Origin of the sequence: Pannonibacter sp., assembly GCF_051860505.1 — a bacterium.
In the GTDB taxonomy this organism is placed as follows: Bacteria; Pseudomonadota; Alphaproteobacteria; order Rhizobiales; family Stappiaceae; genus Pannonibacter.
This window is the reverse complement of record NZ_JBHYDX010000019.1, coordinates 1-91,355: the sequence shown is the minus strand read 5'-3', so window position 1 is coordinate 91,355 and position 91,355 is coordinate 1. Positions and strand designations below refer to the sequence as shown.

At 64.1% G+C, this 91,355-nt stretch carries 92 protein-coding genes and 1 tRNA gene; 47 read left to right on the top strand and 46 right to left on the bottom strand.

Annotation, left to right across the window (positions count from 1 at the left end; genetic code table 11):
• Positions 1-420 (top strand): transposase (locus ACTIFE_RS14435; protein ID WP_439529855.1); only part of this gene is annotated, 420 nt, incomplete at its 5' end.
• A gap of 374 nt (positions 421-794) precedes the next feature.
• Here the strand turns inward: ACTIFE_RS14435 and ACTIFE_RS14430 are convergent.
• Together ACTIFE_RS14430 and ACTIFE_RS14425 are read right to left on the bottom strand one after the other, a co-directional pair.
• Complete coding sequence (locus tag ACTIFE_RS14430; RefSeq protein ID WP_439529854.1) at positions 795-1,793, bottom strand: lytic transglycosylase domain-containing protein; 999 nt, start codon at positions 1,791-1,793, stop codon at positions 795-797.
• A 186-nt stretch (positions 1,794-1,979) separates the two neighbouring features.
• On the bottom strand, positions 1,980-2,699 hold the full coding sequence (locus ACTIFE_RS14425; protein ID WP_439529853.1) for a hypothetical protein: 720 nt from the start codon (positions 2,697-2,699) through the stop codon (positions 1,980-1,982).
• Positions 2,700-2,922: 223 nt separating this feature from the next.
• On the opposite strand from ACTIFE_RS14425, the gene ACTIFE_RS14420 reads away from it, so the two are divergent.
• Positions 2,923-3,249 (top strand): DUF6949 family protein, encoded by a 327-nt coding sequence (locus ACTIFE_RS14420; protein WP_208983853.1) that lies wholly within the window; start codon positions 2,923-2,925, stop codon positions 3,247-3,249.
• 28 nt (positions 3,250-3,277) lie between these two features.
• The gene (locus tag ACTIFE_RS14415) at positions 3,278-3,805 is read left to right on the top strand and encodes a gamma carbonic anhydrase family protein (protein ID WP_439529852.1); all 528 of its coding nucleotides are present in this window, start codon (positions 3,278-3,280) and stop codon (positions 3,803-3,805) included.
• Positions 3,806-4,070: 265 nt separating this feature from the next.
• Here the strand turns inward: ACTIFE_RS14415 and ACTIFE_RS14410 are convergent, their stop codons facing one another.
• The 3 genes from ACTIFE_RS14410 to ACTIFE_RS14400 form a co-directional block, all read right to left on the bottom strand.
• A complete protein-coding gene (locus ACTIFE_RS14410; protein WP_439529851.1) occupies positions 4,071-4,592 on the bottom strand; it encodes a transglutaminase-like cysteine peptidase in 522 nt (173 codons plus the stop codon).
• A 515-nt stretch (positions 4,593-5,107) separates the two neighbouring features.
• Complete coding sequence (locus ACTIFE_RS14405; protein WP_439529850.1) at positions 5,108-5,752, bottom strand: PilZ domain-containing protein; 645 nt, start codon at positions 5,750-5,752, stop codon at positions 5,108-5,110.
• Positions 5,753-5,849: 97 nt separating this feature from the next.
• Positions 5,850-6,524 (bottom strand): PAS domain-containing protein, encoded by a 675-nt coding sequence (locus tag ACTIFE_RS14400; RefSeq protein WP_439529849.1) that lies wholly within the window; start codon positions 6,522-6,524, stop codon positions 5,850-5,852.
• Positions 6,525-7,323: 799 nt separating this feature from the next.
• Here ACTIFE_RS14400 and ACTIFE_RS14395 point away from each other — a divergent pair.
• Together ACTIFE_RS14395 and ACTIFE_RS14390 are read left to right on the top strand one after the other, a co-directional pair.
• Positions 7,324-8,085, top strand: a complete 762-nt coding sequence (locus ACTIFE_RS14395; protein WP_439529848.1) for a rhomboid family intramembrane serine protease — start codon at positions 7,324-7,326, stop codon at positions 8,083-8,085.
• A 122-nt stretch (positions 8,086-8,207) separates the two neighbouring features.
• The gene (locus tag ACTIFE_RS14390; RefSeq protein WP_439529847.1) at positions 8,208-8,639 is read left to right on the top strand and encodes a CBS domain-containing protein; all 432 of its coding nucleotides are present in this window, start codon (positions 8,208-8,210) and stop codon (positions 8,637-8,639) included.
• 48 nt (positions 8,640-8,687) lie between these two features.
• Here the strand turns inward: ACTIFE_RS14390 and ACTIFE_RS14385 are convergent, their stop codons facing one another.
• Together ACTIFE_RS14385 and ACTIFE_RS14380 are read right to left on the bottom strand one after the other, a co-directional pair.
• Positions 8,688-9,299, bottom strand: a complete 612-nt coding sequence (locus tag ACTIFE_RS14385; RefSeq protein ID WP_439529846.1) for a flavin reductase family protein — start codon at positions 9,297-9,299, stop codon at positions 8,688-8,690.
• A 3-nt stretch (positions 9,300-9,302) separates the two neighbouring features.
• A complete protein-coding gene (locus ACTIFE_RS14380; RefSeq protein ID WP_439529845.1) occupies positions 9,303-9,896 on the bottom strand; it encodes a nitroreductase family protein in 594 nt (197 codons plus the stop codon).
• 185 nt (positions 9,897-10,081) lie between these two features.
• On the opposite strand from ACTIFE_RS14380, the gene ACTIFE_RS14375 reads away from it, so the two are divergent.
• Positions 10,082-11,221, top strand: a complete 1,140-nt coding sequence (locus ACTIFE_RS14375) for a hypothetical protein (protein WP_439529844.1) — start codon at positions 10,082-10,084, stop codon at positions 11,219-11,221.
• 452 nt (positions 11,222-11,673) lie between these two features.
• Here the strand turns inward: ACTIFE_RS14375 and ACTIFE_RS14370 are convergent, their stop codons facing one another.
• From ACTIFE_RS14370 to ACTIFE_RS14355, 4 genes are all read right to left on the bottom strand, one after another.
• Positions 11,674-12,573, bottom strand: a complete 900-nt coding sequence (locus ACTIFE_RS14370) for a lysophospholipid acyltransferase family protein (protein ID WP_439529843.1) — start codon at positions 12,571-12,573, stop codon at positions 11,674-11,676.
• Between the two features lie 138 nt (positions 12,574-12,711).
• On the bottom strand, positions 12,712-14,691 hold the full coding sequence (gene thrS / locus ACTIFE_RS14365) for a threonine--tRNA ligase (RefSeq protein ID WP_439529842.1): 1,980 nt from the start codon (positions 14,689-14,691) through the stop codon (positions 12,712-12,714).
• 199 nt (positions 14,692-14,890) lie between these two features.
• Positions 14,891-15,262 carry a membrane protein insertion efficiency factor YidD gene (yidD, locus tag ACTIFE_RS14360; RefSeq protein WP_439529841.1) on the bottom strand — a complete coding sequence of 124 codons (372 nt, stop codon included), beginning with the start codon at positions 15,260-15,262 and terminating at the stop codon, positions 14,891-14,893.
• 21 nt (positions 15,263-15,283) lie between these two features.
• Entirely contained in the window at positions 15,284-15,727 is a 444-nt protein-coding gene (locus tag ACTIFE_RS14355; protein WP_439529840.1) for an iron-sulfur cluster assembly scaffold protein, read from the bottom strand.
• A gap of 253 nt (positions 15,728-15,980) precedes the next feature.
• Between ACTIFE_RS14355 and folE the strand changes: the two genes are divergently transcribed.
• Together folE and hisI are read left to right on the top strand one after the other, a co-directional pair.
• Positions 15,981-16,616, top strand: coding sequence for a GTP cyclohydrolase I FolE (gene folE / locus ACTIFE_RS14350; protein WP_439529839.1), 636 nt, complete (start codon positions 15,981-15,983; stop codon positions 16,614-16,616).
• 29 nt (positions 16,617-16,645) lie between these two features.
• Entirely contained in the window at positions 16,646-17,107 is a 462-nt protein-coding gene (gene hisI / locus ACTIFE_RS14345; protein WP_439529838.1) for a phosphoribosyl-AMP cyclohydrolase, read from the top strand.
• A gap of 122 nt (positions 17,108-17,229) precedes the next feature.
• On the opposite strand, the gene ACTIFE_RS14340 is transcribed toward hisI, so the two are convergent.
• A complete protein-coding gene (locus ACTIFE_RS14340; protein WP_439529837.1) occupies positions 17,230-17,451 on the bottom strand; it encodes a DUF3126 family protein in 222 nt (73 codons plus the stop codon).
• A 203-nt stretch (positions 17,452-17,654) separates the two neighbouring features.
• A complete protein-coding gene (gene cysE, locus ACTIFE_RS14335; protein ID WP_439529836.1) occupies positions 17,655-18,488 on the bottom strand; it encodes a serine O-acetyltransferase in 834 nt (277 codons plus the stop codon).
• A gap of 251 nt (positions 18,489-18,739) precedes the next feature.
• On the opposite strand from cysE, the gene ACTIFE_RS14330 reads away from it, so the two are divergent.
• Positions 18,740-19,528 carry an enoyl-CoA hydratase gene (locus ACTIFE_RS14330; RefSeq protein ID WP_439529835.1) on the top strand — a complete coding sequence of 263 codons (789 nt, stop codon included), beginning with the start codon at positions 18,740-18,742 and terminating at the stop codon, positions 19,526-19,528.
• Positions 19,529-19,791: 263 nt separating this feature from the next.
• On the opposite strand, the gene ACTIFE_RS14325 is transcribed toward ACTIFE_RS14330, so the two are convergent.
• Together ACTIFE_RS14325 and ACTIFE_RS14320 are read right to left on the bottom strand one after the other, a co-directional pair.
• Positions 19,792-20,673 (bottom strand): alpha/beta fold hydrolase, encoded by an 882-nt coding sequence (locus ACTIFE_RS14325; protein WP_439529834.1) that lies wholly within the window; start codon positions 20,671-20,673, stop codon positions 19,792-19,794.
• Complete coding sequence (locus ACTIFE_RS14320) at positions 20,673-21,425, bottom strand: alpha/beta fold hydrolase (RefSeq protein WP_439529833.1); 753 nt, start codon at positions 21,423-21,425, stop codon at positions 20,673-20,675. The genes ACTIFE_RS14325 and ACTIFE_RS14320 overlap by 1 nt, the downstream gene beginning before the upstream one ends.
• A gap of 225 nt (positions 21,426-21,650) precedes the next feature.
• Between ACTIFE_RS14320 and ACTIFE_RS14315 the strand changes: the two genes are divergently transcribed.
• The 6 genes from ACTIFE_RS14315 to ACTIFE_RS14290 all read left to right on the top strand — a co-directional run bounded on the left by ACTIFE_RS14315 (position 21,651) and on the right by ACTIFE_RS14290 (position 26,329).
• Entirely contained in the window at positions 21,651-21,896 is a 246-nt protein-coding gene (locus tag ACTIFE_RS14315) for a zinc-finger domain-containing protein (RefSeq protein WP_439529832.1), read from the top strand.
• A 19-nt stretch (positions 21,897-21,915) separates the two neighbouring features.
• Positions 21,916-23,115: an FAD-dependent oxidoreductase gene (locus tag ACTIFE_RS14310; RefSeq protein ID WP_439529831.1), complete on the top strand. Its 1,200-nt coding sequence runs from the start codon at positions 21,916-21,918 to the stop codon at positions 23,113-23,115.
• Between the two features lie 112 nt (positions 23,116-23,227).
• The gene (locus ACTIFE_RS14305) at positions 23,228-23,989 is read left to right on the top strand and encodes a competence/damage-inducible protein A (protein WP_439529830.1); all 762 of its coding nucleotides are present in this window, start codon (positions 23,228-23,230) and stop codon (positions 23,987-23,989) included.
• Between the two features lie 62 nt (positions 23,990-24,051).
• A complete protein-coding gene (gpt, locus tag ACTIFE_RS14300) occupies positions 24,052-24,561 on the top strand; it encodes a xanthine phosphoribosyltransferase (protein ID WP_439529829.1) in 510 nt (169 codons plus the stop codon).
• A gap of 613 nt (positions 24,562-25,174) precedes the next feature.
• Positions 25,175-25,519 carry a hypothetical protein gene (locus tag ACTIFE_RS14295; RefSeq protein WP_439529828.1) on the top strand — a complete coding sequence of 115 codons (345 nt, stop codon included), beginning with the start codon at positions 25,175-25,177 and terminating at the stop codon, positions 25,517-25,519.
• A gap of 117 nt (positions 25,520-25,636) precedes the next feature.
• On the top strand, positions 25,637-26,329 hold the full coding sequence (locus ACTIFE_RS14290; RefSeq protein ID WP_439529827.1) for a L,D-transpeptidase: 693 nt from the start codon (positions 25,637-25,639) through the stop codon (positions 26,327-26,329).
• A gap of 286 nt (positions 26,330-26,615) precedes the next feature.
• Here ACTIFE_RS14290 and sfsA read toward each other — a convergent pair whose 3' ends face one another.
• The 9 genes from sfsA to ACTIFE_RS14245 form a co-directional block, all read right to left on the bottom strand.
• Positions 26,616-27,317 (bottom strand): DNA/RNA nuclease SfsA, encoded by a 702-nt coding sequence (gene sfsA / locus ACTIFE_RS14285; protein ID WP_439529826.1) that lies wholly within the window; start codon positions 27,315-27,317, stop codon positions 26,616-26,618.
• A 9-nt stretch (positions 27,318-27,326) separates the two neighbouring features.
• On the bottom strand, positions 27,327-28,772 hold the full coding sequence (locus tag ACTIFE_RS14280; RefSeq protein ID WP_439529825.1) for a TrkH family potassium uptake protein: 1,446 nt from the start codon (positions 28,770-28,772) through the stop codon (positions 27,327-27,329).
• A gap of 147 nt (positions 28,773-28,919) precedes the next feature.
• Entirely contained in the window at positions 28,920-30,542 is a 1,623-nt protein-coding gene (locus ACTIFE_RS14275; protein ID WP_439529824.1) for a dihydroxyacetone kinase subunit DhaK, read from the bottom strand.
• Positions 30,543-30,555: 13 nt separating this feature from the next.
• Positions 30,556-31,551, bottom strand: a complete 996-nt coding sequence (locus tag ACTIFE_RS14270; protein WP_439529823.1) for an ABC transporter ATP-binding protein — start codon at positions 31,549-31,551, stop codon at positions 30,556-30,558.
• The gene (locus tag ACTIFE_RS14265) at positions 31,544-32,641 is read right to left on the bottom strand and encodes an ABC transporter ATP-binding protein (protein WP_439529822.1); all 1,098 of its coding nucleotides are present in this window, start codon (positions 32,639-32,641) and stop codon (positions 31,544-31,546) included. Before ACTIFE_RS14265 ends, ACTIFE_RS14270 begins: the two co-directional genes overlap by 8 nt.
• A 4-nt stretch (positions 32,642-32,645) precedes the next feature.
• Positions 32,646-32,834 carry a hypothetical protein gene (locus ACTIFE_RS14260; protein WP_268135803.1) on the bottom strand — a complete coding sequence of 63 codons (189 nt, stop codon included), beginning with the start codon at positions 32,832-32,834 and terminating at the stop codon, positions 32,646-32,648.
• Positions 32,831-33,769, bottom strand: coding sequence for a carbohydrate ABC transporter permease (locus ACTIFE_RS14255; RefSeq protein ID WP_439529821.1), 939 nt, complete (start codon positions 33,767-33,769; stop codon positions 32,831-32,833). The genes ACTIFE_RS14260 and ACTIFE_RS14255 overlap by 4 nt, the downstream gene beginning before the upstream one ends.
• Complete coding sequence (locus ACTIFE_RS14250; RefSeq protein WP_268135799.1) at positions 33,766-34,713, bottom strand: carbohydrate ABC transporter permease; 948 nt, start codon at positions 34,711-34,713, stop codon at positions 33,766-33,768. The genes ACTIFE_RS14255 and ACTIFE_RS14250 overlap by 4 nt, the downstream gene beginning before the upstream one ends.
• A gap of 129 nt (positions 34,714-34,842) precedes the next feature.
• Positions 34,843-36,165 carry an ABC transporter substrate-binding protein gene (locus ACTIFE_RS14245; protein ID WP_439529820.1) on the bottom strand — a complete coding sequence of 441 codons (1,323 nt, stop codon included), beginning with the start codon at positions 36,163-36,165 and terminating at the stop codon, positions 34,843-34,845.
• 163 nt (positions 36,166-36,328) lie between these two features.
• Here ACTIFE_RS14245 and ACTIFE_RS14240 point away from each other — a divergent pair, with 163 nt between their 5' ends.
• A complete protein-coding gene (locus tag ACTIFE_RS14240; protein ID WP_439529819.1) occupies positions 36,329-37,456 on the top strand; it encodes a LacI family DNA-binding transcriptional regulator in 1,128 nt (375 codons plus the stop codon).
• A gap of 21 nt (positions 37,457-37,477) precedes the next feature.
• On the opposite strand, the gene ACTIFE_RS14235 is transcribed toward ACTIFE_RS14240, so the two are convergent.
• Positions 37,478-37,562 (bottom strand) — tRNA-Leu (locus ACTIFE_RS14235).
• 283 nt (positions 37,563-37,845) lie between these two features.
• Here ACTIFE_RS14235 and map point away from each other — a divergent pair.
• From map to ACTIFE_RS14220, 3 genes are all read left to right on the top strand, one after another.
• The gene (map, locus tag ACTIFE_RS14230) at positions 37,846-38,673 is read left to right on the top strand and encodes a type I methionyl aminopeptidase (RefSeq protein WP_439529858.1); all 828 of its coding nucleotides are present in this window, start codon (positions 37,846-37,848) and stop codon (positions 38,671-38,673) included.
• Positions 38,674-39,010: 337 nt separating this feature from the next.
• Positions 39,011-39,721 (top strand): RadC family protein, encoded by a 711-nt coding sequence (gene radC, locus ACTIFE_RS14225; RefSeq protein ID WP_439529818.1) that lies wholly within the window; start codon positions 39,011-39,013, stop codon positions 39,719-39,721.
• A 117-nt stretch (positions 39,722-39,838) separates the two neighbouring features.
• Positions 39,839-42,103, top strand: a complete 2,265-nt coding sequence (locus ACTIFE_RS14220) for a putative bifunctional diguanylate cyclase/phosphodiesterase (RefSeq protein ID WP_439529817.1) — start codon at positions 39,839-39,841, stop codon at positions 42,101-42,103.
• On the opposite strand, the gene ACTIFE_RS14215 is transcribed toward ACTIFE_RS14220, so the two are convergent.
• The 3 genes from ACTIFE_RS14215 to ppdK are packed head-to-tail and all read right to left on the bottom strand — an operon-like array spanning position 42,069 to position 46,192.
• Positions 42,069-42,515: a MerR family transcriptional regulator gene (locus ACTIFE_RS14215; RefSeq protein WP_439529857.1), complete on the bottom strand. Its 447-nt coding sequence runs from the start codon at positions 42,513-42,515 to the stop codon at positions 42,069-42,071. The genes ACTIFE_RS14220 and ACTIFE_RS14215 overlap by 35 nt on opposite strands.
• Before the next feature lie 58 nt (positions 42,516-42,573).
• A complete protein-coding gene (gene meaB / locus ACTIFE_RS14210) occupies positions 42,574-43,524 on the bottom strand; it encodes a methylmalonyl Co-A mutase-associated GTPase MeaB (protein ID WP_439529816.1) in 951 nt (316 codons plus the stop codon).
• A gap of 4 nt (positions 43,525-43,528) precedes the next feature.
• Positions 43,529-46,192: a pyruvate, phosphate dikinase gene (gene ppdK, locus ACTIFE_RS14205; RefSeq protein ID WP_439529815.1), complete on the bottom strand. Its 2,664-nt coding sequence runs from the start codon at positions 46,190-46,192 to the stop codon at positions 43,529-43,531.
• A 345-nt stretch (positions 46,193-46,537) separates the two neighbouring features.
• Here ppdK and ACTIFE_RS14200 point away from each other — a divergent pair, with 345 nt between their 5' ends.
• On the top strand, positions 46,538-48,352 hold the full coding sequence (locus ACTIFE_RS14200; RefSeq protein WP_439529814.1) for a tetratricopeptide repeat protein: 1,815 nt from the start codon (positions 46,538-46,540) through the stop codon (positions 48,350-48,352).
• Between the two features lie 7 nt (positions 48,353-48,359).
• A complete protein-coding gene (locus ACTIFE_RS14195; RefSeq protein WP_439529813.1) occupies positions 48,360-49,286 on the top strand; it encodes a 4-(cytidine 5'-diphospho)-2-C-methyl-D-erythritol kinase in 927 nt (308 codons plus the stop codon).
• An 81-nt stretch (positions 49,287-49,367) separates the two neighbouring features.
• Here the strand turns inward: ACTIFE_RS14195 and ACTIFE_RS14190 are convergent, their stop codons facing one another.
• A complete protein-coding gene (locus tag ACTIFE_RS14190; protein ID WP_439529856.1) occupies positions 49,368-50,303 on the bottom strand; it encodes a polyprenyl synthetase family protein in 936 nt (311 codons plus the stop codon).
• Positions 50,304-50,577: 274 nt separating this feature from the next.
• Here ACTIFE_RS14190 and ACTIFE_RS14185 point away from each other — a divergent pair, with 274 nt between their 5' ends.
• The 3 genes from ACTIFE_RS14185 to ACTIFE_RS14175 all read left to right on the top strand — a co-directional run bounded on the left by ACTIFE_RS14185 (position 50,578) and on the right by ACTIFE_RS14175 (position 52,063).
• Positions 50,578-50,808 (top strand): putative signal transducing protein, encoded by a 231-nt coding sequence (locus ACTIFE_RS14185; RefSeq protein WP_439529812.1) that lies wholly within the window; start codon positions 50,578-50,580, stop codon positions 50,806-50,808.
• On the top strand, positions 50,805-51,599 hold the full coding sequence (locus ACTIFE_RS14180; RefSeq protein WP_439529811.1) for a tRNA1(Val) (adenine(37)-N6)-methyltransferase: 795 nt from the start codon (positions 50,805-50,807) through the stop codon (positions 51,597-51,599). The genes ACTIFE_RS14185 and ACTIFE_RS14180 overlap by 4 nt, the downstream gene beginning before the upstream one ends.
• Positions 51,600-51,733: 134 nt before the next feature.
• A complete protein-coding gene (locus ACTIFE_RS14175; RefSeq protein WP_439529810.1) occupies positions 51,734-52,063 on the top strand; it encodes an NHLP leader peptide family natural product precursor in 330 nt (109 codons plus the stop codon).
• Between the two features lie 330 nt (positions 52,064-52,393).
• Here ACTIFE_RS14175 and ACTIFE_RS14170 read toward each other — a convergent pair whose 3' ends face one another.
• Together ACTIFE_RS14170 and ACTIFE_RS14165 are read right to left on the bottom strand one after the other, a co-directional pair.
• On the bottom strand, positions 52,394-52,666 hold the full coding sequence (locus tag ACTIFE_RS14170) for an usg protein (RefSeq protein ID WP_439529809.1): 273 nt from the start codon (positions 52,664-52,666) through the stop codon (positions 52,394-52,396).
• 131 nt (positions 52,667-52,797) lie between these two features.
• On the bottom strand, positions 52,798-53,181 hold the full coding sequence (locus tag ACTIFE_RS14165) for a c-type cytochrome (protein ID WP_439529808.1): 384 nt from the start codon (positions 53,179-53,181) through the stop codon (positions 52,798-52,800).
• Positions 53,182-53,432: 251 nt separating this feature from the next.
• Here ACTIFE_RS14165 and ACTIFE_RS14160 point away from each other — a divergent pair, with 251 nt between their 5' ends.
• From ACTIFE_RS14160 to ACTIFE_RS14150, 3 genes are all read left to right on the top strand, one after another.
• The gene (locus ACTIFE_RS14160; protein ID WP_439529807.1) at positions 53,433-54,395 is read left to right on the top strand and encodes an AAA family ATPase; all 963 of its coding nucleotides are present in this window, start codon (positions 53,433-53,435) and stop codon (positions 54,393-54,395) included.
• 4 nt (positions 54,396-54,399) lie between these two features.
• Complete coding sequence (locus ACTIFE_RS14155) at positions 54,400-55,638, top strand: vWA domain-containing protein (RefSeq protein ID WP_439529806.1); 1,239 nt, start codon at positions 54,400-54,402, stop codon at positions 55,636-55,638.
• Between the two features lie 227 nt (positions 55,639-55,865).
• A complete protein-coding gene (locus ACTIFE_RS14150) occupies positions 55,866-56,153 on the top strand; it encodes a BrnA antitoxin family protein (protein WP_439529805.1) in 288 nt (95 codons plus the stop codon).
• Between the two features lie 16 nt (positions 56,154-56,169).
• On the opposite strand, the gene ACTIFE_RS14145 is transcribed toward ACTIFE_RS14150, so the two are convergent.
• The 4 genes from ACTIFE_RS14145 to ACTIFE_RS14130 form a co-directional block, all read right to left on the bottom strand.
• Entirely contained in the window at positions 56,170-56,895 is a 726-nt protein-coding gene (locus ACTIFE_RS14145; protein ID WP_439529804.1) for an LrgB family protein, read from the bottom strand.
• The gene (locus tag ACTIFE_RS14140) at positions 56,892-57,275 is read right to left on the bottom strand and encodes a CidA/LrgA family protein (RefSeq protein ID WP_439529803.1); all 384 of its coding nucleotides are present in this window, start codon (positions 57,273-57,275) and stop codon (positions 56,892-56,894) included. The genes ACTIFE_RS14145 and ACTIFE_RS14140 overlap by 4 nt, the downstream gene beginning before the upstream one ends.
• A gap of 110 nt (positions 57,276-57,385) precedes the next feature.
• Entirely contained in the window at positions 57,386-57,937 is a 552-nt protein-coding gene (locus ACTIFE_RS14135) for a L,D-transpeptidase (RefSeq protein WP_439529802.1), read from the bottom strand.
• Between the two features lie 95 nt (positions 57,938-58,032).
• Positions 58,033-59,142: a branched-chain amino acid ABC transporter substrate-binding protein gene (locus tag ACTIFE_RS14130; RefSeq protein WP_439529801.1), complete on the bottom strand. Its 1,110-nt coding sequence runs from the start codon at positions 59,140-59,142 to the stop codon at positions 58,033-58,035.
• A gap of 338 nt (positions 59,143-59,480) precedes the next feature.
• Between ACTIFE_RS14130 and ACTIFE_RS14125 the strand changes: the two genes are divergently transcribed.
• Both ACTIFE_RS14125 and ACTIFE_RS14120 read left to right on the top strand, forming a co-directional pair.
• Positions 59,481-60,047 carry a flavin reductase family protein gene (locus tag ACTIFE_RS14125; protein ID WP_439529800.1) on the top strand — a complete coding sequence of 189 codons (567 nt, stop codon included), beginning with the start codon at positions 59,481-59,483 and terminating at the stop codon, positions 60,045-60,047.
• A 530-nt stretch (positions 60,048-60,577) separates the two neighbouring features.
• Positions 60,578-61,591, top strand: a complete 1,014-nt coding sequence (locus tag ACTIFE_RS14120; RefSeq protein WP_439529799.1) for a P1 family peptidase — start codon at positions 60,578-60,580, stop codon at positions 61,589-61,591.
• A 108-nt stretch (positions 61,592-61,699) separates the two neighbouring features.
• On the opposite strand, the gene ACTIFE_RS14115 is transcribed toward ACTIFE_RS14120, so the two are convergent.
• Positions 61,700-65,212 carry an indolepyruvate ferredoxin oxidoreductase family protein gene (locus ACTIFE_RS14115; protein WP_439529798.1) on the bottom strand — a complete coding sequence of 1,171 codons (3,513 nt, stop codon included), beginning with the start codon at positions 65,210-65,212 and terminating at the stop codon, positions 61,700-61,702.
• A 154-nt stretch (positions 65,213-65,366) separates the two neighbouring features.
• On the opposite strand from ACTIFE_RS14115, the gene ACTIFE_RS14110 reads away from it, so the two are divergent.
• Complete coding sequence (locus ACTIFE_RS14110) at positions 65,367-65,846, top strand: Lrp/AsnC family transcriptional regulator (RefSeq protein ID WP_106753130.1); 480 nt, start codon at positions 65,367-65,369, stop codon at positions 65,844-65,846.
• Positions 65,847-66,234: 388 nt separating this feature from the next.
• Here the strand turns inward: ACTIFE_RS14110 and ACTIFE_RS14105 are convergent, their stop codons facing one another.
• The gene (locus ACTIFE_RS14105) at positions 66,235-67,476 is read right to left on the bottom strand and encodes an NAD(P)/FAD-dependent oxidoreductase (protein ID WP_439529797.1); all 1,242 of its coding nucleotides are present in this window, start codon (positions 67,474-67,476) and stop codon (positions 66,235-66,237) included.
• A gap of 94 nt (positions 67,477-67,570) precedes the next feature.
• Between ACTIFE_RS14105 and ACTIFE_RS14100 the strand changes: the two genes are divergently transcribed.
• The 3 genes from ACTIFE_RS14100 to ACTIFE_RS14090 are packed head-to-tail and all read left to right on the top strand — an operon-like array spanning position 67,571 to position 70,023.
• On the top strand, positions 67,571-68,077 hold the full coding sequence (locus ACTIFE_RS14100) for a hypothetical protein (RefSeq protein WP_439529796.1): 507 nt from the start codon (positions 67,571-67,573) through the stop codon (positions 68,075-68,077).
• 58 nt (positions 68,078-68,135) lie between these two features.
• Positions 68,136-69,464: an adenylosuccinate lyase gene (gene purB, locus ACTIFE_RS14095; protein ID WP_439529795.1), complete on the top strand. Its 1,329-nt coding sequence runs from the start codon at positions 68,136-68,138 to the stop codon at positions 69,462-69,464.
• A gap of 4 nt (positions 69,465-69,468) precedes the next feature.
• Positions 69,469-70,023 (top strand): RBBP9/YdeN family alpha/beta hydrolase, encoded by a 555-nt coding sequence (locus ACTIFE_RS14090; RefSeq protein ID WP_439529794.1) that lies wholly within the window; start codon positions 69,469-69,471, stop codon positions 70,021-70,023.
• A 389-nt stretch (positions 70,024-70,412) separates the two neighbouring features.
• Here ACTIFE_RS14090 and ACTIFE_RS14085 read toward each other — a convergent pair whose 3' ends face one another.
• The 3 genes from ACTIFE_RS14085 to ACTIFE_RS14075 form a co-directional block, all read right to left on the bottom strand.
• Positions 70,413-70,625, bottom strand: a complete 213-nt coding sequence (locus tag ACTIFE_RS14085; protein ID WP_439529793.1) for a hypothetical protein — start codon at positions 70,623-70,625, stop codon at positions 70,413-70,415.
• A 144-nt stretch (positions 70,626-70,769) separates the two neighbouring features.
• Positions 70,770-71,543, bottom strand: a complete 774-nt coding sequence (locus tag ACTIFE_RS14080; RefSeq protein ID WP_439529792.1) for an HpcH/HpaI aldolase family protein — start codon at positions 71,541-71,543, stop codon at positions 70,770-70,772.
• A 210-nt stretch (positions 71,544-71,753) separates the two neighbouring features.
• On the bottom strand, positions 71,754-72,077 hold the full coding sequence (locus ACTIFE_RS14075; RefSeq protein ID WP_439529791.1) for a DUF1476 domain-containing protein: 324 nt from the start codon (positions 72,075-72,077) through the stop codon (positions 71,754-71,756).
• A gap of 275 nt (positions 72,078-72,352) precedes the next feature.
• Between ACTIFE_RS14075 and purC the strand changes: the two genes are divergently transcribed.
• From purC to speB, 6 genes are all read left to right on the top strand, one after another.
• Entirely contained in the window at positions 72,353-73,150 is a 798-nt protein-coding gene (gene purC / locus ACTIFE_RS14070; RefSeq protein WP_106752907.1) for a phosphoribosylaminoimidazolesuccinocarboxamide synthase, read from the top strand.
• 175 nt (positions 73,151-73,325) lie between these two features.
• Positions 73,326-73,565, top strand: coding sequence for a phosphoribosylformylglycinamidine synthase subunit PurS (gene purS / locus ACTIFE_RS14065; protein WP_439529790.1), 240 nt, complete (start codon positions 73,326-73,328; stop codon positions 73,563-73,565).
• A 19-nt stretch (positions 73,566-73,584) separates the two neighbouring features.
• Complete coding sequence (locus tag ACTIFE_RS14060) at positions 73,585-73,692, top strand: phosphoribosylformylglycinamidine synthase-associated small membrane protein (protein WP_439529789.1); 108 nt, start codon at positions 73,585-73,587, stop codon at positions 73,690-73,692.
• Between the two features lie 31 nt (positions 73,693-73,723).
• Positions 73,724-74,395, top strand: coding sequence for a phosphoribosylformylglycinamidine synthase subunit PurQ (gene purQ, locus ACTIFE_RS14055; RefSeq protein ID WP_439529788.1), 672 nt, complete (start codon positions 73,724-73,726; stop codon positions 74,393-74,395).
• 29 nt (positions 74,396-74,424) lie between these two features.
• The gene (locus ACTIFE_RS14050) at positions 74,425-74,673 is read left to right on the top strand and encodes a DUF2164 domain-containing protein (RefSeq protein ID WP_439529787.1); all 249 of its coding nucleotides are present in this window, start codon (positions 74,425-74,427) and stop codon (positions 74,671-74,673) included.
• A gap of 574 nt (positions 74,674-75,247) precedes the next feature.
• Positions 75,248-76,219, top strand: a complete 972-nt coding sequence (gene speB, locus ACTIFE_RS14045; RefSeq protein WP_439529786.1) for an agmatinase — start codon at positions 75,248-75,250, stop codon at positions 76,217-76,219.
• Positions 76,220-76,222: 3 nt separating this feature from the next.
• On the opposite strand, the gene ACTIFE_RS14040 is transcribed toward speB, so the two are convergent.
• Positions 76,223-77,590, bottom strand: a complete 1,368-nt coding sequence (locus ACTIFE_RS14040) for a methyl-accepting chemotaxis protein (protein WP_439529785.1) — start codon at positions 77,588-77,590, stop codon at positions 76,223-76,225.
• 266 nt (positions 77,591-77,856) lie between these two features.
• Here ACTIFE_RS14040 and purL point away from each other — a divergent pair, with 266 nt between their 5' ends.
• From purL to ACTIFE_RS14020, 4 genes are all read left to right on the top strand, one after another.
• Positions 77,857-80,055 carry a phosphoribosylformylglycinamidine synthase subunit PurL gene (gene purL, locus ACTIFE_RS14035; protein ID WP_439529784.1) on the top strand — a complete coding sequence of 733 codons (2,199 nt, stop codon included), beginning with the start codon at positions 77,857-77,859 and terminating at the stop codon, positions 80,053-80,055.
• Between the two features lie 101 nt (positions 80,056-80,156).
• Positions 80,157-80,390 (top strand): BolA family protein, encoded by a 234-nt coding sequence (locus tag ACTIFE_RS14030; protein ID WP_439529783.1) that lies wholly within the window; start codon positions 80,157-80,159, stop codon positions 80,388-80,390.
• A gap of 73 nt (positions 80,391-80,463) precedes the next feature.
• Positions 80,464-80,787 carry a Grx4 family monothiol glutaredoxin gene (gene grxD, locus ACTIFE_RS14025; protein ID WP_439529782.1) on the top strand — a complete coding sequence of 108 codons (324 nt, stop codon included), beginning with the start codon at positions 80,464-80,466 and terminating at the stop codon, positions 80,785-80,787.
• Positions 80,788-80,980: 193 nt separating this feature from the next.
• Positions 80,981-81,262 (top strand): antitermination protein, encoded by a 282-nt coding sequence (locus ACTIFE_RS14020; protein WP_439529781.1) that lies wholly within the window; start codon positions 80,981-80,983, stop codon positions 81,260-81,262.
• A gap of 4 nt (positions 81,263-81,266) precedes the next feature.
• Here ACTIFE_RS14020 and ttcA read toward each other — a convergent pair whose 3' ends face one another.
• Positions 81,267-82,226 (bottom strand): tRNA 2-thiocytidine(32) synthetase TtcA, encoded by a 960-nt coding sequence (gene ttcA, locus ACTIFE_RS14015; RefSeq protein ID WP_439529780.1) that lies wholly within the window; start codon positions 82,224-82,226, stop codon positions 81,267-81,269.
• Positions 82,227-82,422: 196 nt separating this feature from the next.
• Positions 82,423-83,130: a substrate-binding periplasmic protein gene (locus tag ACTIFE_RS14010; RefSeq protein ID WP_439529779.1), complete on the bottom strand. Its 708-nt coding sequence runs from the start codon at positions 83,128-83,130 to the stop codon at positions 82,423-82,425.
• 200 nt (positions 83,131-83,330) lie between these two features.
• Between ACTIFE_RS14010 and ACTIFE_RS14005 the strand changes: the two genes are divergently transcribed.
• Entirely contained in the window at positions 83,331-84,056 is a 726-nt protein-coding gene (locus ACTIFE_RS14005; RefSeq protein WP_439529778.1) for a peptidase, read from the top strand.
• A 60-nt stretch (positions 84,057-84,116) separates the two neighbouring features.
• Here ACTIFE_RS14005 and rpsD read toward each other — a convergent pair whose 3' ends face one another.
• The 3 genes from rpsD to ACTIFE_RS13990 form a co-directional block, all read right to left on the bottom strand.
• Positions 84,117-84,734 (bottom strand): 30S ribosomal protein S4, encoded by a 618-nt coding sequence (rpsD, locus tag ACTIFE_RS14000; protein ID WP_439529777.1) that lies wholly within the window; start codon positions 84,732-84,734, stop codon positions 84,117-84,119.
• 254 nt (positions 84,735-84,988) lie between these two features.
• A complete protein-coding gene (murI, locus tag ACTIFE_RS13995) occupies positions 84,989-85,777 on the bottom strand; it encodes a glutamate racemase (protein ID WP_439529776.1) in 789 nt (262 codons plus the stop codon).
• Complete coding sequence (locus tag ACTIFE_RS13990) at positions 85,774-86,604, bottom strand: RNA methyltransferase (RefSeq protein ID WP_439529775.1); 831 nt, start codon at positions 86,602-86,604, stop codon at positions 85,774-85,776. The genes murI and ACTIFE_RS13990 overlap by 4 nt, the downstream gene beginning before the upstream one ends.
• A gap of 173 nt (positions 86,605-86,777) precedes the next feature.
• Between ACTIFE_RS13990 and ACTIFE_RS13985 the strand changes: the two genes are divergently transcribed.
• From ACTIFE_RS13985 to ACTIFE_RS13975, 3 genes are all read left to right on the top strand, one after another.
• Positions 86,778-87,731 (top strand): hypothetical protein, encoded by a 954-nt coding sequence (locus ACTIFE_RS13985; RefSeq protein WP_439529774.1) that lies wholly within the window; start codon positions 86,778-86,780, stop codon positions 87,729-87,731.
• Positions 87,732-87,917: 186 nt separating this feature from the next.
• The gene (locus tag ACTIFE_RS13980; protein ID WP_439529773.1) at positions 87,918-88,478 is read left to right on the top strand and encodes an HdeD family acid-resistance protein; all 561 of its coding nucleotides are present in this window, start codon (positions 87,918-87,920) and stop codon (positions 88,476-88,478) included.
• A 260-nt stretch (positions 88,479-88,738) separates the two neighbouring features.
• A complete protein-coding gene (locus ACTIFE_RS13975) occupies positions 88,739-90,949 on the top strand; it encodes an NADP-dependent isocitrate dehydrogenase (protein WP_439529772.1) in 2,211 nt (736 codons plus the stop codon).
• Positions 90,950-91,355 lie beyond the last annotated feature (406 nt).

Sequence of the window (91,355 nt, the reverse complement as noted above, 5' to 3'; positions counted from 1 at the left end):
AGCCGCCGCAACCCCATGTGCGACCCGGTCCGCGAGATCACCGTGCGCATCTCCACCGGCAAGATCCTGCGCATCCTCACCAACGACCTCGACGCCCCGGCCGAGGACATCGCAGAGCTCTACAAGCAGCGCTGGCAGATCGAGCTGTTCTTCAAATGGCTCAAGCAGAACCTGAAGATCCGCCACTTCATCGGCACATCCGAGAACGCCGTTCGAACACAGATCTTCGTCGCCCTCATCGCTTACATCCTGCTGCGCATCGTCCATGCAACCCAGCGCGCCATCCCCCAACCCCGCGCTTTTGCCCGCCTCCTGCGCCTCAACATCATGCACAAACGCCCAATCGCAAGCCTCGGCCAATCACCCAAAAAACCGCCAATCGAAACAACGCAGATGCAACTCCCAGGGCTCCAAACTTAAACCGGACAGCAGTGCCTTGTGCGGGGATCCAGCTTGAGGGCATCCGCGAGAATTGGAGGTTTGCCGCTGCTTTCGGCGCCGGATGGAGCCCCGCACAAGGCGGGGATGACCGCCGGGGGTCGGGATGACCACGGAGGGTGGGGTGGCGGATTGATGGCGCATTGATGACGCGGATGGGGATCGGGGTGGACGGCGCCTAGCTCAGGGGCCGCGAGGGCGTGTTTGCCACCGAACTGCAGCGGGCTTATGGGACCACGCTCAAGCTCTACCGCCCCGATTACTGGGCTCCTGCCTGCGCAGGAGCGGCGAGGGGCCTGTGGTCTCGACCGGCGATCAAGGGCGCAACAGGTTAGGGGTTAGGCGCCCCCTCCCCGTTACACTGGCGGCATGAGGTCCTTGGTCTTGTCGCGTTCGCGGTAGTTGAGGAAACCGGTAAGGTCGAGAGGGCCGCCTTCCTTGAACAGGGTCTCCGTCAGGCTGCTGCCGGTCATCTGGGCGACAAGCCGCGAGCCGCCGACCGCCCGGTCGAAGGGCCGCTCTTCCGGGACACTGGCAAAGGACGAGAGGAAAGATGCATCGAGCGCCGGCGCCTGGTCGGCACCCTCGGTGCGGAACAGCGCTTCGAAAGGGGCAGAGGTGTCGGCCGCCCGGAAGGCGTTGTCGACGCGCTGCGAGGCTTCGTCGGTGAAGGCCAGAACGGCCGTCGGCATCGGCTTGGCATCGGGAAGCGACGGGCCGGCCGGACCGGCGATCATGGTGAAGTTCTCGTGCTTGCTGACAAGATTGGCATAGACTTCGGACAGCGTGCGCGCACCGCCGGTCTTGTCGTAGAAGATCGAGCGGTTCGCCTTGGCCTGGGCCGGAAAGACCGAATCCGCGCGGGCCTCGGGTGAAACGCCGGCCCCGGTGATCAGCCGGGTCGCGCCATGGGCGCCAAGGAAATGCGCGATATAGAGTTCGCCCTCCGAAGCCGGACGGCCGAGTTTCTGCTGCAGGTAACCGGCGTTCTTCTGGGTCAAGGCGCCAGCCATCAGGGAGGAAACCTCCGGATCCTTGCGCAGGTTGAGGATCTCCTGCCGCATCTGCGGATCGGCGACGCGGTACTTGCCGCCTGCCGTCCGCTCGATCTGCGCGGCATAAGTCCCCAACCCATGCTGGCCGCCAGCTTCCTTGACCGTCTCCAGCCAGGTCTGCTCGACGAACTGGAACAAGCCGGTCGCTGACGAGGTCTTGGCCTCCGCAGCCGGCTGGAACGAGGATTCGCGGGCAGCCGTCTTCACCAGGTAGTCAAACGACGTCCCTGTGCTGGTGCTCGCTGTCTGGAAAGCCTGCTCGATCCGGGACGCGATCGAGGTGGTGTCTGCGACGCGCATGGTGCCCACTCCTCGATAGACTGTTAACTATGGTTAAGATCGCGTCATAATGGTTAACAAATCCTTAACGCATCTGTTGGGCGGCCTGTTTCTGACGTGTTTTCAACCGCTTCACCGGGTTTTCAGCCTGTCAGTTATGACAGGGAAAGACGGTCGATGCGCGCATGAGGGAGGGCCGGGCCAGGGTCAGCGGGCCGGAGAAAGCGAATCCGCCGGAATCGCGGCGCCTACCCGGAACCCATCGATCCGGTCAAGAATGCGCCGATCCATGCGGCCCCAGCTGGCCAGAGCCGAACGCTGGAACCAGTAGCTGACGACAAGATCATGAGACAGGCGGATATCGCGGAAACAGCGGGCGCTGCCATTGGCCGGCGTCAGGCACCGGGCGATGAAGCCATCCGCCCGCCCGGTCTCGAAGACGATCACATCATCGCCGGAACCGATCTTCTGCGACATGTCCAGCAGGGCAAGGCCGGCCGGACCCCGCGGGTCATGACTGGCGGCAAGCCGGCGATAGACACTGTCAAGCCGCTCCCCGAGCGTCGCGATCTGGCTCGAGGCAATGAGATCCACGGTGATCCAGGACGCCGGCCCAGTGGCCTCACCGGTGTAGCCGGACAAGGCGGGCCAGCTCAGGTCAAGCGACAGCCGGTCATGCTGGCTGCCGGCAACCCGTTGAGCCGGCTGGGGGATCATATTGGCTGGAATAGAGAAGCCATGGCGACCGACTGACACCGCGACTGGCCGCGGATCAGTCACGCGCGGATCAGCATTGGCCGCTTCGGTAACCCAGCCAGCTGCCAAGTTGACGACATAGGCCACGGACAGCAGCGCCAGGAGGCCGGTCATGGCAGCAAAATGAACGGGATTGCACCCGGTCGGGCGCGGCAGGGTTGACGGCAGCATCAGCGCGGCCTCCCCCTGCCCCGCCACACGGCTGTGCCACACCAAGCGTGCCATCGCGAGACGGACGGGTCAGAGCGGGACAGCGGGTCCGGGCGAGTGTTAACCATTCGTTAGGGTTTCTGTCCGGTTGGTGCCTTGCAGGGGAATCGGCACAGGGATTGCACTTGACCCTTCGAACTCATTACGGCAGGGTCTGTCGCAGTGGTTAACAAAGGGTTAACGCGTGTATTTCGAGCTCATCCTCGCCGTGTATATGGGCTGCGCCGGCTTTGTCGCCGCCGGAGTCCTTGGCAGTTTTTACCAGCTTCTGACCAACACCCCGCCGCGCTTTCACCTGCGGCTCGAAACCCTGGTCGGGACCGTCTCCTCTTGCCTGATGTGCGCCTTTGCCGGGCCGTTCATCATCATGCGCAACGCCATCCGGGGGCGCCGGATCGAAAACCGGCCCATCGGCTGGCTCGTGGCCTCCTCGACCATTGCCGGCATGTGGAGCATCTGCTCTGGCCTGGTGATGATGCGCTTTGCCGTCGGCTTCATTCACGGCATCTGACCCTTGCAGCTTTTCCGGGAGCCGGGCCATGCCACTCTACGCGCTTGACGGGATCAGCCCGGACCTGCCCGAGGACGGACAGTACTGGATTGCACCGGATGCCCAGCTGATCGGGCGGATCCGGCTTGAGACCGACGCGAGCGTCTGGTTTGGCGCGGTGCTGCGCGGTGACAACGAGTTGATCCTGGTCGGCCGCCGCTCCAACGTCCAGGATGGCGCGGTCCTGCATACGGACATGGGCTATCCGCTGACGATTGGCAGCAATTGCACGATTGGTCACAAAGCCATCCTGCATGGCTGCAGCATCGGCGACAACACGCTGGTCGGCATGGGTGCGACCATCCTCAACGGCGCCCGCATCGGCCGCAACTGCATCATCGGCGCCAATGCGCTGGTGGCCGAGGGCAAGGAAATCCCGGACAATTCGCTGGTCGTCGGCATGCCGGGCCGCATCATCCGCACGCTGGACGCCGAGGCCGAGCAACGCAACACGCAGTCGGCTGACGGTTATGTGCGCAACTGGCAGCGCTACCGCGCCGGGCTTGTCGCTCTCTGACCCGCATGGGTCTGATCCGCATGCGTCTGATCCGCATGGGTCGGGCCCTTGCGTTCGCAAGCCCCCCCTCTCCAGATCCTGCCCTTGAAAAAACCCGCCCTTAAAAAAGCCGACCTTGAAAAAACCCGGCCTTGAAAAAGCCAGGCCTTGAAAAAGGTGGAGCCGGCTTGCGGGGGCAAGCCGGCTCCGACGACCCGGTCGTGGTAGGGATGGGGAGGGTGGGGACGCGACCGGGCCGGATTGCGTCAGGAACTCCCTGAGAGAATTATCGTCCGATGCTCGCAACCGTCGTGACGCGGGTATCGGAAATCGCTGTCCACTGGACCGGACTGGTCGTCGACTGCCGCTTCACGAAGCGATAGGGCGTCGAATACCAGGGCAGGACGACCTCGATCTGGTTGTCCAGGATCACATCGCCCTGGTCGGTCCGCACGGTCAGCACCGCATGACCTTCGTTCTTGAGGTCCTTGACCACGGTGATCAGCAGCGCACTCGCCGGCCAGCCGGCCTTCAAAAGCTGGCGCTGCTTCTCAAGCACATATTCTTCACAGTCCCCTGCCCCATCGGTGGGATAGGTCCAGTATTCAACCATCCCGAACAATTCCTGGTCGGTCACCGGCCGGATTGCCTTGTTGACCTTGTCGTTGATGGCGATCAACTCGGTCCAGCGCTGCTCGGACAGCTTGACCACCACGGGCTTGTCCGTGCCGCCCTTGCAGGCCGACGGATTTTCGCTGCAGAAGGTCTGGTGGCCAACCGGCGCAGTTGCTGCGCCAGACATTGCCATGAACCTTCCTGGATTTGCTTGAGCCACTGCAGTCAACAGGAACGTCGAGGCACAGAAGGCTGCAAGCTTGAATACGGATTGCGTTTTAAAAGTCATATTGTCGCCCTCCCCAAGGCTGAGGACAACATGACATGGGCAATTTTACTTGATTATAAGTCGGGAGAGGGCATTTATGCCAAAGTAAATCTGTATTTTATTTAAATTTTACATTGGTTTTAGGCGAAGTTGATTAGAGTTTTCCGCGAATATGATTCAAATTCGAGCTATTCCGCGTCAAGCGCCTGAGGTTGCGACAGAATCCGGATTTTTCTGGCAACCGGACTGGCACTGCCAGGTCACTGCGGGCGGCGTTCTGGCCGCGTGCAAGGGCGCAAAAACGCGTTAGGAGAGTGGAAACCATCCCGGCAGATCGGCTCGTTTGGGCAAAACCGGCAAGGATTGCCGGTACCAGAAACGACAACAGCCGCCCGGTGGGCGGCTGCAGGAGGGTGACCAGAGCAAGGCAGATGCGGCGATCAGCCGGCCGGCGTGGTGTCTTCGCCGGAAATATGCTGCTCCAGCAGCGCCTGGTTCTGGATCACCGCGAACTCGACGGCAAGACCATCCTCGAGATGCCGCACGACACGGCCGCGCATCTTGCCAAGGCCAAGTTCCGTACCGATCGGCGGCCGCGCCGGGCAGGACAGCGCCGCGCCGGAGAGCGAAATATCGAGAATGCGGCACATGTAGGCCGTGCCATCCGGCAACACGATGCGGGTGACCGGGTTCTTCGGAATGAAGCGGTCATGCCGGCGATCTTCAGGAAGGTTGAGTTCATGCCGGTTGGCAAGCCACGTCAGCACCGAGGCCAGTTTGTCGCGCCGGCGCGGCGTGGTGTTGAGCGACACGGCAAAGCCGCCCTCGATGTCGCGCGCAATCACGCCCTCGACGCGGCCGATATGATCGAGATAGGCGACAACCTTCTCGCCAACCCGACCAGCGACGGGCGTGATCATGGCAAGGCCACCGGGCGACATGTTGACGACCTGGCAGGGATATTCCTGCCGGTTCTCGAGCATGAACCGGCCAAGGATGTTGACCCGCACGCGCTGATGGCGGCGGCGATCCGTGCCCCTGGCAGGTATATTCAGCGACAGTTTTGCGGCCTGCGCGGTCGCCATGGCTTGCCTGATCCCTTGTCCCTCGGCTTTTGATACAAAGCCGCAGCGCAAAGCTTAGGCAGAGGGAGTTAACATCCGGTGATTGCCGCAGCCCCTGTCAGGATTTACCACCATCAATGACAGTAAGGTGACGCACCTGGCGCGCGGCCCCCAGCATGGCCGGCGATATCATCGAGCCCTGGAAGCCGACGCCGAGATGGCCAGGCAGCGCGCCGACACGCGGCAAGGCGGGAACCGGGCTGCGTACGTCGCTGCCATGGCTGAGGAAATGCGGCCGCTCATCCGGCCAGATCAGACGCAGGCTGGAGATGGACTGGTTGAGGATCGGGTGAAGACCGAGCCAGTAGGGCCGCTCGAAATAGGCGCAGGCGCCCAGGATGCGGCTGCGGCCCTCGCCCGGCACCTGCAGCGGCAACAGCAGCATCTCCATCTTGAGCGCATGCTTGCGCTCGGTATGGCCATCGATGCCGAGCACGGCAGCGGCGGCGTCCTCGGTGATCGCGGCCAGCATGGTGGCCATCGCCTCGCGGTCCTGCTCGCCCCAGCCGCGCAGGAAATTGCGGCCCTTGAGTTCGCGGCAATGGGTGGAGCACAGGCGCGTTCCGGCGAGGCGGTAACGATAGGTGTCCTTGTCGACCGCCTCGAGAATGAAGGTGTCGCCAAGCAGGGTGCGGATGCGGCCAGGGTCGATCTCGGACCGGTTCGGGGCAATGCGGCTGCCGCGCAATTCGTCCCAGTACTGGTACAAGGTGCGGTTGATCGTGTGCTTCATGGTGGCCCAGGCCCTTCCCGGCGATATGTCCAGCCGCCGCCCCCGTCCCGGAGCGGGACAGGAACGGCAGCGAAAACGTTAACTGCCGTTTACCAAGCACGAGCCATGCCAGTCCCGGAGGCGCCCGGGTGAAGCTCTCCGAAAGGATTTGTTAAGGTTAACAGGATCTTTCACTTGCCGTTACGTTTGTTTGTGTCACCTTCTCGGGACAACGACCCGAGACCTGGAACAACAGGCCGGTCGTGCGGCGGTAGCTTTTGGCGGACAGACAGAGTTATGGGGAGCGCGGCGACGCGACAGGAGCAGCGCCCGTTGCCGGGAAACCGGCAGCGGGCGTTCTTCGTTCCAGACCGTGTCAGCCCCCCCTGAGACAGCAGGGCTATCGCATATGAAGTCTGGCACATAATCGATGTCAGGGACCGGGCCTAGAACCAAACCCTGTCGAAGCCTCTCCGCTCCCCTCCCCCTCGTGAGGAGGGGCTGGGGGTGGGGGGAACGGACTTAAATCCAGGTAACCTGCGTTCCTGACTGGGCGTGTATCGCGCAATTTGCGATCAAACGGCCGCCGTGCCCCCCCAAACCCCTCACCCCTCCCCACGAGGGGGAAGGAGGGCTTCGAGGCCTCGGGGACCGTCTGGCTACAAATGCATCCCCCCTGAGACAGGGTGTCATTTTGGGCCATAGCGCCCGTACCACGTTCCCCGAAAGGGCCGGCCTCGCCAATCCGCCGGGCGCAACTGGATTTAACGGCTCTGGTTGCTTAAGTCTCGCACAAGACCCGACAGGATATGAGAGACAGATGACCGAGCCCCTGCCCCAGTCCCAGCCACCGCAGCAGCCGCCGTTTCCCCCGCGGCCGGCCGCCCCGATGTTCAACTTGCCGTCCGTGATCGTGACCCTGTCGGCCATCCTGATCGGCATTCACGTGCTGCGGCAATTCATCAGCCGGGACGCGGACTTTGAACTCATCCTGCAGTTCGCCTTCTGGCCGCTGCGCTATGCCGATGTGCCGCTGGCGGCAGAACTGCCACATGGCGGGGCGGATGTCTGGTCCTTTGTCACCTATGCCTTCCTGCATGGCGGCTGGGAGCACCTGATCTTCAACCTTGCCTGGATGGTTGCATTCGGCAGCGCTATTGCGCAGCGCTTCGACAGCTTCAGCTTTGTCGTCTTTTTCGTAGCCTGTGCGGTCGGTGGCGCACTGCTGCATCTGGCGCTGCACCCGGGCCAGGACATTCCTGTCATTGGCGCATCAGCCGCCGTATCCGGCCTGACGGCCGGGGCGCTGATGTTCGTGTTCCAGCGCGGCGGTCCACTCGCAGGGGGGCGACGCACCGACCCGGCCGCCTATCTTGTTCGGGCGATGAGCGTCCGCGAACTGCTGTCAAACGCGCAGGTGCGCCTGTTCTTCCTGCTGTGGATGGGAATCAATCTGGTGTTCGGCCTGTGGAGCGGGCCGATCTTCGGCAGTTCGATAGCCTGGGAAGCCCATGTCGGCGGCTTTGTCACCGGCCTTATCGCCTTTCCGCTGATGGATCCGGTCCGGCGACGCCGCGCCTGAACGCCGCCGCCCCCGTCTTACGCAGGGTTTGCACCCGGCGCGGTTTTGCTGTCATCATCAGGCATTGCCGGCTGACGCGGAAAATCGCGGAGCGGGAATACAGACTATAAGGGAGCGCGCGCATGACTGTTGCCATGATCCTGAATGAGAAGGGACGCGATGTCGTCACAGCCCGGGCGTCGGACACGGTGGGCGATGTCTGCCGGACCCTGTCGGAAAAGCGCATCGGTGCCATCGTCGTGACCGGAGCGGCCGGGCAGATCGAGGGGATTGTTTCCGAGCGTGACGTGGTGCGCGTCATTGGCAAGGAAGGGCCCGCGGCCCTGGAGCAGCCAGTTGGCGATGTCATGACCCGTTCGGTGGTCACCTGTGCGGATGGCGATACCGTCAACTCGGTCATGGCCCGCATGAGTGCGGGACGCTTCCGCCACATGCCGGTGGTCACCAGCGGCAAGCTCGCCGGGCTCGTCTCGATCGGCGATATCGTCAAGCACCGCATTGCCCAGATCGAGCGCGAAGCCGACCAGATGCGCGATTACATCGCGATGGCCTGACCGCCAGGCGCCGCGCCTGACAGCAGGCGCGGCGGTCTTCACCAATGATCAGGCCGGACGATCCATCTCGAAGACATCGGATGTGACCGAATAGTCCTTGTAGCCGAGGCGGGCGAGAAGCTGCAGGCGGGACATGTCGATGCGGCCCTTGTCGACCACGGCATCGTCGATGTGAATGCCGACGACCTGTCCAAACACGACATGTGCGCCGCAGACGGTGCCGGCAAGGTCCTCCAGTTGGACAATGCGCAACAGCCGGCATTCCAGCGCAGCGCGGGCGGCGGCGACACGAGGCACCCGCACCAGCCGCGACGGCGCCTTTGCCAGACCGGCTAGATCAAACTCATCAACATCGGCAGCAACGGGCGCCGAGGAGACATTGAGCTGCGCCTGGAGATGCGCGGTCGCCAGATTGCAGACGAACTCGCCCGTCGCCTCGACATTGGCGACCGTGTGCTTCCAGCCACTCGACGAGAACATGACAACCGGCGGATCATCACTGACGGCGTTGAAGAAGCTATACGGGGCAAGATTGGCCTTGCCCTCCGCATCCAGCGAGGAGATCCAGCCGATTGGACGCGGGGCAACCAGCGCCTTGAACGGATTATGGGCAAGGCCCTCGGCCCGGTGTGATCCGGAAATCCCGGTTTCAAAGAACATGGCTCAGCCTTGCGTCCAGTTGCTGACGATGTCGGCAAGGTCCGGCCTCGTCCGCTCGAATGGCGGCTGCATGGCGGTGCCGATGTGAATGAAGCCGGCAACCTTTTCATCCGGTTGGCCGCCGAGATAGGCGATGGCCTCGGCATCATAGGCAATCCATTCGCTGACCCACTGGACACCGAAGCCGGCGGCAGTGGCCGCCGTGACGAGGGTCATGCAGACCGCGCCGGCGGAAAGTTCCTGCTCCCAGACGGGGATCTTCGGATGGACGGCAGCGCGGCTGAACACGCCGACGACGAGCGGCGCACGGGTAAAGCGGGTCAGTTCCTGCGCGCGGCGCGCGTCATCCAACGGGCCAAAGCGGGTCTCGGCAAGAGCTGCGAGATGGCCGCCGATTCGCGCGCGTTCCTCGCCCTGGTAGAGAACGAAACGCCAGGGGGCGAGCTTGCCGTGATCGGGAACCCGGGCAGCTGCCGTCAGGATCTTCTGCAGTGTGTCCGCATCAGGACCCGGGGCACCCAGACTGGGCGCGGGATGGGAGCGGCGGACCAGCAGGAAATCAAGCACGTCGGGATACGCGGGTGTATGTGAGGACATGAAACCACTCGTCAGGCAGGTGTCGAAAGTGGCCGCATCTGGCAGGCTTTCCCCTGCCCTTGTCAATCGGGCGCAACATGGAGGCTTGCATCCGACTTGAAAACGCCCGATTTTCCGGACCTTATTGCCCAGCACCGCCCTTGGTGCGCGGTCCCCTTGAGCCAGAATGCGGAGATGTTGGCGGCTTGACCTCAGCAATGATGCCAGAGCGGATGACAATCCAGCGCAGGTTCGTGGCCCGGGCGATCGTGGGCCTCGGGTTGACGCTATGCGTCGCGCTTCCTGCCGACCTGACGATGCCTCCGGCCCTGGCGCAAGGGGCTGACGCTGCCGTACCGGGTGCAAAGCCTGATCCGGCGGCACCCGCCGTCACCGACCTGCCCAATCCCCTCGACGATGGGGCAAGCATATTGCCCGGCGGCGCCAGTTCCGTGCCCCTGGCACTGATGCCGGAAACGGCGCCCTCTGGCAGCTCCGGCTTCAATGACACGCTGGTGCCCTACGCCCCGTCGAGCCCGCTCGGGCGCGGCGAGCCGGAGGAAATGAACAAGGGTGCGGTCTATCTGGTTGCCCGGCTGACCGAGGCCGGAACACAGATCAACGACGGCCTGATCTGGCGCGTCTATTCGGAAACGCCAAAAGAAGACGGCCATCTGGAACTCGTGGCAACAGCCATGGGCGGCGATGCCGAATTCCGCCTCGATCCCGGTGTCTATCTGATCCACACCGCCTATGGCCATGCCGGTGTCACCAACCGGCTGGTGGTCGGGCGCGGGGTCTACTCCAAGACTGTCGTGCTCAACGCAGGCGGCGTCAAACTCGATGCCGGTCTCAGCGCCGAAGACGCACTGCCGAACGAGGACCTTCGTTTCGATATTTACGGGATGGATTACAACGCTGAAGGCGAGCGCATTCTGATCGCCGGGGATGTCGGACCCGACAGCATCGTCCGGCTGAACGCCGGAACCTATCATGTCGCCAGCCGCTATGGCGGGGTCAACGCCGTGGTCCGGGCCGACATCAGTGTCGATTCGGGCAAGCTGACCAATGCGACCCTGTTCCATGAGGCCGCCGACATCACGCTGAAACTTGTCAACGAGGCTGGCGGCGAGGCAATCGCCAACACCGGCTGGACCGTGCTGACGCCCGGCGGCGATATCGTGGTGGAAGAGACCGGTGCGTTCCCGGCCTTCGTGCTCGCGGCCGGCGACTATGAGGTGATCGCCCGCAACAATGGCACCAACTACAGCCGGAATTTCACCGTTGTCTCCGGTGAAAATCGCGAGGTCGAAGTCCTGGCCCGGACGCAGAGCACCGCCAACTGAGCACAGACAACGGACCGGACCTCGCCTGGCTTCCTGCTAGCGAGAGCGAACGACTGTAGCCGGACGACCCGACCAAGGTTCCACTCCCTCCCCGAGGAGAGGGCTTATGCATATGAAGTCTGGCACCTGTTCGATGTAAGGGACTGTGCCGAAACAGCTCAACCCTGTCGGAGCCTCTCCGCTCCCCTCCCCCTCGTGGGGAGGGGCTTGGGGGTGGGGGGAGCGGACTAAAATCCAGGTTTCACGTTCCTGATTAGGCGTACTTCAGACACTTTATGATCTGACGGCCTCCCGTGCCCCCCACCCCTCACCCCTCCCCACGAGGGGGAGGGGGGCTGAGAGGCCTCGAATACCGCTGTTTTCACATGCGATAGCCCTGCCCTCACCGGGAAAGAGCGGGCGGCTCGGTGGCAACTGGAGCGGTTGCATATTCGACAGGAAATCTGGAAGCGTCAGCCCAGCTTGGCCTTGACCAGTTTGGCCTTGAGTGGACCGGTGATGCGGCGTTCGAACCAGTTGCGCGGCGGACGGGGCGTGGCTGAGGGCGCCAGATCCAGCACGCGCTGCTGCAGATAGGCCATGACGCCGTTCTGGTCCTTGAAGCCCGCGACATCGTCGTAAGGGATCGGCTGACCGACGCGCACGACGATGGCCGAGCCCAGAATGCGGCGGAACTCACGCACCAAGAGGGCGAGCCGCAGGGTCAGCGAGAAGCCACTGACGAAATGGAACAGCGGTGAGTTCTGGCCTTCGAAATAGATCGGCAGCACGGTCGCCTTTGAGGAGCGGATCATCTTGGCCGTGAAGTTCTTCCAGGGCAGCTCTTCGGCCCGGCCGAAGGGCTTCTTGGCCGTGGCAACGCCGCCGCCGGGGAAGACGATGACGGTCACGCCTTCCTGCAGCAGGCGCAGCGCCTCGCGGCGCGTGTGCATGTTGGTGCGCAGCGCCTCTTCCGTCTCCTCGAAATCGACGGGCAGCGAATAGGGCCGCACTTCCGGCACCTTCAGCAGTTCGTTGTTGATGAGGATCTTGAACGGGCGGCCCAGCTGCTCGGCCAGCGACAGGATCGCAAGGCCGTCGCCGATGCCATAGGGATGGTTGGCGATGATCACCAAGGGGCCGTCGGGCAGCTTGGCAGGCGGCCATTCACCGGAAGCAAACCAGACGCGCAGGTCGATAAGGTGCAGCAGCTCGGTCCAGATCTGCGGCGAGACGCCAACGGCCGCTGCCTTCCAGTGCTCATAGACCGACAACAGGCGCCTGCGACCGGACAGGCCCTCAACGCCGCGGATCACCCAGCGCTTGAGGGGGGAATGGGCCGGATTGGCATAGCTGAATTCCGCGTGTTCCACCGCTGGCATCCATCAGCTTGCAGGGCAGTCCGTTGCGGGCCGCCATCTGCGACGTCACCTCTCGGGAGAGGGTGCTGGACCCGGCCCGACCTGGCAAGAGCCGTAGCGGCAGTTTTCACCGCTACGGCAATTTTTCTGTTAGCGCGCGCGCTTGATGTCCGGCGCCACCGCTTCCTCGACAAAGGCGGCAATCGCCTCGTCGAGGCTCATCGAGGTCTGGTCGGTGGCGCCCAGACGGCGCACGTTGACCGTGCGTTCTTCCGCCTCGCGCTTGCCGCAGACAACGATGACCGGAACCTTGGCCAGCGAGTGCTCACGCACCTTGTAATTGATCTTCTCGTTGCGAAGATCAAGGTCGACACGCAGACCCGCCTTGCGCATGGCCGCATGCACATCCCGGGCGTAGTCATCGGCCTCGGAGGTGATGGTGGCCACAACCACCTGCTTCGGCGCCAGCCAGAGCGGGAAATGGCCGGCGAAGTTCTCGATGAGAATGCCGAGGAAGCGTTCCATCGAGCCACAGATGGCGCGGTGGATCATCACCGGCGTCTTCTTCTCACCGTCCTTGTCGACGAAGAAGGCCCCGAAGCGCTCCGGCAGGTTGAAGTCGACCTGGGTGGTGCCGCACTGCCAGTCACGGCCGATGGCATCGCGCAGGGTGTATTCGAACTTCGGCCCGTAGAAGGCGCCCTCGCCCGGCAGGATGCCGGTCTTGATGCGTCCGCCCGACTGCTCCTCGATCTGCTTCAGAACGCGGGTCATCACCGCTTCGGCGTGATCCCACAGCTCGTCCGAACCAACGCGCTTTTCCGGACGGGTCGACAGTTTGACCACGACCTCGTCGAAGCCGAAGTCCTTGTAGACCGACAGGATGAGGTCGTTGATGCGCAGGCACTCGGCCGCCATCTGCTCTTCCGTGCAGAAGACATGGGCATCGTCCTGGGTGAAGCCGCGCACGCGCATGAGGCCATGCAGCGCGCCGGAGGGCTCGTAGCGGTGCACGGTGCCGAATTCGGCTAGGCGCATGGGCAGATCGCGGTAGCTCTTCAGGCCATGCTTGAAGATCTGCACGTGGCCGGGGCAGTTCATCGGCTTCAGCGCGAAGATGCGCTCGTCCTCGGCTTCCGGATCGGCGCATTGCACGGAGAACATGTTCTCCTTGTACCAGCCCCAGTGACCCGAGGTCTCCCACAGCGAAGTGTCCAGCACCTGCGGCGCATTCACCTCGTCATAGGTATGGGCGAGACGGCGGCGCATATAGGCGACAAGGCTCTGGAACACGCTCCAGCCCTTGGCATGCCAGAACACGACGCCCGGCCCTTCCTCCTGGAAGTGGAACAGGTCCATCTCGCGGCCAAGCTTGCGGTGGTCGCGCTTCTCGGCCTCTTCCAGCATGTGGATATAGGCCTTCAGATCCGCCTCGTTGGCCCAGGCGGTGGCGTAGATGCGGGTCAGCATCTCGTTGTTGCTGTCACCGCGCCAGTAGGCACCGGCAACCTTCATCAGCTTGAAGGCATCGCCGATCTGGCGCGTCGAGGCCATGTGCGGACCACGGCAGAGGTCAAGCCACTGGCCCTGGCGGTAGATCTTCAGATCCTGGCCTTCCGGAATGGCGTCGATCAGCTCGACCTTGTAGGTCTCGCCTTTGGCAGCGAAGAAGCGCTTGGCCTCCTCGCGGCTCCAGACTTCCTTGGTGAAGGCAGCCCCGCGCGCGATGATCTCGCGCATCTTCTTCTCGATGACCGGCAGGTCTTCGGGCGTGAAGGGCCAGTCCTCACGGGTGTCCGGATGGACGCGCTTGAAGTCGTAATAGAAACCGTTCTCGATCACCGGTCCAATGGTGACCTGGGTCCCCGGCCAGATCTCCTGCACCGCCTCGGCCATCACATGGGCCGCGTCGTGGCGGATCAGCTCAAGGGCGCGCGGGTCCTCGCGGGTCACGATCTCGATGCGGGCATCGGCAGAGATCGGATCGGACAGGTCGCGCAGCTCGCCATCAAGGGTCATCGCAACGGCCTTCTTGGCCAGCGACTTGGAAATGCCCTCGGCGACGGCCGCACCGGTGGTGCCTGGCTCGTAGGAGCGTACGGAATTGTCGGGGAACGTCAGATGGATCATCACTGTCTCCTGCTCACTCCTGCAGACGAGGCAGGTAAGCGTTGGGGGTCAAAGGACGGCGTTTCCATACGGGATTTTGCCCGGACCGGCAACCGCAGGCGGTCGCTGCGCACACGCTCCGCACCGGATTGATGCGACAAGGCAACGAAAATAGACCGTTCGTGCAACAGTTTGGCGACACACAGCCGACGATCGGCCGCTATTGCCAGCGCTGTTCGGGCGGGATGTGGGCACCGGTCCAGCGGCCATAGCGCCAGGGCAGATACCAGCGTGCCGACGGATCAAGCATGTCCGGCAGCGGATCATAGCCGGACGCGCCATAGGGATTGCAGCGCAGGATGCGCGACAGGCCGAGCCAGCCGCCGGCCCAGAAGCCGAAGCGGAGGATTGCCTGGCTGGTGTAGTCGGAACAGGTGGGCGCATAGCGGCAGCCGCGTCCCATCACCAGCGACAGCGAATGCCTGTAAAGCCAGATCAGGCCGAGGGCGACCCAGACCGCAGGTGACACGCGGCGGGGCGGCGCGGGATCCGGGGTCGAAGGTCCTGGCGCATCCTTGCAGTTCCGGCACATGGCTGATCCTCGATGCCGCTGTCAGCCGGCCACGGCGCGGGCGGTCTCGATCTGGTCGAGAGCATCGACCACGGCGTCGAAGGTCAGGAGTGTCGAGGCGTGGCGGGCCTTGTAGTCGCGCACCGGCTCCAGAAAGCGGAACTCGGCGAAGCGCCCTTCCGGCGGCGCACCGTTTTCCTTCAGCATCGCCGTGACCGTTTGCCGCAACTGGCGCAGTTCTGACGATGTCGCGCCGATGATGGTGCGCGCCATGATGGACGCAGCGGCCTGACCAAGAGCACAGGCTTTCACGTCCTGGGCAAAATCCGTAACGACACCGCCCTCGAATTTCAGATCGACGAGAACCGTGGACCCACACAGTTTCGAATGCGCCTTGGCCGTGGCATCGGGGGCCTCAAGGCGGCCGAGCCGGGGAATATTGCCGGCAAAGTCAAGGATGCGCGCATTGTAGATATCGTCGAGCATGACAAACCCAATCCAACGGGCAACTACCGAAATGCTGCGGTCCAGCACTTTGCCGCCACATGCTTCATCCTATATAGAGCGTTCTGCGCCGGCGTGCAGCCACCCGATCAGCGATCAATCGTCGCTTTCCAGGCGTGGAGACGGGATCTTCACCGCACGCGTTTCCTTGAGCCCTCGGAACCATTCCTCCGTGATCCGGATTGCAGCCATGTCCGTACTACCCCATGATGAAGCGAGTTTACGAGGACTGACCATGGATGCCATTGTGAAGCCGGTCGAGAAGGCCGCTGTGCGCAAAGCCCCGCATGAGATCGCGCGCCCGAACCGCGAGCAGGCGGAAGCCGCTGTTCGTACCCTGCTCGCTTATCTTGGCGATGACCCGGAGCGCGAAGGCCTGCTCGACACGCCAAAGCGTGTGGTGAAGTCCTTTGCCGAGCTTTATTCCGGCTATTTCGAGGATCCGGCCGAACACCTGCAGCGCACCTTCGAAGACGTCGGCGGCTTCGAAGACATGATCCTGGTGCGCGGCATTCCGTTCCATTCGCATTGCGAGCACCACATGCTGCCGTTCATCGGCACGGCCCACATCGCCTATTACCCGAACGGCGGCGTGGTTGGCCTGTCCAAGCTGGCACGCGTGGTCGACATTTACGCGAACCGGCTGCAGACGCAGGAAAACTTGACGTCGCAGGTGGTGTCGGCCATTGACGAGCATCTTCAGCCGCGCGGTCTCGCGGTGATGCTCGAGGCCGAGCATCAGTGCATGACCATGCGCGGCGTCCAGAAGGCGGGCGTGTCGACCATCACGACGCAGTTTACCGGCCTGTTCCGGGATGACCCGGCCGAACAGGCCCGCTTCCTGACTTTGATCCGCGGCGGGTCCCGTTAGACCCGTCGCACCAGCGACGGGGATTTGACGTGTCCATCCAGGAATTCGAGCCGCGCGGCTCGCGCAGCGAGGTCGAAAATGGCCTCGCCTTCCAGCCCAAATTCGATGAAAACGGCCTGATCGCCGCCGTGGTCTGTGACGCCACGAGCGGCGATTTGCTTATGGTCGGCTACATGAACGCCGAAAGCCTGCGCAAGACCATCGAGACCGGCGAGGCCTGGTACTGGAGCCGCTCGCGGCAGGAGTACTGGAAGAAGGGCGGCACCTCCGGCCAGGTGCAGAGCGTGCGCGAAATTCTAACCGACTGCGACCAGGACGCCCTGTGGCTGAAGGTGGATGTGGGCGGCAATGGCGCCACCTGCCACACCGGCTACCGCTCCTGCTTCCACCGGGCCCTCGTTGCCCATGACGACGGCCGCGTCGGCTTGCGTCTCGTCGAAGATCACAAGGTCTATGATCCGGCCGAGGTTTACGGACACAGCCACGAGTAAAGAGAGTGCTGCGGCGATTGGCGATCCCGCCAACCGAAACGGGCCGCACATGATCCCAGCATCAAAACGCAAAACCCCGGCACAGGGCCGGGGCAGCAGAGGTGGTAGGTCAGGATCGCTGATCAGCCGGCGTCTTCTTCCAGGTCCATCTCCAGGATGGCCATCTGGAAGCTCCAGCTCAGGTCGTCGTCCTCGTCATCGCGGAACACGACGCCGATGAATTCCTCGCCGATGTAAACCTCAGCCGAGTCGTCCTTGCGCGGGCGGGCCTGCAGCTTGATGGCCGGCAGGTTGAACTTGCGGCGCAGATACGCCTCGAGCTTCTTGATTTCATCGGGTTTCATTCTCGTGTCGCTCCTTGTCCGTATCGAGGGGTCAGCGGTGCCGGGTAACGGCTCCAGTCCAGGCCCGAAGCGGGCCCGTTTGGCAGCTGGAGCCGCCCTTGTCAAACAAGCTGTCAATCCGGCGCGACCCTACACGAACACGACGGGGTGCCAACCGTCCAGTTCGGCTATCCCCGTGATCCTTTGCACCGGCGCAAGACCGGTTACTCGGACAGCGCCTTGTCAGCCAGAAGCTGATCCATGGAGCGGGCGGGCTCGGCGCAGCCCGCCTGGCCGACGACACGGGCCGGAACACCGGCAACGGTGGTGTTGCACGGCACATCCTGCAGCACGACGGAGCCGGCCGCGATGCGCGAGCAGCGACCGATCTCGAGATTCCCAAGTACCTTGGCGCCGGCGCCAATGAGCACGCCTTTGCGGATCTTGGGGTGACGGTCACCCTGCTCCTTGCCGGTACCGCCGAGGGTCACGCCCTGCAGGATCGAGACATCGTCCTCGATGACCGCCGTCGAGCCGACGACAAGGCCGGTCGCGTGGTCGATGAAGATGCCACGGCCGACCGGCACCATCGGGTGAATGTCGACCTGGAACACTTCCGAGGACCGGCTCTGCAGATAGAGTGCGAAGTCCTTGCGGCCCTGGCGCCAGAGCCAGTTGGCAAGACGGTGCGTCTGCAGCGCATGGAAGCCCTTGAAATAGAGCACCGGCTCCAGCAGACGATTGCAGGCCGGGTCGCGATCAAATACGGCCATTATGTCGACCCGGAAGATCTCGCCCAGATCCGGCTCGCTGATCAGCGCTTCCTGATAGGTCTGGCGGATCAGCGAGGCCGAGACGACATCGCGGCCGAGCCGGTCACCGAGGCGATGGATGACCGCATCTTCCAGCCGCTGGTGATTAAGCACGGTTTCATAAACGAAGGAGGACAGCGCCGGCTCGTCCAGAACCATCCGCTCCGCTTCCTCGCGCATCTGCCGCCAGGCAGGATCATGCAGCGCAATCGAGCCAGCCGCCGGCCGGAGATTGGAATTCACCATGGCTTGTCTCCTTCAAAGGCCGGCAGCGCGGCGCGCACCGTCTCAAGCCGAAACCGTTTGGATCATGTTACCACAAGGGCCATGCCGGCCATACCATTGGCTGGCTTGTACGCGAACACGGTTCACACTCAGTAAGGAGCGGAACACAGCTTCGCAAGGTCTGCCGTCGGTTGGTCGCAGCAGCCTGCCCGCAGCAGTCGTCCGCCCTCTCGTACAGCCCCGGACGTTATCATCGCAAGGACCATCTGACCATGAACCTGCCCGCACGCCATGGCTGCATCACACTCACGATCGAGGGGGCGCTGGCCTTCATCACCATCGACAATCGAGAGCGCCGCAATGCCCTGACACTGGCAATGTGGCAGGCCGTGCCGGACGCGGTGGAAGAGGCTGTCGCTGCCCCGCAGGTCCGCGTGGTCATCGTCCGGGGAGCAGGCGAGGAAACATTCGTCGCCGGGGCGGACATTTCGGAATTCGCGGCGCTGCGCGGCAACGCCAAGGACGCCAAGGCCTATGAGGCGATCAATGTCGCCGCCTTCGATGCGCTGCGCGCCAGCCCGAGGCCGACCATTGCCATGATCCGCGGCCATTGCCTCGGCGGCGGACTGGGACTGGCAGCAGCCTGTGACCTGCGGGTTGCGGCCCAAGGCTCCAGCTTCGGCATTCCGGCCGCCCGGCTGGGCATTGCTTATCCGCCCACAGCCCTGGCCGACATTGTAGCCCTGACCGGAGCGGCAAGAGCCAAGGACCTCGTCTTCACCGCCCGCCGCATTGACGCTGCCGAGGCCGAGCGGATCGGGCTGATCGACCGGCTGGTCGACGCGGACGACCTGGAGACGGAAACACGGGCACTGGCAGCAACGCTGGCGGACAACGCACCGCTGACCATCACTGCGACCAAGGCCGCCCTGACCGCACTCGCAAGCGGCGACCTGTCCGCAGCCAATGCGGCGGCCGAGCACTGCTTTGACAGCGCCGACTTTGCCGAGGGGCGGACAGCGTTTCTTGAGAAACGGAGCCCGGTCTTCCGGGGGGAATAGGGCGTGACTGACGCGGTGATGAGCCGGGATGAGAGGTCACGGCCTGGATGCCATGGTCGAGCCATGGCATGACGAAAAGTGAGGGGGCGGGACAAAATAACACGCGCAAGGAAACGGGTGTAACCAACTGATCCTGAACAACAATATCGCTTGATTCTGAATCAGAACAGCAAGCGCTTGAATCATCCCCTGAGGCCATGGCCGACACTGAAATGAGCCGATGCAGGCAAGCGGTTGCGGGGATTCAGGAAAACCCGGGCAGGTCACGCCGGCGTGGCCGACGCCTCGAGGGTCTCGAGGAAATCGACCAGAGCCTCAGTGAAGACGTCGTTGCGGTCGCCGGCGACCATGTGGCCGGCGGCTTCGACGTCAACGAAACGGGCATGGGGCACGAGGGACTGGAACTCCGCGACATGGGCCTCTGACACCAGCTCCGAGCGACCGCCACGCACCAGCAGCACCGGCAAGGACAGGTGGCGGGCGGCAGCAATCAGTTCGTCTTCGGCCATGGCCCGGGCGACATCGCCATCCGAATGACGGGCGGAGATAAAGCGCGGATCCCAGTGCCAGCGCAGGCGGCCGTCCGGGGTCGGGCGCAGGTTCTTGGCAAGGCCCTCCAGCGAGGCTGGCCGCGGGCGATGCGGCAGATAGGCGGCGATGGCGTCTGCCGCGTCCTCGACGCTGGCAAAGCCGTCGGCCATGTTGGCGGACATGAACTCGACGATCTTCGACACCCCGCCAAGATCGACCCGTGGCGTAATGTCGACCAGCACCAGGGCGGACAGGCTGCCGGGGGCAAGATGCCCCTCGGCGAGAATGCCGGCGAGGCCGCCAAGGGATGCGCCGATCAGAACCGGGCGCCGGCCATGTTCGGCGGTGAGCGTGGAAGCCACACGCACGAGGTCACGGCCGAAGTCGAGAAAGGCATAGTTGCCGGACGCCACCCAGTCGCTCTCGCCGTGGCCGCGCTGATCGAGGCAGACGGCGCTGAAGCCCGCCCCGGCCAGACGCTCTCCTGTCCCGGCCCAGGCATGCCGGGTCTGGCCGCCGCCATGCAGCAGCAGCACCGGAGCGCCCTCCGCGCCGAACCGGTCAGCGACGAGCCTGTTGCCTTCCACACCGGTGAAGGAGAGCGTCTTGACCATCAGTCTGTCTCCGCCAGGAAGTCGAGTACACCCTGCTTGAACACTTTGTCGCCCACCGCGACCATGTGGTCACGGCCAGGGATGTCGAGCACGCGGGCACCGGGGATAAGCGCCGCCAGATCCTCCGCTGAGCCAGCGATGTCATCCTTGGTTCCAACCGCCACCAGAACCGGGCGGCGGATGCGGGCAACGTCTTCTTCCGTAATCTTCTGGCGTGACGAGCGGATGCAGGCCGCCAGCGCCTTGCGGTCCGATTTGGTCTGCTCGGCGAAGGCGCGGAAAGCGCGGCCGGTGCGGTCGGGCACATCGGCAAGGCTGTCCGCCTCCAGACCACGCGCGATCGGCTCGGGATCACCCACCCCATTCACCATGCCATAGCCGAGACCACCGAAAATCGCCCGGCGGACACGCTGCGGGTGATTGAGCGTGAGAAAGGCGGAGATGCGCGCGCCCATGGAATAGCCCATGACATCGACCTGATCGAGGCCGAGATGATCGAGAAGGCGGCGGGCATCCTCGGCCATGATCGGCGCGCCGTAGTCGGCCGGATCATAGAACTTACTGCTGTCGCCATGACCGCGATTGTCGAGGGCGATGACCCGGCGGCCATCCTTGCGCAACAGGTCGACCCAACCCGGATAGGCCCAGTTGACGGTCTTGTTGGAGGCAAAGCCGTGAATGAGAAGGATCGGCTCGCCCTCGCCCTCGTCCAGATAGGCAATGTCGACCCCGTCGCCGGAAAACTTCAGCATAGTCACCTTGACGCTTACGTTAAAGGAATATCGCGTAACCTGTACCTTACGCATTCGGCGCCGGCGCGCAAAGGCCGGAAATGGCGCATGCGGTTCGCAGGCAGATCGCGGGCGGAACCAGACTGCGGCGAATGTGCGTATCGGCGCAAAGCCCCTACCCTTTGCTGCAGCAAGACAGTATGTTCGGCCACCACTCAAGCGTAGTCAGACAATTGGACAGGTACCATGGCGGATCATGTTGTCCCGCATTTCCAGAATACCAGCGGCCACGACTGCATCGAGATCGGCGCGCGCGAATTCATGTGCATCGGGGCGAACCCGCCCTTTGACCATCCGCATGTATTCCTCGATCTCGGCCACGAGGACCAGATCGTCTGCCCCTATTGCTCGACGCTGTACAAGTACAACCCGTCGCTGAAGGCCGGCCAGGCGGAACCGTCGGATTGCGTCTGGGTCCCTGTCGCGGCCTGATACGGCTGCGAGCCCTTTCATGACACACTCGATTCCCGCCCTGCCTGTTGCCGTCATCGGTGCCGGTATTGGCGGCTTGACGGCTGCGCTCTGCCTGGCGCGGGCTGGCTACCGCGTTGAACTGCTGGAGCGAACGGAACGGCTGGCGGAAGTTGGCGCCGGACTGCAGCTGTCGCCCAACGCCCTTGGGGTCCTTGCCGGCTTCGGGCTGCTCCCGGCGCTTGAAGCAAAAGCGGCGGAACCGGCGACCGTACGCATCCGCAGTGCCCGAAACGGCCGCGACCTTGCGCGGGTGCCGCTTGGCCCCGTCGCCCGCGAGCGCTATGGCCTGCCCTATCTGGTGCTGCATCGGGCCGACCTGCAGAAGGTGCTGCTCGAGGCTGTCAGCACCAGCCCGGCGATCACCCTGACCCTCGGTGCCATGCTCGCAGACGTGGTGCAGACCGGCACCGGCATCGAGGCCCAGATCACAACTGCGAACGAATCGCGCAAGCTCAGCGCCTGCGCCCTGATCGGCGCTGATGGCGTGCGCTCCGAGGTCCGCCAGCGGGTGATGAGGGGCCCCGAGGCGCGATTCTCCGGCCGCACGGCCTATCGCGCCACGCTGCCGGCAAGCGCCGTTCCCGATGAACTGATGACCGAAACCGGGCTTTGGCTCGGTCCGAAGGCGCATCTGGTGCATTACCCGGTCCGCTCCGGACGCGAGTTCAACCTGGTGGCCCTTGTCGAGGAGAACTGGGATGCGGAGGGCTGGTCGGAACCGGCAGATCGCGACGCCCTGCTGCGCCGGTTTGCCGACTGGCCGGCCGAAATCCGCGCGGTGATGCAACTCCCCGATGTATGGTTGCGGTGGGCGCTGTGCGCCGTCGACGCGGACAGGCCCTGGGCCAAGGGACGGATCGCCTTGCTGGGAGATGCGGCCCACGCGATGTTGCCGTTTGCCGCGCAAGGCGCAGCGATGGCGATCGAGGATGCGGCTGTTCTCGGCCGGGTGATGCAAGGGGCGAAAGACATCCCCGCAGCATTGGCCGCCTACCAGCAGCAGCGCCAGCCGCGCGCGACCCAGGTGCAACAGGCCGCCAGCACCAATGCCACGATCTATCACATGGCCTGGCCGGCATCGCTCGCCCGTGACACGGTGCTGAGAGCCAGTTCGCCGGAGCGGCTTTTGCGGCGGATGGACTGGATCTACGGCTGGCGCGACAGCGGCACCGCTTGAGCGAAGCCCGCGCTTGCGATAAAGGCAGAAACCGGCCTGCAGCAGACGCGGCAGGACGGATGCCCGGTGTCTCTCCTGGAGCCAGGGCAAACCGGTCACTGGAGAGGTCTGCATGGACGACGCATCGCAAGGGATCGTGACGGCTGCCTTTCTCGTCATCGGAGACGAGATCCTGTCCGGCCGGACCAAGGACAAGAACATCGGCTATATCGCCGAGTTCCTGACCCTGGCCGGTATCGACCTGATGGAAGTGCGTGTTGTTCCCGACATCGAGGCGCGTATCGTCGAGGCCGTGAACGCGCTGCGCGGCCAATATGACTATGTCTTCACCTCCGGTGGCATCGGCCCGACCCACGACGACATCACGGCCGACAGCATCGCCAAGGCCTTCGGCGTCACCATCGATCATGACCCGCGCGCCATGGCGCTCCTGTCCGCGCACTATCCGCCCGGCGAATTCACCCCTGCGCGCCAGCGCATGGCCCGTATTCCGGCCGGCGCGGACCTGATCGAGAACAAGGTGTCGAAAGCACCGGGCTTTCGGATCGGCAATGTACATGTGATGGCCGGTGTGCCCTCGATCATGCAGGCGATGCTGGATGCCATCGCCCCGACCCTGCGTGGCGGGGCAAGGATCCTGTCGCAGACGGTCGATGCGGATCTGCCCGAAAGCCGCATCGCCGACGCGCTCCGGACCATCCAGGGCGAGAACCTGGATGTGATCATCGGCTCCTATCCGCGCATGACCGACGGTCGCTTCAGCACCCAGGTTGTGCTGCGCAGCCGCGATGCCGCGCGGCTCGGCCCCGTGGCCGCTGACGTCGAGGCGGCGGTCGCCGCGGCCAAAGCCATGGAAGCTGCCAAAAAAGCCTGACACTTCCGCCCCGACCCTCGGGGCCAAACGCAAACGGCCAAGGCCGCAAGGACGACAGACACATGGAAAACCCCGAACAGAACAAGGCCTTTCCCGTTTCCTGGGACCAGTTCCACCGCGACGCCCGGGCGCTTGCCTGGCGGCTGTCCGGCCAGGGCGAATGGCAGGCCATCGTCTGCATCACCCGTGGCGGGCTGGTTCCCGCAGCCATCGTTGCACGCGAACTCGGCATCCGCATGATCGAGACGGTGTGCGTCGCCTCCTATCATGACTATGAGAACCAGGGCTCCCTGCGCGTGATCAAGCCGATCGACCCGAAGGTCATCGGCCTTGAGGGCGGGGACGGCAATGGCGTGCTTGTCATCGACGATCTGGTCGACACCGGCAAGACCGCCCGCGTCGTGCGCGAAATGCTGCCGAAGGCGCATTTTGCCACCGTCTATGCCAAGCCGATGGGCCGGCCGCTGGTCGATACCTTCGTGACGGAAGTGTCGCAGGACACCTGGATCTATTTCCCCTGGGACATGGGCTGGCAGTTCCAGCCGCCGCTCAACAAAGCCACGGCGGGCTGAGAAACCAGCTAGAAGCGAACAGGCAAAAGGGCGCCGCATGGGCGCTGGCGAGCCGCCCCCGTCTCCTTCGTCATCCTTGGCCTTGAGCCGAGGATCTGCGCAAATCGATGACCAGCAGGTGGTCGGGACAAGCCCGACCATGAAGAAAGAAAAAGATGCGTGCCTTGTCATCAACATCGGCCTCTCCGCTCCCCTCCCCCTCGTGGGGAGGGGCTTGGGGGTGGGGGGAGCGGACTAAGATCCAGGGTTCACGTTCCTGACCAGGCGTAGTTAAGACTCATTGTGATCTAACAGCTTCCCGTGCCCCCACCCCTTACCCCTCCCCACGAGGGGGAGGGGAGCTTCGAGGCCGCGAAAACCGTCTGGCTACATCTCCAATGGCCCTGCCCCAGTTGAGGAGCCGAGAGGCCCTACTGGGCCCGTGCTGGTTTCGTGACGCCAGTTGTGCCCGTAAGCCGCATGCGGACCACACCGAGGCGAAAAAGTCACACTGCGTGAAAAATGCCCAATCACGCAAGGCTCACGCCCATTTGACGCCACCTGTCCCAATCCGCGCCACAATCTGCCGCGATGCGAGGGCATGGATTTCTTGACACACATATGCCTGCGACCCATGCAGGGTCTGATCTGGGCCGGACGGCTGCTGGGGCTGGTTGCCCTGGTGCTGATCGCGTTGCGCCCGATTGCGGCCCCCTCGCCGGCTGACGTGACACTGGCGGGCCTGCGCACGGTGCCGGAGCGGCATGTCTCGATCGCCGACGAGCGAATGCGTGCCGATCTTGGCAAGCTGAAGCGGTGCCTGCAGGCGAAATGCCCTGATTTCCGGCCCGAACCGGCCCTGGCGATGGAACCGACGCCAGGCTGGCGCGTTGAACCGCGATTGCCCGCCCGGCTTGAGGCGCGAAGTGATGCGCCGCGCGAGACGGACGTCCCGCCGCCCAAAGCCGGCTTTGCCTGACAGAAATTAGCTCAACGGCCAGGGCTTTAAGCTCCCGGCAAGTTGAATCTGAGACACAAGGACAACACGTCCGGCCTTCAGACCGGCCAGGACCGATCCAGACACCGAGGTTGTTACATGTTGCTTTCCCGCCGCCAGCTCCTGGCCGCAGCCTCCGCAACCCTGCTCGCCGGCTGTACCACGCGCTACGCCCAGCCGATTCCCTCGCCTGGCATGCCTTACGAGCCCTACCAGCCCTCCGGTCCGCGCATTCCGGAGGAATATCTGCGCATGTATGCCGCAATGCCGAACGAACGGTTCCCAATCCCGGCCGTGGACCTGCGCAAGGTCAATCCGATCTACTACCGCCAGGTCGTGCCCTATTCCTCGAACGAACCGACCGGCACGATCATCGTCGACACGCCGAACCGCTTCCTGTACCTCACCATGGAAGGCGGACAGGCGATGCGCTATGGCGTCGGCATCGGCCGCGCCGGCTTTGCCTGGGGCGGCACAGCGCGCATCGCTTACAAGCGCGAATGGCCCCGGTGGACGCCGCCAGCGGAAATGATCGCGCGCCAGCCCGAGCTTGAGCCCTATCGCAATGGTATGGAACCCAGCCTGGCCAACCCGCTTGGCGCCCGCGCACTCTATATCTTCGAGGGCAACCGCGACACGATCTACCGGATCCATGGTTCGGCCGAATACTGGACCATTGGTACGGCGGTGTCGTCCGGCTGCGTTCGACTGATCAACCAGGACATCATCGACCTCTACAACCGCGTTCCGAACGATACGCGCGTTGTGGTGCTGCAGGGCGCTCAGGCCTGATAGCGGATTGAGGTAAGGGCTGCCGCTGCCAGGCGGCGGTCGCCCCCTCGTCGCTCCTGCGCAGGCAGGAGCCCAGTAATCGAGGCGGCCGAAACAGCACACCGGCGGTAAACCATACCGCCTTGTGAGCCGGTACTTCCGCTGAAGTCACCAAACAAGACCGGGGGTACTAGGCTCCTGCCTGCGCAGGAGCGACGAGAGAGGGTGAGGCACCAGTTTCTCCCTCGTTGCTCCTGCGAAGGCAGGAGCGACGAGAGTAAGTAGCGCAGGCGTCCGGAAGCTCCCCTCACACCACCTCAACGACCCGGTTGACCCGGATCGCTTCCGGCGTAACGGAGCAGCCGATGGCGATGACCTCGACGCCGGCCGCGCGAGCCTCGTCAAGCGCTTTGGCATAGGCCGGATCAATATCGCTGGCCAGGGCGAGACGGTCGCAGTCCGGGCGCTGGACCAGATAGACCATCACGGCCCGATGGCCTTCCCGCACCATGTCTGACAACTCTCGAAGGTGCTTGGCACCACGCGCGGTGACACTGTCTGGAAATTCGGCCAGCCCTGGCTGGCGCATCAGATGGACATTCTTCACCTCGACATAGCAGCGCGGCCGGTCAGGCGCCTCGAGGAGAATGTCGATGCGGGAGTTGACGCCGTATTTCACTTCACGGCGCAGGTCCGGATAACCAGTCAGGCCTGGAAGAGCTCCGGCCACAATCGCCTCCTCCACCAGTCGGTTTGGATGTGCGGTGCTGATGCCGACCAGAACGCCATCAGCTTCGATGAGTTCCCAGCTGAGCGGCAGCTTGCGCGTGGGACTGTCCGAACGGGACAGGTAGACGCGGGACCCGGGTGCATTGAGGCCGAGCATCGAGCCGGGGTTGGCGCAATGGGCCGTCACCTCGCTGCCATCGGCGTCGAGGATCACATCGGCCAGAAACCGCTTGTAGCGGCGCACAAGGCGGCCGCCGATCAGGCTTTGCGTGAAATCCATGGGTAAGCCTCAATTGGACCAGAAATCCGGGTCGAGCATGACCAGGACCACGATCAGTTCCAGCCGCCCGAGCAGCATGGCCCCCGACAACAGCCACTTGGCCCCGTCCGGCAGAGCGCCAAAGGTTCCGTCCGGGCCGACCAGCGGGCCAAGGGCGGCCCCGATGTTGCCAACCGCACTGGCCGCAGCCGCCAGACTGGTGATGAAGGCAATATCGAAGGCGGCCAGACACAGGCAGACGGCCGCGACAGAGCCGGTATAGAGCACCAGATAGACCAGGACCGCAGACGAGAGGTCCGGCGTCAGGCGGGTCTTGCCGAAGGTTTCGGCGGTGACCCGGTTCGGGCGGACCATCTTGCGCAGATGCGAGCGCACCGCCGCCAGAAGCACCAGGTAACGGAAGATCTTGACCCCGCCCGAAGTGGACCCGGTGCAACCGCCGACAAAGGCAAGCAGCAGCACCATGCCCACGACAACCCCGCCCCAGAGCGTGTAGTCGGTGAGATAGAAGCCGGTGGTGGTGATCAGCGAGACAATGGTAAAGGCCGCGAGCCGCAACGCATCAAAGAACCCGAGCGACTGGGTGGCGCCCAGATGCACCGTCAGGCCAAAGGTGATGATGCCGATGAGCGCAAGCATCGCCCGGACCTGCGGATCCTGCCAGAGCTGCAGCGGCGCGCCGCGCAGCGCCTGGATGACGAGAACAAACGGCAAGGCGCCAACCAGCATGAAGCCGATGGCGACCCAGGCCGGCCCGTCGGCTGCAAAGGCGCCGAAAGACGCGTCATAGGTCGAGTAGCCGCCCGTCGACAGGGTGGTCATGGCGTGGTTGATCGCGTCGAACGCATCCATGCCGGTCAGGTAGTATCCGGTTGCACAAGCCGCAGTCAGCCCGGCGTAGATCACAACCATAAGCCGGATCAGTTCGACCGAGCGGCCGACGATCTTCTCGCCGCCCTCCCCGCTCTCGCTCTGGAACAACTGCATGCCACCGACGCGCAGGAACGGCAGCAGGAAAATGCCCATGACCGCAACGCCGATACCGCCGGTCCACTGCATCATCGAACGCCAGACGAGTATGCCCGGCGGCAGCGAATCGAGCCCGGTCAGCACGGTGCCGCCGGTGGTGGTGAAGCCCGATACCGATTCGAACACCGCATCGGCCGGCCCGAGGCCGAGCCAGAAGAACGGCAATGCGCCAAAGCCGGGAATGGTGATCCAGGCCAGCACCGTCAGCAGGAAGGTCTGGCGCATCGACAGGCCCTTCTTCAGCGATCCGTCGACGGCAATGGCCAGCAACATGCCAACCAGACCCGTGAGAAAGGCTGAAAAGACAAAGGCCTGCCAGTCCGCGTTCTTGGCCGCGACATCCACCATCGCCGGCACGAGCATCACGGTGGCCAGCGCCACATAGAGAATGCCCAGCACATAGAGTATGGGGCGCAATGCAATCACGTCGGCTGGGTCCTTTGCGGAGCGGGCCCGGCAGGAAATAGCGTCCGAGGCTCCGCGCCGCGCACATTGCCCCGGTAGGCCGCGCCTGTCGAGCCTTCATCTGCCCCCTTGGCCTCTGGCAGATGCAAGGAGCCAAGGGGGCAGGTTTCAGTGCCGCGCCAGATGCTCGAACAGAATCGCCACCGCTTCCGCGCCCGGGTCATTGTGGCCGAGAAGCTGGTCGGCGTTAAGGTAGGACGAGCGGCCAGCCTTGGCGCGGGTCAGGGTGGCAGTATGGTTCGCCCCCTTGCGCGCCGCCGCAGCGGCCGCCGCAAGGCTCTCGTCCAGCGCCTCCAGGGCCGGCTGCAAGGCGTCAATCATGGTCCGGTCGCCGGGCATGGCACCGCCAATCTGCTGCATCCGATCCAGCCCCGCCTTCAGCGCCTCACGTATGGACAGGCCGGAGGACGAGGCGTCGCCGGCCGCGGCAAAGAAGATCGCCAGCAACACGCCGGACGAGCCGCCCATGGTCTGGCTGAGCTCCTGACCGATGGCGCGGTAGAGCTGGGTCGGATCGGCCAGCGGCAGGGCATCCAGCGCCGAAATCAAGGCGCGGGACGCATTGGCCAGGGTCGAGCCCGTGTCGCCATCGCCGGACTTGGCGTCGAGGGCGTTGAGGGCCACTTCAGCACCGATCAGCACCTCGCAGCAGGACAAGAGGAACGCACGTGTTGCCGCATGAGGCGAAGGCATGGCCTTGATCGGCGACAGGCCATCCGGCAGCGGCAGGATGCGGCTTGGCCGCAGTTCGGTGCAGCCGGGCCAGCCGGCCACGGGCGTCGGTGCAGCCAGCAGGGCCGCATCGCCCTCCTCCAGTTCCAGCACCGAGACGGAGAACCCGTGCATGTCGAGCGAGGTCATCATTGCGGCCGGACCGATCAGCCAGGTGATGCGCTCGCCGATGGAGGAGCGGATCAGCTCATGCGCCAGAACCGACATCTCGAGCACCGAGGCCGCGCCCAGATTGTTCAGGAGGGCAACATGCGGCTTGTCCGACATGCATCCGCGCAGCTTGTCGACGACCGCGACCATGGCCTGGCGCGCATCGACATAGTCGATCTGCTCGAACCCGGCCTCGCCGTGAATGCCAAGGCCAAGCTCGACCTTGCCGGCCGGGATGCGATGTTCCTTCGGCGAGCCGGGCACAGTGCAGGTGTCCAGCGACATGCCGATGCTGTGGCTGGCGGCAATGACCCGGCGGGCCGTTGCCGCGATGCTTTCCAGATCGCGCCCGGCTTCGGCGAGAGCCCCGGCGATCTTGTGCACGAACAGTGTTCCGGCGACACCACGCGCCTGCGGCAGATCCGGCAGGGCGACATCATCGTCGACCACCACCATCTCGACCTTGTGGCCAAAGGCACGGGCACGTTCGGCGGCAAGGCCGAAGTTGAGACGGTCGCCGGTGTAGTTCTTGACGATGAGCAGGCAGCCGGCCGGACCGGTCACCGCCAGAATGGCAGCAAGGACGGCATCGACCGACGGCGAGGCAAAGACATCGCCGCAGACCGCTGCTGTCAGCATGCCCTTGCCGACGAAGCCGACATGCGCCGGCTCATGCCCCGAGCCACCGCCGGAGACGAGGGCCACGCGGGTTTTGGTCCAGTCACTGCGCACGACAACGCGGATGTGCGGATAGCCATCAAGACGCGCCAGCGTGCCCCCGGCTGCAATGAGCGCCCCGTCGATCGCTTCAGTGACGAGGTCTTCCTTCCTGTTCATGAAATGGGTCATCGGGCTTCCTCCCTCAGATCAGTCTTGCGCCGGTGGCGTCGAAATACAGCGGATTGCGTGGACGGATTCGCACCGCATCGCCACGCTTCAGCGTCGTGTGGGCATCAGTGACGGTGACAATGGCATGGTTGCGCAGAGTGAGATGCAGCCGGGTCTGGTCGCCGAGATGCTCGACGCGGCTGACAAAGCTCTCCTCCCCTTCCCCTTGCGCGATGTGTTCGGGACGCAGGCCAATCGACGCGGCACCGTGCGGGGCGCCGGCGAAGAGATCGGCCGGCAGCACGTTGATGCGCGGCTGGCCAAGCCGGCTAGCCGCGTAGACGCTGACCGGATCCTCATAGATCTGCCGCGGCGAGCCGAACTGCACCAGCCGACCCTGATCGAGCACGCCGACATGGGTGGCCATGGTCATCGCCTCGATCTGGTCATGGGTGACATAGAGCAGCGTCGCGCCGGAGTTGGCCTGGATGTTCTTCAGCTCCACACGCAGATCGGCGCGCAGCTTGGCATCCAGCGAGGAAAGCGGCTCGTCCATCAGATAGACCGCCGGATTGCGCACCAAGGCCCGGCCGATGGACACACGCTGCATCTCGCCGCCCGACAGGGCAGTCGCCTTGTTGTCGAGCTTGTGCGAGATGCGCAGGATTTCCGCCACTTCCTTCACCTTGCGGTCAATCTCCGCCTGCGGCGTGCGCAGCATCGGCGATTTCAGCGGAAAGGCGAGGTTCTCGCGCACGTTGAGATGCGGATAGAGCGAGTATTGCTGGAACACCATGGCAACGTTGCGCTGCGCCGGGGTGAAGCCTGCCATGGACTTGCCACCGATCAGAACTTCGCCCGCATCCGGTGCATCGAGACCGGCGACCATCCGCAGGATCGTCGTCTTGCCGGCACCGGTGGGGCCGAGCAGGATGACAAAGGAACCGTCGGGCACGGTCATGCTGACATCATCAAGAGCCAGCGTGGCACCGAAACGTCTGGAAATGCCATGAAGACTGACTTCAGCCATGACGCAGCGCCTCCTGATTGCCCTTCGACACCAACGCCCGGCCGGTTGTCGCGTCAAATACGGTGAGCTTGCGGGCATCCAACAGGACGCCGGTCACCTCCCCCAGCCGGACCGGCACATCCGACGCAATCCGGGCCTTGAGCAGGCCATGAGCGGTGCGCAGCGTGATGATCTGGGTTGTGCCAAGATATTCCTGGGCCAGAACCTCAGCCCGGTAGGGCGCGGCATCCGACAGGGTGACGTGTTCCGGACGCACGCCGAGAGTGAGAGCTCCCTGCGCGCCCGTCAGTTGTTCCGGGACAGTGAAGACGGCCTCGCCCAGCGCGACCTGTGTCGCTCCGTTCGGAACGGTCCCTTCGAAGTCGAGGAAGTTCATCGGCGGAGTGCCGATGAATTCGGCCACGAATTTCGTTGCCGGCCAGTCGTAGATCTGCTGCGGCACGCCGAACTGCTCGACGACACCGTGGTTCATGACGACGATCTTGTCGCCCATCTGCATGGCCTCGAGTTGGTCATGGGTGACATAGACGGTTGTTGCCCCCATCCGGTCATGCAGTGCGCGCAGCTCTTCGGCCATGTGCTCGCGGAACTCGGCATCCAGCGCGCCGAGCGGTTCGTCCATGAAGAAGGCCTTGGGCTCGCGCACGATGGCCCGGCCCAGCGCGACGCGCTGGCGGTCGCCGCCGGACAGGCCGCCGACGGGGCGCTCGAGAATGTCCTCGATGCGCAGGATCTTCGCCACTTCCGCCACCTTGCGCCGGACATCGGCCCGGGACATGCCCTGGCTGACCAGCGGATAGCTGATGTTCTTGCGCACGTTCATGTGCGGGTAGAGCGCGAACATCTGGAACACGAAGGCAATGTCGCGCTGGCTCGCCCGCTTCTGGCTGACCTCCTCGCCGTCGATGTAGATATGGCCGCTGGTCGGCAGTTCGAGACCGGCCATCATGCGCAGGGTCGTGGTCTTGCCGCAGCCGGACGGACCCAACAGCATGAAGAATTCGCCGTCCTCGATGGTGAAGCTGGAGGAGCGGACGGCGGTAAAGGCGCCGAACTCCTTGCGCAGGTTTTCAATTCGGATCTGGGCCATCGGCCTACTCCGGGAAATGGCTGACGATGATGAACATCACCGTGCCGACAAGCGTGACCACGAAGGAGTGGGTGTAAAGCCACAGCGAAACCGGCTGCATGAGCATGACGACGCCAAGTGCGATGAGCACGGTTGCCAGCATTTCCCATGGCCCCCGGCGCAGCCGGGCAAGGTCCTGAACGAGCGCTCTCATTTGCGGACAGCTCCGAAGGTGATCCCGCGCAACAGGTGCTTGCGCAACAGGACGGTGAAGACCATGACCGGGACGAGGAACAGGGTGGCGCCAGCGGCAACCGCCGGCCAGTCCTTGCCGACGCCGATGATCGTCGGAATGAAGGGCGGCGCGGTCTGCGCCGTGCCGGAGGTGAGCAGCACCGCGAAGGCGTATTCGTTCCAGGCAAAGATCAGGCAGAAGATTGCCGTCGAGGCGATCCCGGTCGCGGCCTGCGGCAGCACCACCTTGTAGAAGGCCTGGAACCGCGTGTAGCCGTCGATGAGCGCAGCTTCCTCGTATTCGATCGGGATCTCGTCGATGAAGCCCTTGAGCAGCCAGACAGACAGGGACAGGTTGACGGCTGTGTAGAGCAGGATCATGCCCAGATGCGTGTCGGACAGGCCGACCTCGCGGAACATCAGGAAGATCGGAATGGCGACCGCCACCGGCGGCATCATCCGCGTCGACAGGATGAAGAACAGGAGGTCATCCTTCAGCGGCACCCGGAACCTTGAGAAGCCATAGGCCGCCAGCGTGCCGAGGAAGATCGACAGGAAGGTGGAGCCGAAGCCGATGATGACGGAGTTGAAGAAGCGCTCGCCATAGCGGCTGGGACCGGAAATGACCATGTCATACTGGCGCACGATCTCGTCGTACCAGGTCTGAGCGGGACCTGCCGCCGCCAGGGCCTCCGGCGAAAGCCGGGTGCGCGTGGTGAACAGGTTGACGTAGCCTTCCAGCGTTGGTTCGAACACGACCTTGGGCGGATAGGCAATGGCATCGGAGGGCGACTTGAAGCCGGTGGCGACGATCCAGATCAGCGGCATCAGCGTGATGAGCGCATAGACGACGACGATCACACCGGCGAACCACTTCTGCCTCAGCGAGGGATGGGTGACGGAATAGCTGCTCATCGCTGCTTCACCTTGTTGAGCGCCTTCACATAGATCGAGGCAAGGCCAAAGACGGTGACGAAGAGGATCACGGCATAGGCGCTGGCGTAGCCGGTGCGCCACTTCTCGAAGGCTTCGCGCTTGAGGTTGATCGAGGTCAACTCGGTGATGGACCCGGGACCGCCGCCGGTCAGCTGCACGACCAGGTCGAACATCTTGAAGTTCTCGATGCCGCGGAACAGAACCGCCAGCATGAGGAAAGGCAGCGCCATCGGGATGGTGATGGTCCAGAACTGCCGCCATTTGCTGGCCCGGTCACATTCCGCCGCCTCGTAGATGGACTCCGGAATGGAGCGCAGGCCAGCGAGGCAGATGAGCATGACGAACGGCGTCCACATCCAGGTGTCGACAATCACGATCGCCCAGGGAGCCAGAGCGACATCCCCGATCATCGAGAAGGACGAGGGGTCAACGCCGGAGAGATAGCCGACGACGTAGTTGAAGAGGCCGATCTGCGGCTGGTACAGGAAGGTCCAGAAATTGCCGACCACCGCCGGGCTCAGCATCATCGGCAGGACGATGAGCGTGGTCCACAGGTCGTTGCCCCGGAATTTCTTGTTGATCAGATAGGCCAGCGTGAAGCCGATCAGCACCTGCAGGACGATGGTCCAGATCAGGAAATGCGCCGTCGCCTGCATGGTGTGCCAGATGTCGGGATCGGTCAGGATGCGCTGATAGTTGCGCAGCCCCACCCACTCGACAGCCTCCGCGGTGCGATTGGCGCGGTAGTTGGTCAGGCTCAGCCGGATGGTCCAGATCAGCGGGAAGATGTTGATCGCCAGCAGCAGCAGGATCGTCGGGCCGATGAAGATCCAGGCCACCGCCCGGTCACTCAACCCCCTGACGACATGCCCCCGCAGCGGCCGGGAGGCCGTTGGCGCCCGGTCTGTCGATTGGTCGGTCATGGTGTTTCCAGTTTCAAGGCCAGGCGCTGGCCAGCTCAAGGCCTGCAACACGCCAGCAAGGCAGCGTCCGGTAAGGAGCTTCGCGGGACCGCAGGCGCGGCAGCCATGCCGCGCCCGGGCAACGTTCACTCAGAGCTTGCCATCATCCTCGAAGGTCTCGATCCAGTCGCGGACGAGACCATCCAGCGCTTCCTGTGCCGTGCCATTGCCGGCCACGACATAGTCATGGAACCGCTTCTGGGCATCCTGCAGCAGGGTGGCGTAGCTGGGATCCGCCCAGAAGTCCTTCACCACGGCCATCGAGTCGAGGAAGGCCTGGGCGTAGGGCTGGCTCTTGGGGAAGTCAGGGGCCAGCGTCACCGCCTTCAGGCAGGAGAAGCCGCCCATCGTCCACCACTTCGCCTGGACATCCGGCTGGGCAAACCACTTGATGTATTCAAGCGCGGCATCCTTCTTCTGCGAATAGGAGACAACCGAAATACCCTGGCCGCCGAGCTGGGCGAACTGCTTGCCATCCGGCCCCTTCGGGTTGACGAAATACCCGGTCTTGCCCTTGCCGACATTGGCATCGCTCTCAAAGCCCGGCCAGGTGAAGGCGAAGTTCATCTGCATCGCCACCTGGCCCGACTTGAAGGCATCGATGCCTTCGCTCATGTAGCCGTTGGACGAGCCCGGAGGGGTGCAGCAGTCATAAAGCGACTTGTAATATTCCAGCCCTGCGACGGAGCCCTTGGAATTGACAAAGCCCTCCATGTCATAGGGCTTGTCCGGGTTCTGGTACAGGAAGCCGAAGCTGTAGAGCACGTCCATGACGCCCATGGTAATGCCCTCCGAGCCGCGCTCGGTGTAGATTGAGGCGCCATAGACCTTGGTGCCGTCGATCTCGCGGCCCTGGAAGAATGTGGCGATGTCCTTCAGCTCGGCAAAGGTCTGCGGCGCTTCCAGCTCACGGCCGTACTTGGCCTTGTACTCGGCGCGCAGCTCCGGACGGGCGAACCAGTCCTTGCGATAGGTCCAGCCTACCACGTCACCAAAGGCCGGCAGCGCCCAATAGTTCGGCGTGCCCTTCGGCCATTCGGAATAACCCATGACGGTGGCATCGATGAAGTCGCTCATCTTGATGCCATTGGCATCGAAGAAGTCGTTGAGCTTCACGTAGTGGCCGTTTTCCGCCGCGCCGCCGATCCACTGGCTGTCGCCGATCATCAGGTCGCACAGCTTGCCGCCGGAATTCAGCTCGTTGAGCATGCGGTCGGCAAAATTCGGCCAGGGCACGAATTCGAAGCTCATCTTGTGGCCGGAGCTCTTCTCGAAGTCCTTGCTCAGCTCGACAAGGGCATTGGCCGGGTCCCAGGACGCCCAGCACAGGGTGAGGTTCTCGGCCTTGGCGTTGCCGGCAAGCCCGCACATCAGCAGGGCGCTTGCGCCTGCCATCAGCAGTCTGGATTTCATTGGATCGTTCCTCCCAAAACAGACCGGCCTCGCCCTCCTCGGCTTCACCTGTCCGTTGCAGCAACATTATTTGAGACACGTGTCTCAAAACAAGCAAAAAATGATGCTCGTGTCTCAAATCATGCTATTGATGGCGACGGGAAACGGACGCAGCGCAAGAAAAATGACGCTTCATAGAAGCCAACAGTCTGATCGAGATCACGAATTCGACGCGCTCGATGACGGGTTCAACCTCATCCGTCCGACAACGAAGGACCTTGCCAAGGCTGCAGGCGTCAGCCGCGCAACGGTCGATCGGGTGCTGAATGCGCGCGAAGGCGTGAAGCAGAAGACCATCGACAAGGTCAACAAGGCGATCCAGGACCTCGGCTTCGTCCGCAACCTGTCAGCGGCGAACCTTGCCAAGAACCGCGCCTATCGCTTCATCTTCGTGCTTCCACGCTCAGGCGACCTGTTCCTGACCGAGATCATCCGCCACATCCGCGAGGCGGACATGATCCTGGTCGACGACATGGCGACGACGGCAGTCAAGCAGCTCGATGAAAACGATCCGCACGCCATCGCCGCCTATCTCGGCACGCTGGATGCCTCGGTGTGCGACGGCGTGGCGATCATGGCGCCGGAAACACCGCAGGTGCGCGACGCCATCCTGCGCCTGCGCGAAAGGGGCGTGAAGGCCCTGCCCTTCATCTCCAACCAGCCGATTGACGGCGACTGGGTCGGCATCGACAACCACGCCGCCGGAGCGACAGCCGCCACGCTCCTCGGCCGCTTCGTACGCGCCACGAGCGGCAGCATACTGATTGTCTCGGAGACCATGCAGTCGCGGGACAGTCTGGAGCGGCGGCTCGGCTTCGACCGGGTGATCAACGCCCAGTTTCCGCATCTCACTGCCCTACCCTCGCTGGAAACCTATGGCAATGCGGATCGGGCCCGGCGGATCATCGCCGAAGCCCTGCGCCGCCAGTCCGTGGTGGCGGCGTATATCCTGTCCTCGGAGCCCCGCATCCCGCTGACCGTGCTGGACGAGATCCGCCGAGGCCAGGACCAGGGTCAGGATCCGGGCGCAGGCGGACGCATGCCGGGACACATCGTCACTATCGCTCATGAGCGCACGCCCTTTACGGAACAGGCCCTGCGCGGCGGCGGCGTGGATGCCGTGATCACCCAGGATCCTGGGCACCTGGCCCGCAGCGCCATCCGCAAGTTGAAAGCCATGTCCGACCAGCGCAGCACGCTGGACTCGCAGGAAAAAATTCGCGTCGAAATCCTGCTACCAACGAACCTGTGAGGCGGAGGCGACGGGTGGGATTGGTGCGGACGGCGGGACTCGAACCCGCATGTCAGAAGACGGCAGATTTTAAGTCTGCTGTGGCTACCGGTTTCACCACGTCCGCGGCAAGACGGCATCACCTAGCGCTGCCAAAGCGGCTTCGCAAGAGCCAAGAGGGGTCATTCGGCGCGCCAAACAAAAATCCCGCGCCATGCCGGAAGGTCTTTCCTTGCGCGATGCCGCCGCGCATATTAACGGGAAGGACAACGGCACACGCGATGAACGATGACAGCCTACCGGACAGCCGCCTTGTGAAGGGTGGCGCTTCAGGCCGGCGCCGCCCCCTCTCCCGGCGGTCCGCCTCGATCCGGCGCAGGACAGAACAGATACGGACACCCCTTTCGGACATGGTCACCTATATCGACGCGGCAACAGCACCCCTGAAGAACACCGGACAGGTCCGCCTTTACGGGCCGGAAGACTTCGCCGGCATGCGCAAGGCTGGCGCCGTGACGGCGGCCTGCCTTGATGCCCTGGCCGATATCGTCAAGCCGGGCGTGACCACTCAGGAGATCGATGATTTCGTGCAGGCCTTCGGCCGGGAGCACAACGCCCTGCCGGCGACGCTCTACTACCGCGGCTACACCAAGTTCTCCTGCACCTCGATCAACCACGTCGTCTGCCACGGCATTCCCAATGACAAGCCGCTGCGCGACGGTGACATCGTCAACATCGACGTCACCTATATCGTCGATGGCTGGCATGGCGATTCGAGCCGGATGTATCCGGTGGGCGAACTGAAGCGCGCGGCCGAGCGGCTGATCGAAGTCACCTACGAAAGCCTGATGCTGGGCATCGCCGCAGCCAAACCCGGCAACACCACCGGCGACATCGGCGCGGCGATCCAGACCTTCGTCGAGCGCGAGCGCTGCTCGGTTGTGCGCGATTTCTGCGGCCATGGCCTCGGGCGCCTGTTCCACGACACGCCGAACATCCTGCACTATGGCCGGCCCGGCGAAGGTGTCGAGCTGAAGCCCGGCATGATCTTCACCATCGAGCCGATGGTGAACCTTGGCCGGCCGCAGGTGAAGGTGCTGAGCGACGGCTGGACAGCGGTCACCCGCGACCGCTCGCTGTCGGCGCAGTTCGAACATTCCATCGGCATCACGCCGGACGGCTGCGAGATCTTTACCCTATCGCCAAAGGGCCTGCACCGGCCCGGCTTCGACCGGTAGGACGCGGGCACAGGCAAGCAGCCACAACCCTTCGCAATCGCATGTGAACGCCGACTGTAATTGAGGCCTCTCAGTTCCCCTCCCCCTTTGGGGGAGGGGTGAGGGGTGGGGGTCCCCGAGAGAACCGGTCCGATGACAAAGCCTGTTGAACAAGCCGGACGCGAAACATCAGTTTCCCCGCGCTTGCAAGCTGTTACCCCCACCCCTGACCCCTCCCCTCAAGGGGGAGGGGGACAGAACGGCTTCGGCAGGATCACATACATCCAGCGCTTTTCCCGCATCCTGGACACCCGAAACGCCATACGCGCGCTAGCGAAACGGCCGGCGAGGAGACGCTATGGCCGAGGATGACACCGGATTTTCCGATGCCCCGGCCCCGGCGCATTATCTTGGTCATCGTGACCGGCTGCGCGACCGCTTTCGCGCGCATGGCGCAGACGGCTTTGCCGATTACGAACTCCTCGAACTGATCCTGTTTGCCACGATCAAGCGCGCCGACACCAAGCCAATCGCCAAGGCGCTGCTGGCCAGGTTCGGCTCCTTCGCAGGCGTGTTGGCGGCCCCACGGGCGCGGCTTCTCGAGGTGAAGGGCGTCGGCGAGCGGGTGGCGGATGATCTGAAGCTGCTGCAGGCCGCCGCCAAGCGCTACGCCAGGGCTGAAGTGAATACGCGCGATGCGCTGTCATCCTGGTCGAAGGTGGTGGACTACCTGCGCGCGGCCAGCTCGCATGAAGAGCGCGAGGAATTCCGCATCCTGTTCCTCGACAAGAAGAACGGCCTGATCGCCGATGAAGTGCAGCAGCGCGGCACGGTCGATCACACCCCGGTCTATCCACGCGAAGTGATCCGCCGGGCGCTGGAGCTGTCGGCCACGGCGATCATCCTCGTGCACAACCATCCCTCCGGCGATCCGACGCCGTCGCGCGCGGACATCCAGATGACCCGTCAGATCATCGACATCGCCAAGCCGCTGGGCATCGAGGTGCATGACCACATCATCGTTGCCCGGGGCACGGAAGTCAGTTTCCGGGGCCTGCAACTGCTTTGAGGCGCAACTGTATTTCATTCATCGATGTTCGATGATCAGGTATTTTTAACTATATTCGTCGGCCTTTCCTTAAGGCGTCTGCGCTAGCGTTCGCTGACTCATGCAGGGTAGGCAAGGATGGAATCGGGATCAAGCGCAAGAAGTGGCAAGATTGCCAATACGATCATCATGCCGGTGATCGGGATTGTTGCGCTTGCCGTTGTCTTCGTCTTTGCCATTCTTGTCTGGTCTTCCCGGCTCACCGATGAGGCGGCCGTCACCAGCGAGCGCAACCTGTTGCAGGAAGCGATCCAGCTGCAGCTGGACCAGATCGCCAAGCAGCAGGAAGGGGCCGCCGTCTGGGATGATGCGTTCTTTCGCGCTGAACGCGGCACCGAAAGCCGTGACTGGCTGCGCCATCACGTCTCGGCCTGGCTCGCGGAAGGCTATGGTCATAGCCGCAGCCTGATCCTGGACAGCAGGCGCGAAGTTCTCGTCGCCTTCGATCGCTCCGGCGACAGCAACTGGGTCAATGACCAGTTGCTAAATGCCCTGAAAGGCCCAATTGCGCGGGTCCGGGCCCGTTACATCAACAGTTTCGTGCGTACCCCCTCTGGGACCTACAAGTTCCAGCCGGTCTATCGCAACTTCCATCATTCCCTGTTCGAAACCGGTCTCGCGCGCATCGATGCCGCGCCTTACTATTTCTCCGTGACAGCCATCGCCCCCGACCTGCACACCATCGGCGCGGAGCGCGAACCGCCTTCGGTGATCGTGAGTTTCGTGCCACTCAACAGCCTGGCGCTAGGCCGCCTGTCGGAAATGGCCGGCCTGTCGAGCATTGCCGCAACGCAGCCTGGCAACAGCCGCAGCGGCATGGCAGACTTGGTGCTGCGGGATCCGAACAACCAGCCGGTTGTACGGCTGAACTGGGTTTCGAAAAGCCCGGGCTCTGAAATGCTCAACCGGATCCTGCCGGTGATGGTGATCCTGGCGCTCGCTGTTGCCGTCCTGACCGGCGTGCTGCTGAACTATGCCCGCTCATCCACCCGCAAACTTGCCAGCAGCGAGGCAAAAGCCGTCTATGCCGCCCAGCATGACAGCCTGACCGGCCTGCCCAACCGCGACTATTTTACCGGGCTCCTGACCCAGACCCTGGCGCATGCCTATGACGACAAGGGCCTGACGGCGGTGGTCTACATCGACCTCGATCACTTCAAGGACATCAACGATACCCTCGGCCATGCGGCGGGCGACGAGGTGTTGCGCGCCGTCACCGCCCGGCTGCGCGGTGTCGTACCTCCGACCGGCACCCTTGCCCGCATCTCTGGCGATGAATTCGCCATGGTGCTGAGCCAGTGCTCGTCGCGCGCGTTGATCGAGTACCAGCTGAGCCGGGTGCAGGATGAGTTGATCCGTCCGGTCAAAGTGGCCGGAACCGAGCTGTTCGTCAGCCTGTCAATGGGCGCGGCGATCTCTCCCCAGGACGGCACCGGGGCCGGCGAACTGCTGCGCAAGGCCGACATCGCGCTCTATGATGCGAAGGCCAACGGACGCGGCCGCTGGTCGTTCTTCGATCCTTCGATGGAAGAATATGTCCAGACGCGCGACAACATCGCCCGCGAACTGCGCCGCGCCATCGACAATGACGCGCTGGCCGTCGCCTACCAGCCGCAGCTGTCGTCGAAGACCGGCAAGATCAGCGCCATCGAGACCCTGGTGCGCTGGAATCATCCCGAACGCGGCCCGATCAGCCCTGCGAGCTTCGTGCCGATTGCCGAGGAAACGGGCCTGATCAATGATCTGGGGCTCTGGGTGCTGCGCCGTGCTTGCCGCGATGCGCATCTGTGGCCGGATGTCATGATCTCGGTCAACATCTCGCCAACCCAGTTCCGCCATCCGCGTTTCATCGACCAGTTGATCGAGACGCTCGCCTCCTTTGACCTGCCACCATCGCGGCTGGAAATCGAAGTGACGGAAACGGTGTTTGCCGGCAAGGACATGGCCGTGCTCAACGTGATGAAGCGGCTGCGGGAACTCGGCATCAAGATCGCGCTCGACGACTTCGGCTCCGGCTATTCATCGCTGAGCTACCTGCGCCGCTTCCCCTTCGACATTCTCAAGATCGACCGGGATTTCATCCTGCCGGCCGGGGACTGTCCGCAGGCCCAGGCCATTCTGCGCACGATCATCGACCTTGGCGAGGCCCTGGGCATGACTGTCGTCGCCGAAGGCATCGAGACGCCAGAGCAGATGGAATTCCTGACCTCGATCGGTTGCGAGCGGCTTCAGGGCTATTACATCAGCCGCCCGGGCCCGGCGCATGAAATTGCCCCGGTCATTGCCGACAGCCTGATCGACGGCCGGATCAAGATCGCTGCGAACAAGCTGCGGGCGAGCTAGGCTTGCCTCGCGTATCAAGGCGGCTCTCCTCCCCCGACAGTTCCTCCAGGATCGCACATTCCGGTCGGCCATCGCCCGGACACAGCGCAACCGTGTGTTCCAGCGCCTGCCGCAGGGCAGCAAGTTCCAGGATCTTCTCATCCAGCGCTGCGATATGAGCGAGCGCCAGGCGCCGGACTTCGGTATTGGACCGGTCCGGATTGTCCTGCAGGTCGATCAGACTGCGGCATTCCTCGATTGAAAAACCCAGCGAACGGGCCCGCTTGAGGAAGCGCAGGCGCTCCAGATCCACCGGATCATAGGTCCGGTAGCCGTTGTCCAGCCGATGCGGGCGGACGAGGCCGATGTCCTCGTAATAGCGCAGGGTCTTGGACGGCAGCCCGGTCTCACGGGCAACGTCACCGATGGTCATCGGGGTTTTCATGGGCAAGTCTTGTCCAGGTCAGGGCTGCTTGGAACCAGCTCAAAGACTAGACCAGTCCGAGCCGCCTGTCCAAATCGGCGCGGATGTCGGCCATGGCCGCGAAGGGACCGCCGGCAAGGCTCAGACGGGCGGGGACATCGACAAGGCTGGCGCCCGCGCGGCCATAGCGGGTCTGGACGAAGTCGGCAACCCAGTCACGCTGCTGCGCAAGATAGCGGGTCGCCCCCTTGCCGCTGGATGTGAGATAGGCCTGGTGGCGGGCAATGGCCTGCATCAGCTCCGCCGTTCCCTTGTCCTCCGCCGCTGAAACGGTCAGCACGGGCACCGTCCAGTCCTGGCTGGCAAGGCGCGACAGGCTGAGCGCGCCCTCAACATCGGACTTCGCCCGGGCGGCGGCCGCACCCATGTCGGCCTTGGTGACGACGATGATGTCGGGCAGCTCCATGACGCCGGCCTTCATGAACTGAAGACTGTCGCCGGAGCCGGGCTGGATGCACAGGACAAGCGTGTCGACGGCAAAGGCCACATCCGCCTCGGACTGGCCGATGCCAACCGATTCGACGATGACCTGATCCCGCGCGGCCCGGAACAGGGCAATGGCGGCAATGGCGTGGTCGGACAGGCCGCCGAGACGATCCCGCGCCGCCATGGAACGCACGAAGATGCCCTGATCTTCCGGATCGGTGGCAAGCCGCGTGCGGTCGCCCAAGAGCGCCCCGCCGGTAAGCCGCGAGGACGGGTCCACCGCCAAGACGCCGACCGTGTCGCCACCCGCACGAAAGCCACGGATCAGCGCATTGGTGAGCGTCGACTTGCCGACGCCCGGGGGGCCGGTGAGGCCCAGCGCGCGGCCGGAACCTTCTGAGACCGCAAGATCGAGCAGCGCCGCCAGACCGGCGCTGCCTTCCTCTGCTTCCAGGCGCGACAGGGCACGGGACAGCGCGAGCTTGCCGCCCTGCCGCAGAAGGGCGAGTGCCTCCCCTGCCCCATCGCTCATGACGTCAGCTTCGCTTCAGCGCCGCCTGCGCCGCCGCCAGACGGGCAATCGGCACGCGGAACGGCGAGCAGGAGACGTAATCGAGATCGACGCTTTCGCAGAAGTGGATCGACGACGGGTCGCCGCCATGTTCACCGCAGATGCCGAGCTTGATGTCCGGGCGGGTCTTGCGGCCACGCTCCACAGCGATGCTGATCAATTCGCCGACGCCGTCACGGTCGAGCGAGACGAAGGGATCCTGTTCGATCAAACCCTTCTGCTGGTAGGTCCCGAGGAACGACGAGGCGTCATCGCGCGAGATGCCGAAGGTGGTCTGGGTGAGGTCGTTGGTGCCGAAGGAGAAAAACTCCGCCGCCTCCGCAATCTCGCCGGCGCGCAGGGCCGCGCGCGGCAACTCCACCATTGTGCCGACCTGATAGTCGATGGCGCTGCCGGTTTCGCTTGCCACCGCCTTGGCCATGGCATCGATGCGGCCACGCACCAGGTCCAGCTCGGCCTTGAGGCCCACCAGCGGCACCATGACTTCCGGCACAACCGGGGCGCCGGTGCGCTTGCCGGCTTCGACCGCAGCCTCGAAGATGGCGCGGGCCTGCATTTCAGCGATTTCCGGATAGGACACCAGCAGACGGCAGCCGCGATGGCCGAGCATCGGATTGAACTCGGCCAGTTCCATCGCCCGCTCGCGCAGCTTGTCAGCGGAGACGCCCATAGCTGCTGCCACTTCGGCGATCTCGGCGTCCGAATGCGGCAAGAACTCGTGCAGTGGCGGGTCGAGCAGGCGGATGGTGACCGGCAGCCCCTTCATGATCTCGAACAACTGGACAAAATCATTGCGCTGCATCGGCAAGAGCTTGGCAAGGGCGGCGCGGCGTCCCTCCTCGGTCGAGGACAGGATCATTTCACGCACGGCAAGGATACGCTCGCCGTCAAAGAACATGTGCTCGGTGCGGCAAAGGCCAATGCCCTCGGCGCCGAACTCACGGGCGACACGGGCGTCGGCCGGGGTTTCGGCGTTGGCGCGCACCTTCATGCGGCGGCCAGCATCGGCCCAGACCATAAGCTTGGCAAAGTCGCCGGACAGGGACGGCTGCAGCATCGGCACCTCACCGATCAGCACCTGGCCGGTCGAGCCGTCGATGGTGACGACCTGCCCCTTGTCCAGCACCTTGCCACCTGCACTGACGGTGCCATTGCGGTAGTCGATGCGCAAAGCCCCGGCGCCGGAGACGCAGGGCTTGCCCATGCCGCGCGCCACCACGGCGGCATGCGAGGTCATGCCGCCGCGGCTGGTGAGGATGCCCTCGGCCGCGTGCATGCCGTGAATATCCTCAGGCGAGGTTTCCACGCGCACCAGGATGACCTTGCGGCCAGCGGCCTTGGCCTGCTCGGCTTCTTCCGAGGTGAAGACGATGGCGCCGCAGGCCGCACCCGGCGACGCCGGCAATCCAGTGACGAAGATATTGCGCTCGGCCTTCGGATCGATGGTCGGATGCAGCAGCTGGTCCAGCGCGGAGGGTTCAACGCGCAGCACGGCTTCCTTTTCGGTGATCAGGCCTTCAGCGGCCATGTCGACGGCAATCTTCAGCGCCGCCTTGGTGGTCCGCTTCCCCGAGCGGGTCTGCAGCATCCACAGCTTGCCGCGCTCGATGGTGAACTCCAGATCCTGCATGTCGCGGTAATGGGCTTCCAGCCGGTCGCAGATGCGGATGAACTCGGCATAGGCATCCGGCATCAGCCGTTCCATCGAGGGACGATCGGAGGCCGCCTCGATGCGGGCCTTTTCGGTGATGTCCTGCGGCGTGCGGATGCCGGCGACCACGTCCTCACCCTGGGCATTGACGAGGAACTCGCCATAGAGCGCCTTCTCGCCGGTGGAGGGATTGCGGGTGAAGGCAACGCCGGTGGCAGACGTCTCGCCCATGTTGCCGAACACCATGGCCTGGACGTTGACGGCGGTGCCCCAGCTGGCGGGAATGTCATGCAGGCGGCGGTAGGTCTGGGCGCGGGCGGTCATCCAGGAGCCGAACACAGCGCTGATGGCGCCCCACAACTGCTCCATCGGATCCTGCGGGAACGGACGGCCCAGTTCCTCGGCAACGAGATCCTTGAAGCGCTCGATGATGCCGGCAAGCTCGGCCGCGGAAAGTTCGGTGTCGAGCACATGCCCGGCCTCGTCCTTCACCTCCTGCAGGATTTCCTCGAAGGAATGATGATCAACGCCCAGCACCACGTCGCCATACATCTGGATAAAGCGGCGGTAGCTGTCATACGCGAAGCGTTCATCGCCAGAACTCTGCGCGATCGCCTTGACGGTGTTGTCGTTGAGGCCAAGGTTTAGAACCGTGTCCATCATGCCCGGCATGGACACGCGGGCACCCGAGCGCACGGAGACCAGCAGCGGATTGACCGTGTCGCCAAAAGCCCGGCCGGTCAGGCGGCCGATATCGGCAAGCGCGGCCTCCACCTGGGCAGAAAGATCAGCCGGATAGGTCTTGTCGTGGTCGTAATACCAGGTGCAGACCTCGGTCGGAATGGTAAAGCCCGGGGGAACGGGCAGGCCCAGATTGCTCATTTCGGCAAGGTTTGCCCCCTTGCCACCGAGCAGGTTCTTCATGCTGGCATCGCCTTCCGCGGCACCATTGCCAAACCCATAGACCCACTTGGACATTTCCGCCTCCGCCCTTACAGCAGGTCCTGTCGGTCCCTGCCGGTCACTTCAGGTCCGGAACCGGCAAAGCCGGTGCCCGGAGCAGGCGTATTCCTGCTACGTCAAGGGGGGGCGACACAAGCCTTTTTTGCACTGCAACCGACCAAAGCCTGCAACAGCCGGCTTGGTAATTGGTCTACCATGCACAGGGATTTGACCACGGGTTTGTAGCGACCGGAATACAGTTGCTTGCCGCATCGCCACAAACCCGCCACTGTCATCTGAGTTCACTGGACAGGCTTGAATCGGTCCGGCTCCGGCCATGCGTCCGATACGCATGTCCTGCGAGGTTACCTGCGAGGATCAATGAAGAACGTCATCGCCGCGCCGAGGAAACTCCGGCTGATTTCCCGCTTCCGCCTGCGGGGGCTGCTGACGACCGCGCTGGTCGCCCTTGCCATGCCGGCCCTTGTGGTGCCGGCCCTCGTTGCGCCGGTGCATGCGTCACAGACTGCCGAGCCGGTCCGCCCGGGGACGCCGGATGATCTGAACATCACCCAGTCAGGCAGCTACCTGTCCGGCCGCCTGGCCACCCGCGTGAAGGACTTTGCGTCCGCCGCCGCCTTCTATGAAGAGACCCTGGCGACGGATCCGCAGAACCCGTTCCTGTTGGAACGCACCTTCATGCTGAAGATGGCCAATGGCGAGATCGACTTTGCCGGTGAACTCGCACTTGATCTCGATGCACTGAAACTCGGCAATTTTCTCGGCTACCTGGTGACGTCGGTCAACCTGGCGCAGGACAAGAAGTTCCGCTCGGCGGCCTCGGCGCTGAAGAATGATCCGGGCGGCGGTCCGCTGGCCGAACTGACGCTGACCCTGGCCAAGGCCTGGATGGAAGCTGGAGCCGGCGAAGTCGACAAGGCCCTGTCGCGGATCGATGGCCTCAAGGGTCCGGAGTGGTTCGACGTGTTCAAGGCCAATCATGCGGCCCTGATCGCCCAGAACGCCGGCCGGCCGAAACTGGCGCTGGAGCGGATCGAGACGGCCTATAACGCAGACCGGGGCGCGCTGCGCGTGGCCGATTCCTATGCGCGTCTGCTGGCCACCAATGGCAAGAAGAAGGAAGCGCTTGCGGTTCTGGCCGAATATGACGAGATCGTTCCCGGCCATCCGCTGCTGAAGGCCAGCCGCGAGGCAATCGAGTCCGGCAAGAAGATCCCCCCGCTGGTCAAGAGCCCGCTGCTCGGCGTCGCTGAACTTTTGAACGGTCTCGGGTCGGCCATTGGCCGGGATGGCGCCGAGGAACTCGCCGCCGCCTATCTGAACCTGTCGCTCTATCTCAATCCGGACGCCGACTTTGCCGCCATCGCGCTCGGCGGTCTCTATGAGCGGATGAACAACCCGCAGCGCGCCATCGAGGCGCTGGAACAGGTGCCGGAGACATCGCCGCTGAAGCGGGATGCGGAAATCCAGATTGCCCTGAACTTCAACGCCATGGAGCAGGTCGACGAGGCCCGGGCGCATCTGGAGGCGCTGATCAAGCAGGATCCGAGCGACCTGGAGGCGGTCACATCGCTCGGAAACGTGCTGCGCGCGCACAAGATGTTTGCCGAGGCGGAAAAGGTCTATTCGGACGGCATCGCCACGTTGACGGATGTCGAGGGCCAGCACTGGACCCTGTTCTACTACCGGGGCATCTCCCGCGAGCGGCTGAAGCAGTGGGATGGCGCGGAAGCGGATCTGCGCAAGGCGCTGGAGCTCTATCCGGACCAGCCGATGGTGCTGAATTACCTTGGCTATTCACTGGTCGACCAGAACCTGAAGCTGGATGAAGCGCTGGGCATGATCAAGAAGGCCGTCGCCTTGCGCCCGAGCGACGGCTACATCGTCGACAGCCTGGGCTGGGCCTATTACCGCCTTGGTCGTTTTGAGGACGCCGTCGAGGAACTGGAACGCGCCGTGGAACTGCGACCCGGCGACCCGACGATCAACGACCATCTCGGCGATGCCTACTGGAAAGTCGGACGGCGGTTGGAGGCGCGGTTCCAGTGGAACCATGCCCGCGACCTGAACCCGGAGCCGGAAGACCTGCCAAAGATCCTCGACAAGATCGCCAATGGCCTGAAGGAAGACCCGACGACCCCGACGGCCGCCAACACCAGTGGCAATGGCGGCTGAGGCTGCAATGGGCGACAGGGACGCGAGCCCGGAGGCACGGCGCGGGCCGCCGCCGCCCCGGGTGCAACTGGCGCGGGCCAAGGTCAACCTCGCACTGCATATCACCGGCCAGAGGGCGGATGGCTATCATCTGCTCGACAGTCTGGTGGTGTTTCCGGCCATTGGTGACGTGCTTTTGGCCGAACCGGCGGATCGCCTGCATCTCACCATCGAGGGGCCTTTCGGGACCGAGTTGAAGGATGAGGACCCGGACAGCAACCTGGTGCTGCGCGCCGTGCGGGCGCTGGCAAAACGGCTCGACATGGCCGAGCCGGCCTTCCATCTCCGCCTGACAAAGCGTCTGCCGGTCGCCTCCGGCATTGGTGGCGGGTCCGCTGATGCCGCCGCAGCCCTCCGGCTGATGGCCCTGCATATCGGCGTCGACGTGCCCGAGGCGGTGCTCGCCGACATTGCGGCCGGGCTCGGTGCGGATGTCCCCGTTTGCCTCAGCCAGAGCGCCCGGCGCATGCGCGGCATCGGCGAAGAGCTGTCGCCCGTGCCGAAACTGCCGCAGCTCGGCCTGGTTCTGGTCAACCCGCGCCAGAAGGTGGCCACACCGGATGTGTTCAAGGCGCTGCAGACCCGCAACAATGCAGCCCTGCCGGACCTGCCGGATGACTTTTCCGAAGCCTTTTCCAGCTCTGACATGCTGTTGGATTACCTCAGCAAGGCGCGCAATGACCTTGAAGCGCCAGCCATCTCGATCTGTCCGGCCATCGGCGAGGTTCTGACAACCCTGAAGGCCGACCCGCGCATTTCCCTTGCTCGCATGTCCGGATCCGGAGCCACCTGCTTTGCCCTATGCGCGGCGGCTGAGGTTCAAGGGCTGGTCAGCGACCTGTCGCGCGGCCACCCCGGCTGGTGGGTGGCGGGAAGCCCTGCGCTGCAGGCGTGACGTCGTGACCAGCCTAACAGGTCCCGGCACGAGGCCGGGACGGCGCACAATCTGATTCAAGCCGAAACAGAGGGCGCTAAGTCAGCTAACGCGGGCGATGCAGAACTCGACGGCATCCGCCAGCGCCTGGCGATGCGGCGTCTCCGGCAGGGCGTCGAGGGCTGCCAGGGCGCTGGCACCGTAATGGCGGGCGCGCAGAACGGTCTCCTCGATGGCCCCATGCTGGCGCAGCAGGGCAATCGCATGGTCGAGATCGCCGTCGCGGATGTCGCCGGCTTCGAGGCAACGCTTCCAGAAGGCGCGGTCTTCATCGGACCCGCGTTCAAGCGCCACCACCACCGGCAGCGTGATCTTGCCTTCGCGGAAGTCATCGCCAACCTGCTTGCCGAGGTCAGCAGAGGAGCCGCCGTAGTCGAGGGCATCGTCGACGAGCTGGAAGGCGAGGCCCAAGTCCATGCCGTAACGGCGGGCGGCGGCGCGGATGGCGTCGCTCTCACCGGCGATGACCGGACCGACTTCGGCAGCCGCAGCAAACAGCGCGGCCGTCTTGGCCTCGATGACCTTGAGATAGGCCGCTTCGCTGGTCTCGATGTTCTTGGCCGCGCCGAGCTGCATCACTTCGCCCTCGGCGATCACCGCAGAGGCCTCGGCGAGAATGCGCAGGGCTTCGAGCGAACCGACGTCGACCATCATCTTGAAGGCCTGGCCGAGCAGATAATCCCCGACCAGCACGCTGGCCTGATTGCCCCAGAGCTTGCGCGCGGCGAGCTTGCCGCGGCGCATGTCGCTTTCATCCACCACATCATCATGCAGCAGCGTCGCGGTGTGCATGAACTCGACGCTGGCCGCCAGGATGACATGGCCATTGCCCGCGTAGCCGAACATGTCGGCAAGGGCGAGCGTCAACATCGGCCGGAGCCGCTTGCCGCCGGAATCGATCAGATGCTTGGCGATCACCGGGATCAGTTCGACATTCGAGCCGGCCTTGGACAGGATCAGTTCGTTGACCTTCTGCATGTCGGCGGCAACGAGGTCCACGAGAAGCTGGATGCCCGGCTGGGCGCGGCTTTTATCCGGTGCGGAAGCGACAAGGGCTGCCAAATGCACTCTCCCAACGGGTCTGGCGAGGGGTCAGGTTTTGGCGGACAATAGGCACCTCGGCGGTCCGGGGCAAGGGAGCATTCACTTGACAAACCGTTGAACAGACTTGTCCACGACGCAGCAGGCAGCATAAAGCTTGGGACTGCCGTCACGCCTGCCGGCCAACACCTCGCCAAGGACCGGGAAGATCATGGAAGAACTGCTCAGAACCAATGATCCCGTGATCATTTCTGTCGTTGGCTCGCTGCTGGGCCAGGCGGGAATCGCGCATTTTGTCGCGGATGGCAACATGAGCATCCTTGAGGGCTCGCTGGGCATCATTCCGCGCCGGGTAATGGTCGACAGCGACGACATCGACGCGGCCCGCCGGCTGATGCGCGACGCCGATCTCGGCCATGAATTGAGCGATCCACGCAAATGACGAGCGACGCCGCGCCTGCGACGACGCGGGATGCTTTTCTGGGTGGTCTTGTCACGGTGGAACAACCGGCCAAGGGTCGGCACCGCGCCGGGCTCGACGCAGTCTATCTCGCTGCTGCCCTGCCCGATGACACGACAGGCCATGTGGTGGATCTGGGCGCCGGCGTCGGCACTGCCGGTTTCTGCGCCGCGGCCCGGCTTGGCGATATCACTGTGACCCTGGTGGACAACGACGCCCTGGTGCTGGACCTGGCGCGCAACAGCCTGACCGATGCGCTCAATGCCGCTTTTGCATCACGGGTGCAGGTGCTCGCTGCCGACATCACGGCGAGGGGCGCTGAGCGCCACGCCAGCGGCCTGACGCCCGGCCTGGCCGATCACATCATCATGAACCCGCCCTACTACCCGGCCCGCCAGTTCCGCTCCTCACCGGCGGGAGCAAGGGCACAGGCGCATATGCTGGATGAGAGAGGCCTGGAGCCCTGGGCCAGGACTGCTGCCGACATCCTGCGCGAGGGCGGATCACTGACCATGATCTTTCGCGCCGATGGTTTGCAGGAGGTGCTGGATGTGCTGCAGGGCCGCTTCGGGGCCATTGATGTGATCCCGGTGCGGCCCCGCGCGGATGCAGCCGCCACACGCATCCTTCTGCGTGCCATCCGCGCCAGCCGTGCGCCGCTGCGCCTGATGCCGGGTTTCGTGCTGCATGAAGGCGAGGGCTCGCAATTCCTGCCCGAAGCCCGCGCCGTGATGCGCGATGGCAAGGGGCTGGGATTGCAGCCAAGGTCGTGAGTGGCAGATTTGGGGTCAAACACCGCAGCCACCAAAACTCTCCCTTAGATCTTGTGACAAGGATGCTTCACCAGCGCCACGGCGTCGAAGACGAAGCAGCCCTGATTGCACGAGAAATACCAAGGAGTACGCGCATGTCGGAAACCGATCCGCTTATCCAGGCCCGCCAGCACATCGAGAAGCACCTGATCAAACGGGCCTCGACCGATGCTGCCTTCCGCGAGTTGCTGAAGTCCAACCCGCATGCGGCGATCAAGGACCTGATCGGCACCGACCCGATCCCGTCCTACAAGATCACCGTCATCGAGGAAGCTCCGGGCGAGGCCGTTCTCGTGCTGCCGCGCTCCATCGCACAGGACGAACTGCCCGACGAACTCCTCGACCTTGCATCGGGCGGCACCAGCTTCTCCGCTTTCGTCCTCTATGGCCCCCCTTACCCGAAAGGCCAGGGCTGCAAGAAGTGAGACAACGGGACTTCACCTGCATCGGCCAGGTGAAGTCCGCCTTCTTTTTCGAGATCAGGAGTTTGATCCCATCGCCTGGTCCGCCAGACTGTTTGGCGGCAGAGTGTTGGGCGTTAGGCTGACGGGCAGAGCCAAGGCTTTGCCTCAGACTGCAGACAAACCTGTAACCTCTCCATCGTCATCCTCGGCCTTGTGCCGAGGATCTACGCAAATCAATGGCTTGCAGATGGTCGGGACAAGCCCGACCATGACGGAAGAGAAAAAACCTGCTGTGTCATCAACAACAGGCAGAGCCAAGGCTCTGCCTGTCTGCACATGCATCCGCCGACGTCAATGGATGAGGAATTCGCCCTTGGCGTAGCGCACGTCCATCGGGCCGATCAGGTCCTTGTGGGCGACGCGGACAGAGAGGATCATCGCCTCGATCTCACGCTCCCAATAGGCAAGGAAGCGGCGCAACTCGGGAAATTGCGGCGCCTTGTCCTCGGTCTGCCAGAGAAAACTCTGCAAGAGCGCCGGATGGTCGGGCATGCGGTACAGGATTTCGGCGGTCAGAACGCCATAGCCAGCGAACTGGCGGCGGAAACTCTCACTTGCCTGCATGGATCACCTCATGACGTGGTTGCCACATGGAAAGTGTCACGCCAGCAAAGTAAACAGACAACTAAAAAAGCAATATATCACCTTAAAGTTCAATACGTTAGCAGCAGGCCTCCCTGAGTGCTGCCAGATGTTCAGTTACCGATCGGCCCGCCGAGGGACTTCAGATAGGCAACAAAGGCGTTGATCTCCTCCGGCTCCAGCATCAGTTCCGGCATATTCTCATGGCCGGCAACAATGCCCTCGGCAAGGCTTTCCTCCAGTTGCTCGACCGGGTAGCGCTTCCACAAGTCGCGGAAGGCCGGGGCCGTCACCATCGGGCTTGTATCGTCGCGGCCAAGCGCATGGCAGACAGCGCAATTGACTTCGGCAATCCCCCGGCCAAGTTCCACGGCCTTCAGGTCCGGTGCAGCATCCGGCTGCGGTGTCGTTGCAGCCGTGACATTGCCCCCTGTCAGGGCCAGTGCAAGACCAAGCACCAGCAACGCGCCGCCTGTGCGGCCGATTTCGAATCGCATGAACTTCTCCCCGTCATCCTGCGGCGAAGGTGGGTGGTACGCACCGTCGCAGCAAGTCCGGCAAAACCCCGAGGCAAGACCGCGCCGGCCCCGACATGTCCCGGCCCTGAGACGGTTTCAACCGCGCCGTCGCATTCACTGCTGCCCAAGTTCGATGCCGCCTTATATGCTGGACGGGCGGGAGTGCCCGCCAACAGCTGCCCGCCCCTTAGACCGGGAATGGACGGCAGCGACACATGCCGGGAGACCTTATGACGCCGACCCCTCACGCGCCCAGCGCCCTGCCCGCCTCCATCGATGCCACCCTGGCGCTGCTGACCGGCGGCGGCTATGTCGCCGACCGGGCTTTGGCGACCGTGCTGCATCTGGCCTTGAAAATGGGCCGGCCGCTGTTTCTGGAGGGCGAGGCCGGCGTCGGAAAGACCGAGATCGCCAAGGTTCTGGCGGCGACCCTCGGCCGCGACCTGATCCGCCTGCAGTGCTACGAAGGGCTCGACATTTCCGCCGCCGTCTACGAGTGGAACTATGCCGCGCAAATGGTGGAGATCCGCGTTGCCGAGGCCTCCGGCGACACCGACCACAGCGCCCTTTCGCGCTCCATCTTCGACGAACGCTTTCTCATCAAGCGCCCGGTGCTCAGGGCATTGGAACCTTCGCTGAAGGGACCGCCGGTGTTCCTGATCGACGAGTTGGACCGCGCCGACGAGGCCTTCGAGGCCTTCCTGCTGGAAGTGTTGTCCGACAACCAGGTGACGATCCCCGAACTCGGCACCATTCGCGCGGACGAGCCGCCGATCGTCATCATCACCACCAACCGGACCCGCGAGATCCATGACGCGCTGAAGCGGCGCTGCCTCTATCACTGGGTCGACTATCCGGATGCGGAGCGGGAACTGGCCATCGTCCGGGGCAAGGTCCCCGGTGCCTCGGAACGGCTGACGGCGGAGATTGTCGCCTTCGTCCAGCGCCTGCGCGCCACCGAAGACCTGTTCAAGCAGCCGGGCGTCGCCGAGACGCTGGACTGGGCCACGGCGCTAACGGAACTGAATGAACTGGCGCTGGATCCGGACATGGCCTCCGACACGCTGGGCGTGCTGCTGAAATACCAGGATGACATCGAGCGGGTGCGTGGCTCACGCCTGCGCCAGATCGTCGAGGACATCCGCAAGGAAGGCGCCCGCGACCTCGGCCAGCGCCCGGCCGGCGGGGCCTGAGCCGATGGCAATCGCGGGACCGGCGACGACAGACGCAGACCGGCGCGGACGGATGGTGGAGAACATCGTCCATTTCGCCCGCACCCTGCGCCGCGCCGGACTGCCCGCCGGACCGGCCACCGTGGTGGAGGCGGTGCGCGCGGTCGAGGTGAGCGGCATCGAGAGCCGCGACGACCTCTACTGGACGCTGCATGCCCTGTTCGTGCAGAAGCGCGAGCACCGGGTGCTCTTCGACGAGGCCTTCCGCATCTACTGGCAGAGCCGCGGGCTGATCGAGAAGATGCTGGCGATCCTGTCGCCCGTCGCACCGCCGCGTGCCGCCCCGGAAAAGGCCAAGGCCGGCCAGACCCGGGTGTCCCAGGCCTTCCAGGCCGCGCGCGAGCGGCGCGAGACGCTGGCCGAGCAGCCCGAAGTGGAGGTGGATGCCCGCTTCACCGTTTCGGGCCGCGAGCTCTTGCAGGCCAAGGACTTTGCCCAGATGACCGCCGCCGAGATCGCAGAAGCGAAGGCGGCGCTGAGGGCCATGCGGATCCCGAAGGACAAGATCCTGCACCGCCGCCGTGTCGCGGCCCCGCGCGGCCAGATCGACCCGCGCCGCACGTTGCGGGCGTCCCTGCGCGCGGGCGGTGCCATCATCGACCTGAAGCACCGGGCGCGGCAGGAAAAGCTGCCGCCCATCGTGGCGCTCTGCGACATTTCCGGGTCGATGAGCCAGTACAGCCGCATCCTCCTGCATTTCCTGCATGGGATGACGGAGACCCGGCGCGACGTGCACACGTTCCTCTTCGGCACGCGGCTCACCAACGTCACCCGCTCGCTGCGCATGAAGGACCCGGACGAGGCGCTGGAGGCCTGCTCGGCCGGTGTCGCCGACTGGTCCGGCGGCACGCGCATCGCCACGGCGCTGCATCTCTTCAACCGCAACTGGTCGCGCCGGGTGCTCTCCGGCGGACCGACGGTGCTGCTGATCACCGACGGGCTGGAGCGGGAGACCGACGAGGATCTTGCCCGCGAGATGGACCGGCTGCACCGCTCCTGCCGCCGGCTGATCTGGCTCAACCCGCTGCTGCGCTTCGACGGTTTCGAGCCCAAGGCCCGCGGCATCCGCGCCATGCTGCCGCATGTGGACGAATTCCGCGCCGTCCATTCGCTGGAGGCAGTCACCGATCTGGTGAAGGTCCTGTCGGGAACCGGCAACACGGACGCGAAGGTTGATCCCAGAGCCTGGCTCGGGGTGCGGTAGCCAACTTTGCCAAGCTACTGCAGGCCCTGAGATTCTATTCCCCTACGAGAACAAATCTCCTTTTGCACCTTGAAACCCGTCCGGCTCAGGTGGTTACTGGGCTCCTGCCTGCGCAGGAGCGACGAGTAGCAAGCCGGGACGATTGCCGTCGTTTTCACGGTGCTTGGAGCCGAAGGGCTTTCGGTCGTCTCCATGCGCCCGGCAAGCCAGAGGGAAAGGAGACTGCTGTGACCAGACCTCGGAAACCTCCACTCCGGCCCGCGCCATCCCTTGACACGGATGCACCAGAGGCAAGCGAAACGGAACTTGCCGCCGCACGGCCCTTTGCCGAGGTGTTTCCAGACCTCGCCGCCGCTATGCGCAAGAACCTTGGCGGTCGCCCGAAGGCAGACACGGTAAAGCTGCCAGTGTCCTTGCGACTGGACGCAGATGTGGTCGATCATTTCCGGCAGTCCGGCGCGGGCTGGCAATCGCGCATGAACGCCGCACTTAGGAAGGCCGCCGGTCTCGACTGACCGGCTGCAGGCCTCGTCAGAACACCCAGCCCCAAACGAGCGGCAAGAGCAGCGCGGTGGCAAGCGCATTGAGGCCCATGGCAAGGCCGGCGAAGGCGCCTTCGAGATCGCTCATCTGCAGGGCGCGCGCCGTGCCGATGCCATGCGCGGCCGTACCGATGGCGAGCCCGCGCGAGGCCGGATCGCGTACGCCGAGGAGGGTCAGCAGCAGCGGGCCCAGCGCGGCACCGATCACCCCGGTGATCATCACCAGCACGGCCGTGAGCGAGGGCAGTCCGCCGAGCTTGTCGGCGATGCCCATGGCAACGGCCGCCGTAACCGACTTCGGGGCCAGCGAGGCCAGAATGTCCGGCCCTGCCCCGAAGAAGGCACCGATGGCTACCGCCGTTGCCGCCGCCACCGCGCCGCCGGTGAGCAAACTGACCGTGATGGCAAGGGCCGAGCGCCGCACCCGTTCGATCTGACGGTAGAGCGGCAACGCCAGCGCAACGGTGGCCGGCCCAAGCAGAAAGTGGACGAACTGCGCACCCTCGAAATAGGTGCTGTAGTCGGTGCCGGTGACGAGCAACAAGCCGACCAGCAGCAGAACGGCCAGCAGCACCGGATTGGCCAGCGGGCTGAACCCGGCCCTGGCCGAGATCCACATGCCGCATTGATAGGCGATCAGCGTCATGGTCAGCGCCGTCAGCGGGCTGGCGGCGAGATAGACCCACAGCTCGGTCAGGCTGGCCGGGGCGCTCATGGCCGGTCTCCCGTCTCGCCCCCGCCCTCACCCGCACGGGCGCGCTGGCGCCGGGTGAGCCAATGCATCAGGAGGCCGGTGACGGCGATGGCAAACAGCGTGCTGCCGAAGAGGGCCGCGCCCAGCGCCTTCGCCTCGCGCGCGATCAGCCCCATATGCAGCACGACGCCGACGCCGGCAGGAATGAACAGCAGCGACAGGTTGGAAAGAAACGCATCCCCCACCCGCGTCAGCCCCTCCGGAATGCTGCCCCGGATGACAAGCCCGGCAAACAGCAGGATCATGCCAATCACCGGCCCCGGCATCGGCAGGCCAAGCCCGACGACAATCAGCTCGCCCGCGAGCTGGCAGACGAGAATGACAGTGAGATAGAACAACATCGCCCGCTCCGGCCCCTTCAGGAATCAAGGCTCCAGAGTGTCCGGGCCAGCCGTCGGGCACAAGGCGGCAATGGAGCGCGGGGAGCGTCCGCCATGGTCAGCTGCCCGCCTTACGGCAGGGCTACGACCGGCGTGTTGACGGCGACGCGGTGGAACAGGTCGGCGATGTCGTCGTTCAGCATGCGGATGCAGCCGTAGGAGACCGGGCGGCCGATGCTGTCGGGGCGATTGGTGCCGTGAATGGCAAATTCGCCGCCGGACAGGGTCAGCGCGGCGATGCCCATCGGATTGTTGGGCGCGCCGCCGGGAATGCGGTCCGGCAAGGACGGGATGTCGCGCTTCACCTCGGCCGGCGGGATCCAGGCCGGCTTGACATATTTGCCGTCGACATAGGTCTGGCCGGTCCAGCTCTTGCCGCGTTTGCCGACCGCGACGGGATAGGCGAGCGCCCTGCCCTGCCCCACCACAAGATAGAGCCGCCGCTCGCCGTTGCGCACGACGATGGTGCCGGGGGCAAAACGCGGGTCCTCGAAATGCACCAGCGTGCCGCCGGCATGGGCCGGATTGACCGTTGCCGCGCCAAGACCGAGAAGACCGAACAGCGCCAGACATGCGCCATATGAAACGAGGCGAAGCCTCCGTCCACCGCGATTTTCTGCCATTGCCATTCGCCGCCTGAACCAGACAAGACCTGCAGCAACACTAGCAGTGCCCCGTCCGGGCGGCACCCGGCGGCGGGCAAATTCTGAACAAAGGGTTAATTGGTGACATCCGCAGGACGGAAGGCGCCGTCGCGCCAGTCAAAGAAGGCATAGCCCGGCATGTCCGCATCCCCGTCCGGAGTGAAGGCGACAGGGCCGATCACCGTCTCGAACCGGCCCTGCTGCAGGGCCGCTGCGACCTCGGCAAACTCCGTGTTGCCGGCCTCAGTGACCGCTGCAGCATAGAGTTCAAGTGCAGCATAGGCCGGCAAGGTATAGCCGAGCGCCTCGTCCTTGCGCGCGCGCAGGCGCTCGACGATGTCCTGGGCGGCGGCAAGTCCGGTGGCATCTGGCAGGAAGCTGACGCGGATGCCGCTGGCAGCATCACCGGCGGCGGCACCATACTCCGTCCCCATCACCGCATCGCCGGCGATAACCGGAACAGTCAGTCCGATCCCGGCGAGCGCGGCCTTGAAGTTGCCTGTATCGGCGGCGTGGGCAGCAATGAAGACGGCGTCGATGGTCTCGCCCTTCAGCGTGGAGGCAAGGCCGCGAAAATCCTTCTCACCCGGCTCGAAGGTCAGGTTGACGGCCTCGCGCAGTCCGCCGGCGTTGATCTTTTCTTTCACCGCATCGGACAGTGCCTTGCCATAGGCGCTTCGGTCGGCAATCAGCGCGATGCGCTGCGTGCCGAATTCCTGGAGCAACAGATCGGCCAGCGCTGTCGCCTGTGCGTCCTCGCGCCGCGCCAGACGGAACAGGCCAGGTCCGGCGCGATCCTCCGTCAGACGGGGCGACAGGGTCGCCGGGCTGATCTGGATGATCCCGGCCTCGGCATAGACCTTGGCGGCGGCCAGCGAGGCGGTCGAACAGACGTGACCGACCACAAGACGAACCTTGCGGCCGACGAGCTGGTTGGCGACGGCCTCGGCCTTCTTCGCCTCGCAGCCGTCGTCGACGGCCTCGACCTTCACCTTCTCGCCGGCAATGCCGCCACGGGCGTTGAGATCAGCGATGGCCTCGCGAACACCGGACAGGAGCTGCTGGCCGAGCGGAGCGAAGGGCCCGTTAAGGGGCGCGGCCACGCCGACGGCGATCTCCGCCATTGCAACGGGTGCCCAGAGGCTTGCCAGAACCACACCTGCCGCCGCGATCCCCCGCTTCATCCCGTACCAACCTTCAATCACCTGCCGGCCTCAATCAACTGCCGGGCAATGCCGGCGGGATTCCGATGTTCGGTGCCTTACGTACCATCCTGCAGGGCAAACCGCTGCAGCAAGCCATGCTTTTTTTCACCGCCAGGACGGTTTAACGCAACCAAAACGACGGGCCAGGGTGCAAGTTCGGCAAGGCCGCGTTATATCCTTGCCGCCATACTGGCTTCTGTCGCCGATTTTCTGACCGATGCTGTGTCGGATGACTGCGCTGCCCCCGTGCCGAGCTTGCTGCCAGGCCACATTTTCGCGCGTTGAGCGCAAGACGCAAGGGAAAGACCTTTTCGCCCATGTCTGCTCCTAAAAAGCCTGCTCCCATCAAGCCTACTTCCAAGCCTGATCCGATTGCGCTGGCACATGGTGCCGCCGCCCTGCCGGCGCTCGACCTGGCCCGCTTCCGCGAGGCGATGAGCCGAATCGCCACCGCTGTCCATGTTCTGACGACGGACGGCACCAGCGGACGCTGCGGCGCGACTGTCTCTGCTGCCTGTTCGCTGACCGACGCGCCACCGGCGCTGATCGTCTGCGTCAACCGCTCCAGCCGGATCCATGCCGCCGTGACGGAGAACCGGGTGTTCTGCCTCAACACGCTGGCCGGACACCAGAGCGCATTGTCAGACACGTTTGCCGGCCGCCATGGTGCGGACATGGAGCCACGCTTTGCCAGCGCCGAATGGATCACCGGCGCAACCGGGGCACCCGTGCTGGTCGGCGCATTGATGAGCGCAGATTGCAGCCTGATGCAAAGCCACGATGTCGGCTCGCATTCGATCTTCATCGGCGCGCTGAAGGATGTGCGGTTGGGCGAGGCACACGATGCCCTGATCTACAAGGCCCGCGCCTATCACAGCCTCTGAGGTGCTGACCGGGCGATGATTCTCCCGCAGAACAGGCATTTGCTGGAGTTCAGGTGTCCTGCAACTGGGGCACGGTCTCTATGCAGCCGGTGGCAGGACTATCGCATGTGTGGGCCAGACGGTTTTGAGGCCTCGAAGCCCCCCTCCCCCGGGGGGGGGGGGGGGGGGGGGCACGTGAGTGCCGTTCGATCACCAAGCGTCTGAAGAACGCCTGGTCAGAAAAGTAAGTGGATGGATTTAGGTCCGCGGCCCCCCCCCCCCCCCCCCCCCCCCCCAACCCCCTCCCCACGAGGGGGAGGGGAGCTTCGAGGCTCCCACAAGGTTGAACTGTCTCAGTTCTGTCCCTTCCATAGCCCATTTGCCGGCCTTCATATGCAATCGCCCTACCCCTCGTGAGGACCGGCGGAGAGCCCTTTGGAGCTTCACGCTTCAAAACCTCGCACCTCCCCTTGCACCCCGGTCAAAAGCCGATCAGGCTTGAGGCGTCCGGAGCCTTGGCTGTTGTCAGGTCCGGCTGACGGAGGACCGCGATGCCGGGATTGAGTGACACGCTGCGCAACCTCATCACCGACGTGCCCGGGATGTCCGTGGGCTGGGCCGATGATCTTGACCTGAAATCCGGCGTCACAGTCATCCTGCCCGATCAGCCGGCGGTGGCCTCGGTCGCCATTCATGGCGGCGCGCCTGGTACGCGCGAGATCGCGCTGCTGGAACCCGAGCAAACCGTGGAAGCCGTCGATGCCATCGTGCTGGCCGGCGGATCGGCGTTCGGCCTTGATGCTGGCGCGGGCGTGCAGGGACGGTTGGCGGAAATGGGGCGCGGCTTTCAGGTCGGTCCGGTGCGCGTGCCAATCGTGCCCTCGGCGATCCTGTTCGATCTCCTCAACGGCGGCAACAAGAGCTGGGGCGACATGGCCCCCTATCGCGACCTTGGACGCGCGGCACTCGACACGGTCTCACGCGATTTCCCGCTCGGCTCGCACGGCGCCGGCTGCGGTGCGACGACGGCCAACCTCAAGGGCGGGCTCGGCTCGGCCTCGATCCGGCTGGAGAACGGGGTCACGGTTGGCGCCATCGTTGCCGTCAATGCGCTGGGCCGGGCAACCGTTGGCGATACGCGGCACTTCTGGGCCGCCCCTTTTGAGCGCAACGGCGAGTTCGGCGGACTGGGTTATCCCACCCCCCTGCCCGAAGACGCCGTCAGCGTGCGAACCAAGCTTGACGCGCTGTCTGCTGGCGCGAACACCACGATTGCCGCCGTCGCCACCGACGCGATCCTGACCAAGGCGGAAGCCAAGCGCCTTGCCGTGATGGCCCATGACGGCCTCGCCCGGGCGCTGTGGCCGGCGCATACGCCGCTGGATGGCGATCTGGTGTTCGCAATCTCGACGGGCCAGAAAAAACTGGAGCGTCCGATGGCGGACATGGTGCAGCTGGGTGCTGCCGCCGTCTCCACCCTCGCCCGCGCCATTGCCCGCGGCATCTACCACGCCACACCGGCACCGGGCGATCCGGTGCCGACCTGGAGGCAGCGCTTCGGCTAGAGACTTATACCAAGCCGCTGAGATGCTGACGCATCACGCCTTGAAAATGCTCAATCGCCGCACGGGCTTGACCAACTCTCGGTGAGTCAAGCTCACCGAGAGTTGGTCCTACTCCGCCGCAGCCATGAAGCCTTCCGAGCCGTTGCCGGTGACGAGCTTCTGCATCAGCTGGGCGCGCTTGGCCTCGGCCTTGGCGAGATTTGCCTCCTTCACCGGGCCAAAGCCCCGCACCAGATCCGGCACGCGAGCGATCTCCACCAGAAGGCCGTAGCTCGCCGTGCCGAGGTGACCGGTCAGAACCGCGACATCGGCGCTGTAGCTGTCGAGCAGCGCCCGTTCCGCCTTGCGCTCAGCGTTGTAGCCGAAGATGTCGAGTTTGCTGCCGCGCAGCGACTTGAACTTCGACAACAGGCGGAAGGCGGTGAAGATCCATGGGCCGAAGCCGATCTTGGCCGGACGGCCGGTCTTCGGATCCTTGCGATGGGCCAGAAGCGGCGGGGCCAGCAGGACCTTCAGCTTCTTCGGATCATCGAACTGCGCCAGCAGCTTCGCCTTGAAGGCCGGATCGGCATAGAGGCGGGCAACCTCATACTCGTCCTTGTACGCCATCACCTTGTAGAGCATGTCGGCAACCGTCTCGGTGAGACGGAAGGTGCCCGGGCCATGGGTCGCGTCGGCCTTGCGCAGGTCGCCAACCAGCGTTGTGAAGCGGTCGGCATAGGCAGCGTTCTGGTAGGCGGTGAGTTCCCGGGCGTAGCGGGCGATCTTCTCGTCCAGCGTCTCGGGTGCCGGCTTTTCCTGGCCCGGCAGGGCGGACAGGATCTTCGCCGGATCGGCGGCCAGCACGCGCCCGGCGCGGAAGGCCTTGATGTTGCTGGCAACAGACGCGCCGTTCAGCTCCAGCGCGGCCTCGATGGCTTCGGCATGCAGCGGCAGGCCGCCGGCCTGATAGGCCATGCCGACCAGCATCATGTTGGCGTAGATGGCATCACCGAAAAGCTTCTCGGCAACGCTCGCCGCATCAATCGGCAGGCAGGCGCGCGAGGCGGCTTCCAGCGACTTCAGCATCCGCGCCTCATCGAAGGACAAGGTCTGCTTCAGCACGAACTCGGCCGTCGGCGCCACGCGGGTATTGGCCACGCTCAGCATCACCGGACGGTTGGCCAGCGCCAGCTGTTCGGCATTGGTGGCCACGACCATGTCGGAGGCGATCAGCACATCCAGCGCGGCCGTGGGTACGCGCGGTCCCTCGATGCCCCGCTCAAGCGAGGCAAAACGCACATGCGAGGTCACCGGGCCACCCTTTTGCGCCAGACCGGTCATGTCCAGCGTCGAGGCCTGGATGCCATCCAGATGCGCGGCCATGGCAAGCACGGCGGAGATGGTCGTCACGCCCATGCCGCCAATGCCGGCGACGAGCAGGTTGCGGGTGCGTTCAAGCCCCGGCAGCTCGACCTTAGGCAAGTCCGCCAGCATGGCGTCAATGTCGAGGCCCTTGGTGGTCGCCTTGCGCAGCGCCGCACCGCCAACTTCGACGAAGGACGGGCAGAAGCCCTTCACGCAGGAGAAGTCCTTGTTGCAGCTCGACTGGTTGATCTGGCGCTTTTCGCCGAAGGCCGTCTTCAGCGGCTCGACGGAGAGGCAGTTGGACTGAACCGAGCAATCGCCGCAGCCCTCGCAGACGCGGTCGTTGATGAACAGGCGCAGATCCGGATCGGGGAAGGTGCCCTTCTTGCGGCGGCGGCGCTTTTCGGCTGCGCACGTCTGGTCATAGACGATGACGGTGACGCCCGGCACGGTCTGGAACCCGCGCTGCACATCCATCAGGAGATCGCGGTGCACGACCTCAGTCAGCGGAGCAAGATCACTGCGGCCGATATAGGCATCGGGGTTCTCGGAGACGACGGCAATGCGGTCGACGCCTTCGGCCTCAAGCTGCCGCGTGATTTGCGGCACGGTCAGGGTGCCATCATGCGGCTGGCCGCCGGTCATGGCGACAGCGTCGTTGTAGAGGATCTTGTAGGTGATCGGCATCTTCGAGGCGATGGACTGACGGATCGCCAGAATGCCGGAATGGAAATAGGTGCCATCACCCAGATTGGCGAAGACGTGGGTGTCGTTGGAGAAGTCCTTCTGGCCGACCCACAGCACACCCTCGCCGCCCATGGCGATCTGGCCATCGGTGGTGCGGCCAGCCTGCTCCGTCATGGCATGGCAACCGATGCCCGGCAGCGAGCGGGAGCCTTCCGGCGTCACGGTTGACGACGAATGCGGGCAGCCGGAGCAGAAGTACGGCACGCGGGCGGCGCGCTCCGCATGGCCCTGGGCCCACATCACCTGCATCGTCATCTTGTCGCTGACGGCGCGCATCTCGTCGCTGACAAAGTCCTCCGGCAGGTACTTCAGCAAGGCCTGCAGGATTTCAGCGACCGACAGTTCCAGCACATCCGACAGGAACGGCGAGCCGTCCGGCGTACGCTTGCCCCAGATCAGCGGGCGCGAGCCTTCCGGCCAGTGATAGGAGATCGACTTGATCTGCTGTTCCATGAAGGCCCGCTTGTGCTCGACAACGAGCAGCTTGGACAGGCCACGACCGAATTCGGTGAAACTGTAGGGCTCCAGCGGCCAGGGCATGGCCACCTTGTAGACGGCAAGCCCTATATCGCGGGCGCGGGCCTCGGTGATGCCGAGGAGGTCCAGCGCCTGCAACAGGTCGCGGAAGGCCTTGCCGGTGGCAACGATGCCGAAACGCGGACGGCTTGCACCGAAGGCAATGCCATCGAGCCGGTTGGCGCGAACATAGGCTTGAGCCGCCGGGATGCGCACATCGCGCAAGAGACGCTCGGTCTCAAGCCGGTTGCCCAGCATCAGCACGCGGTTGAGGTCCTGCTCGGCCCAGGGATCGCTGTCCGGGCGCAGGAATGTCAGCCGCTGCGGCGCAACGGAAATGGTCGCAGACGCGTCCATCGTGTCGGCAAGGCAGATCATTGCGGTCCATAGACCTGCATGGCGCGACAGTTCGAAGCCATGCAGGCCGTAGTCGAGGACTTCCTGGATATCGGCCGGATTGAGGATCGGCATTTCAGCGTGTTCGAAGAAGAACTCGCTCTGCGCCGGAAGGATCGAGGACTTGGCAAGGTGGTCATCGCCGGCCAGGGCGAGGACGCCGCCATTGCGATCAACACCCGAGGCATTGGCCTGCTTCAGCACGTCGCCGGCCCGGTCAACGCCCGGGGCCTTGCCATACCAGATGCCGAAGACGCCGTCGAAGCTGGAGCCGCGCCCGTGCTGGCGCACCTTCTGCGAGCCCCAGACGGCGGTGGCGCCGAGTTCCTCGTTGACGCCGGGCTTGAACACCACGTCATGAGCAGCAAGATGCCGGCGCGCCCGGGTCAGCTCGGTGTCGTAGCCCGCCAAAGGGGAACCGCGATAGCCCGAGATGAAGCCTCCCGTCTTCAGTCCCGCGTCCCGGTCGAGGCGCTTGCGATCCAGCGCCAGTCGCACCAGCGCCTGGATGCCGGTCAGATAGATGCGGCCATCGAGTGCGGCAAATTTATCGTCCAGCGTTACGGACTTGCGAGCCTGATCGTCGCGTGTGACGATGGGTGCATAAACGTTCATCGGATCCCCTCCTCGGCCAGATTGACGACGCTTTTCAGCCCTCGCCGACCCACTGCCTCTCGAGGAACCAATATCGTCCTTTTCCACGGCAAGTTCTGTGCTAATGTGCCTGCCCAAGAGCCCGAAGTGGCGCAATCCTTCCAAGAAGCCGGGAATGACCGAAAATTTTCTCCTAGACCCTTCCGACATCCGGGTCCTCCGGGTGCTGCAGCGGGATGCATCGCAATCCATCGCTGAAATTGCCAAGGCGGCCGGCATGAGCCAGACGCCCTGCTGGCGCCGTATCAAGAAGCTGAAGGAGATGGGGGTCATCCGTCAAGTGGTGGCCGTCGTCGACCGGGAATCCGTCGGTCTCGGCTTCGTGTCCTATGCCTTCGTCAAGCTGACCGTGCCCAGCCGCGACAACATGGAAACCTTCGATAAGCTGGTGCATCACTGGCAGGAGGTCGTCACCTGCGAGCGGATTACCGGCGCGGTCGACTACCTGATCAAGGTGGTGACCGACGACATCAAGGCCTATGACAACTTCCTGCGCCTGAAGCTGCTCGACAACACGCTGGTGTCGGACGTGCAGTCCCGCATCGTGGTCAACACGGTGAAGGATACAGTGGCCCTGCCGCTGCGCGAGCGCTGAGTAACCACCAGAAGCGACAGTCAGAACCCGCAACGCCGCTCTCCCCCTTGTGGCAGGGCTTTCGCAGATGAAGTCCAAGACAGGTTCGATGTGAACGACTGTAGCCGGAAATTTTTACCCTGTCAGAGCCTCACCGCCCCCCCCCCCCGGGGGGGGGGGGTTTGGGGGGGGGGGGGGAACGGACTAAAATCCAGGGTACTTCCATTCCTGACTACGCTTGTTTCGGACGCCTTGTGATCTGATGGCCGTTCGAGCCCCCCACCCCTCACCCCTCCCCACGAGGGGGAGGGGGGCGTCGAGGCCGCGAAAACCGTCTGACCAGATCTGCGAGAGCCCTGGCCTCCAGGAGGAACAGGGCACTGCGCCAAAGGCGCGCACCTCCCCCAGCTCAAAACCGATTAGGCGACAGCGGGGTGGGATCCACGAAGGGGTCCTGGCCCGTGATCATTTCAGCGATCAGGCGGCCTGTGACCGGGCCGAGCGTGAAGCCGACGTGGCCGTGGCCGAAGTTGAGCCACAGGCCGGCCTCGCGCGGCGCGGGCCCCGTCACAGGCAGGGAATCGGCAAAACAGGGGCGCGCACCCATCCAGGGCTCGGATTCCGCCGGCACGCCCAGCGGATAGATTTGCTTCGCCTTCTCAAGCGCCTTGCCGATCTGGACCGGAGAGGGCGGCGCATCGCGGTCGCGGAACTCGATCCCAGTGGTCAGGCGAATGCCCTTTTCCATCGGCGTCAGCACATAGCCGTGTTCCATGTCGACAACAGGCCGACCGAGACCCGCATTGGCAGGAGCCTTGTAATGCAGGTGATAGCCGCGCTTGACGATCATCGGAAAGCGCAGACCGAAGCCTTTGAGGAGATCCGGCGCCCAGGGTCCGAGACAGACAACAACGGCCCGTCCGCGCACTGGCCCCCGGTCGGTTGCCACGGCCCAGCCCCCGCGCGAGCGGCTGAGACGGCGCGCATCGCCCAGATACAGCCGGCCGCCGCCCTCCACGACGGCCCGCGCGAAAGCCTTGGTGACGCCGCCGGGGCTGGACACAGAATGGCTTTCCGGCCAGTAGACCCCCTGGCACGAATCGGCGAGCAGCGCCGGTTCCAGTTCATTGATTTCGAGCGGCCCCAGCTCCTGGTACTCGGCACCGAAGATCCGGGCGAAGTGACGTTCCGTCTCGGCGGCCCTGTAGGCGGCTTCCGTCCGGTAGAGATGCAGCCAGCCGGTCTTGCGGTAAAAGGCTTCGCAGCCGGCCAGCTCGGCGAGCACCTGATGCTCGGCCACTGCATGGCGCTCGAAACTGTCGATGGCATGGGCAAAGCGCTGCAGCCCGGGGCGCGATGATTCCCGCTTCAAGGCCGCAAGCCAAGGCGCAATGCGCAGGACGGTCTTCAGGTCATAGTTGACAGCCGGGCTACGCTTCAGCGCGATGTCGAGAAGAAAGCGCCAGTCCTCGGGAAAGCCGATGGGCACGAAACCATTGCGCTCAACAATGCCCGCATTACCATAGGAGGTTTCCTCGCCGGGCTGGCGGCGATCAACCAGGGCGACGTCAAGCCCTTTGCGCTGAAGCTGCAAGGCTGTCGAGGATCCGACAATGCCCGCCCCCAGCACGATGACGTCTACACTGTGCACGCCCGCTCCTGCCTACGACGGTTTACCGGATGTTGCCACCGGCATCTTCCGGCATATACCCTGAAACGCAACAAGACACAGGGATAATTCCGCAATGAACGATGGCATCAGCAGGGGGCGGGTCCTTGAAATGGCGGCGGCAGCCACGATCTGGCTTGTCGCCATGGCCATCCTTGCCTGTCTGCATGTCCTGCGCAGCGAAGAAGCCTTCACCCCGCGCGCCCTGGCACTGGTCTTCATTTTTGGCCTTGGAGGTCTCACCGGCTCGCTTCTGGCCTGGCCACTTGCCTTGTGGACTGCAGACCGCAGAAAGGCCGCCACCGCTCGCTTCGCCGCCCTGTTCCTGCTGCTCGGCCTTGCCACGACTGGAGCGACGGCGTTGTTCTATTTCCTGCAGTTCCGACTGTATTATGCCGCTTTTCACCAGACACCGCTTAGCCGCGACTGGGTTCTGGAGACGCTGATGACGGGCGCCAATGCGGGCTATCTGTTTGCCATTGACGGCACGCGGATCCTGCTGCCGGCGGGCCTGCCGCTGCTCATCGCCGCCGCGCTGATCTTTGTGCGCCGGCGAAGCCGCGAGGATCGCCGGGCTGATTGAGGTTCGGGGCGCTACCTGCTATTGGCACGGCCAACATCCCTGAAAAACGAGGCCCGCGATGATCCCGCGCTATTCCCGCCCCGACATGGTCGCCATCTGGTCGCCAGAGACGAAGTTCCGCATCTGGTTCGAGATCGAGGCGCATGCCTGCGACGCGCTGGCCGAGATCGGCGTGATCCCGAAGGACGCGGCCAAGACCATCTGGGAAAAGGGCAGCGCGGCCACCTTCGACCTCGAACGCATCGATGCGATCGAGCGCGAGACCAAGCATGATGTGATCGCCTTCCTGACCCACCTGGCCGAGATCGTCGGTCCCGATGCCCGCTTCGTGCACCAGGGCATGACCTCCTCCGACGTTCTCGACACCTGCTTCAACGTGCAGCTGGTGAAGGCGACGGACCTTCTGCTGAAGGACATGGACGCGCTGCTCGCCGCCCTGAAGCGCCGCGCCTTCGAGCACAAGGACACGGTCACCATCGGCCGCTCGCATGGCATCCACGCCGAGCCGGTCACCTTCGGCCTGAAGCTCGCGCAGGCCTATGCCGAGTTCGACCGCTGCCGCACCCGCCTCCTGCATGCGCGTGAGGAAATCGCCACCTGCGCCATTTCCGGCGCGGTCGGCACCTTCGCCAACATCGATCCGCGCGTGGAAGAGCATGTCGCCGAGGCCATGGGCCTGAAGGCCGAGCCGGTCTCGACCCAGGTCATCCCGCGCGACCGCCATGCGATGTATTTCGCCACGCTCGGCGTCATCGCCTCGTCGATCGAGCGCCTGGCGACCGAAGTGCGCCACCTGCAGCGCACGGAAGTGCTGGAAGCGGAGGAATATTTCTCCCCCGGCCAGAAGGGCTCCTCGGCGATGCCGCACAAGCGCAACCCGGTGCTGACTGAGAACCTCACCGGTCTGGCCCGTCTGGTGCGCGGCTATGCCATCCCGGCGATGGAGAACGTCGCCCTGTGGCACGAGCGCGACATCTCGCATTCCTCCGTCGAACGCATGATCGGCCCCGACGCCACCATCACCCTTGACTTCGCCCTCGCGCGCCTGACGACCGTCATCGACAAGCTGCTGGTCTATCCGGAGCGGATGATGGGCAACATGGACCGTCTCGGCGGCCTCGTCCATTCGCAGCGCATCCTGCTGGCGCTGACCCAGGCCGGCTCCTCGCGCGAGGACGCCTACCGTCTCGTCCAGCGCAACGCCATGAAGGTCTGGGAAAGCTACCAGGTGGCCGGCAACGCCACGGTCGACTTCCTGACCGAGCTTCTCAATGACGCCGACGTACGCAAGTATCTTTCGGAAGATGAGATCCGCGCCCGCTTCGACCTTGGCTACCACACCAAGGCGGTCGACGTGATCTTCAAGCGCGTGTTCGGCGAGGCATAAGACCATGAAGACGGCAGAGGCTGAGATCCTGCTCATCCCCGGCTTCGGCAATGCCGAGGCCGGTCACTGGATGCGCCGCTGGGCCGACAAGATCTCGACCGCCCGGGTGGTCGAACAGGACAACTGGTGGACGCCGTCGAAGAAGGTCTGGATGGAAACCCTGCTCGCGGAAATCGAGCGGGCCACCAAGCCGGTCGTGCTGGTCGCACATTCCCTGGGCTGCGTCTTCGTGGCCCATGGCGCGCATGTGCTGCCGAAGGACAAGGTCAAGGGGGCGTTTCTCGTCGCCCCCTCCGACTGGGACCGCCCTGGCCTCGTGCCGGAGTTCGACGGCGGCGACTTCGTGCCGGTGCCGCGCATGCCCCTGCCCTTCCGCACCCATGTGGTGGCCAGCCAGAATGACGCGTACTGCGACTTCGAGGTCGCCAAGTCGCTGGCCTCATCCTGGGGCGCCACGCTGCAGGACGCCGGCCACGCCGGCCACATCAACCTGGAAAGCGGCCACGGCCCCTGGCCGGAAGGCATGATGTCCTTCGCCCATTTCATGGCACGGCTGTAGGCTGCGCCGGCGCCCATTGCGAGGCTGGGTCTTGGCTGACGGACGCGACTGAGCCAGCAGCACAGCGTTCGCGGGAGCGGAGGCAAAGCCAATAGCTCGGCGGTCATCCCCGCCTTGTGCGGGGATCCATCCGACGTCCTTCGGACGTGTCAGCGATAGCCTCTCCGCTCCCCTCCCCCTCGTGGGGAGGGGTCGGGGGTGGGGGGGACAGCGGCGGACAGGCTATGAGACGCCAACGTCGTTTAGCCTCACCCTGCACCTTGTTTCAAAATCTGACGTCTGGTCGTGGATCCCCCCACCCCTTACCCCTCCCCACCAGGGGGAGGGGAGCTGAGAGACCCCGATCAAACTCTGCATCCTGGTCCGATTGACCTCGCGCGCCCTGCCCCTCATGCCATGCGGCGGGGGCGGATGGCGTCGTTGATCTTCTTGCCGACCACAAGGCTGACGGGAATGGCGACCACAAGGCCGATGCCGGCCGCGATCGCCAGGAACAGCGCGTTGAAATCATTGACGCCGAAAATGGTCAGCGGCACGAGCGCTCCGATGCCGGCCAGCGTCGGGCCGATGACAATGAAGAGAATGACGGCAAGCTTCCACATGACACGGGTTCCCTGACAAAAGGGGGGCGCCGGGCCACCAGCCCGGCCTTGCGTCATCGTCCCGCCGTCCGGACGCCCTCTGCGCCCCGGTGATGACCTGGGCGACAAGATGGACCGTCCGCCCCTCCCCTGCCTTGACCCTTGTCAACCGATCCGCGCCAGCGTGTCATTCACAACAGCGGAGAACAGCGTCAAATCGACGCCATGGGCAATGAAACTGTAGCCCATGTCCCGCGCCGGAGCGACGCCGGCCGCATCGAGGCAGAAGATGCCAGCAATCTTGCCCGCCGCGCGCGTGCGGGCCGCAATGTCCTGTGCCGCCGCCATGGTCATATTGCCGCCCGGATCGAGCTTCGCTCCCTTGTTGAGCGTCAGCGAAAGATCGCTTGGCCCGACGAAAACGCCGTCGATGCCCGGCTGCGCCAGGATCTCGTCCAGTGCCGCGATCGCCTCCGGCGTCTCGATCATGGCGAGGGCGACCAGCTCGGTGTTGGCGCTTGCGAGATAGTCGGCGGGCGACTTGCCGGCCAGCATCGCGCCGCGCTGCGGGCCCCAGCTGCGGGCTCCGACGGGCGGATACTTCATCGCATCGGCAAAGGTCTTTGCCTCGGCAGCGGAGTTGATCATCGGGGCGATCACAAGCTCGGCCCCCAGATCCAGTACGCGGCTGGCCGTTCCGGTTTCGCCAACCGGAATGCGGACCGCGCGATGCGCACCGGACAGGGCAATGGCGGCCAGTCCGTCGCGGATGCTGGCAATGTCATGCAGGCCATGCTGCATGTCGAGTGTCACGCAGGAGTAGCCTGCCCGGCCCATCACTTCGGCCAGGATTGGAACGGCAAGGTTCGACCAGGCGGTCACGATGGTTTCGCCGTCCCGCAAGCGCGTGGCAAGGCTGGGCTGGGTGGAGCTAGACATGATCATGGATCCCTGGGCTGTCACGACGCCAAGGCGAGAGGCTCGCCGGTGCCGTCCGGTTGGACCGGGATCAAAGCCGGTTCGCACTGCGACGGCAAGGCGTGCCGGAACGAGCGATGCCCCCCAACTTTAAACAAGTGCACGATGGGTCAAGCAGCGGACAAAAAAAGACCCCGCCGAAGCGGGGTCTCCTAGAAATTCAGAAAAGGCTTATTCGCCCTTCTGGATCTGGTCGACGGCGGTGTGCAGAAGTTCGTCCATGGTGCGGCGAATCTGGTGATCGGACTGGTCGACATGCCCCTTGTCGAAGTCACCGCGAATCTTGCGGAACACGTCCTCGTCACCGGCTTCCTCGAAGTCCGCGCGCACGACTTCCATGGCATAGGCGTCTGCCTGTTCGCCGGCAAGACCAAGCAGGTCGGCTGCCCAGAGGCCGAGCAGCTTGTTGCGGCGGGCGGTGGCCTTGAAGCGAAGTTCCTCGTCATGAGCAAACTTGCTCTCGAAACCCTTCTCGCGATTGTCGAACGTGCTCATCTGGTGCCTCCTCACTGGCGGACAGAAAGTCTACCCCTGAAATGGGGGCTTTTTCGGGCTTCTCAATATCCTTCACCGCCCTGCAAATCAACGCGATATCGCCGCGCCCCCCCATCGGTGCGCCAGCAAAAAGAAAGGCAGGGCCGCGCTCATTGTGCTTTTGCGAAGGATCAGTTAAGTTCCGCGCCGCTAATGCGGGGCTAAATGTCGATAACGCGGTGATTGGTCAGCGCTCGCGCCACCCGGAATCAGACGCCAAGGAGTTTCCCGCCTCGATGGATTTCCTCGAACGAACACGGTACGTGCCCATGAATCGCCGCCGGCGCATCTATGAAGGCAAGGGCAAGATCCTCTATGAGGGCCCGGAGCCTGGAACCTTGATCCAGCATTTCAAGGACGACGCAACAGCCTTCAATGCCAAGAAACACGAGATTGTCGACGGCAAGGGTGTCCTCAACAACCGGATCTCCGAGTTCATCTTCAACCAGCTGAACGGCATGGGCATCCCGACCCATTTCATTCGCCGGATGAACATGCGCGAGCAGCTGATCCGCGAAGTCGAGATCATTCCGCTGGAAGTCGTGGTCCGCAACGTTGCCGCCGGCTCGCTGGCGACCCGCCTCGGCCTCGAGGAAGGCACCCAGCTGCCGCGCTCGATCATCGAGTTCTACTACAAGAGCGATGCCCTGAACGACCCGCTGGTCGCCGAAGAGCATGTCACCGCCTTCGGCTGGGCCACCCCGCAGGAACTCGACGACATCATGGCGCTCGCCATCCGTGTCAATGACTTCCTGTCCGGCCTGTTCCTCGGCGTCGGCATCCGCCTCGTCGATTTCAAGATCGAATGCGGCCGCCTGTTCGAAGGCGACATGATGCGCATCGTCGTTGCCGACGAGATTTCCCCGGACAACTGCCGTCTGTGGGACATCACGACCAACGAGAAGATGGACAAGGACCGCTTCCGCCGCGACCTCGGCGGCATGCTCGAGGCCTATCAGGAAGTTGCCCGCCGTCTGGGCATCCTGAACGACAACGAGCGCCCCGGCGGCTCCGGCCCGACGCTGGTGCAGTAAGCATCCGGCACCGGCCAACGAGACGAAAAACCCCTGGCGGAAACTTCGCCGGGGGTTTTTGCTTTTCAATGTCCCGAGCGGGAGCTTGGCTCTTTCGCGCTTGGCCGCTGTGGTGTAAGGAGCGCGCAACGGATGACCCTGCGGGGTCAAGGCGACAAACGGAAAGACGACAGCGATGAAGGCACGTGTCACCGTCACCCTGAAGAACGGCGTTCTGGATCCCCAGGGCAAGGCCATCGAGGGGGCGCTTGGCGCGCTCGGCTTCGGCGGCATCGGCGGCGTGCGCCAGGGCAAGGTCTTCGACATCGAGCTGAGCGACCGGGACACTGCCAAGGCGCGCGAAGAGATCGCCGCCATGTGCGAAAAGCTGCTCGCCAACACGGTGATCGAGAACTACGCCATCGAGATCCTCTGAAGCAGAGGGAGGTTGGCCCATGGATGAGGACAGCGCCCGCGCGATCCGCTTCCTCCTCCTCAAGGCCGCCGTGTTCATCCTGCTTCCCGCTGCCTTGAGCCTTGTGGCCGTGCTGGTCCTGCTCTAGGCGCAAACCTGACCAACGGGGAACCGAGATCATGAAGTCCGCCGTCATCCTCTGCCCAGGCCTCAACCGCGACCGCGACATGCTCTATGCGCTGGAGACGATCACCGGCCGCAAGCCGGCAACGGTCTGGCACACGGACACCGACATTCCGGACGTCGATCTCATCGTCATCCCGGGCGGCTTCTCCTACGGCGACTACCTGCGCTGCGGCGCCATTGCCGCCCGCTCGCCGGTGCTGCAGACCGTGATCGAGCGCGCTGCCAAGGGCGTGCATGTCCTCGGCGTTTGCAACGGCTTCCAGATCCTCACCGAGGCGGGCCTGCTGCCGGGTGCCCTGATGCGCAATGCCGGTCTGAAGTTCATCTGCAAGGAAGTGCAGCTGAAAACCGTCAACGCCCGCACCGCCTTCTCCAACGCCTTCCAGGAGGGCGAAGTCTGGCGCTGCCCGATTGCCCACCATGACGGCAACTACTTCGCCGATGCCGAGACGCTGAAGGCCATCGAGGACAACGGCCAGGTCGTGTTCCGCTATGCGGATGGCCAGAACCCGAACGGCTCGCTGAACGACATCGCCGGCATCGTCAATACCAGGGGCAATGTGCTCGGCATGATGCCGCATCCGGAAAACCTGATCGAGGGCCTGCAGGGCGGCAGCGACGGCCGCAAGCTGTTCGAGAGCCTCGTCGGCCAGCTGGTCGCCTGAACAAGGACACCACAGCGCGGGGACAGGACATGAGCAAGCTCGATCTTCCCCGCGATCTCCAGACCGAAATCGCCAGCCGCCTTTCCGCCTTCTGCCGGAACGAGTTGGATATCGATCTCGGCAACATGGACGCCCTGCGCCTCCTGGATTTCCTCAGCCAGGAAGCCGGCAGCGCCTTCTATACGCAAGGGGTGCGCGACGCCGCCGCCCTCGTCGCCCGCCGCTTCGACGATCTCAGCGACGATCTCTCTGCCCTGGAGCGCCACGACCGGCGGTGACGGGCTGGCTCGCCAGATTGTAATCCGGTCTGCTGCTGCCCACCACCCCTTACCCTCGTGGCAGGGCTATCGCATATGAAGTCTGGCACATATCGTTGTCAGGGAATGCGCCTAGAACCCAACCCAGTCCGAGCCTCTCCGCTCCCCTCCCCCTCGTGGGGGGGGGGGGGGGGGGGGAACAGACTGCAATCCAGGTAACCCGCGTTCCTGACTGGGCGTGTTTCACGCACTTTGCGATCAAACGGCCACCGTGCCCCCCACCCCTCACCCCTCCCCACGAGGGGGAGGGGGGCTGAGAGGCCTTGAGAGCCGTCTGGCTTCATATGCGATAGCCCTCCCCACGAGGGGGAGGGGCGGCTGGCGCTGCGACCTGTTCCTTGTTTCGAGGGCCCGGCATCTCAGCTCCCCTCCCCCTCGTGGGGGCCGAAGGCGGGACGAGACCCGTGGCTCGCCCCTGGCAGGGTCGGGGGTGGGGGGCAAACACCTCAGATCGAATCCCGGACTTAGTGGAAGCGCCCCCTCCTCTTGCTGCCCCCGCCACCACCGTGCATGCTGACGCAAAACGGGGGAACAGATGACGGGCGATGACTTCTTCCAGCCGGTGTCCGGCTTTGATCTGCCGCGCTTTGCCGGGATTGCCACCTTCATGCGCCTGCCGCATGTCAGCCTCGGCGACGACAGGGCCGCCGACGTGGATATCGGCCTCATCGGCGTGCCCTGGGATGGGGGCACCACGAACCGCGCCGGGGCCCGGCATGGGCCGCGGCAGTTGCGCGACCTCTCCACCATGATCCGGCAGGTGCATCCGCACACCGGCGTCAATCCGTTCAAGCTCGTGTCCTGCGCCGACCTTGGGGACGCCCCGGTGAACCCGGCGGATGTGCAGGATGCGCTCGCCCGTATCACCGGCTTCTATGACCAGGTGATGGATCTCGGCATCACGCCGCTATCCGCTGGCGGTGACCATCTGGTGTCCTTGCCGATCCTGAGGGCCCTCGCCCGGCAGGGGCCTCTCGGCATGGTGCATTTCGATGCCCATACGGACCTCTTCGACGGCTATTTTGGCGGCTTCCGCTACACCCATGGCACGCCCTTCCGCCGCGCCATCGAGGAGGAACTGCTGGATCCCGAGCGCGTCGTCCAGATCGGTATTCGCGGCACGATGTATGACGGCGAGGACATCGAATGGGGCGAGGCCCAGGGCGTGCGCATCATCATGATCGAAGAGCTGATGGAACGCGGCGTCGAGCATGTGATGGACGAGGCCCGCGAGCGTGTCGGCCTGGACCCCACCTATGTCAGCTTCGATATCGACGGCATCGACCCGGCCTTCGCGCCGGGCACCGGCACGCCGGAGATCGGCGGCTTCACCTCGTTCCAGGCGCAGCGGATGATCCGCAAGCTCTCCGGCCTCAACCTGATCGGCGCGGATCTGGTCGAGGTCTCCCCGCCCTTCGATCCCTCTGGCGGGACCGCATGGCTGGGAGCCTCGCTGATGTTCGAACTGATGTGCGTGCTGGCCAGCGCGCGCCTGGAGCAGGCTTAGATTTCAGCCCTTCAGAAGGGCGTCGATGTGGCGGACGACTTCAGTCGACGCCTTTTCCATGTCGGCCAGCGCCTTGAGTGCACCGTCCCGGTCACCCTTGGCATGGAGGCTGGCCGCCAGCTTGCCATTGCGGTGAACTGCCTCGTGGACAGGCAGCAGGGCTGCGAACGAGGAATGGCTGCGCAGCTTCTGATCGGTCACGCCGTCGTACCATTTGCCGAGCCGGCAATGGTGATGATCGTTGAGTTCTTCGGTCTTGAGGCTTTTCAGGCCAACCAGCATCTCGGACAAGCGCTTCTTCCACAGAAGGTGGTCGGACTTGGCCCGGTGCAGCACGTAATTGGCGATCTCGCGCTTGTCGAGCTCGGCAAACTGGGCGTTGATCACCGTTTCCGAGCTGCCGACCGCGCGGATGACGTCCTCGGTGTAACGGGTAGCGGCCTCCGAATGGCGGGCAATGGCGTGGATGCCGGTGGCGATCTCGCGCACGGCTTCGCTCTGCTGGCTGAGAAGTCCGGCAATCGCGTTCATCCGGGTGGCATTGCTGCCGACATGCTCGAGCACGGACCCGATCTTGGTGGCGGCATCCTCGGATTGCTCGGCACTGTCCCCGACCAGTCCCTGAACCTCGTCGACCGAAGACATGACCTCGCCGACATGCACCTGCAGGCGCTCGATGCGGGCGCGAATGTCGTCGGTGGCCTTCTGGGTCTGGCCGGACAACTGCTTGACCTCGCTGGCGACGACGGCAAAGCCCTTGCCGGCCTCGCCGGCGCGCGCGGCCTCGATGGTGGCGTTCAGCGCAAGCAGGTTGGTCTGCTGCGCCAGGCCATCGATGGTGGCGACAAAGGTGCTGATCTGCTCGGCCGCCAGAGCCAGCTGGCGGGCGCTTTCGCTCATCTTGTCAAAGGACTCGCCAATCCGCAGCGACGATGCCGCCGCCTTGCGCGTGGCCCCTGCCCCGCCCTGCAGCGCCTCATGCGCCTCTTCCATGGATGTGGCGGCCTCGTTGGCCGTCTGCGAGATCTGTTCGATGGACGCAGTCAGTTCGTCGACGCCGGCCGACATTATCCGGGCCTGCTGGTCGGTGTCGCGAATTTCGCCGGTGATGCGCGCGGTCGCCGCCATCGCCTCGCTGGCCTGGACTGAATAGTCCACGGTCTGGCGCAGCTGGGTCTCGTCCTGCCGGCCAAGCGTTGCAGCCAACGACGTTAGGGCAGCGGCCAGGTCCGCCGGAAGCGCATCAAGCCCCTCCAGTCGGGCATGGGCTTCAAGTCCGCGCAAGGCCGCCACGATTGCCAGCAAGGGAAGCTCGGGAGTTTTACTGATGGCGCTCGGCGCTTCGGACGTTACTGACTTGAATCGAAACATTTACTTCCCCTTGGTCATCTATGACCAGAGCTAAGGGGACATGCTGAATGAAATCTTAAAATAATAAGTTGCATCGTAAAAATTGGCAGTCAGTTGCAAGACAAGCGCGAAACAACTCCGGAGCTTTTGCTTGCACTCCCCTCGTGCATCAGAACGTTTTCAGCCTGTGTTTTGAGCCGTGAAGCTCTCCCATTCCCTGCGGTGATCTGTTAAAGGGGGCTCGAACCGGCACAGGCCTTGTCCCTCGCGCAACGAAGCGGATGCCCATGATCCCCAACGACATCAAGATCACCCCTGACCTCGTCGCCGCCCACGGGCTGAAGCCTGACGAATATCAGCGGATCCTCGACCTGATCGGCCGTGAGCCGACCTTCACGGAACTGGGCATCTTCTCGGCCATGTGGAACGAGCATTGCTCGTACAAGTCTTCAAAGAAGTGGCTGAAGACCCTGCCGATCACCGGCCCGCGCGTGGTCCAGGGCCCGGGCGAGAACGCCGGCGTGGTCGACATCGGCGACGATGACGTGGTCGTCTTCAAGATGGAAAGCCACAACCACCCGTCCTACATCGAGCCCTACCAGGGCGCAGCGACGGGCGTCGGCGGCATCCTGCGCGACGTCTTCACCATGGGCGCCCGTCCGGTTGCGGCGATGAACGCGCTGCGCTTTGGCGCGCCGGACCATCCGCGCACCCGTCATCTCGTTTCGGGCGTCGTTGCCGGCGTCGGCGGCTATGGCAATTCCTTCGGCGTGCCGACGGTTGGCGGCGAAGTGGAGTTCCACGCCCGCTACAACGGCAACTGCCTCGTCAACGCCTTCGCAGCCGGCCTTGCCAAGAAGGACGGCATCTTCCTGTCCAAGGCGGAAGGCGTCGGCCTCCCCGTCGTCTATCTCGGCGCCAAGACCGGCCGTGACGGCGTCGGCGGCGCGACGATGGCTTCGGCCGAGTTCGACGACAGCATCGAGGAAAAACGCCCGACCGTGCAGGTGGGCGACCCCTTCACCGAGAAATGCCTGCTGGAAGCCTGCCTTGAGCTGATGGCCTCGGGCGCGGTCATCGCGATCCAGGACATGGGCGCGGCGGGCCTGACCTGCTCGGCCGTCGAGATGGGCGCCAAGGGCGACCTCGGCATTGAACTCGATCTCGACAAGGTGCCCGTGCGCGAGGAGCGCATGACCGCCTACGAGATGATGCTGTCGGAAAGCCAGGAGCGCATGCTCATGGTGCTGCGACCGGAGAAGGAAGAGGAAGCCAAGGCGATCTTCGTCAAGTGGGGCCTCGACTTCGCCATCGTCGGCAAGACCACCGACACGCTGCGCTTCATCATCAAGCATCAGGGCGAGGTTGTCGCCGACCTGCCGATCAAGGAACTGGGCGACCAGGCTCCCGAATATGACCGCCCGTGGATCGAGAGCCCGAAGCGTCCGCTGCTGGCCGCCAGCGACGTTGCCGAGCCGGCTGACTATGCCGAGGCACTCTTGAAGCTGGTTGGCGGGGCCAATGGCTCCTCGCGCCGCTGGGTCTACGAACAGTATGACACGCTGATCCAGGGCAATACAGCACAGCGCCCTGGCGGCGATGCGGGCGTCATTCGCGTCAATGCCGCCGGCAAGGGCCTTGCTTTCTCCGCCGATGTGACGCCGCGCTACTGCGAGGCCGATCCGGTCGAGGGCGGCAAGCAGGCGGTCGCCGAAGTCTGGCGCAACCTGACCGCCACCGGCGCCGAGCCGCTGGCGATCACCGACAACCTCAATTTCGGCAACCCGGAAAAGCCGGAGATCATGGGCCAGTTCGTCGGCTGCATCAAAGGCATCGGCGAAGCCTGCCGCGCCCTCGACTTCCCCGTCGTCTCCGGCAACGTATCGCTCTACAACGAGACCCATGGCCAGGCCATCCTGCCGACCCCGGCGATCGCCGGCGTCGGCCTCCTGGACGATGTCACCAAGCGCGCGAGCATCGCTTTCGCCAAGCCGGACGAGGCCATCCTGCTGATCGGCGGGCACGGCACCCATCTGGGGGCCAGCCAGTATCTTGCCGACGTGCTGGGCCGCGAGGAAGGCGCCCCGCCGCCAGTGGATCTGTCTGCCGAGCGCCGCAACGGCGACCTCGTGCGGGAGTGGATCCGCGCCGGCCGGGTCAGCGCCGTACATGACATCTCCTCTGGCGGCCTCGGCGTCGCCCTCGCCGAAATGGCGATGGCAGCCGACCTCGGCGCATCCGTCACTGTTGCGGGCCCGGCGCATGCTGCGTTGTTTGGCGAAGATCAAGGTCGGTATGTCGTGACCGTGGCAGCAGACGAGGCGGACGCGGCGATTGAGGACGGTCTGGACGCAGGGATCGAGATCCAGCGCATCGGCACCACCGGCGGCACGGATTTGACTGTGGAGGGGATCCTCACCATATCCGTTGCAAAGCTCCGTCAGGCGCATGAAGAATGGTTCCCTGCCTTCATGTCGGCGCGCTGACCCGGAGCATCCGGATCGGCAATCCTGCCGGGTGAGGAAACGCAAGGTCAGGCGGACGCGCGCTGCCTGACCGGGAAGTCAAAGGGAAGAGGGCCAGACCGATGCCGATGGACGCGAATGAAATCATCACCCTGATCAAGGCTGCCCTGCCAGACGCCACGATCGAGGTGCGCGATCTGGCTGGTGACGGTGACCACTATGCTGCAAACGTCGTCTCGGAAGCCTTCCGGGGCAAGAGCCGCGTGCAGCAGCACCAAATGGTCTACCAGGCGCTGAAGGGCAACATGGGCGACACGCTGCACGCCCTGGCCCTTCAGACCAACGCGCCGGATTGAGCAAGACGACAAAAGCCCCTGCAGACATTGTTCCAGGCCCCTTGAAGCGGCCCATGGAGACGAGGACCAAGCGATGAGCATTCAGGACTGGATCAAGAACGAAGTCGAAAGCAACGACGTTGTGCTGTTCATGAAGGGCACGCCGAATTTCCCGCAGTGCGGGTTCTCCGGCCAGGTCGTCCAGATCCTCGACTACCTTGGCGTGCCCTACAAGGGCATCAACGTGCTCGAGGACGCGGACCTGCGCCAGGGCATCAAGGACTACGCCAGCTGGCCGACCATTCCGCAGCTCTACATCAAGGGCGAGTTCGTCGGCGGCTGCGACATCGTGCGCGAGATGTTCCAGAACCAGGAACTGCAGACCGTGTTCGCCGAGAAGGGCGTCACCACCGGCTAATGACGCAAGGTCACAAACCTGTGGACCGGTCGTGCCCCGCGCGGCCGGTCTTCTCATGTCCGCTAGGCAAAATTTGCCGACTCGCCTAACCTGAACCTCAGGTGAATGCCGGGTTCAAGGTCAGTACAGTCGTGTACCGCCATTCTCCGTACCGGAAGCCGGCCATGAGGCCGGACAGCAGGGAGCGGGGACAATGCTGAAGACCATCCGTTTAATCGCTTGCGCAGCCTCGGTACTCGTCCTGGGCGCCGTAGCGCTGGCCAACACGCCGAAGATCATCAAGGACGAGGAACTGACGCGGATCAACTGCGCCAACCTCACGCTGTTTGTGTCCACGGGCCGCGCATCGGCAGATGACCTGTGCCGCCCGCATGGCGGCCTGGCCGCATCAGACGCCAGCCCCAGCAGTGAAGGCCTCGTCATTCTCGTCCGCAACACGCCCGTTGGCGGCTTCAAGGGCCGGTCGGGATCCTGAACTGCTACAGGTCGCCAAACAGGTTCGCGGCCATCGCCAGGCCGGCGCCGCATGGCTCCTCCGCCTCCCGGGCCGCCTTGCCATTGGCCGCGCCGGGTCGGACAGACGCAAAGTCGAACAGCGACCTGTCAAGAAGATGCGACGGCCGCGTATGGGCCAGTGCCCGCGCCATGACGCCGAGACGCCCCGGAGTTGCCCGCTCCCAGTCCATCAGCATCCGCTTCACTTCCTCCCGCTGCAGGCCGTCCTGCGAGCCGCAGAGGTTGCAGGGAATGATCGGGAACTGCATGCCGGCGGCAAATTTCGCGACATCACTCTCGGCGCAATAGGCCAGAGGGCGCAGAACAAGGATATCCCCCTCGTCATTGACCAGCTTCGGCGGCATCGATGCCAGTCGTCCGCCGTGGAACAGGTTCATGAAGAAGGTCTCGAGGATGTCCTCGCGGTGGTGCCCGAGCACGATGGCCTCGCAGCCCTGTTCCCGCGCGATCCGGTAGAGAATGCCGCGGCGCAGGCGTGAGCACAGCGAGCAATAGGTCTTGTGCGCCGGGATCTTCAACGTGACGATGGAATAGGTGTCCTCGCGCACGATGAGGTTCTCGATGCCATTCTTTTCGAAGAAGGCCGGCAGGATCTCAGGGGGAAAGCCGGGCTGTGCCTGGTCGAGATTGCAGGCCAGCAGATCCACCGGCAGCAGGCCGCGCCACTTCAGATCCATCAGCACGGCGAGCAGCGTGTAGCTGTCTTTGCCGCCAGACAGGCAGACGAGCCACCTGGGACGCTTCAGATGCGCATCCGGCGGCACCATGCCGTAGTCATCGATGGCCTGGCGCACCTCACGCAGCAGCCGCTTGCGCAGTTTCTTGAACTCGACAGACGACGGCGCGGCGCGCAGCATCGCCGGGCAATCCGCATCGATGGCGTCCTCCGCCTCCAGCATCTGGCTTTCGGGTGCAGTTGTCATGTCGGGTCTCGGTCCTGGTCCGGCGCGGCTGTCGCGGCCCGGTGTTTCAGGCTGCTATGCCGCCCCACTCCGGCTTTGTAAAGGCCAGGGAGGGCAGGAGTTGAGCGAAAAAGAAAGGCCGCCCGAAGGGGCGGCCAGTTGAGAGGAGTCTTGGGAGACTGCAGGTGGAAGTCAGGCAAGTAAAAGTCAGTCGAACTTACTGGTATTTGGCGACGATTGCGGCCTGGGTGCCGTCATCGATCATCGACTTCAGGGCAGCGCGCATCTTGTCGAGGGCTGCGGCATCGGTGCCCAGATTGCAGGCCATCGACAGCGTCGTCTCGTTGAGAACAAAGGCCTCCTCGACCGGCGCCCCTGTCTTCTTCAGGCTGTCGAAATAGGAGCCAGACACAGCGACCAGATCCACACGCCCGGCGTCGAGTTTCTTGAGGGTCTGCTCCAGGTTGTTGGCCGGATCAATCTTCGGGAACCCGGAGGTCTTCAGAAGATCCTCGGTGTAATCCTTGGCCTGTGTGCCGATGCTGTAAGACTTGGCCTCGTCAACATTCGCCGGGGCAATTGACGAGCCGGCCTTGCGGATCAGCAGGGTGCGATCAACGAACAGCGGCTCGACCCAGGCAAAGCGGGCGTCGCGCTCCGCGCTGTGCGAGGCGGTAAAGACGCAGGTGTTCGCATCCTTCTCGGCCAGACCAATGGCGCGCGACCACTGCATCATCTCGGCCTTATAGGGCACGTCGGCGCGCTTCATCAGTTCGAACACCTGATCTGCGCCGATGCCGGCAATCTTGTCACCTTCCATGAAGTTGTAAGGCTTGTAGTCTTCCGTCGTCAGCGTGATTTCCGCTGCGTTCGAAACACCGACAAAGCAAACAAGAGCGATGGCAGACAGCAGGATTTTCTTCATTCTGTATGACCTCTGGCAGTTCAACCGCACATATATGCGCGTAATTTATGAATTGACCCTGCGTCAGAATTATTACCTGCGCCTTACTGAAACCAGTGACAGTGGCGGGTTTCGGCAGGAATTTCGCCGCCCTGTTAGGCTTGAAGTCATTTCCGTGCGAGATGGTAAGCGGTGGTTTTCACAGGTGCGAGCAATTCGACATGACTTATTGCCTTGGCATTTTCCTTGAGCGCGGCCTGCTTCTGGCATCCGATTCGCGCACAAATGCCGGCGTTGACCAGATCGCGACGGTCTCCAAGCTTGCGGTGTTTGCAACGCCGGACGAACGGCTGATGACCGTGCTGTCGGCCGGCAACCTGGCCACCACACAGGCGGTCATCTCGGCGCTGCGCCAGGCCTATGGCTCCGGCGACATGCAGCGGGACCTTGCCCTGTCCAGTTCACTGTTCGATGCGGCGCAAAAGATCGGCGATTGTCTGCGGGATGTGCTCGCCCGCGAAGCCAGCTTTGTGCATCCCTATGGCGATCCCTCCGCCTCATTCCTGCTGGGCGGACAGATCCGGGGCGAAGAGCGCCGGCTGTTCCAGATCTATTCGGCCGGCAACTTCATGGAAGCCTCGGAGCGCACGCCATTCCTGCAAATCGGCGAGACCAAATACGGCAAGCCGATCCTCGATCGATTGCTGCGGCATGACACCAGCCTTGAGGAAGCAGCCCGGCTGACACTGCTGTCTTTCGACGCGACAATGCGCTCCAACCTGTCGGTCGGCGCCCCGATTGACCTGATGCTGTATGAAAGCGGCTCGCTTGAGGCCCGCCGCATGCGCTCCTTCGACGAAGGCGATACCTATCTGACGCGCCTGCGCGAGGAATATGCCTCCGGCCTGACACGCCTGGTTGACGCCCTGCCCGTGCCGGAACTGTAGCCCCAAAACAGAAAAGCCGCCCCGAGGGCGGCTTTTCCAATTGCCTGGTAACCAGACCGATCAGCGCGAATAGAATTCGACGATCAGGTTCGGTTCCATCTGGACCGGGTACGGCACTTCGTTGAAGGCCGGGACGCGGTTCAGCTTGACGGTCATCTTGCTGTGATCGACTTCCAGATACTCTGGAACGTCGCGCTCGGCCGACTGGGTCGCTTCGATGACCAGGGCCATCTGCTTGGAACGGTCACGGACTTCGATGACATCGCCCGGACGGCAACGGTAGCTGCCGATGGTGACGCGCTTGCCATTGACCTTGACGTGGCCATGGTTGACGAACTGACGGGCTGCGAAAACGGTCGGTACCAGCTTGGCGCGGTAGACGATCGCGTCGAGACGGCGCTCCAGCAGGCCGATCAGGTTTTCGGAGCTGTCGCCCTTCATCCGCGATGCTTCCACGTAGGTCTTGTGGAACTGCTTCTCGGAGATGTTGCCGTAGTAGCCCTTGAGCTTCTGCTTGGCGCGCAGCTGCACGCCGAAGTCGGACATCTTGCCCTTGCGGCGCTGGCCGTGCTGGCCCGGGCCATATTCACGCTTGTTGACCGGGCTCTTCGGACGACCCCAGATGTTTTCGCCCATGCGGCGGTCGATCTTGTACTTAACGCTGTGGCGCTTCGACATCGCTGTTTCCTTTGTCGTTTGGCTCATTTTTTAAGGAAACGCGCCCTCCTTTATCGGATCCGCCTCGACATTTGCCAAAACGATCTGATCGACAGGGGTCCAGCTGAACTGCGCCGGCTGGAAAATCCCCACGGGTGCGTGGACCGACAGGGGCAAGCCCCGTACGGATCGCGGGTCAATAGACGAGACGACCGGGATTGTCAAACGCGCGGACATGGTCTCTGGACAAAAAAGGCCGGAAATCCGGCCATTTCCTAAACCAGAGGCGACAGGCCGAAGCCTTGCACCAAGCGCCGGGTGGCAAAATCCGGCGCATCGGAGGTGAACACGACCCGGTCGGGACGGGAATCGGCCTTGAGCCGGTCCAGCGCCGGCACCAGCCGACGCGCCTGTCGGGCAATTGCTTCCGCTGGGTCGAGCCAGTCGACCGGCCAAGGCGCAAGACGGCGGAACACATTCACCAGGAACGGATAATGCGTGCAGGCCAGAACGACGATGTCCGTGCGTTTGCCCTCCCGCTCCTGGAAGCAGCCGGAAATCTCGGCCCGCACGTCCTCGTCGGGCAGCGTCTCACCACGAATATAAGCCTCCGCCATGCTGGCAAGCTTCGGCGAGCCGACGAGCTGCACATGGCACTGGCTGGCGAAAGACTGGATCAGGTCCCGGGTATAGGCCCGCTTCACCGTGCCAGGTGTTGCTAGCACGGAGATAAGGCCCGAGCGGGTGCGCTCCGCCGCCGGCTTGATCGCCGGCACAGTGCCGACAAAGACCGTGCCGGGGAAGGCTGCCCGCAGATCGGCACCGGCCAGCGTGAAGGCCGTGTTGCAGGCCACCACCGCCACTTCAGGGTCGAACCGGTGCAGCAGATCCTTGAACAGGGAGAGAAGCCGCGCCTTCAATGCCTCCTCTTCCCAGCCGCCATAGGGAAAGCCGGCATCATCCGCCACATAGACAAAGCTGCGCTCCGGCATCAGCACGCGCGCCTCGCGCAGGACCGTCAACCCGCCGATACCGGAATCGAACAGGAGGACGGGCCGGCTCATTCGCTCGAAGCCTCTGGCGTGTCGTCCGGCTGATCACTCTGATCCTTGCGCGGCCGCGTCGGCCGCCCCTCCAGCGCGGCGATGATGCCGCGCAAGGTCTTCACTTCCTGATCGGTCAGTTCGGCCTTCTGGAAGATGTTGCGGATGTTGCGCACGATATGCGGCCGGCGTTCGATCGGGCGGTAGAACGTGACCCGGTCCAGCGCGCCTTCCAGATGCTCGAAGAAACGCAGCAGATCGTCCTTCTGCACCGGCGGATTGGCCTCGGTGTCGAGGACGAAGGGCAGCGCGCCATTGGTTGCCGTCTTGCGCCACTCATAAGCACAGACAAGAACGGCCTGGGCAATATTGAGCGAGGCAAAGTTCGGATCGACCGGGAGAGTTACGATGGCATCGGCCAGCGCCACTTCCTCATTATTAAGGCCCCAGCGCTCGCGCCCGAAGATATAGCCGGTGGCCAGTCCCTGCGCGCCAAGGCCGGTGACCTTGGCAGCGGCCTCGTCCGGCCCCTGCACCGGCTTGGCGACTTCGCGGGAACGGGCCGTCGTCGCATAAACAAAGGTAAGGTCGGCGATGGCCGCCTCGAGACTGTCGAAGACCTGGACCTTGTCGATGACATGGTCGGCCCGCGAGGCCGCGGCACGGGCCTTCTCGCTCGGCCAGCCGTCGCGCGGATTGACAATGCGCAGGTCGGTCAGCCCGAAATTGGCCATGGCGCGGGCGGCGGTGCCGATGTTCTCGCCCAACTGCGGTTCGCACAGGATCACTGCCGGCGGACGGACGTCGACGGTCAGGGCCTCATCGCGGATATTTGCGTTTCTTGTCATGATGATCCGCATTTAGCGGATGTTTGCGGCAAAAACCAGCGCTTCGACGGAAGCCGGTAATACCGCCTCGCAAGCGCGGTTGTGATTGCACCGATTGACGCCCGGAGCAAGACGAGGCACCCTTCTTCCGCTGCGGCAGAGAGCTCAGTCGCAAAGTCAGGAGTGCGGTCAAGATGACGCCACTTGCAGCCAGGGCGCGGGAATTTCTACGCCTGTTCATGTCCCTGATTGTTCTCGGATTCTTGTCGGCCCAGCCAATTGCGGCACTCGAGTTCAAGCCGCTCGGCGGCGTCTCGACGTCCCGCACGGCAGTCGTGGTCTGGGGCAGCGGCAGCACGCAGCGGGTTGCCATTTTCATTCGCGGCCAGGACAACGCCTTGTGGTGGCAGGCCGGTAACGGCATGGGCGAATGGTATGGCTGGGCGCGCATCGGCGGCTCTCTCAAGGGAGCGCCCGCTTGCGCCAACAACGGCCTCGGATCAGTGGTCTGCGCCGTTCGTTGGTCCGATGACTCGGTGCAATACACATCCTATGACATCAAGTCCGGCAAATGGACGGGATTTACCAGCACAGGCGGCAAGGTGCTGTCAGATCCGGACGTCATCCGCCTCGACCTGTTTGGGCAACAAGCGCTCTTCATCTACGCGATCGGACGCGACAACCGCCTGTGGCAATGGCGCAGTGACGGAACATGGCAGATAACCACACAGGACCGCTTCTATAATACGGCGCCGTCCTGTTCGGACATGAATGTTTCGCCCGTGCCTTGCCTGATGCGCAACCGGGACACAAAGGGCTTCGAGTTCTACGAAAACGCCAGCGCGGCCGCCATCGGTGCCGCGCCCCAGATTGAAACGCTGAAACTGCCCCTGCTCGACCGGCCGGAGGTGTTTCGCGCCTCACCCGTCCAGGGCGACTACTATGTCTTCTTCCGCAATTCAGCCAATGAGATCACCGCGACGCGCCGGACGGCCCCCGGAAACTGGCAGGTCCTGAAGCAACTGCCCGGCAAGATCGCCTATGATCCTGGCTGCGCCCGCTTTCCGACCGGACGGATCTGGTGCGCCATTGTCAACCAGGTCGGGGCCGTCACCGCGCTCGGGATCGACTCAGCGGACTTGAAGTAGCGATCGCGTTTGCAGGCCGCACCTGTCCATCTGGCCCGGTCCATTTAGCGATGGCAGTTGCCACGCGTGAAATCGGCAGACTATCCTGACAATTTTCACGAGGATGTAACGGCTTGCAACTCATGGTGGACCTGGTTCGGGCGCACGCAGAGTGGTCCGGGGACCCTGAAACACGGAGCAAGATCAATGAGCCAAGACCACAACCTCGAATCCATCGCGGCCCGCGTGCGGGAAAATTGGGGCTGGTTTGTCGCTCTCGGCGCCATTCTGGTGCTGGGCGGGCTGGTGATCATCGCTGCGCCGCTTGCCGCCTCGATCGCTGTAACGCTGCTCATCGCTGCCGTGCTGGTCATCGGTGGGGCGATCCAGATCTATCAGTCATTCAAGGTGCAGGGTTGGACCGGTTTCCTTTGGTCGCTGATCACCGGCATCATCGCGCTGGCCGGCGGCATCATCATCTACACCAACCCGCTCGCCGGAACGCTGGCCCTCACGCTGGTTGTCGCCGCTGTCTTCGTGGCGCAAGGCCTGTCGCAAATCGTCTTTGCCTTGCGCCTGCGCCCGCACTCGGGGTGGATCTGGGTGCTGATCGCCGGCGTCGTCTCGCTCGCTGCCGGTGGCATGATCTGGGCAGAACTGCCCGCGTCGGCGGACTGGGCCCTCGGCCTGATGGCCGGCATCTCCATCCTGTTCAACGGCTGGAGCTACATCGCCATCGGCCTCGCCGCCCGCGCAACCGCCGAATAATCCTCGCATGTTGGCCGGCGGCGGACGTCGCCGGCCTTCGTGCGTCTGACGCATTTGCGAAACGCGACCCGGCTTGCGGTTTGGGCTGCGGCTTTCGATTGATTGCCTTTTCCCCCCTGTTTGCTAGAACACCCTGCAAATTGTTGCGGCTGTGCCTTCGCAAATATTGCGCACAACTGTATACGAGATCTCGAATGAGAATCCGGGTCCCGAGCCCGCATCACAGCCGTTCCATCCTCACGTTCCAGGAAGCACACGACATGGCCGACATCATTTACACCAAGGTCGACGAAGCCCCTGAACTGGCCAGCGCCTCGCTGCTGCCGATCATCAAGGCCTTCGCCAAGCCGGCCGGCATCACCATCGACACCAAGGACATTTCGCTGGCCGGCCGCATCCTGGCCAACCTGCCCCAATACCTGACCGACGCGCAGAAGCAGCCCGATGACCTCGCCGAACTCGGCCGCCTGGTGATCGAGCCAGACGCCAACGTCATCAAGCTGCCGAACATCTCCGCCTCGCAGCCGCAGCTGAACGCCGCGATCAAGGAACTGCAGGCGCAGGGCTATGCCATCCCGTCCTACCCGGACGCGCCGGCCACGGACGAGGAAAAGGCCGTCAAGGCGATCTATGACGCCATCAAGGGTTCGGCCGTGAACCCGGTGCTGCGCGAAGGCAACTCCGACCGCCGCGCGCCCAAGGCCGTGAAGGAATTCGCCAAGAAGAACCCCCATTCGATGGGCACCTGGGCGCCGACTTCCAAGACCCATGTCGCCACCATGGGCAAGAACGACTTCGCCGCCAACGAGACGTCGGTCACCATCGCCGCCGCCTCCGCCGGCACCGCGAAGATCGAGCACGTGGCCAAGGATGGCGCCGTCACAGTTCTGAAGAACAACCTGAAGCTGGACGCCGGCGACGTGCTCGACGGCACGTTCCTCAGCGCCAAGGCGCTGGACGCCTTCCTCGCCGCCGAGATCGCCGATGCCAAGGCACAGGGCGTGCTGTTCTCCGTCCACCTCAAGGCGACGATGATGAAGGTCTCCGACCCGATCATCTTCGGCCAGGTGGTCAGGGTGTTCCTCAAGGACTTCTTTGCCAAGCACGGCGCGACGATCGCAGAAGCCGGCGTCAACCCGGACCTTGGCCTTGGCGATCTGGAAGCCAAGATTGCCGCCCTGCCGAATGCTGCCGAGTTGCAGGCCGATCTGAAGGCCGCGCTCGACGCCGGCCCGGCGCTCTACATGGTGAACTCGGACAAGGGGCTAACCAACCTGCATGTCTCGTCCGACGTCATCATCGACGCCTCCATGCCAGCCCTCATCCGCGCCGGCGGCAAGGGCTGGGGCCCGGACGGTAGGGAACACGACACCAAATGCGTGATCCCAGACAGCTCCTATGCCGGCGTCTATGACGCGGTGATCGAGTTCTGCAAGAAGAACGGCGCGCTTGACCCGTCGAAGATGGGCACCGTGCCGAACGTCGGCCTGATGGCGCAGAAGGCCGAGGAATACGGCTCGCATCCGCAGACCTTCAAGGCCGCCAGCGACGGCACCATCCGCATCGTCGACGCCGCCGGCACCACGCTGATCGCGCATGAGGTCGAGGCCGGCGACATCTGGCGCGCCTGCCTCACCAAGGACGCCCCGATCCGCGACTGGGTGAAGCTCGGCGTCAGCCGGGCCCGCCTCTCCGGCATGCCGGGCGTGTTCTGGCTGGACAAGGCCCGCGCCCATGACGCGGAGCTGATCAAGAAGGTGGAAGCCTACCTGCCCGAGCACGACACCTCCGGTCTCGACCTCCAGATCATGTCGCCGAGCGAGGCTGCCCGCTATTCGACCGAACGCATCGCCAAGGGTCTCGACACCATCTCCATCACCGGCAACGTGCTGCGCGACTACCTGACGGACCTCTATCCGATCCTGGAAGTCGGCACCTCGGCCAAGATGCTCTCCATCGTTCCTCTCATGAACGGCGGCGGCCTGTTCGAGACCGGTGCCGGCGGCTCTGCGCCCAAGCACGTGCAGCAGCTCATGGAAGAGAACTACCTGCGCTGGGATTCGCTCGGCGAGTTCTGCGCCCTTGGCGCCTCGCTGGAGCACCTGGCCAACGTCAAGTCCAACGCCAAGGCCCAGGTTCTGGCCGACACGCTGGACGGGGCCATCGAGAAGCTGCTCGACAATGACAAGTCGCCGCAGCGCAAGGTCGGCCAGCTCGACAACCGCGGCAGCCATTTCTACATCGCCCTCTACTGGGCGCAGAACCTCGCCGCCCAGGACAAGAACGCCGAGCTGAAGGCCCACTTCGCCCCGATCGCCAAGGCGCTGACCGAGAACGAGGCCAAGATCGTCGCCGAACTGAACGCCGTCCAGGGCAAGCCCGTCGATCTTGGCGGCTACTACCACGCCCCGGCCGACAAGGTCGCCGCCGCCCTGCGCCCGAGCGCCACGCTGAACGCCATCATCGGCTGACGCAGGTCCTCAGAGGTTTGAACGGAAAAGGGCGGCCCCGACGGGCCGCCCTTTTTGCTGATAACAATCCCTCTATGGTCATCCCGGACGCAGCGAAGCGGAGATCCGGGACCGGAGAGCCTAGGTCTCTTCCGGGTTAACTCATTGAAACATAGAGGCCTCGACTCTCCGGTCCCGGCTCGGCGCTACGCTTGGCCGGGATGACTTCGGTGAGGTAGAGGTTTGTCATCAACCTCGAGGGCGGTCTCACGGGCCGCCTCTTTTGTTTGCGCGCTCGCGGTGCCGCTCGATCTGCTCGGTGGTGGCCCAAGGCCCCTCTCCCCCCTTGAGGGCCTGTTGCATAATTCCCCGTGAAGCGAGAGGATTGTTTTGTTTGGTGCTTCGGGGGTTTTGATGGCGGTGAAGC

What these genes read in the sequence shown, in the direction of transcription:
- ACTIFE_RS14430 (WP_439529854.1), bottom strand. Translation starts at nt 1,793, where the DNA reads ATGCGCGTCGCAGACACCACCTCGATCGCGTCCCGGATCGAGCAGGCT.
- ACTIFE_RS14425 (WP_439529853.1), bottom strand. Translation starts at nt 2,699, where the DNA reads ATGCTGCCGTCAACCCTGCCGCGCCCGACCGGGTGCAATCCCGTTCAT.
- ACTIFE_RS14415 (WP_439529852.1), top strand. Translation starts at nt 3,278, where the DNA reads ATGCCACTCTACGCGCTTGACGGGATCAGCCCGGACCTGCCCGAGGAC.
- ACTIFE_RS14410 (WP_439529851.1), bottom strand. Translation starts at nt 4,592, where the DNA reads ATGGCAATGTCTGGCGCAGCAACTGCGCCGGTTGGCCACCAGACCTTC.
- ACTIFE_RS14405 (WP_439529850.1), bottom strand. Translation starts at nt 5,752, where the DNA reads ATGGCGACCGCGCAGGCCGCAAAACTGTCGCTGAATATACCTGCCAGG.
- ACTIFE_RS14400 (WP_439529849.1), bottom strand. Translation starts at nt 6,524, where the DNA reads ATGAAGCACACGATCAACCGCACCTTGTACCAGTACTGGGACGAATTG.
- ACTIFE_RS14395 (WP_439529848.1), top strand. Translation starts at nt 7,324, where the DNA reads ATGACCGAGCCCCTGCCCCAGTCCCAGCCACCGCAGCAGCCGCCGTTT.
- ACTIFE_RS14390 (WP_439529847.1), top strand. Translation starts at nt 8,208, where the DNA reads ATGACTGTTGCCATGATCCTGAATGAGAAGGGACGCGATGTCGTCACA.
- ACTIFE_RS14385 (WP_439529846.1), bottom strand. Translation starts at nt 9,299, where the DNA reads ATGTTCTTTGAAACCGGGATTTCCGGATCACACCGGGCCGAGGGCCTT.
- ACTIFE_RS14380 (WP_439529845.1), bottom strand. Translation starts at nt 9,896, where the DNA reads ATGTCCTCACATACACCCGCGTATCCCGACGTGCTTGATTTCCTGCTG.
- thrS (WP_439529842.1), bottom strand. Translation starts at nt 14,691, where the DNA reads ATGATCCATCTGACGTTCCCCGACAATTCCGTACGCTCCTACGAGCCA.
- yidD (WP_439529841.1), bottom strand. Translation starts at nt 15,262, where the DNA reads ATGTGCCGGAACTGCAAGGATGCGCCAGGACCTTCGACCCCGGATCCC.
- ACTIFE_RS14355 (WP_439529840.1), bottom strand. Translation starts at nt 15,727, where the DNA reads ATGCTCGACGATATCTACAATGCGCGCATCCTTGACTTTGCCGGCAAT.
- folE (WP_439529839.1), top strand. Translation starts at nt 15,981, where the DNA reads ATGGATGCCATTGTGAAGCCGGTCGAGAAGGCCGCTGTGCGCAAAGCC.
- ACTIFE_RS14340 (WP_439529837.1), bottom strand. Translation starts at nt 17,451, where the DNA reads ATGAAACCCGATGAAATCAAGAAGCTCGAGGCGTATCTGCGCCGCAAG.
- cysE (WP_439529836.1), bottom strand. Translation starts at nt 18,488, where the DNA reads ATGGTGAATTCCAATCTCCGGCCGGCGGCTGGCTCGATTGCGCTGCAT.
- ACTIFE_RS14330 (WP_439529835.1), top strand. Translation starts at nt 18,740, where the DNA reads ATGAACCTGCCCGCACGCCATGGCTGCATCACACTCACGATCGAGGGG.
- ACTIFE_RS14325 (WP_439529834.1), bottom strand. Translation starts at nt 20,673, where the DNA reads ATGGTCAAGACGCTCTCCTTCACCGGTGTGGAAGGCAACAGGCTCGTC.
- ACTIFE_RS14320 (WP_439529833.1), bottom strand. Translation starts at nt 21,425, where the DNA reads ATGCTGAAGTTTTCCGGCGACGGGGTCGACATTGCCTATCTGGACGAG.
- ACTIFE_RS14315 (WP_439529832.1), top strand. Translation starts at nt 21,651, where the DNA reads ATGGCGGATCATGTTGTCCCGCATTTCCAGAATACCAGCGGCCACGAC.
- ACTIFE_RS14310 (WP_439529831.1), top strand. Translation starts at nt 21,916, where the DNA reads ATGACACACTCGATTCCCGCCCTGCCTGTTGCCGTCATCGGTGCCGGT.
- ACTIFE_RS14305 (WP_439529830.1), top strand. Translation starts at nt 23,228, where the DNA reads ATGGACGACGCATCGCAAGGGATCGTGACGGCTGCCTTTCTCGTCATC.
- gpt (WP_439529829.1), top strand. Translation starts at nt 24,052, where the DNA reads ATGGAAAACCCCGAACAGAACAAGGCCTTTCCCGTTTCCTGGGACCAG.
- ACTIFE_RS14295 (WP_439529828.1), top strand. Translation starts at nt 25,175, where the DNA reads ATGCAGGGTCTGATCTGGGCCGGACGGCTGCTGGGGCTGGTTGCCCTG.
- ACTIFE_RS14290 (WP_439529827.1), top strand. Translation starts at nt 25,637, where the DNA reads ATGTTGCTTTCCCGCCGCCAGCTCCTGGCCGCAGCCTCCGCAACCCTG.
- sfsA (WP_439529826.1), bottom strand. Translation starts at nt 27,317, where the DNA reads ATGGATTTCACGCAAAGCCTGATCGGCGGCCGCCTTGTGCGCCGCTAC.
- ACTIFE_RS14275 (WP_439529824.1), bottom strand. Translation starts at nt 30,542, where the DNA reads ATGACCCATTTCATGAACAGGAAGGAAGACCTCGTCACTGAAGCGATC.
- ACTIFE_RS14270 (WP_439529823.1), bottom strand. Translation starts at nt 31,551, where the DNA reads ATGGCTGAAGTCAGTCTTCATGGCATTTCCAGACGTTTCGGTGCCACG.
- ACTIFE_RS14265 (WP_439529822.1), bottom strand. Translation starts at nt 32,641, where the DNA reads ATGGCCCAGATCCGAATTGAAAACCTGCGCAAGGAGTTCGGCGCCTTT.
- ACTIFE_RS14260 (WP_268135803.1), bottom strand. Translation starts at nt 32,834, where the DNA reads ATGAGAGCGCTCGTTCAGGACCTTGCCCGGCTGCGCCGGGGGCCATGG.
- ACTIFE_RS14255 (WP_439529821.1), bottom strand. Translation starts at nt 33,769, where the DNA reads ATGAGCAGCTATTCCGTCACCCATCCCTCGCTGAGGCAGAAGTGGTTC.
- ACTIFE_RS14250 (WP_268135799.1), bottom strand. Translation starts at nt 34,713, where the DNA reads ATGACCGACCAATCGACAGACCGGGCGCCAACGGCCTCCCGGCCGCTG.
- ACTIFE_RS14245 (WP_439529820.1), bottom strand. Translation starts at nt 36,165, where the DNA reads ATGAAATCCAGACTGCTGATGGCAGGCGCAAGCGCCCTGCTGATGTGC.
- ACTIFE_RS14240 (WP_439529819.1), top strand. Translation starts at nt 36,329, where the DNA reads ATGACGCTTCATAGAAGCCAACAGTCTGATCGAGATCACGAATTCGAC.
- map (WP_439529858.1), top strand. Translation starts at nt 37,846, where the DNA reads ATGGTCACCTATATCGACGCGGCAACAGCACCCCTGAAGAACACCGGA.
- radC (WP_439529818.1), top strand. Translation starts at nt 39,011, where the DNA reads ATGGCCGAGGATGACACCGGATTTTCCGATGCCCCGGCCCCGGCGCAT.
- ACTIFE_RS14220 (WP_439529817.1), top strand. Translation starts at nt 39,839, where the DNA reads ATGGAATCGGGATCAAGCGCAAGAAGTGGCAAGATTGCCAATACGATC.
- ACTIFE_RS14215 (WP_439529857.1), bottom strand. Translation starts at nt 42,515, where the DNA reads ATGACCATCGGTGACGTTGCCCGTGAGACCGGGCTGCCGTCCAAGACC.
- meaB (WP_439529816.1), bottom strand. Translation starts at nt 43,524, where the DNA reads ATGAGCGATGGGGCAGGGGAGGCACTCGCCCTTCTGCGGCAGGGCGGC.
- ppdK (WP_439529815.1), bottom strand. Translation starts at nt 46,192, where the DNA reads ATGTCCAAGTGGGTCTATGGGTTTGGCAATGGTGCCGCGGAAGGCGAT.
- ACTIFE_RS14200 (WP_439529814.1), top strand. Translation starts at nt 46,538, where the DNA reads ATGAAGAACGTCATCGCCGCGCCGAGGAAACTCCGGCTGATTTCCCGC.
- ACTIFE_RS14195 (WP_439529813.1), top strand. Translation starts at nt 48,360, where the DNA reads ATGGGCGACAGGGACGCGAGCCCGGAGGCACGGCGCGGGCCGCCGCCG.
- ACTIFE_RS14190 (WP_439529856.1), bottom strand. Translation starts at nt 50,303, where the DNA reads ATGCAGAAGGTCAACGAACTGATCCTGTCCAAGGCCGGCTCGAATGTC.
- ACTIFE_RS14185 (WP_439529812.1), top strand. Translation starts at nt 50,578, where the DNA reads ATGGAAGAACTGCTCAGAACCAATGATCCCGTGATCATTTCTGTCGTT.
- ACTIFE_RS14180 (WP_439529811.1), top strand. Translation starts at nt 50,805, where the DNA reads ATGACGAGCGACGCCGCGCCTGCGACGACGCGGGATGCTTTTCTGGGT.
- ACTIFE_RS14175 (WP_439529810.1), top strand. Translation starts at nt 51,734, where the DNA reads ATGTCGGAAACCGATCCGCTTATCCAGGCCCGCCAGCACATCGAGAAG.
- ACTIFE_RS14170 (WP_439529809.1), bottom strand. Translation starts at nt 52,666, where the DNA reads ATGCAGGCAAGTGAGAGTTTCCGCCGCCAGTTCGCTGGCTATGGCGTT.
- ACTIFE_RS14165 (WP_439529808.1), bottom strand. Translation starts at nt 53,181, where the DNA reads ATGCGATTCGAAATCGGCCGCACAGGCGGCGCGTTGCTGGTGCTTGGT.
- ACTIFE_RS14160 (WP_439529807.1), top strand. Translation starts at nt 53,433, where the DNA reads ATGACGCCGACCCCTCACGCGCCCAGCGCCCTGCCCGCCTCCATCGAT.
- ACTIFE_RS14155 (WP_439529806.1), top strand. Translation starts at nt 54,400, where the DNA reads ATGGCAATCGCGGGACCGGCGACGACAGACGCAGACCGGCGCGGACGG.
- ACTIFE_RS14145 (WP_439529804.1), bottom strand. Translation starts at nt 56,895, where the DNA reads ATGAGCGCCCCGGCCAGCCTGACCGAGCTGTGGGTCTATCTCGCCGCC.
- ACTIFE_RS14140 (WP_439529803.1), bottom strand. Translation starts at nt 57,275, where the DNA reads ATGTTGTTCTATCTCACTGTCATTCTCGTCTGCCAGCTCGCGGGCGAG.
- ACTIFE_RS14135 (WP_439529802.1), bottom strand. Translation starts at nt 57,937, where the DNA reads ATGGCAGAAAATCGCGGTGGACGGAGGCTTCGCCTCGTTTCATATGGC.
- ACTIFE_RS14130 (WP_439529801.1), bottom strand. Translation starts at nt 59,142, where the DNA reads ATGAAGCGGGGGATCGCGGCGGCAGGTGTGGTTCTGGCAAGCCTCTGG.
- ACTIFE_RS14125 (WP_439529800.1), top strand. Translation starts at nt 59,481, where the DNA reads ATGTCTGCTCCTAAAAAGCCTGCTCCCATCAAGCCTACTTCCAAGCCT.
- ACTIFE_RS14120 (WP_439529799.1), top strand. Translation starts at nt 60,578, where the DNA reads ATGCCGGGATTGAGTGACACGCTGCGCAACCTCATCACCGACGTGCCC.
- ACTIFE_RS14115 (WP_439529798.1), bottom strand. Translation starts at nt 65,212, where the DNA reads ATGAACGTTTATGCACCCATCGTCACACGCGACGATCAGGCTCGCAAG.
- ACTIFE_RS14110 (WP_106753130.1), top strand. Translation starts at nt 65,367, where the DNA reads ATGACCGAAAATTTTCTCCTAGACCCTTCCGACATCCGGGTCCTCCGG.
- ACTIFE_RS14100 (WP_439529796.1), top strand. Translation starts at nt 67,571, where the DNA reads ATGAACGATGGCATCAGCAGGGGGCGGGTCCTTGAAATGGCGGCGGCA.
- purB (WP_439529795.1), top strand. Translation starts at nt 68,136, where the DNA reads ATGATCCCGCGCTATTCCCGCCCCGACATGGTCGCCATCTGGTCGCCA.
- ACTIFE_RS14090 (WP_439529794.1), top strand. Translation starts at nt 69,469, where the DNA reads ATGAAGACGGCAGAGGCTGAGATCCTGCTCATCCCCGGCTTCGGCAAT.
- ACTIFE_RS14085 (WP_439529793.1), bottom strand. Translation starts at nt 70,625, where the DNA reads ATGTGGAAGCTTGCCGTCATTCTCTTCATTGTCATCGGCCCGACGCTG.
- ACTIFE_RS14080 (WP_439529792.1), bottom strand. Translation starts at nt 71,543, where the DNA reads ATGTCTAGCTCCACCCAGCCCAGCCTTGCCACGCGCTTGCGGGACGGC.
- ACTIFE_RS14075 (WP_439529791.1), bottom strand. Translation starts at nt 72,077, where the DNA reads ATGAGCACGTTCGACAATCGCGAGAAGGGTTTCGAGAGCAAGTTTGCT.
- purC (WP_106752907.1), top strand. Translation starts at nt 72,353, where the DNA reads ATGGATTTCCTCGAACGAACACGGTACGTGCCCATGAATCGCCGCCGG.
- purS (WP_439529790.1), top strand. Translation starts at nt 73,326, where the DNA reads ATGAAGGCACGTGTCACCGTCACCCTGAAGAACGGCGTTCTGGATCCC.
- ACTIFE_RS14060 (WP_439529789.1), top strand. Translation starts at nt 73,585, where the DNA reads ATGGATGAGGACAGCGCCCGCGCGATCCGCTTCCTCCTCCTCAAGGCC.
- purQ (WP_439529788.1), top strand. Translation starts at nt 73,724, where the DNA reads ATGAAGTCCGCCGTCATCCTCTGCCCAGGCCTCAACCGCGACCGCGAC.
- ACTIFE_RS14050 (WP_439529787.1), top strand. Translation starts at nt 74,425, where the DNA reads ATGAGCAAGCTCGATCTTCCCCGCGATCTCCAGACCGAAATCGCCAGC.
- speB (WP_439529786.1), top strand. Translation starts at nt 75,248, where the DNA reads ATGACGGGCGATGACTTCTTCCAGCCGGTGTCCGGCTTTGATCTGCCG.
- ACTIFE_RS14040 (WP_439529785.1), bottom strand. Translation starts at nt 77,590, where the DNA reads ATGTTTCGATTCAAGTCAGTAACGTCCGAAGCGCCGAGCGCCATCAGT.
- purL (WP_439529784.1), top strand. Translation starts at nt 77,857, where the DNA reads ATGATCCCCAACGACATCAAGATCACCCCTGACCTCGTCGCCGCCCAC.
- ACTIFE_RS14030 (WP_439529783.1), top strand. Translation starts at nt 80,157, where the DNA reads ATGCCGATGGACGCGAATGAAATCATCACCCTGATCAAGGCTGCCCTG.
- grxD (WP_439529782.1), top strand. Translation starts at nt 80,464, where the DNA reads ATGAGCATTCAGGACTGGATCAAGAACGAAGTCGAAAGCAACGACGTT.
- ACTIFE_RS14020 (WP_439529781.1), top strand. Translation starts at nt 80,981, where the DNA reads ATGCTGAAGACCATCCGTTTAATCGCTTGCGCAGCCTCGGTACTCGTC.
- ttcA (WP_439529780.1), bottom strand. Translation starts at nt 82,226, where the DNA reads ATGACAACTGCACCCGAAAGCCAGATGCTGGAGGCGGAGGACGCCATC.
- ACTIFE_RS14010 (WP_439529779.1), bottom strand. Translation starts at nt 83,130, where the DNA reads ATGAAGAAAATCCTGCTGTCTGCCATCGCTCTTGTTTGCTTTGTCGGT.
- ACTIFE_RS14005 (WP_439529778.1), top strand. Translation starts at nt 83,331, where the DNA reads ATGACTTATTGCCTTGGCATTTTCCTTGAGCGCGGCCTGCTTCTGGCA.
- rpsD (WP_439529777.1), bottom strand. Translation starts at nt 84,734, where the DNA reads ATGTCGAAGCGCCACAGCGTTAAGTACAAGATCGACCGCCGCATGGGC.
- murI (WP_439529776.1), bottom strand. Translation starts at nt 85,777, where the DNA reads ATGAGCCGGCCCGTCCTCCTGTTCGATTCCGGTATCGGCGGGTTGACG.
- ACTIFE_RS13990 (WP_439529775.1), bottom strand. Translation starts at nt 86,604, where the DNA reads ATGACAAGAAACGCAAATATCCGCGATGAGGCCCTGACCGTCGACGTC.
- ACTIFE_RS13985 (WP_439529774.1), top strand. Translation starts at nt 86,778, where the DNA reads ATGACGCCACTTGCAGCCAGGGCGCGGGAATTTCTACGCCTGTTCATG.
- ACTIFE_RS13980 (WP_439529773.1), top strand. Translation starts at nt 87,918, where the DNA reads ATGAGCCAAGACCACAACCTCGAATCCATCGCGGCCCGCGTGCGGGAA.
- ACTIFE_RS13975 (WP_439529772.1), top strand. Translation starts at nt 88,739, where the DNA reads ATGGCCGACATCATTTACACCAAGGTCGACGAAGCCCCTGAACTGGCC.